The organism is Cellulosimicrobium sp. NPDC057862 (genome assembly GCF_042797035.1).
GTDB lineage: Bacteria > Actinomycetota > Actinomycetes > Actinomycetales > Cellulomonadaceae > Cellulosimicrobium.
Map to the genome: position 1 here is coordinate 172,855 of NZ_JBHVMH010000004.1, position 113,010 is coordinate 285,864.

104 protein-coding genes and 1 tRNA gene are annotated in these 113,010 nt (G+C 73.5%); 52 read left to right on the plus strand and 53 right to left on the minus strand.

Going from position 1 to position 113,010, the window contains the following annotated elements; translation table 11 throughout:
- Positions 1 to 47: 47 nt before the first annotated feature.
- Both ACFVN3_RS07890 and glgA read right to left on the minus strand, forming a co-directional pair.
- Positions 48 to 530 carry an SRPBCC domain-containing protein gene (locus ACFVN3_RS07890; RefSeq protein ID WP_378232217.1) on the minus strand — a complete coding sequence of 161 codons (483 nt, stop codon included), beginning with the start codon at positions 528 to 530 and terminating at the stop codon, positions 48 to 50.
- Positions 527 to 1,738 carry a glycogen synthase gene (glgA, locus tag ACFVN3_RS07895; protein ID WP_378232218.1) on the minus strand — a complete coding sequence of 404 codons (1,212 nt, stop codon included), beginning with the start codon at positions 1,736 to 1,738 and terminating at the stop codon, positions 527 to 529. The genes ACFVN3_RS07890 and glgA overlap by 4 nt, the downstream gene beginning before the upstream one ends.
- Before the next feature lie 129 nt (positions 1,739 to 1,867).
- Between glgA and glgC the strand changes: the two genes are divergently transcribed.
- Positions 1,868 to 3,109: a glucose-1-phosphate adenylyltransferase gene (glgC, locus tag ACFVN3_RS07900; RefSeq protein WP_047233139.1), complete on the plus strand. Its 1,242-nt coding sequence runs from the start codon at positions 1,868 to 1,870 to the stop codon at positions 3,107 to 3,109.
- A gap of 116 nt (positions 3,110 to 3,225) precedes the next feature.
- Positions 3,226 to 3,894, plus strand: a complete 669-nt coding sequence (gene serB, locus ACFVN3_RS07905) for a phosphoserine phosphatase SerB (protein WP_378232358.1) — start codon at positions 3,226 to 3,228, stop codon at positions 3,892 to 3,894.
- A 75-nt stretch (positions 3,895 to 3,969) separates the two neighbouring features.
- On the opposite strand, the gene ACFVN3_RS07910 is transcribed toward serB, so the two are convergent.
- The 3 genes from ACFVN3_RS07910 to fabG form a co-directional block, all read right to left on the minus strand.
- On the minus strand, positions 3,970 to 4,506 hold the full coding sequence (locus tag ACFVN3_RS07910) for a SixA phosphatase family protein (RefSeq protein ID WP_378232219.1): 537 nt from the start codon (positions 4,504 to 4,506) through the stop codon (positions 3,970 to 3,972).
- 14 nt (positions 4,507 to 4,520) lie between these two features.
- Positions 4,521 to 5,288, minus strand: a complete 768-nt coding sequence (gene fabI / locus ACFVN3_RS07915; RefSeq protein ID WP_378232220.1) for an enoyl-ACP reductase FabI — start codon at positions 5,286 to 5,288, stop codon at positions 4,521 to 4,523.
- A 129-nt stretch (positions 5,289 to 5,417) separates the two neighbouring features.
- Positions 5,418 to 6,143 (minus strand): 3-oxoacyl-ACP reductase FabG, encoded by a 726-nt coding sequence (gene fabG, locus ACFVN3_RS07920; RefSeq protein WP_378232221.1) that lies wholly within the window; start codon positions 6,141 to 6,143, stop codon positions 5,418 to 5,420.
- Between the two features lie 210 nt (positions 6,144 to 6,353).
- Here fabG and ACFVN3_RS07925 point away from each other — a divergent pair, with 210 nt between their 5' ends.
- The 7 genes from ACFVN3_RS07925 (at position 6,354) to ACFVN3_RS07955 (ending at position 11,831) form a co-directional block, all read left to right on the plus strand.
- Positions 6,354 to 6,722, plus strand: coding sequence for a DUF3099 domain-containing protein (locus ACFVN3_RS07925; protein WP_378232222.1), 369 nt, complete (start codon positions 6,354 to 6,356; stop codon positions 6,720 to 6,722).
- Positions 6,719 to 6,967, plus strand: coding sequence for a hypothetical protein (locus tag ACFVN3_RS07930; protein ID WP_378232223.1), 249 nt, complete (start codon positions 6,719 to 6,721; stop codon positions 6,965 to 6,967). The genes ACFVN3_RS07925 and ACFVN3_RS07930 overlap by 4 nt, the downstream gene beginning before the upstream one ends.
- The gene (locus tag ACFVN3_RS07935) at positions 6,964 to 8,022 is read left to right on the plus strand and encodes an SURF1 family protein (protein ID WP_378232224.1); all 1,059 of its coding nucleotides are present in this window, start codon (positions 6,964 to 6,966) and stop codon (positions 8,020 to 8,022) included. Before ACFVN3_RS07930 ends, ACFVN3_RS07935 begins: the two co-directional genes overlap by 4 nt.
- 116 nt (positions 8,023 to 8,138) lie before the next feature.
- Positions 8,139 to 9,074, plus strand: a complete 936-nt coding sequence (locus ACFVN3_RS07940) for an ABC transporter ATP-binding protein (protein ID WP_378232225.1) — start codon at positions 8,139 to 8,141, stop codon at positions 9,072 to 9,074.
- Positions 9,074 to 9,838, plus strand: a complete 765-nt coding sequence (locus ACFVN3_RS07945) for an ABC transporter permease (RefSeq protein WP_378232226.1) — start codon at positions 9,074 to 9,076, stop codon at positions 9,836 to 9,838. Before ACFVN3_RS07940 ends, ACFVN3_RS07945 begins: the two co-directional genes overlap by 1 nt.
- A 32-nt stretch (positions 9,839 to 9,870) precedes the next feature.
- Positions 9,871 to 11,202: a sensor histidine kinase gene (locus tag ACFVN3_RS07950; protein ID WP_378232227.1), complete on the plus strand. Its 1,332-nt coding sequence runs from the start codon at positions 9,871 to 9,873 to the stop codon at positions 11,200 to 11,202.
- An 8-nt stretch (positions 11,203 to 11,210) separates the two neighbouring features.
- Positions 11,211 to 11,831 (plus strand): response regulator, encoded by a 621-nt coding sequence (locus tag ACFVN3_RS07955; protein ID WP_378232228.1) that lies wholly within the window; start codon positions 11,211 to 11,213, stop codon positions 11,829 to 11,831.
- 51 nt (positions 11,832 to 11,882) lie between these two features.
- On the opposite strand, the gene ACFVN3_RS07960 is transcribed toward ACFVN3_RS07955, so the two are convergent.
- Positions 11,883 to 13,481, minus strand: a complete 1,599-nt coding sequence (locus ACFVN3_RS07960) for an ABC-F family ATP-binding cassette domain-containing protein (RefSeq protein ID WP_378232229.1) — start codon at positions 13,479 to 13,481, stop codon at positions 11,883 to 11,885.
- Positions 13,482 to 13,739: 258 nt separating this feature from the next.
- Between ACFVN3_RS07960 and ACFVN3_RS07965 the strand changes: the two genes are divergently transcribed.
- Positions 13,740 to 14,642 (plus strand): neutral zinc metallopeptidase, encoded by a 903-nt coding sequence (locus ACFVN3_RS07965; RefSeq protein ID WP_378232230.1) that lies wholly within the window; start codon positions 13,740 to 13,742, stop codon positions 14,640 to 14,642.
- Positions 14,643 to 14,729: 87 nt separating this feature from the next.
- Here the strand turns inward: ACFVN3_RS07965 and ACFVN3_RS07970 are convergent, their stop codons facing one another.
- A complete protein-coding gene (locus ACFVN3_RS07970; protein WP_378232231.1) occupies positions 14,730 to 15,863 on the minus strand; it encodes a GNAT family N-acetyltransferase in 1,134 nt (377 codons plus the stop codon).
- 127 nt (positions 15,864 to 15,990) lie between these two features.
- Here ACFVN3_RS07970 and metH point away from each other — a divergent pair, with 127 nt between their 5' ends.
- The gene (gene metH, locus ACFVN3_RS07975) at positions 15,991 to 19,584 is read left to right on the plus strand and encodes a methionine synthase (RefSeq protein WP_378232232.1); all 3,594 of its coding nucleotides are present in this window, start codon (positions 15,991 to 15,993) and stop codon (positions 19,582 to 19,584) included.
- A gap of 36 nt (positions 19,585 to 19,620) precedes the next feature.
- On the opposite strand, the gene ACFVN3_RS07980 is transcribed toward metH, so the two are convergent.
- From ACFVN3_RS07980 to ACFVN3_RS07995, 4 genes are all read right to left on the minus strand, one after another.
- Positions 19,621 to 20,178 carry a hypothetical protein gene (locus ACFVN3_RS07980; RefSeq protein WP_378232233.1) on the minus strand — a complete coding sequence of 186 codons (558 nt, stop codon included), beginning with the start codon at positions 20,176 to 20,178 and terminating at the stop codon, positions 19,621 to 19,623.
- Between the two features lie 607 nt (positions 20,179 to 20,785).
- The gene (locus ACFVN3_RS07985; protein WP_378232234.1) at positions 20,786 to 21,790 is read right to left on the minus strand and encodes an NAD-dependent epimerase/dehydratase family protein; all 1,005 of its coding nucleotides are present in this window, start codon (positions 21,788 to 21,790) and stop codon (positions 20,786 to 20,788) included.
- On the minus strand, positions 21,787 to 24,441 hold the full coding sequence (locus ACFVN3_RS07990; RefSeq protein ID WP_378232235.1) for an alpha/beta fold hydrolase: 2,655 nt from the start codon (positions 24,439 to 24,441) through the stop codon (positions 21,787 to 21,789). The genes ACFVN3_RS07985 and ACFVN3_RS07990 overlap by 4 nt, the downstream gene beginning before the upstream one ends.
- Complete coding sequence (locus tag ACFVN3_RS07995) at positions 24,438 to 25,460, minus strand: 3-oxoacyl-ACP synthase III (RefSeq protein ID WP_378232236.1); 1,023 nt, start codon at positions 25,458 to 25,460, stop codon at positions 24,438 to 24,440. Before ACFVN3_RS07995 ends, ACFVN3_RS07990 begins: the two co-directional genes overlap by 4 nt.
- A 353-nt stretch (positions 25,461 to 25,813) precedes the next feature.
- On the opposite strand from ACFVN3_RS07995, the gene ACFVN3_RS08000 reads away from it, so the two are divergent.
- Together ACFVN3_RS08000 and ACFVN3_RS08005 are read left to right on the plus strand one after the other, a co-directional pair.
- Positions 25,814 to 26,461 (plus strand): dihydrofolate reductase family protein, encoded by a 648-nt coding sequence (locus tag ACFVN3_RS08000; RefSeq protein WP_378232238.1) that lies wholly within the window; start codon positions 25,814 to 25,816, stop codon positions 26,459 to 26,461.
- A 46-nt stretch (positions 26,462 to 26,507) separates the two neighbouring features.
- Positions 26,508 to 26,948: a VOC family protein gene (locus ACFVN3_RS08005; RefSeq protein ID WP_378232239.1), complete on the plus strand. Its 441-nt coding sequence runs from the start codon at positions 26,508 to 26,510 to the stop codon at positions 26,946 to 26,948.
- A gap of 10 nt (positions 26,949 to 26,958) precedes the next feature.
- Here ACFVN3_RS08005 and ACFVN3_RS08010 read toward each other — a convergent pair whose 3' ends face one another.
- From ACFVN3_RS08010 to ACFVN3_RS08030, 5 genes are all read right to left on the minus strand, one after another.
- Positions 26,959 to 27,327 (minus strand): DUF2200 domain-containing protein, encoded by a 369-nt coding sequence (locus ACFVN3_RS08010; protein ID WP_378232240.1) that lies wholly within the window; start codon positions 27,325 to 27,327, stop codon positions 26,959 to 26,961.
- Positions 27,328 to 27,414: 87 nt separating this feature from the next.
- Positions 27,415 to 27,990 carry a DUF6580 family putative transport protein gene (locus ACFVN3_RS08015; protein WP_378232241.1) on the minus strand — a complete coding sequence of 192 codons (576 nt, stop codon included), beginning with the start codon at positions 27,988 to 27,990 and terminating at the stop codon, positions 27,415 to 27,417.
- Positions 27,987 to 28,463 carry a DUF4430 domain-containing protein gene (locus tag ACFVN3_RS08020; RefSeq protein ID WP_378232243.1) on the minus strand — a complete coding sequence of 159 codons (477 nt, stop codon included), beginning with the start codon at positions 28,461 to 28,463 and terminating at the stop codon, positions 27,987 to 27,989. The genes ACFVN3_RS08015 and ACFVN3_RS08020 overlap by 4 nt, the downstream gene beginning before the upstream one ends.
- Positions 28,464 to 28,527: 64 nt before the next feature.
- Positions 28,528 to 29,172 carry a cation transporter gene (locus ACFVN3_RS08025; protein WP_378232244.1) on the minus strand — a complete coding sequence of 215 codons (645 nt, stop codon included), beginning with the start codon at positions 29,170 to 29,172 and terminating at the stop codon, positions 28,528 to 28,530.
- A gap of 2 nt (positions 29,173 to 29,174) precedes the next feature.
- Positions 29,175 to 31,304, minus strand: a complete 2,130-nt coding sequence (locus tag ACFVN3_RS08030; RefSeq protein ID WP_378232245.1) for a type IIA DNA topoisomerase subunit B — start codon at positions 31,302 to 31,304, stop codon at positions 29,175 to 29,177.
- 175 nt (positions 31,305 to 31,479) lie between these two features.
- Here ACFVN3_RS08030 and ACFVN3_RS08035 point away from each other — a divergent pair, with 175 nt between their 5' ends.
- The gene (locus tag ACFVN3_RS08035; protein WP_378232246.1) at positions 31,480 to 31,692 is read left to right on the plus strand and encodes a hypothetical protein; all 213 of its coding nucleotides are present in this window, start codon (positions 31,480 to 31,482) and stop codon (positions 31,690 to 31,692) included.
- 210 nt (positions 31,693 to 31,902) lie between these two features.
- On the opposite strand, the gene ACFVN3_RS08040 is transcribed toward ACFVN3_RS08035, so the two are convergent.
- The 3 genes from ACFVN3_RS08040 to ACFVN3_RS08050 all read right to left on the minus strand — a co-directional run bounded on the left by ACFVN3_RS08040 (position 31,903) and on the right by ACFVN3_RS08050 (position 35,415).
- Complete coding sequence (locus tag ACFVN3_RS08040) at positions 31,903 to 33,471, minus strand: RNA polymerase sigma factor (protein ID WP_378232248.1); 1,569 nt, start codon at positions 33,469 to 33,471, stop codon at positions 31,903 to 31,905.
- 270 nt (positions 33,472 to 33,741) lie between these two features.
- Positions 33,742 to 34,143 carry a universal stress protein gene (locus ACFVN3_RS08045; protein WP_378232249.1) on the minus strand — a complete coding sequence of 134 codons (402 nt, stop codon included), beginning with the start codon at positions 34,141 to 34,143 and terminating at the stop codon, positions 33,742 to 33,744.
- 93 nt (positions 34,144 to 34,236) lie between these two features.
- Positions 34,237 to 35,415 carry a DUF4192 domain-containing protein gene (locus ACFVN3_RS08050; protein WP_378232250.1) on the minus strand — a complete coding sequence of 393 codons (1,179 nt, stop codon included), beginning with the start codon at positions 35,413 to 35,415 and terminating at the stop codon, positions 34,237 to 34,239.
- 151 nt (positions 35,416 to 35,566) lie between these two features.
- On the opposite strand from ACFVN3_RS08050, the gene ACFVN3_RS08055 reads away from it, so the two are divergent.
- Both ACFVN3_RS08055 and ACFVN3_RS08060 read left to right on the plus strand, forming a co-directional pair.
- The gene (locus tag ACFVN3_RS08055; RefSeq protein WP_378232251.1) at positions 35,567 to 36,139 is read left to right on the plus strand and encodes a hypothetical protein; all 573 of its coding nucleotides are present in this window, start codon (positions 35,567 to 35,569) and stop codon (positions 36,137 to 36,139) included.
- A 56-nt stretch (positions 36,140 to 36,195) separates the two neighbouring features.
- Entirely contained in the window at positions 36,196 to 37,368 is a 1,173-nt protein-coding gene (locus tag ACFVN3_RS08060) for a polyprenyl synthetase family protein (protein ID WP_378232252.1), read from the plus strand.
- A gap of 32 nt (positions 37,369 to 37,400) precedes the next feature.
- Here ACFVN3_RS08060 and ACFVN3_RS08065 read toward each other — a convergent pair whose 3' ends face one another.
- A complete protein-coding gene (locus ACFVN3_RS08065) occupies positions 37,401 to 37,826 on the minus strand; it encodes an Rv2175c family DNA-binding protein (RefSeq protein WP_378232253.1) in 426 nt (141 codons plus the stop codon).
- Between the two features lie 92 nt (positions 37,827 to 37,918).
- On the opposite strand from ACFVN3_RS08065, the gene pknB reads away from it, so the two are divergent.
- Positions 37,919 to 39,946 carry a Stk1 family PASTA domain-containing Ser/Thr kinase gene (gene pknB / locus ACFVN3_RS08070; protein ID WP_378232254.1) on the plus strand — a complete coding sequence of 676 codons (2,028 nt, stop codon included), beginning with the start codon at positions 37,919 to 37,921 and terminating at the stop codon, positions 39,944 to 39,946.
- A gap of 44 nt (positions 39,947 to 39,990) precedes the next feature.
- Here pknB and ACFVN3_RS08075 read toward each other — a convergent pair whose 3' ends face one another.
- From ACFVN3_RS08075 to ACFVN3_RS08085, 3 genes are all read right to left on the minus strand, one after another.
- Positions 39,991 to 41,340 (minus strand): class II 3-deoxy-7-phosphoheptulonate synthase, encoded by a 1,350-nt coding sequence (locus tag ACFVN3_RS08075; RefSeq protein ID WP_378232255.1) that lies wholly within the window; start codon positions 41,338 to 41,340, stop codon positions 39,991 to 39,993.
- A gap of 13 nt (positions 41,341 to 41,353) precedes the next feature.
- The gene (locus ACFVN3_RS08080; RefSeq protein ID WP_378216170.1) at positions 41,354 to 42,580 is read right to left on the minus strand and encodes a pyrophosphate--fructose-6-phosphate 1-phosphotransferase; all 1,227 of its coding nucleotides are present in this window, start codon (positions 42,578 to 42,580) and stop codon (positions 41,354 to 41,356) included.
- A gap of 126 nt (positions 42,581 to 42,706) precedes the next feature.
- Positions 42,707 to 43,492 (minus strand): lysophospholipid acyltransferase family protein, encoded by a 786-nt coding sequence (locus ACFVN3_RS08085; RefSeq protein ID WP_378232257.1) that lies wholly within the window; start codon positions 43,490 to 43,492, stop codon positions 42,707 to 42,709.
- Between the two features lie 57 nt (positions 43,493 to 43,549).
- Here ACFVN3_RS08085 and ACFVN3_RS08090 point away from each other — a divergent pair, with 57 nt between their 5' ends.
- Positions 43,550 to 44,173 carry a hypothetical protein gene (locus ACFVN3_RS08090; RefSeq protein WP_378232258.1) on the plus strand — a complete coding sequence of 208 codons (624 nt, stop codon included), beginning with the start codon at positions 43,550 to 43,552 and terminating at the stop codon, positions 44,171 to 44,173.
- Between the two features lie 55 nt (positions 44,174 to 44,228).
- On the opposite strand, the gene ACFVN3_RS08095 is transcribed toward ACFVN3_RS08090, so the two are convergent.
- Entirely contained in the window at positions 44,229 to 45,176 is a 948-nt protein-coding gene (locus ACFVN3_RS08095) for an ROK family glucokinase (protein WP_378232260.1), read from the minus strand.
- A 260-nt stretch (positions 45,177 to 45,436) separates the two neighbouring features.
- Here ACFVN3_RS08095 and ACFVN3_RS08100 point away from each other — a divergent pair, with 260 nt between their 5' ends.
- On the plus strand, positions 45,437 to 47,254 hold the full coding sequence (locus ACFVN3_RS08100; protein ID WP_378232261.1) for an AMP-dependent synthetase/ligase: 1,818 nt from the start codon (positions 45,437 to 45,439) through the stop codon (positions 47,252 to 47,254).
- A 67-nt stretch (positions 47,255 to 47,321) separates the two neighbouring features.
- Here ACFVN3_RS08100 and ACFVN3_RS08105 read toward each other — a convergent pair whose 3' ends face one another.
- A complete protein-coding gene (locus ACFVN3_RS08105; RefSeq protein ID WP_378232262.1) occupies positions 47,322 to 48,725 on the minus strand; it encodes an NYN domain-containing protein in 1,404 nt (467 codons plus the stop codon).
- A gap of 163 nt (positions 48,726 to 48,888) precedes the next feature.
- On the opposite strand from ACFVN3_RS08105, the gene ACFVN3_RS08110 reads away from it, so the two are divergent.
- Positions 48,889 to 50,736 (plus strand): DEDD exonuclease domain-containing protein, encoded by a 1,848-nt coding sequence (locus tag ACFVN3_RS08110; protein ID WP_378232263.1) that lies wholly within the window; start codon positions 48,889 to 48,891, stop codon positions 50,734 to 50,736.
- Complete coding sequence (locus ACFVN3_RS08115; protein ID WP_378232264.1) at positions 50,730 to 51,011, plus strand: Lrp/AsnC family transcriptional regulator; 282 nt, start codon at positions 50,730 to 50,732, stop codon at positions 51,009 to 51,011. Before ACFVN3_RS08110 ends, ACFVN3_RS08115 begins: the two co-directional genes overlap by 7 nt.
- Positions 51,012 to 51,050: 39 nt before the next feature.
- On the opposite strand, the gene trpD is transcribed toward ACFVN3_RS08115, so the two are convergent.
- Complete coding sequence (gene trpD, locus ACFVN3_RS08120; RefSeq protein ID WP_378232265.1) at positions 51,051 to 52,148, minus strand: anthranilate phosphoribosyltransferase; 1,098 nt, start codon at positions 52,146 to 52,148, stop codon at positions 51,051 to 51,053.
- A gap of 33 nt (positions 52,149 to 52,181) precedes the next feature.
- Positions 52,182 to 52,619 carry a hypothetical protein gene (locus tag ACFVN3_RS08125; protein WP_378232266.1) on the minus strand — a complete coding sequence of 146 codons (438 nt, stop codon included), beginning with the start codon at positions 52,617 to 52,619 and terminating at the stop codon, positions 52,182 to 52,184.
- 315 nt (positions 52,620 to 52,934) lie between these two features.
- Between ACFVN3_RS08125 and ACFVN3_RS08130 the strand changes: the two genes are divergently transcribed.
- The 5 genes from ACFVN3_RS08130 (at position 52,935) to ACFVN3_RS08150 (ending at position 58,072) form a co-directional block, all read left to right on the plus strand.
- On the plus strand, positions 52,935 to 53,585 hold the full coding sequence (locus ACFVN3_RS08130) for a heme-copper oxidase subunit III (RefSeq protein ID WP_082141561.1): 651 nt from the start codon (positions 52,935 to 52,937) through the stop codon (positions 53,583 to 53,585).
- A gap of 74 nt (positions 53,586 to 53,659) precedes the next feature.
- Positions 53,660 to 54,439 (plus strand): c-type cytochrome, encoded by a 780-nt coding sequence (locus ACFVN3_RS08135; RefSeq protein ID WP_378232267.1) that lies wholly within the window; start codon positions 53,660 to 53,662, stop codon positions 54,437 to 54,439.
- Entirely contained in the window at positions 54,436 to 55,497 is a 1,062-nt protein-coding gene (locus ACFVN3_RS08140) for a ubiquinol-cytochrome c reductase iron-sulfur subunit (RefSeq protein WP_053371264.1), read from the plus strand. The genes ACFVN3_RS08135 and ACFVN3_RS08140 overlap by 4 nt, the downstream gene beginning before the upstream one ends.
- Complete coding sequence (locus ACFVN3_RS08145; protein WP_378232268.1) at positions 55,494 to 57,257, plus strand: cytochrome bc complex cytochrome b subunit; 1,764 nt, start codon at positions 55,494 to 55,496, stop codon at positions 57,255 to 57,257. Before ACFVN3_RS08140 ends, ACFVN3_RS08145 begins: the two co-directional genes overlap by 4 nt.
- Positions 57,258 to 57,445: 188 nt before the next feature.
- The gene (locus ACFVN3_RS08150) at positions 57,446 to 58,072 is read left to right on the plus strand and encodes a superoxide dismutase (RefSeq protein ID WP_053369073.1); all 627 of its coding nucleotides are present in this window, start codon (positions 57,446 to 57,448) and stop codon (positions 58,070 to 58,072) included.
- Positions 58,073 to 58,311: 239 nt separating this feature from the next.
- On the opposite strand, the gene ACFVN3_RS08155 is transcribed toward ACFVN3_RS08150, so the two are convergent.
- From ACFVN3_RS08155 to coxB, 3 genes are read right to left on the minus strand one after another with little or no spacing between them, the layout of a single operon-like run.
- Positions 58,312 to 58,710 (minus strand): cytochrome c oxidase subunit 4, encoded by a 399-nt coding sequence (locus ACFVN3_RS08155; protein WP_047234280.1) that lies wholly within the window; start codon positions 58,708 to 58,710, stop codon positions 58,312 to 58,314.
- Positions 58,707 to 60,530 carry a cytochrome c oxidase subunit I gene (gene ctaD / locus ACFVN3_RS08160; RefSeq protein ID WP_237843011.1) on the minus strand — a complete coding sequence of 608 codons (1,824 nt, stop codon included), beginning with the start codon at positions 60,528 to 60,530 and terminating at the stop codon, positions 58,707 to 58,709. Before ctaD ends, ACFVN3_RS08155 begins: the two co-directional genes overlap by 4 nt.
- Positions 60,530 to 61,450, minus strand: coding sequence for a cytochrome c oxidase subunit II (coxB, locus tag ACFVN3_RS08165; protein ID WP_264032286.1), 921 nt, complete (start codon positions 61,448 to 61,450; stop codon positions 60,530 to 60,532). The genes ctaD and coxB overlap by 1 nt, the downstream gene beginning before the upstream one ends.
- 400 nt (positions 61,451 to 61,850) lie before the next feature.
- Between coxB and ACFVN3_RS08170 the strand changes: the two genes are divergently transcribed.
- Together ACFVN3_RS08170 and ACFVN3_RS08175 are read left to right on the plus strand one after the other, a co-directional pair.
- Entirely contained in the window at positions 61,851 to 62,996 is a 1,146-nt protein-coding gene (locus ACFVN3_RS08170; RefSeq protein WP_378232269.1) for a cysteine desulfurase family protein, read from the plus strand.
- Positions 62,993 to 63,253 (plus strand): sulfurtransferase TusA family protein, encoded by a 261-nt coding sequence (locus tag ACFVN3_RS08175; protein WP_378232270.1) that lies wholly within the window; start codon positions 62,993 to 62,995, stop codon positions 63,251 to 63,253. Before ACFVN3_RS08170 ends, ACFVN3_RS08175 begins: the two co-directional genes overlap by 4 nt.
- 99 nt (positions 63,254 to 63,352) lie before the next feature.
- Here the strand turns inward: ACFVN3_RS08175 and erpA are convergent, their stop codons facing one another.
- Positions 63,353 to 63,703 carry an iron-sulfur cluster insertion protein ErpA gene (erpA, locus tag ACFVN3_RS08180; protein WP_047234275.1) on the minus strand — a complete coding sequence of 117 codons (351 nt, stop codon included), beginning with the start codon at positions 63,701 to 63,703 and terminating at the stop codon, positions 63,353 to 63,355.
- 192 nt (positions 63,704 to 63,895) lie between these two features.
- On the opposite strand from erpA, the gene ACFVN3_RS08185 reads away from it, so the two are divergent.
- Entirely contained in the window at positions 63,896 to 64,324 is a 429-nt protein-coding gene (locus ACFVN3_RS08185) for a VOC family protein (protein ID WP_378232271.1), read from the plus strand.
- A 10-nt stretch (positions 64,325 to 64,334) separates the two neighbouring features.
- Here the strand turns inward: ACFVN3_RS08185 and ACFVN3_RS08190 are convergent, their stop codons facing one another.
- Positions 64,335 to 65,549, minus strand: coding sequence for a glycerate kinase (locus tag ACFVN3_RS08190; RefSeq protein ID WP_378232272.1), 1,215 nt, complete (start codon positions 65,547 to 65,549; stop codon positions 64,335 to 64,337).
- A 113-nt stretch (positions 65,550 to 65,662) separates the two neighbouring features.
- Here ACFVN3_RS08190 and nadA point away from each other — a divergent pair, with 113 nt between their 5' ends.
- Together nadA and ACFVN3_RS08200 are read left to right on the plus strand one after the other, a co-directional pair.
- Complete coding sequence (gene nadA, locus ACFVN3_RS08195; RefSeq protein ID WP_378232359.1) at positions 65,663 to 66,871, plus strand: quinolinate synthase NadA; 1,209 nt, start codon at positions 65,663 to 65,665, stop codon at positions 66,869 to 66,871.
- Positions 66,872 to 66,932: 61 nt separating this feature from the next.
- Entirely contained in the window at positions 66,933 to 67,532 is a 600-nt protein-coding gene (locus ACFVN3_RS08200; protein WP_378232273.1) for a DJ-1/PfpI family protein, read from the plus strand.
- Positions 67,533 to 67,561: 29 nt separating this feature from the next.
- On the opposite strand, the gene ACFVN3_RS08205 is transcribed toward ACFVN3_RS08200, so the two are convergent.
- Entirely contained in the window at positions 67,562 to 67,957 is a 396-nt protein-coding gene (locus ACFVN3_RS08205) for a DUF3817 domain-containing protein (RefSeq protein WP_378232274.1), read from the minus strand.
- A gap of 95 nt (positions 67,958 to 68,052) precedes the next feature.
- Between ACFVN3_RS08205 and ACFVN3_RS08210 the strand changes: the two genes are divergently transcribed.
- Entirely contained in the window at positions 68,053 to 68,583 is a 531-nt protein-coding gene (locus tag ACFVN3_RS08210) for an acyl-CoA thioesterase (RefSeq protein ID WP_378232275.1), read from the plus strand.
- 45 nt (positions 68,584 to 68,628) lie between these two features.
- Positions 68,629 to 69,453, plus strand: a complete 825-nt coding sequence (locus ACFVN3_RS08215; protein WP_378232276.1) for a hypothetical protein — start codon at positions 68,629 to 68,631, stop codon at positions 69,451 to 69,453.
- 34 nt (positions 69,454 to 69,487) lie between these two features.
- On the opposite strand, the gene ACFVN3_RS08220 is transcribed toward ACFVN3_RS08215, so the two are convergent.
- A complete protein-coding gene (locus ACFVN3_RS08220; protein WP_378232278.1) occupies positions 69,488 to 70,933 on the minus strand; it encodes a dipeptidase in 1,446 nt (481 codons plus the stop codon).
- 80 nt (positions 70,934 to 71,013) lie between these two features.
- Here ACFVN3_RS08220 and ACFVN3_RS08225 point away from each other — a divergent pair, with 80 nt between their 5' ends.
- From ACFVN3_RS08225 to ACFVN3_RS08235, 3 genes are all read left to right on the plus strand, one after another.
- Positions 71,014 to 71,607 (plus strand): DUF3043 domain-containing protein, encoded by a 594-nt coding sequence (locus ACFVN3_RS08225; RefSeq protein ID WP_378232279.1) that lies wholly within the window; start codon positions 71,014 to 71,016, stop codon positions 71,605 to 71,607.
- A gap of 43 nt (positions 71,608 to 71,650) precedes the next feature.
- Positions 71,651 to 72,823 carry an epoxide hydrolase family protein gene (locus ACFVN3_RS08230; RefSeq protein ID WP_378232280.1) on the plus strand — a complete coding sequence of 391 codons (1,173 nt, stop codon included), beginning with the start codon at positions 71,651 to 71,653 and terminating at the stop codon, positions 72,821 to 72,823.
- Positions 72,824 to 72,973: 150 nt separating this feature from the next.
- Positions 72,974 to 73,984, plus strand: a complete 1,011-nt coding sequence (locus ACFVN3_RS08235; RefSeq protein WP_378232281.1) for an aldo/keto reductase family protein — start codon at positions 72,974 to 72,976, stop codon at positions 73,982 to 73,984.
- Positions 73,985 to 74,046: 62 nt separating this feature from the next.
- Here ACFVN3_RS08235 and ACFVN3_RS08240 read toward each other — a convergent pair whose 3' ends face one another.
- Positions 74,047 to 74,766 (minus strand): YitT family protein, encoded by a 720-nt coding sequence (locus ACFVN3_RS08240; RefSeq protein ID WP_378232282.1) that lies wholly within the window; start codon positions 74,764 to 74,766, stop codon positions 74,047 to 74,049.
- A 62-nt stretch (positions 74,767 to 74,828) separates the two neighbouring features.
- Here ACFVN3_RS08240 and ACFVN3_RS08245 point away from each other — a divergent pair, with 62 nt between their 5' ends.
- Positions 74,829 to 76,340, plus strand: a complete 1,512-nt coding sequence (locus ACFVN3_RS08245) for a PLP-dependent aminotransferase family protein (RefSeq protein ID WP_378232283.1) — start codon at positions 74,829 to 74,831, stop codon at positions 76,338 to 76,340.
- 35 nt (positions 76,341 to 76,375) lie between these two features.
- Here the strand turns inward: ACFVN3_RS08245 and ACFVN3_RS08250 are convergent, their stop codons facing one another.
- Genes ACFVN3_RS08250 through ACFVN3_RS08265 form a run of 4 tightly spaced genes read right to left on the minus strand, consistent with a single transcriptional unit; the run spans position 76,376 to position 78,597 of the window.
- Complete coding sequence (locus ACFVN3_RS08250) at positions 76,376 to 76,585, minus strand: hypothetical protein (protein ID WP_205203202.1); 210 nt, start codon at positions 76,583 to 76,585, stop codon at positions 76,376 to 76,378.
- Positions 76,582 to 77,694, minus strand: coding sequence for a quinone-dependent dihydroorotate dehydrogenase (locus tag ACFVN3_RS08255; protein ID WP_378232285.1), 1,113 nt, complete (start codon positions 77,692 to 77,694; stop codon positions 76,582 to 76,584). Before ACFVN3_RS08255 ends, ACFVN3_RS08250 begins: the two co-directional genes overlap by 4 nt.
- The gene (locus tag ACFVN3_RS08260; protein ID WP_378232286.1) at positions 77,691 to 78,224 is read right to left on the minus strand and encodes a hypothetical protein; all 534 of its coding nucleotides are present in this window, start codon (positions 78,222 to 78,224) and stop codon (positions 77,691 to 77,693) included. The genes ACFVN3_RS08255 and ACFVN3_RS08260 overlap by 4 nt, the downstream gene beginning before the upstream one ends.
- 16 nt (positions 78,225 to 78,240) lie before the next feature.
- Positions 78,241 to 78,597, minus strand: a complete 357-nt coding sequence (locus ACFVN3_RS08265; protein WP_378232288.1) for a hypothetical protein — start codon at positions 78,595 to 78,597, stop codon at positions 78,241 to 78,243.
- Between the two features lie 102 nt (positions 78,598 to 78,699).
- Here ACFVN3_RS08265 and ACFVN3_RS08270 point away from each other — a divergent pair, with 102 nt between their 5' ends.
- Complete coding sequence (locus ACFVN3_RS08270; protein WP_378232289.1) at positions 78,700 to 80,205, plus strand: leucyl aminopeptidase; 1,506 nt, start codon at positions 78,700 to 78,702, stop codon at positions 80,203 to 80,205.
- A gap of 94 nt (positions 80,206 to 80,299) precedes the next feature.
- On the opposite strand, the gene ACFVN3_RS08275 is transcribed toward ACFVN3_RS08270, so the two are convergent.
- A complete protein-coding gene (locus ACFVN3_RS08275) occupies positions 80,300 to 80,647 on the minus strand; it encodes an oxidoreductase (protein WP_378232360.1) in 348 nt (115 codons plus the stop codon).
- 224 nt (positions 80,648 to 80,871) lie between these two features.
- On the opposite strand from ACFVN3_RS08275, the gene lpdA reads away from it, so the two are divergent.
- From lpdA to ACFVN3_RS08290, 3 genes are all read left to right on the plus strand, one after another.
- Positions 80,872 to 82,254, plus strand: a complete 1,383-nt coding sequence (gene lpdA, locus ACFVN3_RS08280; protein ID WP_378232290.1) for a dihydrolipoyl dehydrogenase — start codon at positions 80,872 to 80,874, stop codon at positions 82,252 to 82,254.
- Between the two features lie 30 nt (positions 82,255 to 82,284).
- Positions 82,285 to 84,099, plus strand: a complete 1,815-nt coding sequence (gene sucB, locus ACFVN3_RS08285) for a 2-oxoglutarate dehydrogenase, E2 component, dihydrolipoamide succinyltransferase (RefSeq protein WP_378232291.1) — start codon at positions 82,285 to 82,287, stop codon at positions 84,097 to 84,099.
- A 149-nt stretch (positions 84,100 to 84,248) separates the two neighbouring features.
- Entirely contained in the window at positions 84,249 to 85,142 is an 894-nt protein-coding gene (locus ACFVN3_RS08290) for a TIGR01777 family oxidoreductase (RefSeq protein WP_378232292.1), read from the plus strand.
- Positions 85,143 to 85,207: 65 nt separating this feature from the next.
- Here ACFVN3_RS08290 and ACFVN3_RS08295 read toward each other — a convergent pair whose 3' ends face one another.
- Both ACFVN3_RS08295 and ACFVN3_RS08300 read right to left on the minus strand, forming a co-directional pair.
- Complete coding sequence (locus ACFVN3_RS08295) at positions 85,208 to 86,599, minus strand: hypothetical protein (protein WP_378232293.1); 1,392 nt, start codon at positions 86,597 to 86,599, stop codon at positions 85,208 to 85,210.
- Positions 86,600 to 86,773: 174 nt separating this feature from the next.
- The gene (locus ACFVN3_RS08300; RefSeq protein WP_378232294.1) at positions 86,774 to 87,814 is read right to left on the minus strand and encodes a Gfo/Idh/MocA family protein; all 1,041 of its coding nucleotides are present in this window, start codon (positions 87,812 to 87,814) and stop codon (positions 86,774 to 86,776) included.
- A gap of 163 nt (positions 87,815 to 87,977) precedes the next feature.
- On the opposite strand from ACFVN3_RS08300, the gene ACFVN3_RS08305 reads away from it, so the two are divergent.
- Entirely contained in the window at positions 87,978 to 88,691 is a 714-nt protein-coding gene (locus ACFVN3_RS08305) for an HNH endonuclease family protein (protein WP_378232296.1), read from the plus strand.
- On the opposite strand, the gene ACFVN3_RS08310 is transcribed toward ACFVN3_RS08305, so the two are convergent.
- Complete coding sequence (locus ACFVN3_RS08310) at positions 88,604 to 90,964, minus strand: MMPL family transporter (RefSeq protein WP_378232298.1); 2,361 nt, start codon at positions 90,962 to 90,964, stop codon at positions 88,604 to 88,606. The genes ACFVN3_RS08305 and ACFVN3_RS08310 overlap by 88 nt on opposite strands.
- A 38-nt stretch (positions 90,965 to 91,002) precedes the next feature.
- Here ACFVN3_RS08310 and ACFVN3_RS08315 point away from each other — a divergent pair, with 38 nt between their 5' ends.
- The 5 genes from ACFVN3_RS08315 to ACFVN3_RS08335 all read left to right on the plus strand — a co-directional run bounded on the left by ACFVN3_RS08315 (position 91,003) and on the right by ACFVN3_RS08335 (position 95,517).
- On the plus strand, positions 91,003 to 91,506 hold the full coding sequence (locus ACFVN3_RS08315) for a MarR family winged helix-turn-helix transcriptional regulator (protein ID WP_378232299.1): 504 nt from the start codon (positions 91,003 to 91,005) through the stop codon (positions 91,504 to 91,506).
- Between the two features lie 9 nt (positions 91,507 to 91,515).
- Entirely contained in the window at positions 91,516 to 92,202 is a 687-nt protein-coding gene (lipB, locus tag ACFVN3_RS08320) for a lipoyl(octanoyl) transferase LipB (RefSeq protein ID WP_378232300.1), read from the plus strand.
- A gap of 83 nt (positions 92,203 to 92,285) precedes the next feature.
- Positions 92,286 to 93,644: an MFS transporter gene (locus ACFVN3_RS08325; protein ID WP_378232301.1), complete on the plus strand. Its 1,359-nt coding sequence runs from the start codon at positions 92,286 to 92,288 to the stop codon at positions 93,642 to 93,644.
- A 108-nt stretch (positions 93,645 to 93,752) separates the two neighbouring features.
- Complete coding sequence (lipA, locus tag ACFVN3_RS08330; RefSeq protein WP_378232302.1) at positions 93,753 to 94,763, plus strand: lipoyl synthase; 1,011 nt, start codon at positions 93,753 to 93,755, stop codon at positions 94,761 to 94,763.
- A gap of 10 nt (positions 94,764 to 94,773) precedes the next feature.
- A complete protein-coding gene (locus tag ACFVN3_RS08335; protein ID WP_047233940.1) occupies positions 94,774 to 95,517 on the plus strand; it encodes a DUF4191 domain-containing protein in 744 nt (247 codons plus the stop codon).
- A 119-nt stretch (positions 95,518 to 95,636) separates the two neighbouring features.
- On the opposite strand, the gene ACFVN3_RS08340 is transcribed toward ACFVN3_RS08335, so the two are convergent.
- Together ACFVN3_RS08340 and ACFVN3_RS08345 are read right to left on the minus strand one after the other, a co-directional pair.
- Entirely contained in the window at positions 95,637 to 96,254 is a 618-nt protein-coding gene (locus ACFVN3_RS08340; RefSeq protein WP_378232303.1) for a DUF4304 domain-containing protein, read from the minus strand.
- 50 nt (positions 96,255 to 96,304) lie between these two features.
- Positions 96,305 to 96,781, minus strand: coding sequence for an RDD family protein (locus ACFVN3_RS08345; protein WP_378232304.1), 477 nt, complete (start codon positions 96,779 to 96,781; stop codon positions 96,305 to 96,307).
- A gap of 261 nt (positions 96,782 to 97,042) precedes the next feature.
- Here ACFVN3_RS08345 and glnA (ACFVN3_RS08350) point away from each other — a divergent pair, with 261 nt between their 5' ends.
- The 3 genes from glnA (ACFVN3_RS08350) to ACFVN3_RS08360 all read left to right on the plus strand — a co-directional run bounded on the left by glnA (ACFVN3_RS08350) (position 97,043) and on the right by ACFVN3_RS08360 (position 100,979).
- Positions 97,043 to 98,467, plus strand: a complete 1,425-nt coding sequence (glnA, locus tag ACFVN3_RS08350) for a type I glutamate--ammonia ligase (protein ID WP_378232306.1) — start codon at positions 97,043 to 97,045, stop codon at positions 98,465 to 98,467.
- A 183-nt stretch (positions 98,468 to 98,650) separates the two neighbouring features.
- Positions 98,651 to 98,722, plus strand: a tRNA-Arg gene (locus ACFVN3_RS08355).
- A 25-nt stretch (positions 98,723 to 98,747) separates the two neighbouring features.
- Positions 98,748 to 100,979 carry a hypothetical protein gene (locus tag ACFVN3_RS08360; RefSeq protein WP_378232307.1) on the plus strand — a complete coding sequence of 744 codons (2,232 nt, stop codon included), beginning with the start codon at positions 98,748 to 98,750 and terminating at the stop codon, positions 100,977 to 100,979.
- A 56-nt stretch (positions 100,980 to 101,035) separates the two neighbouring features.
- Here ACFVN3_RS08360 and ACFVN3_RS08365 read toward each other — a convergent pair whose 3' ends face one another.
- From ACFVN3_RS08365 to ACFVN3_RS08375, 3 genes are read right to left on the minus strand one after another with little or no spacing between them, the layout of a single operon-like run.
- The gene (locus ACFVN3_RS08365) at positions 101,036 to 101,731 is read right to left on the minus strand and encodes a hypothetical protein (RefSeq protein WP_378232308.1); all 696 of its coding nucleotides are present in this window, start codon (positions 101,729 to 101,731) and stop codon (positions 101,036 to 101,038) included.
- Positions 101,728 to 102,225, minus strand: a complete 498-nt coding sequence (locus tag ACFVN3_RS08370) for a hypothetical protein (RefSeq protein WP_378232309.1) — start codon at positions 102,223 to 102,225, stop codon at positions 101,728 to 101,730. Before ACFVN3_RS08370 ends, ACFVN3_RS08365 begins: the two co-directional genes overlap by 4 nt.
- Complete coding sequence (locus tag ACFVN3_RS08375; protein ID WP_378232310.1) at positions 102,222 to 102,797, minus strand: hypothetical protein; 576 nt, start codon at positions 102,795 to 102,797, stop codon at positions 102,222 to 102,224. The genes ACFVN3_RS08370 and ACFVN3_RS08375 overlap by 4 nt, the downstream gene beginning before the upstream one ends.
- A 168-nt stretch (positions 102,798 to 102,965) precedes the next feature.
- Here ACFVN3_RS08375 and ACFVN3_RS08380 point away from each other — a divergent pair, with 168 nt between their 5' ends.
- Entirely contained in the window at positions 102,966 to 103,877 is a 912-nt protein-coding gene (locus ACFVN3_RS08380) for a glycoside hydrolase family 19 protein (RefSeq protein ID WP_378232311.1), read from the plus strand.
- 64 nt (positions 103,878 to 103,941) lie between these two features.
- On the opposite strand, the gene ACFVN3_RS08385 is transcribed toward ACFVN3_RS08380, so the two are convergent.
- Positions 103,942 to 105,651, minus strand: coding sequence for a flavin-containing monooxygenase (locus ACFVN3_RS08385; protein ID WP_378232312.1), 1,710 nt, complete (start codon positions 105,649 to 105,651; stop codon positions 103,942 to 103,944).
- A 122-nt stretch (positions 105,652 to 105,773) separates the two neighbouring features.
- Positions 105,774 to 107,369, minus strand: a complete 1,596-nt coding sequence (locus ACFVN3_RS08390; RefSeq protein ID WP_378232313.1) for an SLC13 family permease — start codon at positions 107,367 to 107,369, stop codon at positions 105,774 to 105,776.
- A 9-nt stretch (positions 107,370 to 107,378) separates the two neighbouring features.
- Here ACFVN3_RS08390 and ACFVN3_RS08395 point away from each other — a divergent pair, with 9 nt between their 5' ends.
- The gene (locus ACFVN3_RS08395; protein ID WP_378232361.1) at positions 107,379 to 108,101 is read left to right on the plus strand and encodes an NAD(P)-binding domain-containing protein; all 723 of its coding nucleotides are present in this window, start codon (positions 107,379 to 107,381) and stop codon (positions 108,099 to 108,101) included.
- Between the two features lie 21 nt (positions 108,102 to 108,122).
- Here the strand turns inward: ACFVN3_RS08395 and ACFVN3_RS08400 are convergent, their stop codons facing one another.
- From ACFVN3_RS08400 to glnA (ACFVN3_RS08410), 3 genes are all read right to left on the minus strand, one after another.
- Positions 108,123 to 108,425, minus strand: a complete 303-nt coding sequence (locus ACFVN3_RS08400) for a hypothetical protein (protein WP_378232314.1) — start codon at positions 108,423 to 108,425, stop codon at positions 108,123 to 108,125.
- 89 nt (positions 108,426 to 108,514) lie between these two features.
- Positions 108,515 to 111,667, minus strand: a complete 3,153-nt coding sequence (locus tag ACFVN3_RS08405) for a bifunctional [glutamine synthetase] adenylyltransferase/[glutamine synthetase]-adenylyl-L-tyrosine phosphorylase (RefSeq protein WP_378232315.1) — start codon at positions 111,665 to 111,667, stop codon at positions 108,515 to 108,517.
- Positions 111,664 to 113,001, minus strand: coding sequence for a type I glutamate--ammonia ligase (gene glnA, locus ACFVN3_RS08410; RefSeq protein WP_205207485.1), 1,338 nt, complete (start codon positions 112,999 to 113,001; stop codon positions 111,664 to 111,666). Before glnA (ACFVN3_RS08410) ends, ACFVN3_RS08405 begins: the two co-directional genes overlap by 4 nt.
- Positions 113,002 to 113,010 lie beyond the last annotated feature (9 nt).

Here is a 113,010-nt window from a genome sequence, read left to right on the forward strand (position 1 = left end):
CCGCACGACCCGATCTGTGGACAACCCGCCGGGTTCCCCGCGGCGGCTCAGGAGCGCGACGTCACGTACGCGTCGAGGTGCGCGAGCGACGACGCCATCCCCTCGGCGTGGTCCTCCGGCGAGATGCCCGACGGCACGCCCGAGGCGCGGACGGTGACGCGCGCACCGTCACCGGCGGGCTCGACGGTCCAGGTCATCGTCATGGTCCCGGCGAACGCCGGGTCGTCGGACGGGAAGTCGACCTGCTGCACGACGCTCCGGTCCGGGACGAGGTCGACGATCGCGACGTCGACGACGTCGGTGCCGTCGCCGGTCTTGCCGGGGTCGGCCTGCGGGTCGTCGTAGGCGAGGACCAAGCGGTAGCTGCCGCCGGGGCGCAGGTCGAAGCGCTCGAAGCGGCCGGTCATGCCGTCGGGCGGGAGCCACGCGACGAGCGCGTCCTGGTCGACGAGGGCCTGGTAGACGTCGCGGGGTGCGGCGGCGACGAGGCGCGTCGCCTCGTCGACCCGGTCGCTCCCCGCGGTGGTCACGACTGCCCCAGCACCGTCCGGTAGACCTCGAGCGTGCGCTCCCCGATCGCGTCCCACGCGAAGTGGTCCTCGACGCGCTGCCGTGCGGCGCGGCCCATCGCGGCGGCGCGCTCGGGGTCGCTCACGACCTGGGTCAGGGCGGCCGCGAGGTCCGCGACGAACCGGTCGGGGTCGAGCGGGGTGCCCGTGCCGTCGTCGGCCTGGTCGATCGGGACGAGGAGACCCGTGACGCCGTCGTCCACGACCTCGGGGATGCCGCCCGTCGCGGTCCCGACGACGGGCAGCCCGACGGCCATGGCCTCGAGGTTGACGATGCCGAGCGGCTCGTACACGGACGGGCACACGAACACGGTGGACGCGGCGAGCACGGCGACGAGCTCGGCGCGCGGGAGCATCTGCTCGATCCAGACGACGCCGCTGCGCTCCTTCTGGAGCTCGGCGACGGCGCCGCTCACCTCGGCGGCGATCTCCGGCGTGTCGGGGGCGCCGGCGCACAGCACGAGCTGGACGTCGTCGGGCAGAGAGCGCGCGGCGCGCAGCAGGTAGGGCAGACCCTTCTGGCGCGTGATCCGGCCGACGAACACCACGGCCGGGCGGTCGGGGTCGATGCCCAGACCACGGACCACCCCGTCGGCGCCACCGCGCTGCGTCTCCGACTCCGGACGCCGCCAGCCGTCGAGGTCGATGCCGTTGTGCACGACGTGCACCTTCGCGGGGTCGACCTGCGGGTAGACGCGCAGGATGTCGTCGCGCATCCCGCCGGACACGGCGATGATCCCCGCCGCTCCCTCGTACGCGGTGCGCTCGGCCCAGGACGAGAGGGCGTACCCGCCCCCGAGCTGCTCGGCCTTCCACGGGCGCAGCGGCTCGAGCGAGTGCGCGGAGAGCACGTGCGGCACGCCGTGCAGGAGGCCCGCCAGGTGGCCGCCGAGGTTGGCGTACCAGGTGTGGGAGTGCACGAGGTCGGCGCCCGCGACGTCGTCGGCCATCTGGAGGTCGACGCCGAACGTGCCGAGCGCGGCGTTCGCCCCCGAGAGGACGCCCGGGACCGAGTAGCCCGTCACGTCGTCCTCGCCGCGCGGGCCGTCGAAGCAGCGCACGCGCACGTCGACGTGGCGGCGCAGGACCGCGGACAGCTCGGCGACGTGCACGCCGGCACCGCCGTAGACGTGCGGCGGGTACTCACGGGTCAGCAGGTCCACTCTCACGCGCCACACCGTAGCCGAGTCCCCCGCCGCGGTCCCGCGATGACCGCCCGCGCGGTCCGTGCGGGCGCGCCGCGCCCAGGATGCGGGTCCCTGCTGCGGGGTGCCGCCCCGAGGGGCTACGGTCTGGGCATGGCCGCCGCACCACGAGTCCTCGCCATCGTCCTCGCCGGGGGCGAGGGCAAGCGCCTCATGCCGCTGACCGCCTCGCGGGCCAAGCCCGCGGTGCCGTTCGGGGGCATCTACCGACTGGTGGACTTCGCGCTGTCCAACCTCGTGAACTCGCACTACCTGCACATCATCGTGCTCACGCAGTACAAGTCCCACAGCCTCGACCGCCACATCACCAAGACGTGGCGCATGTCGTCGCTCCTGGGCAACTACGTGGCCCCGGTGCCCGCGCAGCAGCGCGTCGGCAAGCACTGGTACCTCGGCAGCGCCGACGCGATCTACCAGTGCCTCAACATCATCGACGACGAGCGGCCGGACATCGTCGTCGTGGTCGGTGCCGACCACGTGTACCGCATGGACTTCTCCCAGATGGTCGACGCGCACGTCGAGTCCGGCGCGCAGCTCACCGTCGCGGGCATCCGGCAGCCGATCTCCATGGCGGACCAGTTCGGCGTCATCGAGACGGACCCGAAGGACCCGACGAAGATCGCGGCGTTTCGCGAGAAGCCCAAGGACCCGGTCGGGCTCGCCGACTCGCCCGACGAGGTGCTCGCGTCGATGGGCAACTACGTCATCGACACGGACGCGCTCATCGACGCCGTGACGTCGGACGCCGCGAACGCGGACTCGCGCCACGACATGGGCGGCGACATCGTGCCCGCGTTCGTCGAGAAGGGCACGGCCGCGGTCTACGACTTCATCCGCAACGACGTCCCGGGCTCGACGGACCGCGACCGCGACTACTGGCGCGACGTGGGGACGATCGACTCGTACTACGACGCGAACAAGGACCTCATCGCGGTCACGCCGGTCTTCAACCTCTACAACGAGGAGTGGCCGCTGCACACGGGCTACACGGGCCTGCCGCCCGCGAAGTTCGTGCACGCGGGCCGCGGGCGCCTCGGGCACGCCGCGGACTCGATCGTCTCCCCCGGCGTGATCATCTCGGGCGCGACGGCGGTCGGCTCGGTCCTCTCGCCCGGCACCTACCTGCACTCGTGGTCGTCCGTGTCGGACTCCGTGCTCATGGACGGGGTGCAGGTGCACCGCCACGCGCAGGTCCACCGCGCGATCATCGACAAGAACGTCGTCGTGGGCGAGCAGGCGCGCATCGGGCTCGACCCCGAGCAGGACCGTGCCCGCGGGTTCACGGTCACCGAGTCCGGCATCACGGTCGTCCCCAAGGGGACGGTCGTCGAGTGACGCACTCCCCCGCCGGCGTCGTGCCCGACGCCGCCCGCGCCGCGCTGCCCGTCGACGCGCCTGGCGAGGTGCCCACCCCGAGCACCGACGAGACCGACACCGCGAGGAGCCCCCGCGTGACCCCCGACCCTACGAGCGGCCCCGTCCGGCTCCTCGTCATGGACGTGGACTCGACGCTCATCGAGCAGGAGGTCATCGAGCTCCTCGCCGACCATGCGGGCACGCGCGCGGAGGTCACCGAGGTGACCGAGCGCGCGATGCGCGGCGAGATCGACTTCGGCGCCTCGCTGCGCGAGCGCGTCGCGACCCTCGCCGGCGTTCCCGTCGAGGCGTTCGCCGACGTCCGGGCCCGCGCGACGTTCACGCCGGGCGTGCGCGAGCTCGTCGCCGAGGCGCACCGCCGCGGATGGGAGGTCGGTCTCGTCTCGGGCGGCTTCGAGGAGATCGTCGCCGACCTCGCGGCCGAGCTGGGGATCACCCGCTTCCGCGCGAACCGGCTCGAGGTCGCCGACGGCCGGCTGACCGGTCGCACGACCGGCCCGGTCGTGGACCGCGCCGCGAAGGAGGTCGCGCTGCGCGAGTTCGCGGCCGAGCTCGGCCTGCCGATGAGCGCGACGATCGCCGTGGGCGACGGCGCGAACGACCTCGACATGATCGGCGCCGCGGGCATCGGCGTCGCGTTCGCCGCGAAGCCGGTCGTGCGCGCGCAGGCGCCCTACGGCGTCGACGGCCCGCGCATCGACGCCGTGCTCGACGTCGTCGACCGGGTGGACGCCGCGCGCTGAGCCGCGCTCAGCACGCGGGAGAGCCCTGGTCCGCGCGGACCAGGGCTCTCCCGCGTCACGAGCGGGACGCGGACGTCAGGACGGGCGACCCACGTAGGTGAGGAGGGCGCCGCGGGGCACCCAGGCGTCCCAGGCCGTCGCGGACTCCAGGACGGAGTAGGTCGCGGTCGGCACGCCGACGCGCACCTGGGCGAGCGCCCCGCCGTCGGAGGCAGGGTCGGCCAGGTGCGAAGCCGTCGCCGCCATCGTGGGCTCGTGCCCCACGACGAGCAGCGTGCGCACGCGCGAGTCCGTCGACCGGACGAGGTCCAGCACGTCGGTCACGTCGGCGGCGTAGAGGTCGTCGCTCACGACGACGTCGGGGTCGACGTCGCCCAGGTGCGCGGACAGCAGCTCCCAGGTCTGCCGCGTGCGGAGCGCCGACGAGCACAGCACGCGCTCGGGGACGAGCCCGGTGTCGCGCAGCGCGCCGCCGACGCGGACCGCCTGCCGCCGCCCGTTCAGGGCGAGGGGGCGCAGCACGTCGTCGACGCTCCCGCCGCCCGGCTCCGCCTTCGCGTGGCGCAGGAGGACGAGACGGCGCACTCCGCCGTCGGTGGTCTCCGCGCCCATGCGCTCCTCCTGAGTCACTGCCCCATGGCGTGCACGCCGCCGTCGACGTGCACGATCTCACCGGTGGTCGCCGGGAACCAGTCGGAGAGGAGCGCGACGACCGCGCGCGCGGCGGGCTCCGCCGTCGTCTGGTCCCAGCCGAGAGGCGCCCGCCGGGGCCAGCCGTCCTCCATCTGCTCGAAGCCGGGGATGGACTTGGCGGCCGTCGTGCGGATCGGGCCCGCGGAGACGAGGTTGGCACGGATACCGTCCGGGCCGAGGTCACGCGCGAGGTAGCGGTTCGCGGACTCGAGGCCCGCCTTCGCGACGCCCATCCAGTCGTACACGGGCCAGGCGAACTGCGCGTCGAACGTGAGGCCCACCACGGCTCCGCCGTCGGTCATGAGCGGCTTCGCGGCGACCGCGAGCGACTTGTAGGAGAACGTCGAGACCTGGAGCGCCGTGGCCACGTCCTCCCAGGTGCCGGAGAGGAAGTTGCCGCCCATCACGCTCTGCGGGGCGAAGCCGATCGAGTGCACGACGCCGTCGAGGCGGTCGGTGTGCTCGCGCACCGCGTCGGCGAGGCCGTCCAGGTCCGCCTGGTCGGTGACGTCGAGCTGCACGACGGGCGCCTCGACGGGCAGGCGCTTGGCGAAGGCCTGCGTGAGCTTCATCTGGCGGCCGAACGAGGAGAGCACGACCTCGGCCCCCTCCTCCTGCGCGAGACGCGCCGCGTGGAACGCGATCGAGGAGTCGGTGAGCACTCCGGTTATCAGGAGCTTCTTGCCGTCGAGCAGACCCATCGGTTTCCTTCCGTCGTGCACCCGCCGTGCGGGCGCGCTGAGGCTGAGCGTACTGAAAGAGAGGGGGCGCGGGCGCGCCGGTGACCGCCGTCGTGACCGGTCCCACGGGTGGGGCCGGTCACGGTCGGGTCAGTGGCCCATGCCGAGGCCGCCGTCCACGGGGATGACGGCCCCGGAGACGTACGCGGCGTCGTCGGACGCGAGGAACTGCACGACCCCGGCGACCTCGTCGGCCTGGGCGAAGCGCCCCGCGGGGATCGCGGCCTTGTACGCGGACTGTCGCTCCTCGGGGAGCTCGGCGGTCATCGCGGTGTCGATGAACCCGGGCGCCACGACGTTCGCCGTGATGTTGCGCGACCCGAGCTCGCGCGTGATCGAGCGCGCCATGCCGACGAGCGCGGCCTTGGAGGACGCGTAGTTGACCTGCCCGGCGCCGCCGTAGAGGCCGATCACGGACGACACGAGCACGATGCGGCCACGGCGCAGGCGGATCATGCCCTTGCTCACACGACGCACGCAGCGGAACGTGCCGGTGAGGTTGACGTCGATCACGGACTCGAAGTCCTCGTCGGTCATGCGCAGCAGGAGCTGGTCGTGCGTGACGCCCGCGTTCGCGACGAGCACCTCGACCGGCCCGAGCTCGTTCTCGATCTCGGTGAACGCGGCGTCCACGGCCGCGGTGTCGGTGATGTCCGCCACGGCGCCGAAGACGCCCTCGGGCAGGTCGCCGCCACGGTAGACGGTCGCGACGCGGTCGCCGTTCGCCACGAACCGCTCGGCGATCGCGCGGCCGATCCCCCGGTTCGCGCCGGTGACGACGACGGTGCGCGGGGCGGGTGCGGTGGCTTCGGACACGGTGCGGCTCCTCGGGACGGTCGGGTGGGTCGGCGGCCGGGGACGGGTCCCGCACGGCCGGTACCGGGTGGGCCTGGCGCGGGCTCGTGACCGGCCCGCGCGAACGCGCCGCACCGACCGTACCGTGCGCCGAGGCCGTCGTGCGCGGTACGGCACGGTCACAGCGCTCCCCCACACTTTGTGGGGTCCCGACAAACGTAGACTGGCCGTGTGAGCACACGACGCACGGCCCGGAGGTCGGCCGAGGCGGTCCCGAGCATCACGTCCGCCCCGGAGCCGCTGGCCGCCGACCAGGCGCGGCGTGAGCGCAAGTACCTCATCCAGATGGGGATCCGCATCGCCTGCTTCGTGGCCGCGATCCTCGTCGCCCCGAGCTGGCTGACCTGGGTGTTCGCCGCCGCGGCGATCGTCCTGCCGTACAGCGCGGTGCTCATCGCCAACGCCGGGCGCGACCAGGCCCACTACGACACCTCGCCGATGGAGCACCGCGCGCTGCCCGCCGCCGGGGTGCCGGGATCCCACGGGATCGCCGGCGGAGAGTCGCCCGACCCGCAGGACCACGAGGAGGACAACCGGTGACCGACGTCCTGGGCCTCGCCGACCCCGTCGGCGAGGAGGATCTGGTGTGCAGCGCCAAGGGCTGCCGCGAGGAGGCCGTGTGGGGCCTGCTGTGGAACAACCCCAAGATCCACACGCCCGAGCGGCGCAAGGTCTGGCTCGCGTGCGACGCGCACCGCGAGCACCTGGAGACGTTCCTCGGCGCCCGCTCGTTCTGGCGCTCGACCGTGCCCGTCGACGAGCTCGAGCGCCGGGCGGCCCCGTGACGCAGTCCGTACCGTCGAGCCCGGCGCCGGGCGCCCCGGCAGGCCCGACGCCGGAGCGCGCCACCGCGGACGCCCACCAGCCGCGCACGGCGCGGCAGTGGGTCACCCTCGCGGTCGGGGTCCTCGTGCTCGTCGCGCTGTGCCTCGTGGCGGGACGCTGGCAGTGGAACCGGTACGTCGCGCGCGAGGCGGAGATCGAGCGCATCGAGACGAACTACGCGTCGGAGCCCGTCCCTGTCGACGCGGTCCTGGACGGTCCCGGTGCCACGCTGGACGAGGCGGACCTGTGGCGCCCCGTGACGCTCGACGGTCGCTACGAGACCGACGCGACCGTCCTCCTGCGCAACCGGCCGGTCGGCGGGAGTCCCGGCTTCCACGTGCTCGTCCCGTTCGTGACGAACCCCACGCCGTCCGCGCCCGACGGGCTCGTCGTGGTCGTCGACCGCGGGTTCGTCCCGCTCGGCACCGACGCCGTCACGCCGGGCGACGTGCCGGCGCCGCCGGAGGGCGAGGTCGAGGCGACCGTGACGCTGCGGGGCGACGAGCCGCCGTCGGGCCGGGATGCGCCCGACGGGCAGGTCCAGGCGATCTCCACCGACCAGGTGCTCGCCGCGGGCCCCGACGGCGCCGCGTGGGCCGAGGGCCGGACCGTCGGCGCGTACGGGCAGCTCCGCACGGAGGTTCCGCCGGCCGACGAGACGCTCGAGGCCCTGCCCAAGCCCGACACCGACCCCGGCTCGCACCTGTCGTACGCGTTCCAGTGGGCGGTGTTCGCGATCGGCGCGGTCGCCGGCTTCTGGCTCCTGGTCCGCCGCGACCGGCGCGACGCGCGCGGCGAGGAGACCACGCTCACGGCGGGTGACCTGCTCGCCGCCCAGGACCCGGATGCCGCCCGGGCGCGTCGCGAGCCGCGGTCCCGCCGCCCGAGCGCCGAGGACGAGGAGGACGCCCTCATCGACGCCCAGCTGGGCTCGCACCCCGGGCCGCCGACCGGTCGGGCCGACGAGACGAGCTCCGAGCGCGACCTGCAGCGCGAGCGCCCGCCACTGCGGTAGTCGTGCTCACGCGCCGCGAGGGCCGCGGGTCCACCGAACGGTGGAGGCGCGCGTCAACCCGGGTAGTGCCGCAACGGTCGATGTAGCCCGGTGCCCGGCGACCGTAGCGTCGCAGCATGACCGCTCTGGAAGTCCGCAACCTGCACAAACGCTACGGGCATCGCGTCGCCGTCGACGACGTGTCGCTGACCGTCGAGGACGGCGAGATCTTCGGCATCATCGGGCCGAACGGCGCCGGGAAGACGACGACCGTGGAGTGCGTCGCCGGCCTGCGCACGCCCGACTCCGGGTCCATCTCGGTGCTGGGTCTCGACCCGGCCACGGACCGCGCCGAGGTGCGGGAGCGGCTGGGCGTGCAGCTCCAGGAGAGCAGCTTCCCCGACGCGATCACGGTCGCCGAGGCGCTCGACCTCTACGGGTCCTTCTACCGGGACCCCGTCGACTGGCGCGAGCTCGTGGAGCTGCTCGACCTCACCGAGAAGCGCGACACCCGGTACAAGGCCCTCTCCGGCGGGCAGAAGCAGCGGTTGTCGATCGCGCTCGCGCTCGTCGGCGGGCCGAAGGTCGCGATCCTCGACGAGCTCACGACCGGGCTGGACCCGCAGGCGAGGCGCGACACCTGGAGCCTCGTCGAGCGCGTCCGGGACACGGGCGTCACGATCGTCCTCGTCACGCACTTCATGGACGAGGCCGAGCGCCTCAGCGACCGGATCGCCGTCGTGAGCGGCGGCCGGGTCGCGGCGGTGGACACGCCCGCGGGCCTCATCGCGCAGGCGAACGCGGCGCAGCAGGTCCGGTTCCGCGTGAGCCAGCCGCTGGACAGGAGCGTCCTGACCGGGCTTCCCGACGTGACTGACGTCGAGAACACCGCGGACCGCTGGCGGGTCACGGGCCGCGGGCAGCTCCTGAGCAGCGTCGCCGGGGCTCTCGCCCGGGCGCACGTCGTGGGGGAGGACCTGCGCGTCGACCAGCGCACTCTCGACGACGCGTTCGTCGCCCTGACGGGGCGACCCCCGGGGTCCGGGGACGCCTCCGCGCGGAGGGCCGGCTGATGCCCGCGCTCCGGAAGCTGGTCCGGGTCGAGACGAGGCTCTTCCTCCGGGATACCACGACCGTCGTCTTCGGCGTGCTGTTCCCGACAGCGCTCCTGCTCGGCCTCGGCACCATCCCGGCGCTCAGGGAACCGACGCCGGAGACCGGCGGCCTCCGGCCCATCGACGTCTGGGCGCCGACCGCGCTGGTGTTCGGGATGGTGATGATCGCGGTGCAGCACGTCCCGGCGGTCATCGCGACGTACCGGGAGCGCGGCATCCTGCGCCGGCTGTCGACCACCCCGGCGCACCCGCGGAGCGTCCTGCTCGCGCAGGTGATCGTCGCGTTCGCCTCCGTGGTGGCCTCCGCGGCGCTCCTGGTCCTCGCCGCGTGGGCGGTGCTGGGCATCGCGCCGCCGGAACGACCGCTGGAGTTCGTCGTCGCGTTCGTGGTCGGCTACGCGGCGCTGCTCGGGCTCGGGCTGGTCTCCGCCGCGGTGGTCCGCACGAGCAGCGCGGCGAACCAGGTCGGCACCCTCTTGTTCGTCGCGCTGATGTTCTTCGGCGGGGCGTTCCTGCCTCGCGTCCTCATGCCCGACCTGCTGCGCGCGGTCGGCGACGTGGTCCCACCGGGGCTGCAGGCCCTGACCACGGCGTGGTCCGCCGACGCGGGCGCGCTCACGGCCACTGCCGGTGGCCAGCCGTTCTGGCTGCAGATGGCCATAATGGCGGGCATCGCGCTGGTCGCGGGCGCGGTCGCCGCGAAGCTCTTCCGCTGGGAGTAAGTCCAGGAGCCGGACCGGAACAGGAGTCGACGATGCAGGACGCCAGGGCCGTCGAGCGCCCGACCTCCGGGGCGCGCGGACCCGCCGTCGCCGACGGTGCGCCGACGCCGGGCGCCACGACGCGGGCCTGGAAGGCGGACCAGCTCCGGGTCTGGGACCTCCTGCAGCTGTTCACCCCGTGGCTGCTCCTGACGGTCTCGACCGCGATCTACTTCGCGGGGGTGCTCCCGGCCTCCGGCGAACGCTTCTGGCCCGAGGGCGCCTCGGTCCTCGGGCTGGTCGCAGTGTCGGCGCTGTGGGTGCTGTGCGGGCACACGCTTCCCCTGCGGAGGGGGACGCTGCGGCCCGTCCCGGCGGGCATCTACTTCGTCGGTCTGCTGGCGCTGTGCGTCACCCTCATGACCTACTCCGAGATCTTCCTGGTCTTCACCGTCGCGGGCTTCTTCCACGCGTACCTGCTCACGCCCTGGCCGCTCGGCGTGCTCGGCGTCCTCGTCACCTCCGTGGCCCTCAACGGCTCGGCGATGAGCGTGTGGGCCGACCCGACACCGGAGCGGCTCGCCGAGCTCGTGCTCGTCGTCGTCGTGCAGACGGCGGCGATCGGTGCGGGCATCCTGCTGGCGGCGCGCAGCGAGTCGGCGGAACGCAAGCGCGAGGAGCTGGTCGAGCGGCTCGAGGCCGCGCTGCACGAGAACGCCGGGCTCCATGCCCAGCTCGTCGTCCAGGCCCGGGAGTCCGGCGCCCAGGACGAGCGACAGCGCCTGGCCCGCGAGATCCACGACACCCTGGCGCAAGGCCTGGCGGGCATCATCACGCAGCTCCAGGCGGCGGAACGCTCCGCGCACGCGCCGGGCGAGACCGACGCCCACGTCGCGCGGGCGCTCCGGCTCGCGCGCAGCAGCCTGGCGGAGGCCCGACGGTCCGTGCAGGCGCTCGGACCCCAGGAGCTCGGGCGCGCGCACCTTCCCGACGCGCTGCGCACCCTGACCGAGCGCTGGTCGCACGACCACGACGTCCGCGCTCACGTCGAGATCACCGGGGTCCGGGAACCGCTGAGCCCGGCGATCGAGGTCTCGCTCTTCCGGGTCGTGCAGGAGTCCCTGACCAACGTGGCGAAGCACGCGGAGGCCTCGCGCGTCGGGGTCACGCTGTCGTACGCAGGCGCCGAGGTGCTGCTGGACGTGCGGGATGATGGGCGCGGGTTCGCCGCAGGGGTCGGCACCGGCTTCGGCCTGACGAGCATGCGCCAGCGGATCAGAGGGGTCGGCGGTCACCTCGAGGTGCAGAGCGCGCCCGGCGAGGGAACCTCCGTGAGCGCTCGCGTCCCGGCGATCGCCCCCGGGGGAACGACGGAGAAGGAGTAGACCGGCCGATGCTTCGACTCGTGATCGTCGACGACCACCCGATCGTGCGGGGCGGCCTCCGCGACACCTTCGCGGACGTCGAGGACATCGTCGTCGTCGGCGAGGCCGGCGACGGCGCCGAGGGGGTCGACCGCGCGCGGTCGCTCGCGGCGGACGTCGTGCTCATGGACCTGCGCATGCCCGGGACGGACGGGGTCGCGGCGACCGCGGCCCTGCGCGAGCAGGTCCCGCAAGCCCGGGTGCTGGTCCTGACCACCTTCGACGGTGAGAGCGACGTCCTCCCGGCGATCGAGGCGGGCGCGATCGGCTACCTCCTGAAGGACGCGCTGCCCGACGACCTGATCCGGGCCGTCCGTGCTGCCGGGCGCGGGGAGTCGGTGCTCGCGCCGTCGGTGACCCAGCACCTGATGGGACAGGTGCGCAGGCCCGGCGCCGGCACGCTGACCGACCGGGAGAAGCAGGTGCTCCAGCTCGTGGCGAACGGCTGCTCGAACCGCGAGGCCGCCGCCGCGCTGTTCATCGGCGAGGCGAGCATCAAGACCCACCTGCAGCACGTCTACGACAAGCTCGGCGTCCGTGACCGCGCCTCGGCGGTGGCCGAGGGCTACCGGCGGCGCATCCTCACCTGACGCCGCCCGGCCCGTCGCGCGTGGGCACGGCGTTCTTCTCCGGCGGACGCCTCAGGCGAGCGAGACGAGCTCCGCGTAGTCGTCGCTCCACAGGTCCTCGTCGCCGTCCGGCAGGAGCAGGACACGCTCCGGCTCGAGCGCCTCGACCGCGCCGTCGTCGTGGGTGACCATGACGACCGCGCCCTCGTACGTCTTCAGCGCCCCGAGGATCTCGGCGCGCGACGCGGGGTCGAGGTTGTTCGTCGGCTCGTCGAGGAGCAGCACGTTCGCAGCCGACACGACGAGCGTCGCGAGCGCGAGGCGCGTCTTCTCCCCGCCGGACAGCACGTTCGTCGGCTTCTCCGCGTCGTCTCCCGAGAACAGGAACGACCCGAGCACGGAGCGCACCTGGGTGTCGGTCAGGTCGGGCGCGGCGTGGCGCAGGTTCTCGACGACCGTCGCGTCCATGTCGAGCGTGTCGTGCTCCTGGGCGTAGTAGCCGATCTTCAGGCCGTGCCCGGGGTGGACCTCGCCGGTGTCCGGCTCCTCGACGCCACCGAGGATGCGCAGGAGCGTCGTCTTGCCCGCGCCGTTGAGGCCGAGGACGACGACGCGGCTGCCGCGGTCGATCGCGAGGTCGACGCCCGCGAAGACCTCCTGCGACCCGTACGCCTTGGACAGCCCGCTCGCGGTGAGGGGCGTGCGCCCGCACGGCGCGGGCTTGGGGAACCGCAGCTTGGCGACCTTGTCGCTCTGGCGCTCGCCCTCCAGCCCTGCGAGCATCTTCTCGGCGCGGCGCATCATCTGCTGCGCGGCCACGGCCTTGGTGGCCTTGGCGCGCATCTTCTCGCCCTGGGCGAGCAGCGCCCCGGCCTTCTTCTCCGCGTTCTGCCGCTCGCGACGACGGCGGCGCTCGTCCGACTCGCGCTGCGCGAGGTACGCGTCCCAGCCGAGGTTGTACTGGTCGAGCTCGCCGCGGTTCGCGTCGAGGTGGAACACCTTGTTCACGGTCGCGCGCAGCAGCTCGACGTCGTGGGAGATCACGACGAACCCGCCGCTGTACGACTTGAGGTAGTCGCGCAGCCAGATGATCGAGTCCGCGTCGAGGTGGTTCGTCGGCTCGTCGAGGAGCAGCGTCTCGACCCCGGAGAACAGGATGCGCGCGAGCTCGATGCGCCGGCGCTGACCACCGGACAGCGTGCTCAGCGGCTGGCCCAGGACGCGGTCGTCGAGGCCGAGGTTGCTCGTGATGCGGTGCGCCTCGCTCTCGGCGGCGTACCCGCCGGCGGCGAGGAAGCGCGCCTCGAGCTTCGGGTACCGCTCCATGGCGGCCTCGTGCGTCTCGACGTCGGCGCTCGCCATCGCGCCCTCGGTCTCCCGCATCTGGCGCACGATCTTGTCGAGGCTGCGGGCCGAGAGCACCCGGTCCATCGCGATGACGTCGAGGTCGCCCGTGCGCGGGTCCTGCGGCAGGTAGCCGATGTCGTTGCCGCGCGTGATCTTCCCCGCCGTCGGCTGGGTCTCCCCCGCGAGCGTCTTGGTCAGGGTCGTCTTGCCGGCGCCGTTGCGCCCGACGAGACCGATCCGGTCGCCCGAGGCGATCTGGAAGGTCGCCTCGTGCAGCAGGACGCGGGCGCCGACGCGCAGCTCGACGCCGTGAGCGGTGATCACGGGAGGGTCCTCTCGGGTGGTGCGGGTGCCCGACGACGGCCCTCGCCCGGCCGGTCGGCCGGCGGCTCGTCGTGGGGCCGGGTGCGTGCGCCCCGGCATCCGGGCCTCGTCGATTCTACGGGGGCCCGGCGTCGCGTCCCACCCCATTCCGCCGGAGGCGCGTGCGAGGCGGCTGCTCGACACCGGGATCGCGCTCGCGCCGCCGTCGGGCACCCCCACCAGGACGCCTGGCGCGCGGCCCGGCGGTAGCGTTGACCTGTGACTTTCCAGGAGGGTGGCTCGTTCGAGGGCGGACGGGTCCGCAAGGGCGGCGGTCGGCGCGGCACGATGATCGCGGGCGGCGGGATCGGGGCCGTGCTCGTCGCGTTGCTCGTCGCGTTCCTCGGCAACCAGACCGGCGTCGACCTCAGCGCGCTCACGGGCGGCGACGCGTCCGACTCCGGCGCGTACGGCGAGGGGCAGCAGGAGTACATCGACACGTGCACGGCCGAGGAGGCGAACTCGACGCGCGAGTGCCGCCTCAACGGCACGGTGCAGTCGCTCGACGCCTACTGGGCCGAGGCCCTCCCGGAGCAGGCGGGCGTCCAGTACGCGCTCCCGGAGGTCGTGAGCTTCACCGGACAGGTCTCGACGGGCTGCGGCGCGGCGACCAGCGCCGTCGGACCGTTCTACTGCCCGCCCGACCAGACGGTCTACATCGACCTCGGCTTCTACGACGACCTCACGAGCCGGTTCGGCGCGAACGACGGCGGTCTCGCGGAGATGTACGTCGTGGCGCACGAGTTCGGGCACCACATCGAGCAGCTCGTCGGCGCGATGGACGCGGCGGACCGCCAGGGTACGGGCCCCGAGTCCGACTCCGTCCGCATCGAGCTCATGGCCGACTGCCTCGCGGGCATGTGGGCGGGCCACGCCGCGAGCACCGTCGACCCGGACACCGGCGTGACGTTCCTCGCGCCGATCACCGACCAGGAGCTGAACGACGCGCTGTCCGCCGCGTCCGCCGTCGGCGACGACCGCATCCAGGAGGCCGCCACCGGCCAGGTGAACCCCGAGGGCTGGACCCACGGCTCGAGCGAGCAGCGCCAGCGCTGGTTCACCATCGGCTACAACGGCGGCACCCTCCAGGACTGCAACGCGCTCTCCGCCGCGACGCTCTGACCGCTCCCGCCGAGATCGACCCGGCCGCCACGAGATCGGCCCTCCCGGGGTCGATCTCGGACGTGCAGGTCGATCTCGCGGCCGTCGTCACAGCTCGATCGAGTACATCCGCGAGCCGGTGACCTTCTCGTAGCCCAGGCTCGCGTACAGGCCATGAGCACCGGAGGGGTTCTCGGTGTCGACGTCGAGCGCGGCGTACTGCATGCCGTCCGCGGCGAAGGCGCGCATCCCGGCTGCGAGCGCCGCGACGGCGACGCGACGCCCCCGGTACGCGCTGCGCACGCCGAGGATCTCGGTGTAGCCGAACGTGTAGCCGCGCACGGGGAAGTCCTCGTCGTAGCGACCCGCCATCTCGTAGCCGACGACGAGCGGCTCGCCCGCGCGGAGCGCCGCCGCGGTCTCGGGGTCCGTCGTCGGGTCTGCGAGGAGCGCGTCGACGTCGGGCGCGTCGTCGACCACGAGGAAAGACCATTGCGGCGCGAACTCGCTGCGGCCGTGCGTCCACGCCTCGGAGGTGCGGGGCTCGCTCCCCCAGTGGTCGCGGAACGCGTCGTTGTGCGCGAGGCGGGTCGCCTCGTCGAGCTCCGTCGACCACGGGACGAGCCGCAGCGACCCGTCGAGCGGCACCTCGGGTATGGGCGTGGTGAGGTCGCGACGCAGGTCGGAGTAGAAGCGGCGGGTCTCGAGCCCGAAGCGCGCGTAGAGCCGCGCCTTCGCCGGCGGGTCGGTGTCCTCGCCGTAGGTGAGCAGGCGCGCGGGCAGCTCCTTGCCGCTCGCCGCGAGGAGCTGGCGTCCGCGCGCGATCTCCCACGCGAACAGCTCCCGCCCGACGCCGCGCCCTCGGTGGCTGGGGTGGACGCCGCCCCAGAGGAACGCGCGCACGGTGTTCGCGTCGCCCGGGTTGGTGTCGACCAGGGCGTACGCGCGCAGCGTCCCCTCGGTGTCGACGCCGACGAGCGAGTCGGCCGCGAGGTCGCGCCACGGCGCGGTGAACAGCTCCTCGATCTCGCCGATCGTCTCGCGGTACGGCTCCTGGTCCGCCTCGGCGATGCCGTTGCGCAGGGCCAGCAGCGCGGGCGCGTCGGCCGGCTCGGCGGCGCGCCACGTCAGGTCGCCCGCCGTCACGGCCAGCAGGGTTGACGGTGCGGCGGCGCGCTCGGCGATCGGGGCGAGCGTCGTCGTGGCCGGGTTCTCGACCTGGTCGGTCGCGGGAGAGGACATGCCGACCACGGTAGGTGCGCCCGCGCCGTCGGGCACGCGCTTTTCCCACCCGACCGGACGCCCGAGCGATGCAGGTCCCGCTGAGACGGCATCCCACGACCGGGCTCGCGCGATCTACGCTGCGATCATGCCGATCGTCGTACCCCAGGACCTCGCCGACGCCCGTTCCCTGGCCCTCGCCGACGCGCTGCGCACGCGCGTCGTCGTCGCCGACGGCGCGATGGGCACGATGATCCAGGAGCAGGACCCGACCCTGGACGACTACCAGGGGCTCGAGGGCTGCAACGAGATCCTCAACGTCTCGCGGCCCGACATCATCGCCGCGGTGCACGACGCCTACCTCGAGGTCGGGGTCGACGCGATCGAGACGAACACGTTCGGGGCCAACTGGTCCAACCTGTCGGACTACGACATCGACGACCGCATCCGCGAGCTCGCCGCGGCCGGGGCACGGATCGCGCGTGAGCGTGCGGACGCGTTCGCGACCGCCGACCACCCGCGCTGGGTGCTCGGCTCGATGGGGCCCGGGACCAAGCTGCCGAGCCTCGGGCACGCGACGTACGCGCACCTGCGCGACACGTTCGCCGAGCAGGCCGCGGGCCTGCTGGAGGGCGGGGTCGACGCGATCCTCGTCGAGACGAGCCAGGACCTGCTCCAGGCCAAGGCGGCGGTGACGGGGTCGCGGAACGCGATGCGCGACGTCGGGCGCGAGGTCCCCGTCATCGTCCAGGTGACGGTCGAGACCACGGGCACGATGCTCATGGGCTCCGAGATCGGGGCCGCGCTGACGACCCTCCAGGCGCTCGACGTCGACGCGATCGGTCTCAACTGCGCGACCGGCCCGGCCGAGATGAGCGAGCACCTGCGGCACCTGTCGCGGCACGCGGAGATCCCCGTGACGTGCATGCCCAACGCGGGGCTGCCCGTGCTCGGCGCGAACGGCGCGTCGTACCCCCTCACGCCCGACGAGCTCGCCGCCGCGCACACGCAGTTCGTCACCGAGTTCGGGCTGGGGCTCGTCGGGGGGTGCTGCGGCACCACGCCCGAGCACCTGCGCCGCGTCGTCGAGGCGGTGCGCGCGCGGCCGGTCGTCGAGCGGCGCCCGGAGCGGGAGAACGGCGTCGCGAGCCTGTACTCGCACACGGACCTGCACCAGGACGCGTCGTTCCTCGCGATCGGCGAGCGCACGAACGCCAACGGCTCCAAGGCGTTCCGCGAGGCGATGCTCGCGGAGAACTGGGACGAGTGCGTCGAGATCGCGCGCGCCCAGACGCGCGACGGCGCGCACCTGCTCGACGTGTGCATCGACTACGTGGGGCGCGACGGCGTCGCGGACGTGAAGCAGGTCGTCTCGCGTCTCGCGAGCGCGTCGACGCTCCCGCTCGTCATCGACTCGACCGAGCCCGAGGTCATCGCGGCGGGCCTCGAGCTCGTCGGCGGGCGCGCCGTCGTGAACTCGGTGAACTTCGAGGACGGCGACGGGCCGACGTCGCGGTTCGCGCGGATCATGCCGCACGTCGTGGAGCACGGCGCGGCCGTCGTCGCGCTGACGATCGACGAGGAGGGCCAGGCGCGCACGGCGTCGGGCAAGGTGGAGATCGCGACCCGGCTCGTCGAGACGCTGACGCGCGACTGGGGCATGCGCGTGGACGACATCATCGTCGATGCCCTGACCTTCCCCATCGCCACCGGCCAGGAGGAGACGCGGCGCGACGCGATCGAGACGATCGAGGCGATCCGCGAGATCACGCGCCGCTACCCCGGCATCCACACGACGCTCGGGGTCTCGAACGTGTCGTTCGGGCTCAACCCCGCCGCGCGCACCGTGCTCAACTCCGTCTTCCTCCACGAGGCGGTCGAGGCCGGGCTGGACTCCGCGATCGTGCACGCCGCGAAGATCCTCCCCCTCGCCCAGATCCCCGACGAGCAGCGCGAGGCCGCGCTCGACCTCGTGTGGGACCGGCGGCGGTACGACGACGAGGGGAACCTCGTGCACGACCCCCTCGCCCGCCTGCTCGACCTGTTCGAGGGCGTGGACTCGGCGGCGCTCAAGGACCAGCGCGCGGCAGAGCTCGCCGCGCTGCCCGTGGGCGAGCGGCTCGAGCGGCGGATCGTGGACGGCGCGCGCAAGGGTCTCGAAGAGGACCTCGACGCCGCGATGGCGTCCGGCATCGCGGCCCTCGACATCGTCAACCAGCACCTGCTCGAGGGCATGAAGGTCGTGGGCGACCTGTTCGGGCGCGGCGAGATGCAGCTCCCCTTCGTGCTCCAGTCCGCCGAGGTCATGAAGACGGCGGTCGCGTACCTCGAGCCGCACATGGAGAAGATCGAGGGCTCGACCGGGTCCAAGGGCACGATCGTGCTCGCGACCGTGCGCGGCGACGTGCACGACATCGGCAAGAACCTCGTCGACATCATCCTCACCAACAACGGCTACACGGTCGTCAACATCGGCATCAAGCAGCCGATCTCCGCGATGATCGAGGCCGCCGAGGAGCACGACGCCGACGTCATCGGCATGTCCGGGCTGCTCGTGAAGTCGACGGTCGTGATGAAGGAGAACCTCGCGGAGCTCGCGTCGCGCGGGCTCGCCGGGCGCTGGCCCGTGCTGCTCGGCGGTGCGGCGCTCACGCGCACCTACGTCGAGGACGACCTCGCGGGCCAGTTCCCGGGCGTCGTCCGGTACGCGCGCGACGCGTTCGAGGGCCTGCGCCTCATGGAGCCGCTCGTGCGCGTGGCGCGCGGCGAGTCGCCCGACGCCGTCGGGCTGCCCGCGCTGAAGAAGCGCCGGCACGCGGTGGTCACCGTGACCGAGACGCCCGTCGAGGACCTGCCCGCGCGGTCCGACGTCGCAGCGGACAACCCGGTGCCCACTCCACCGTTCTGGGGCACGCGCCTCGTCAAGGGCGTCCAGCTCGCGGAGTACGCGGCGTTCCTCGACGAGCGTGCGACGTTCATGGGTCAGTGGGGGCTCAAGCCGGGGCGTGGCGACGACGGCGCGTCGTACGAGGAACTCGTCGAGACCGAGGGCCGGCCGCGACTCAACGCCTGGTACGAGCGGATCCGCACCGAGGGCGTCGTCGACCCGTCGGTGGTGTACGGGTACTTCCCGGTGTGGTCGGAGGGCGACGACGTCGTCGTCGCGCACCACGGCGCCGGGCTCGCGGGGATCGGTGCGCCCGACGGCGGGTCGGGCGGCGAGCCCGGGACCGAGCGGCTGCGCTTCACCTTCCCGCGCCAGCGACGCGACCGGCATCTGTGCCTCGCCGACTTCGTCAAGCCGCGGTCGTGGGTCGAGGAGACAGGCCGCTACGACGTGCTGCCCGTTCAGCTCGTCACCATGGGCGCTTCGGTCGATACGCACACGGCCAAGCTCTTCGCGGGGAACCACTACCGCGAGTACATGGAGCTCCACGGACTGTCGGTGCAGCTCACCGAGGCGCTCGCCGAGATGTGGCACTCGCGCGTGCGCGCCGAGCTCGGCTTCGCCGACGAGGACCCGACCGAGGTCGAGGGCATGTTCAAGCTCGAGTACCGCGGCGCCCGCTTCTCGCTCGGGTACCCCGCCTGCCCGGACATGGAGGACCGGACGAAGGTCGTCGAGCTCCTGCGCCCCGAGCGCGTGGGGATCGAGCTCTCCGCGGAGCTCCAGCTCCACCCTGAGCAGTCGACCGACGCGTTCGTCTTCCACCACCCCGAGGCCAAGTACTTCAGCGTCTGACGTTCTCCAGCAGCTCCAGAGCTCACGGCAGGAGCGTCAGGCCCACTTCCAGGTACTGACGACCTGCTCGATGAGCTCCTCGCCGTTGTCGTAGGGGGTGACGATCCCGATCACGAAGAACTGGACCGTATCTTCGCCCGGCGTGAACGGCTCTGGTGCGAAGGCCGTGATGAAGGCCTTCGTCCGCGTCTCCTCGAAGCCCCCTTCGACCCGGGTGATGTTCGCCGGGACACCGTCGAGGTCGATCGGCTCGTGGAGACTGATGATCGTGCCGTTCTCCGCGAAGTACGAGTCCGCGAGGGCGTCGACGGCGCCGTCGAGGTCGCTCCCGACCCCCCAGGCGTCGGACGTCGAGACGCGCACTGGTTCGACCTTCACCCGGCCGTAGACCGCTCCGACTCCCGTCGGCACGACCGCGCCGTCGATGACCTCGCCCCAGAGCTCGAGAGCGCCCAGGCACAGCTCCTCGTCGTCGGACGAGATGTTGTTCACGAAGTTCTGCGGACCCTCGTAGGACCAGCACGGCGTCTCGATCGGCTGGCCGGAGACGATCGAGTAGTCCTCCTGCGAGGGCGCTGCGAGGGTTGCTGGCACGCGCTCGCTCTGTGACGTGGCCGCAGCTCTCGATTCGTCATCCGACGCGATGTCGCGAGGCGACGCGCAGCCGCTCAGCGCGGCAAGGATGCCGACGACGACGAGGCCCATGAGCCCGCGCCTGGTGAAGGTCCGGCGACGGGACGCCTCACGCCGGCAAGGGCCGCCCTGCGTCACGCGCGACATGGTCGGGGGCTCGTACGAGTCGAGCACGATGATCCTCCTGGCCGTGGGTGTCTGGCTCCGAACGCTAGACGACCCGACGCCTGCGGCTATGAGTTATCCACAGGCTCCGACCTGCACGGCCCTGGCCCAGCACACTGTGTCCGACCGATCGACCGTTTCGAGAAGGACCAGTGGGAGAAGTGCTTCAGCGAGCGACACCCGACGAAGCGCGAGACGGAGCGCTCAGGTGGGAGCTCGACCATGAAGGGCACCAGACGAGATCCACCCGGAGCCGCTGGCCTCGCTCACCCTGCGCGTGACCCGCGAGGAAGCGGCCACGGGATGGCTCCGACTCTGGTGGGACTGGGGCCTTTCTCCTCAGTGCGTGACCGAGCCAGACAGTCGCCCAGTGCCCAGGCGCGGACGGTGAAGCGCACCGGCATCAAGCGGCCGTGCCGCCATAGTGCGCGGCCAGACGCCGCAGCCCTTCGTCGACGCTCACGGCGGGACGCCAGCGCAGGTCGCGGCGCGTTGCCCGCTGGTCGAACCAGTGCGCGGTCGACAGCTGCTCGGCGAGGAAACGCGTCATCGGCGGCTCGTCGGCGCCCGGCCGCACCCGCCAGACGGCCTCGACCAGGCTGCCCGCGGCTCGCGCGACCCCGGCCGGGACGCGCCACCGTGGTGGCTCGACGCCGCCCGCACGGCAGATGCCCGTGAGCAGGTCGGCGACGGTGCGCGGCTCGCCGTTGGTCAGCACGTACGCGCGGCCGTGCACGTCGTGGGCGCGGTCGAGCGCGGCGAGGATGCCGTCAGCGGCGTTGTCCACGTAGAGCGTGTCGATGAGCGCCGAGCCGTGCCCCAGCAGCGGCAGGCGCCCGCCCGCCGCCCGCTCGAGCACGCGCTCGACGAGCTGGGTGTCGCCCGGCCCCCACACGAGGTGCGGGCGCACGGCGACGACGCTCGGCCCGGTCTCGCCCGACCCGTCCGGTCGACGACGGCGGTCGCGGCCCAGGGCGAGCAGCTCACCCGCGGCCTTGGTGCGTGCGTAGTCGCCGCGCGCGTGCCGGGGGTCGGCCGGCGTCGTGCCCGCCCCGACCAGGGACGAGCCCAGGTGGGCCACGGACGGCGAGGACACCTGCACGAACCGCTCGACCCCGGCGCGCTCGGCCGCGTCGAGGAGCGCGCGGGTGCCTTCGACGTTCACGGCGTGGAAGTCCGCGGGGTCGCCCGCGAGCGACACCTTGGCCGCGAGGTGCACGACCGCGTAGACGCCCTCGACGGCGCGCGCGACGGCCGCCGGATCGGTCACGGACCCCTGGACGTCCTCGGCGCCCGGCACGCCGGAGGTGCGGCGCTGGAGCGTGCGGACCTCGTCGCCGCGCGCCACGAGCGCACGGGCGACGGCGCCTCCGAGCAGCCCCGACGCCCCGGTCACGAGCACGGTCACGGTTGCCCCACCCGCCCGCCGGCGAGGACGCCGTCCGCCCAGGCGGCGAGGCGCGCCCGGTCGATCTTGGAGTTGTGTCGCACGTCGGTGGGCATGCGCGGCACCACGAGCACGGCCGCGAGCGCCACGGGCGACGCGGCGCGCACGGCGGCGGTCAGCGCCTCGGGCGCAAGCCCGGGGCGCCGGACGCCCGGCTCGGTCTCGACCACCGCGACCGCCTGCTGCAGGCCCGCGGGCCCGACGCCGACGACGGCGGCCCGCCGCACCTGCGCCACCCGCTCCACGTGCTGCTCCGGCCCCACGGGTGCCAGCGGGCCGTCGGCGGTGCGGAGCACGTGCCCGAGCCGCCCCTCGATCCATAGTCGGCCCTGCGCGTCGAGGTGCCCGACGTCGCCGGTGCGGTGCCAGCGTCCGGGCGGGGTGCCGCGCTCGGCGGCCAGGTCGGTGAGCCACAGCCGGTCGTAGCGCTCCTTGAGGTGCCCGGCCCGCACGACGACCTCGCCGAGCACGCCGGGCGCGGCCGACGGCGTGCCGGTCGCGGCGCCGTCGTCGTCGAGCGCGCTGACGAGCACCTCCGCCCCGGGCACGGGGCGGCCCACGCACACGCCCGCGTCGGGGGCCGCGGCGGCGTCGCGGATGCCGCCGAGCGTGACGTCCGTGACCAGGAGGCACTCCGTCATTCCGTACGGGGTGTGTGCGGTGGCCGCGGGCATGAGCTCGGCGGCCGAGCCGAGCAGCTCGGCCGAGATCGGCGCACCCGTGGAGAGGAACGTGCGCACGCGCGCGAGGGCGGTGCGGTCGGCGGCGTCGAGCGCGTCGGCGGTCGCGACCACGTTGAGGATCGCGGCGGGCGAGAGGAACACGATGCGCGCGTCCGACGCGCGCACGGCGTCGGCGACCGCCTGGGCCGTGAGGGTGCGCGGCGAGGAGACGTCCATGCGCGGCGTCACGGACCGGGTGCCGAGCGCAGGCCCGAGCAGCGCGAACGGGGCGAAGCCCGTGACGAGCCCGGTGTCGGGACCGACGTCGAAGTGCTCGGCGAGCGTGTCGCGCAACGCGGAGAGGCGGGCGTGCGAGTACACGACGCCCTTGGCCGGGCCCGTGGACCCGGACGTGAACAGCACGGCGGCCTCGTCGTCGGGTCCGGGCTCGGGCGGCAGCGTCGCGCCCTCACCGGTGCGCGCGACGTCGACGAGCTCGTGCGTCACGCCGAGCGCACGACGGACGGCGGGCGCGAGCGGGTCGGCCGAGATCCGCACGCCGGGCCAGCCGAGCGCGCGTGCCGCGGCCAGTCCCTTAGTCTGCGCGACGACGAACCGCGGCCAGGCCCCTCGCTGGGCGCGGGTGAGCCCGCGGACCCCCAGCCCGGCGTCGGCGACCACCACGACAGCCCCGATCCGCAGGCACGCGTAGACGAGCGCGGTCAGCGTAGGCCCCGGTTCCACCAGCAGCGACACCCGGTCGCCCCGACGCACCCCGATCGCGTGCAGCCCCGCGGCCAGCCGCCGCACCTGCCGGTGCAGCGCCTGCCAGCTCACGGCTCGGGCAGAGCCGTCGGCACCGGTCGCCGCCATGTCGAGCACCGCGGGCTCGTCGTCCCCCGCCCGCGCGTCCAGCCCCGCCCACAGCGGCACGAACGGCGAGCGGGCACTCCCCTCAGCACCGGTGGCACCGACACCGGACAGCGCGTCGTCCCTGAGCCACCCGAGAACGGCGGGCGTCCAGTCGGCATCCTCGGCGACGAGATGGCCGGCGTCCGCGAACCGGTGCACGTGCGCGTGCGGCAGCCGGCGGACGAGGTCGTCGAGGTAGCGGTCGGAGAACACCGGGTCGTGCGGTCCCCACAGCAGCACGGCGGGCACGCGGAGCCGCGTCACGCCGGCGGCGATGCGGTCGAGCTCGGGCGCGCTGGGGTGCGCGGCGTCGACGGGGATGTCGGCGACGAAGCCCTCGATCCCCCGGCGATCGTGCGCGGTGCGGTAGGGCAGCCGGTAGGCGCCCGCGACGTCGCGAGGCAGGCTTGGGCGCGCCAGGGCGAGCGTCGTGTCGAGGAAGGCGGGCGTCGTGCGGGTGCCGAGCCGGTGCACGGGTCCGGCGAGCGCGAGCCGCAGCGGCGCGGGCACCGGGGCGCCGTCGGGCTGGTGCACGGCCGTGTTGAGCAGCGCGACGCCCGCGAGGAGGTCGGGGTGGTCGACGGCCCAGCCGAGGGAGACGACGCCGCCCCAGTCGTGACCGAGGGTGACGACAGGCCCGGCGAGGCCGAGGGCGTCGGTGAAGGCGCCCAGGTCGGCGACGCGGCGGGCGAGCGGGCGGTGCTCTCCCGTGCGGGCCGAGAACCCCATCTCGAGCTGGTCGACGGCGACGACGCGCCACGCCGCACCGCCGCCCCGAGCCGCGGCGACGGAGTCGGCCACGAGCCCCCGCCACAGGTAGGACCACGTGGGGTTGCCGTGCACGGCGAGCACGGTGCCGACGGGCGCGACACCGTGCCGCTCGAGCTCGGGGCCCGTGTCGAGGTAGTGCCAGGTCGCGCCCCGGGCGTCGCGCAGCACGTGGCTGTACCGCGGGTCCAGGCCCGGCAGCCCGTGCGGGACGGTGCCGGCGGGGCGCAGGAGGGAATCGGTCGCGGGCGTGAGGGCGGGCCCGGTCACCAGGCCAGCTCCAGCATCGCCGTGTTGATGCCCGAGCCCACGCCCATGAGCAGCACGCGGTCGCCCACGCCCAGCGTGTCCTGCTCCTCGACGAGCGTGATCGGCACGGACGCCGGCCCCACGTTGCCGAGCCGGTCGTAGGTGACGGGCACGCGGGAGGGGTTCAGGCCCACCGCCTCGACGATCGCGTCGGTGTGCACGCGCGAGACCTGGTGCGTGACGTACCGGTCCATGGACGACCAGTCCCAGTCGGCGACGGCGTCCTTCCAGGCGTCTACGACGAGCTCGAGGCCGCCCTCGAGCAGCGCCTTCGCGTCGGTGAACATGCCCTCCGTGCTGCCCACGCACAGGTCGTGGAACCGGGTGGCGGCGCGGGTGACGCCGCCGAGCACGCGGTGGGCGCGCGGGTGCTCGTCCGCGCGGCCCAGCACGGCGGCCGCCGAGCCGGACCCGAGCGTGAGCGAGGCGAACTCCTGCATGAAGTCGTCGCGGTCCCGGTCCTCGCGCAGCAGCCGCTCGATCGTGCGGTCGTGGATGATGTCGGCGTCCTCCCCGTCGACGACGACCGCGTAGCGGATCTGGCCGGACTCGATCATGCCCGCGGCGAGGCTCATGCCGTTGATGAAGCCGAGGCACGCGTTGGCGACGTCGAAGTTGGTGGCCGACGACGGCAGGTCGAGCCCGTGGTGCAGCCGCACCGCGACCGACGGCTCGAGGTGCTTGCGCGTGACCGACGTGTTGATCAGGAGCCCGACGTCGCTCGGGTCCACCCCGGCGGCGTGCAGCGCCTCCTGCCCCGCGGCGACCGTGGCGGCGTCGACGTCCTCCTGGGCGGTCCAGGCGCGCCGCTCGTGCACGCCCGCCACGCGTTGCAGCAGCGTGGACGGCAGGCCCAGCCGTCGCAGCGCGGGAGCAAGACGCTCCTGCACCTCGGCAGACGTCCGCACGCCGGTGGGGAGCCGACTGGTGACGGACAGCAAGGCGACGTTGGTGAACCTGGTGGTGGCGTTTCCTGACACACGAGCTCCAGACGGCCGGGCGCACCAGCGCCCGACTCAGCGACGAGACGACCGGGGGCGCGTGACCGCCGGCGCGGCCGCGCGACCGCGCCGGGCGGGGGCAGCGGCTGGTGCCGCCCACTCCCGCGTCCTTGAGCGTAGGACGCTCGGCGGGTGCCCGCCGTTCCAACCGTGCGCTGTGGGGTGCGCCACGTCGACACGGTCGGGCCGCGCGCGGCGGCACGTCGGGTCGTCGAGCGCACCTCGTTCGTCGTCGTGGCCGAGGTGGTCGGTTCCCTCCCGTTGCTCGATGAGTTCCCCGGAACCCCGCGGTCTACCCCTGGACCGAGACGGCGAGCGACCTGGAGACGACCATGGGATCCATCGAGATCGAGCTGTTCACGACCCTCGACCTCGTCGGGCAGGCGCCCGGCGGGCCGGAGGAGGACCCGGAGGGCGGGTTCGCGTTCGGCGGCTGGCAGGCGCCGTTGCTCGACGACGTCGCGGGGGCGCAGATCGCCGCGGCGTACGAGGGCACGGACGCGCTGCTGCTCGGGCGGCGCACGTACGACATCTTCGCGTCGTACTGGCCGTTCCAGGAGGGCGGGCAGGACGACGACTTCGCCGCCCTGTTCAACCGCATCCCCAAGTACGTCGCGTCGCGCGGCACGCCCGACCTGCCGTGGGCCGGGTCGACGCTGCTCGGCCCGGACCTGCCCGCGGCGGTACGCGAGGTGCGCGACCGGCACGAGCACGTCAAGGTCGTCGGCAGCCTCGACCTGGTGCAGACGCTGCTGCACGAGAAGCTGTTCGACCGTCTCGACCTGTGGGTGCACCCCATCGTGCTCGGCACCGGCAAGACCCTGTTCGACGGCGGCGCCGTCCCCACCAACCTCACCCTCCTCGAGCCGCCCGCGCCCAGCCCGACGGGCACCGTCCTGCTGCGCTACGGCCTCGCCGACGGCACGCCTGGGACGGGCGACATGAGCGAGCCGGGGCGCGGCGTCGAGCACGACGCGTGATCCTGGGACCGGACATCACCGTCCCCACGGACCGAGGAGGCACCCCATGGCGCTCCAGCGCCTCGACAACGTCGCCGTCGTCGTCGACGACCTCGACGCGGCCATCGCGTTCTTCGCCGAGCTCGGGATGGAGCTCGAGGACCGGATGACGATCGAGGGGAGGTGGGCCGAGCGCGTCGTGGGGCTCGACGGCCTGCGGTCGGAGATCGCGATGATGCGCGTCCCCGACGGCCCAGGGCGCCTCGAACTGACGCGGTACCACGCGCCCGCACCGCTCGACCTCGGCCTGGGCACGGCACCGCCCAACGTGCTGGGCCTGCACCGGGTGATGTTCGCCGTCGACGACATCGACGACACGGTGCGGCGCCTCGGGCCGCACGGCGGGGAGGTGATGGGAGAGATCGTCCAGTACGAGGACGTCTACCGGCTCTGCTACCTGCGCGGGCCGGGCGGGATCATCGTCGGGATCGCCGAGCAGCTCGGATGAGCGCGGCTGCCTAGGAGGCGGCCGCCGTCTCGCCGCGCAGGATCGACGTCATCTTCTTGCCGCGCGCTACCTCGTCGACGAGCTTGTCGAGGTAGCGGATCTTCTGCATGAGCGGGTCCTCGATGTCCTCCACGCGGACGCCGCAGATCACCCCGGTGATGAGCGCGGCGTTCGGGTTCCACGCGGGCGCCCGGTCGAAGAACTCCTCGAGCGTGACCTCGTCCGCGATCACCTGCGCCAGGCCGGCGTCGTCGTAGCCGGTGAGCCAGCCGATGACCTGGTCGAGCTCGCCCGTCGAGTGCCCCTTGCGCTCCACCTTGGTCACGTAGAGCGGGTAGATGCTCGCGAAGCTCATCCCGAAGATCCGGTGTCCCGCCATGGGTGTCCTCCTCCTGCGCGGCCGAGCCCGTCGCCGCGCCGGCTCAGCGCGAGCGGCCGTCCGGCACGGACCACGCTACCGCGCGGGTCAGGCGGGTCGGGCCGCGACCATCCCGTGCGACGCCTCGAGCCGGTCCACGAGCAGCGTGCCCGCCGCGACCAGCGGCACGAGCACGAGGTTGCCCAGCAGCATGGTGCGCAGGAACGGCAGGCCCGCGACGTAGCTCGCGACGAGCCCGTCGACACCCGCCGGGTACCAGACGCCGCGGCCCTGGAGCCAGACGCCGAAGTTGGTCCACGCGAAGAACCAGAGCGAGCCCGCGACGCCGAACGCCGCGCCCGCGCCCACGCGCCGCCAGCCGGTCGTGTTCCGCGCGAGCAGCGAGCCCAGCCCGACGACGAGCCAGGCGCTCCACGTGAACAGCGCAATCGCGGTGTTGCCGAGCACGACGTCCGACACGACCGTCACTGCCAGCGGCACGACGAACGCCCAGCGCGAGCGCAGCAGGAGCGTCGCGGCGAACGTGGCGGCGGTGACGAGCTCGAGGTTCGGCGGCGCGCCGAGGTCGGCGCGCACGAGCCGCCACACGACAGCAAGTGCCGCCAGCGCCACGACCAGCGCCGGGCGCCACCAGCGCAGCGCCACGCTCGACGAGCGCGTCACGAGGTGAACGTCTCGAGCTTCCACGTGATCTCGTCCCCGTCCGTCGTCTCGAGGGATCCTGCTCCCACGGTAGCCATCTCGCCGTTGACGTACAGCGCCCAGAACTCGCTGTCCGGGTCCGCCGCGACGCCGTCGATCGCCGTGACGAACGCGTTCTCGCCCTCGCCGGTCACCTGGGCGGACGGGTCGGCCTCGAGCAGCAGGTCGAGCGCGGTCGTGCCGGCGCGGCCCTCGTAGGAGAACTCCGGGGCGTCGTCGGTGTCGCCGGACTCGTCGTCGGACGCCTCGTCCGTCGCGTCGTCGGCGGGCGCGCTCGTCTCCTCGCTCGCGGTCGACGTGGAGGTCGACGACGTGGCGTCGGCGCCGGGCTCGTCGGTGGACGAGCACCCGGCCAGCAGGCCCGCGGTGAGCAGGACGGCGGTCAGGGCGGTGAGCGAGCGCGCGGGGGTGTCGCGGAATGTTCGGAGAGTCACGACGCCAGCGTACGGAGCGCCCGCCATCGCGCGCCCGGGCGACCGCCTGTCGGACGACGCTCCGTCACCCGATCTCCTCTCCCGCGAGGGCCTTGGCGGCGAGCCGCTCCTCCTCGCTGACGTCCCAGACCTCGTAGGCGGAGTGGAACGCGAGGAGGATGATCCCGCACCCGAGCACGAGGTCCGGCCAGCCGGACCCGGTCCACGCTGTCACGAGGCCCATCGCGATGACGGCGACGTTCACCAGGACGTCGTTGCGCGCCGAGAGGAACGCGGCCCGGCTGAGCGAGCCGCCGTGGTGCCGCACGCGCACCAGGAGCCACGCGCACACGCCGTTGACGACGATCGCCCCGAGCGAGGCGAGGACGAGCGGCACGACCTGGGGCGCCGTCGGGTCGCCGAAGCGCTGCACGGCCTCCCAGGCCGCGAAGAGGGCGGGGCCGAGGATGAGCAGCGCCATGACCTTGCCCAGCACGGCGCGCCGCGCGAGGGGGAAGCCCAGCGCGACGGCGATGAGCAGGTTGATCGCCGTGTCCTCGAGGAAGTCCACGCTGTCGGCGAGCAGCGACACCGACCCCGCTGCGAGCGCGACGGACAGCTCGACGACGAAGTACGCCAGGTTGAGCGCAGCGACGACCAGGACGACGCGCCGCAGCCGGCGCGCGACGTCAGCCTCGTCGGGCCGGCGCGCGTCCTGGCCGGTGGTCACCGTCAGACGTCGATGCGGGCGTGGTCCAGCTCGGCCGCCCCCGCGACGATGAACTCCTTGCGCGGCGCGACGTCGCTGCCCATGAGCAGCTCGAACACGCGCTCCGCCGCCTCGGCGTGCTCGGCCGTGACGCGGCGCAGCGTGCGGTGGCGCGGGTCCATCGTCGTCTCGGCGAGCTGGTCGGCGTCCATCTCCCCCAGGCCCTTGTACCGCTGGATGTCGTCCTTGTAGCGGCGCCCGGCCCGGTCCAGCTTCTTGAGGGTCGCGGCGAGCTCGGCCTCGGAGTACGTGTAGATGTACTCGTTCTTGCGGCGGCCGGCGCCGATGACCTCGATGCGGTGCAGCGGCGGCACGGCCGCGAACACGCGGCCGGCCTCCACGAGCGGCTTCATGTACCGGTAGAAGAGCGTGAGCAGCAGCGTGCGGATGTGGGCGCCGTCGACGTCGGCGTCCGTCATGAGCACGATCTTGCCGTAGCGCGCGGCCTCCAGGTCGAACGAGCGCCCGGACCCGGCGCCGAGCACCTGGATGATCGCGGTGCACTCGGCGTTGCGGAGCATGTCGCTCACGGACGCCTTCTGCACGTTGAGGATCTTGCCGCGGATGGGCAGGAGCGCCTGGAAGTCGGAGCTGCGCGCGAGGCGCGCGGTGCCGAGCGCGCTGTCGCCCTCGACGATGAACAGCTCGCTGCGCTCGACGTCGTCGCTGCGGCAGTCGACGAGCTTGGCCGGCAGGGAGGACGTCTCGAGCGCGTTCTTGCGGCGCGAGATCTCCTTCTGCTTGCGCGCGGTGATGCGCGCGCGCATCTCCGCCACGACCTTGTCGAGCAGCAGCGCGGCCTGCGTCTTCTCGTCGCGCTTGGTCGACGTGAGGAGCGCGTTGAGCTCCTTCTCCACCACGCGCGACACGATGCCGCGCACGGGCGCGGTGCCGAGGACCTCCTTGGTCTGGCCCTCGAACTGCGGCTCCGCGAGGCGGACGGTCACGACGGCGGTCAGGCCCGCGAGGACGTCGTCCTTCTCGATGCGCTCGGAGGCGTCCTTGGTCGAGACCTTGAGGCGGCGCGCGTTCGTCTCGACGGACTTGCGCAGCACCTTGAGCAGGCCCTGCTCGAACCCGCCGAGGTGGGAGCCGCCCTTGGGCGTGGCGATGATGTTGACGAAGCTGCGGACCTCGGTCTCGTACCCCGTGCCCCAGCGCAGCGCGACGTCGACCTCGCAGTCGCGCTCCACGGCCTGCGGCGTCATGTGGCCGCGGTCGTCGAGCACCGGGACGGTCTCCGTGAACGACCCCGAGCCCGTGAGGTGCCACGTCGCGGTGACGGGGGTGTCCGGCGCGAGGAAGTCGACGAAGTCGACCGACCCGCCCGTGTGGACGAACGTCTCCTCGTGCGGCCCCGACTCCCCCGGCGTGCCGGGTACGCCGCGCTCGTCGCGCACGGTGATCTTGAGGCCGGGGACGAGGAACGTCGTCTGGCGCACGCGCGTGACGAGCTCGTCGTAGGAGAAGACGGCGGTCTTGAGGAAGATCTGGCGGTCCGCCCAGTAGCGCACGCGCGTGCCGGTGACACCGCGCTTCGTCTTCCCGACGACCGCGAGCTCGGAACCCGACACGAACGGCTCGAACGGGGCGTCCGGCGTCGGGCCCGCCTTCGGGTCCGTGAAGATTCCGGGCTCGCCGCGGTGGAACGTCATGCGGTGCGTCTTGCCACCGCGGTCGACCTCGACGTCCAGGCGCGAGGACAGAGCGTTCACGACGGAGGCCCCGACGCCGTGGAGGCCGCCCGACGCGGTGTACGAGCCGCCGCCGAACTTGCCGCCCGCGTGCAGCTTGGTGAAGACGACCTCGACGCCGGACAGGCCGGTCTTGGGCTCGATGTCCACGGGGATGCCGCGACCGTCGTCCTCGACCGTCACGGACGAGTCGGCGTGCAGCACGACGAGGATCTTGGAGCAGTTCCCGGCGAGCGCCTCGTCGACGGAGTTGTCGATGATCTCCCACAGGCAGTGCATGAGGCCGCGCGAGTCGGTGGTCCCGATGTACATGCCGGGGCGCTTGCGCACGGCCTCGAGACCCTCGAGCACGGACAGGTGCCGAGCGGTGTAGCTGGACTCAGCGGAGGTGGTCGTCACGGCCGCAAGCCTAGACGAGCGCGCCCACACGGTTGCGCTCCCCCGCCGCGGGCCCCGGCTCCTGCCCCCGGCACGGACGCGACGCTGACCCAGCACAGGCCCCCGGCGCTTCGCGGGTAGCGAACCGGGGGCCCGCGGGGGACGAATCCTCAGGAGCGGATGGTTTGATATTCATGTGACTGCTACGACGACCACCACCGAACCGCTGACCGCGGCCGACCGCTGCGACCGCTGCGGGGCCCAGGCGTACGTCCGCGTGGTCCTGCCGAGCGGTGAGCTGCTGTTCTGCGGCCACCACGCGCGGGCGCACGCCGACGCCTACACCGACCTCGCGACGTCCATCCAGGACGAGACCGACAAGCTGCACGCGGAGCACGGCGCGCGCTGACGCGCCGCTCGCACCGCCTGGCTCACCCACCTCGCCGCGAGCGGGAGCATTCGGGGGGCCACGAGGACCGGTTCCACCGCCCGGTCCGGCGGCCGACAGACGACACGACGAAGGCCCCGAGGAGATCTCCTCGGGGCCTTCGTGCGTCTCGACGCTTCTCGCCGTGGGGCGGCCGGGCCGTAGCGGGCCGGGCCGCCCGAGGGCGGGACGTCAGTCGAGGTAGTCGCGCAGGACCTGCGAGCGGCTCGGGTGCCGCAGCTTCGACATGGTCTTCGACTCGATCTGCCGGATGCGCTCGCGCGTCACGCCGTAGACCTTGCCGATCTCGTCGAGCGTCTTGGGCTGCCCGTCGGACAGGCCGAACCGCATCGAGACGACGCCCGCCTCGCGCTCGCTCAGGGTGTCGAGCACCTGGTGGAGCTGCTCCTGGAGGAGCGTGAAGCTCACCGCGTCGGCGGGGACGATCGCCTCGGAGTCCTCGATGAGGTCGCCGAACTCGCTGTCGCCGTCCTCGCCCAGGGGCGTATGCAGCGAGATGGGCTCGCGGCCGTACTTCTGGACCTCGACGACCTTCTCCGGGGTCATGTCGAGCTCCTTGGCGAGCTCCTCGGGCGTGGGCTCCCGACCCAGGTCCTGGAGCATCTGGCGCTGCACGCGCGCGAGCTTGTTGATGACCTCGACCATGTGCACCGGGATACGGATGGTGCGCGCCTGGTCCGCCATCGCGCGCGTGATCGCCTGGCGGATCCACCACGTCGCGTACGTCGAGAACTTGTAGCCCTTGGTGTAGTCGAACTTCTCGACCGCACGGATCAGACCGAGGTTGCCCTCCTGGATCAGGTCCAGGAACAGCATGCCGCGACCCGTGTACCGCTTGGCCAGGGACACCACCAGACGCAGGTTCGCCTCGAGCAGGTGGTTCTTCGCCCGCTTGCCGTCGTGCGCGATCCACTGGAGCTCACGCTTGAGCTTGCGGTCCAGGTCGTCGCCCTCGGCCGCGAGCTTCTCCTCCGCGAACAGGCCGGCCTCGATGCGCTTCGCGAGCTCGACCTCCTGCTCCGCGTTCAGGAGCGCGACCTTGCCGATCTGCTTGAGGTAGTCCTTGACCGGGTCGGCCGTCGCACCGGCGGTCACGACCTGCTGGACCGGCGCGTCGTCCTCGTCGGCGTCCGACACGACGAAGCCCGTCTCCTCGGGCTCCTCGGCCGCGGCACCGGCGGCGGGCTTCTTCGCGCCCGAGTCCGCGGCCGCGTCCTCCTCGTCCTCGGTCACGTCGATCTCGAGGTCCTCGACCTCGACCTCGGCGTCGTCCTCGTCGTCGTCCTTCTTCTTGGCGCGCGCGGGCGTCGCCTTCCCCTTGGCCGGGGCCTTCGTCGCGGTCTTGCGCGCGGCGGGCTTCGCGGGTCCGGTGGACGGCGCGGCCTCGGCGGCGTCGCCCTCGGCCGCCGGGGCGGCCTTGGTGGTGGTCGTCGCGCGACGCGTCGTCGACGACGTCGACTTCGCCGCGGCGGGCTTGGTGCGCGCCGTCGTCGTGCTGCGCGGCGACGCCGCCGCGGCGACCTTCGTCGTGGTCGGGATGTCGACCTCGACGCCGGCGCCTGCGAGCGCACGGAAGACCGCCTTCAGCCGCTTGGCGTCGTTGACGGCGGCCTGCTCGCACGCGGTGCGGAAGCTCTCGGCGTCGACGCGACCGTTCGCGCTGCCGCGCCGCAGGAGCTCCTGCAGGGCGGGGTGCTCGAACTCTCGCGGGAGTGCGGAAATCGGGGTTGAGGGCGCCACAAACCGACCTTTCGGCAATCATGGGGGGCGGTAGGGCCGCCGGAGCGGGGACGGGAACCGTGAAGTGCGGGCTTCTCGTGGACTCTCACGGTGAGTCGTCGGGCTCTAGCGGATACCTATATTGTACCGGCGATCCGTGCACCGGACGCCGCGACACGGGGTGAGGTCGGACCTGACCGCCGCTCGGCGGTCCCGCACACCACGTCTCGGCGACGTTCGACACCGGGTCCTGGCCTGTACAACGGCCCGGCACCCGCGAAGATTCCCTGCTCAGGCCCCCGCGGGGCGCTCGGGCTTGACGGCCAGCACCGGGCAGGGCGCGTCGAGCAGGATGCGCTGCGCGTTCGACCCGAGGATGAGCTTGCCGACCGGGCTGCGGCGGCGCAGGCCGATGACGATGAGGTCCGCCGAGGCGCGCTCGGCCGCGCTCACGAGGTCGTCGGCGAGGTCGGACGTCCCCTGCTCGCGCCGCAGCGTCGTCCCGGTCCCCTCGAGCCGCTCCTCGACCCGGCGCAGGTCGTCCTCGTGCGCGGCGGCGAGCTCGGGCGTCGACGTCGAGCCCTCCGTGACCACGACCACGAGCTCGGTGCCGCGCCGGACCGCCTCGGTGGCCGCGCTGTCGAGAGCCTCGCGACCCTCAGGCGTGCTCAGGTGCGCGACGACGACGCTCATGTGTCCTCCGGAACGGCTCGTGGGCGCGGCCGGCCGCGGGCGGCGACCGCAGGTCGTGTGCGGTCGAACCTACCCGAACCCGCGCGCCGCGGCTCACACGTCGGCGCGGATCCACCCCGGCGGCACACCGGCGTCGAGCGCGCTCGACAGCAGGAGGGCGAGCCGGTACGTCGGGTCCTCCGCGAGCGCCTCGTCGAGCCGACGTCCCGCCCGGCCGCCGTCGCCGTGCCACCAGGCGACGAGCGCGAGGAGGGTGAGCGCCGGCGCGGTGCTCCCGCGCGGGGCGTGGGCCACGACCGCCTCGAGCACGGTACGCGCCGGTCCCGTGACGGCCGGGTCGGGCGCCAGCCCCGCTGCCGGGTCGACGATCGACGCGATCGCGCGTGCCGTCCCGGCGTCGACGTCGCCGCCGCGCACCGTGCGGTCCGCGAGGTCGCCCGTCCCGGGCACGAGCGAGACGAGCACGGCGTCGCGCACCGGGACCGCCTCGAGCCCGGCCGCGAGCCGGCCCAGGACCGTGGCCGGAGGCAGTCCCGCCGCGGTCCGCGCGTCGGGTGCCCGGCCCCCCGCGCGGTCCCGCTCGTGCTGGGACACGCGGGCGACCACGGCGCGCCACTCGGCCAGGTTCGTGACACGGCGGGCGACGGCGGCGTCGGGGTCGGTCCAGGCGTCGGTCGGGCCGCCTCCGCGGGCGCGGTCCCGTACCCGCCGCGCGGCACGCGCCGCACGCCGCCGCTCGTCGGCGCCCGCGCGCGGGATCCGCAGCGCCTCCTCCCGCGAGTCCGCGAGCGCCGCCCCGGCGAGGACCATGTGCGCGCCCACCTCGCTCGACTCGAGCTCGCGCAACGGGCGCCCGCCCGGTGGGCAGCACTCGTCCTCGGTGCAGTCGAGCGCGTACCAGCCGCTCGGCGCCACGACCCAGACGTCCACCGGGCCGTGGTGCGGCTCGACGGCCTCGCGGCAGTGCTCGACGGCGGCCCTCGCGACGGCGGTCTCGACGCCGCCCGACCGCAGCGGGGCATCCGTGTAGACGACGAGGACGACGCGTTCCGCGCCGTCCGCGGCGAGGTGCCCGACGACGGACCGCGCGAGCTGTGGGCCGTGCTCGAGGTCGGCGACGTCTGCCGTGTCGACCCGGACGACGAGGCCGATCCGACCGCGCGGCGGGCGCAGCCCGACGAGGACGACGCTGTCCTGCGGCCGGTAGCCGAGCCGGTAGGGGACGTAGGCGAGGAGCTCGCGCGGGCCCTGGGCCCGGATCAGGGTGGTCATGGGCCCATCCCAGCCCGTCCGGGGGCCGCGCGGGGAGATCGGGCGGACGCCTGTGGACTCCCCGCGTCCGGCGCCGCCCCGGGACGCGCCCTGTGGTCCACCCCCGGGACCGGTGGTGGCTCGCGGACGCCCGGGTGACTACGGTGTGCGCGTGCCACCACGAACCCGATCCCGCGCGCGGCGAGCGGACCGGTCCGCCCGGCCTGCCGCCGTCGTCCTCGTCGTGGCGCTGCTCGGCACGACGCTCTCGGGCTGCCGGGCCGACCCGGACGACGTCCAGGGGGCTGCCGGGCCCCGCGGCACGCAGGAGTCCCCCGCGGCGGAGGCGGCCGGAGTCCCGGGCACGCCGCTGCCCGACTACGACGCCGCGTCGGCGGTCGGCGACCTCGTGGAGGGCTTCCCGGCGGAGCTCGTCACGGTCCCCCCGGGCGCCCAGGTGCTCGCGAGCTCGGCCCGGCCGACCGAGGACGGCACGCTCGTCGACGTCACCCTCAACCTGCGCTCGGACGAGCCCGTCGACGCCCTCACCGCCTACTACACCGACGCGCTCGGCGCCGCCGGGTTCGAGGTGTCGCCCTCGAGCGTCCCGAGCGCGCTCACCTCCCTCACGACGTTCGTCCGGACACCGGCCGCCGACTCCCCCACCGAGTCGCTGGCCGTCGGCGTGTTCGACGACGAGACCGAGCGCCTGGTGACGATCAGCGGGCAGGTCGCGGCCGGTTGACGGGGTCCGACCGTGGTACGACGCCTTCGACGCGCCGCACCGCATAGGCTTCCACCGTGCCGAACCCGTCGCTGCCGACCACGCCCCCGCCTCCCGGCCCGGCGACGCCCCCAGGCGTCACCGACCCGAGCCCGAGCGCGCTCGTCGACCGGGAGGGCGTGCGCGCCGGGGTCGACGAGGCCCTGCACGTCTCGACCGCCGCGCTGCGCGACGAGCTCTCCTCCACGCACCCTGACGCGGACCCGCTCGCCGACGCGACGGACGAGCTGCTCGCCGGGGGCAAGCGCCTGCGCGCCGCCTTCTGCTACTGGTCCTGGCGTGCGCACGGCGGCGACCCGGACGGCCCGCACCGCGCGGTCGTGCTCCGCGCGGGTGCGGCGCTCGAGCTGTTCCAGGCCGCAGCGCTCTTCCACGACGACGTCATGGACGCCTCCGACACGCGGCGCGGGCACCCGACCGCGCACCGCGCCTTCGGGGCGCGGCACCGCGCGCTCGGCTGGTCGGGCGACGCCGACAGGTACGGCGAGAACACGGCGATCCTGCTCGGCGACCTCGCGCTCATCGCGAGCCACCGCGAGCTCGGCGACGCGCTCGACGCCCTCCCCGCCGACGTCGCGACCCGGTCGCGCGTCGTGTTCGGGCGCATGCAGACCGAGGTGATCGTCGGGCAGTACCTCGACGTGCAGGCGCAGGTGCTGCCCTGGGGCGAGGACCCCGCGGCCGACGAGGAGCGAGCGCGGGCCGTGATCCGGTCGAAGTCGGCGCGCTACAGCGTCGAGCACCCCATCGCGCTGGGCGCGGCGCTCGCCGGGGCGGACGAGGCCGCGGTCGCCGCGACGAGCGCGTTCGGGCTCCCCGTGGGCGAGGCGTTCCAGCTCCGCGACGACGTGCTCGGCGTGTTCGGGGACGCGCGTGTCACCGGCAAGCCCGCGGGCGACGACCTGCGCGAGGGCAAGCGCACGGTGCTCGTCGTGCGCGCGCTCGCTGCGGCGACGCCCGCGCAGCGCGACCTCCTGCTCACGCACCTGGGCGATCCCGACCTCGACGCGCGCACGGTCGAGGACCTGCGCGCCGTGCTCGTGGAGACCGGCGCGCGCGACGCCGTCGAGTCGCTCATCGCCGAGCTCACCGACCGCGCGTCGGCGGCCCTCGCCGGTGCCGGGCTCGCCGAGCCCGGGGCCGCGATGCTCGGGCTGCTCGCGCGGGCCGCTGTCGAGCGCACCGCCTGACGCGGGTCGTCCGAGCAGGTCGGTCGAGCGCGTCAGAGCTCGGACTGCGCAGCGCGGCGCACGCGCGCCTTGTGGCCGCTCACGAGCGTGTCGAACGGGGGCTCGCCCAGCTCGTCGTTCGGGCTGAACAGCCACTCGAGGATCTCGGCGTCGTCGAAGCCGGCGTCGGTGAGCACGACGATCGTGCCCTGGAGGCTCGACAGGACGCCCACGCGGCCGCTCCCGTCCGGGCGACCGGCGTTCGCCGGATCGACCAGGTGCAGCGGCACGAGGAACCGGGCCGGGATCTGGAACGTCGTCCGCTCGCCCCGCTTGACGCCGACGACGCGGCGCTCCTGGACGATCCGGCGCACCTTGCCGACGTCGGTGCCGAGCGCCTCGGCGACGTCGGGGAGGGTCAGCCACTCGCCGACCAGGTCGTCGAGGGTCGGGCGGGGGCTGGGGTCACGGTCGGTCACCGGGCAAGCCTACGGCGTGCCTCCACACGACACCCACGCCGTGCGCGCCCGTGCTCACCGGATCGCGACGCCCGGCCACCTAGACTCTCCCCGTGGCCACCGTGACGACCGATCCCCTCGTCGGCCGCCTGGTCGACGGGCGGTACGAGGTCGTCTCGCGCATCGCGCGAGGCGGCATGGCGACGGTCTACCTGGCCGTCGACCGGCGGCTCGAGCGCGAGGTCGCGCTCAAGGTCATGCACGCCCACCTCGCCGAGGGCGCGTCGGGCGCCGACTTCGTCTCGCGCTTCCGTCGTGAGGCGCGCGCGGCGGCCCGCCTCACGCACCCCGGTCTCGTCGCCGTGTACGACCAGGGGCTCGACGGCGACACGAGCTACCTCACGATGGAGTACGTGGCGGGCTCGAACCTGCGCCGCGCGATGCTCACCGAGCGCACGCTGCCGCTCGGTCGCACGCTCGACGTGCTCGAGGACGTCCTCGACGCGCTCGCCGCGGCGCACCGCGCCGGGCTCGTGCACCGCGACATCAAGCCGGAGAACGTGCTCCTCGACACGGAGGGCCGGCTCAAGGTCACCGACTTCGGGCTCGCGCGCGCGGTCAACGAGGTCACGGCGACGACGACCGGCACCATCCTCGGGACCGTCGCCTACCTCTCCCCCGAGCTCATCGCGACGGGCGCGTGCGACGCGCGGACCGACGTCTACGCCGTGGGGATCCTCGCCTACGAGATGCTGCTGGGCACGGTCCCGCACACCGGCACGACGCCCATCCAGGTCGCGTTCCAGCACGTCAACAACGACGTGCCGCCGCCCTCGGACGTCGCCCCGTGGATCCCCCCGGAGGTCGACGACCTGCTGTGCGCGCTCGCCGCGCGCGACCCCGCCGACCGCCCGGCCGACGCCGGCGCCGCCCTCGCGCTCGTCCGCTCGGTCCGCGCGGAGCTCGACCCGGCCGACCTCGAGCGGCGCGTCGACCCGCCCGCGGCTGCGGGCGTCGTCGACCCCGCCCAGGGCACGGAGCCCGGCTCGACGGCGGAGCACCGTCCGGCGGCGACCGCGCCCCTCGCCGCGCTCAGCCTCCAGGACCGTGAGGCCGCCGGTCTCACGGAGCCGCTCGCCGTGGGGCACGTCGTCGCCCCGACGACGCGACCGGGCCCGCCGCCGCCTCCGGCTCCCCCGGCCACGGCCCGACGCCGCGGTCGGGGGCGTGCCCTCGTGTGGTCGCTGGTCGTCCTGCTCGTCCTGGCGGGCGTCGGTGGCGGCGCGGCCTGGTGGTTCTCGTCCGGGCCGGGCGCGTACACGCAGGTCCCCGACGGCCTCGTCGAGGTGTCCCGGACCGAGGCCACAGCGATCCTCGACGGCGCGAACCTCGACCACACGGTCGAGGAGCGCTACGACGACACCGTGCCCGAGGGCGCCGTCGTCGAGACCGACCCCCCGTCCGGCGAGCCGGTGCGCAAGGACGGGAGCGTCCAGCTCGTCGTCTCGAAGGGCGTGCGGATGCTCACGGTGCCGACCGGCCTCGTGGGCGCCACGCAGGCGGACGCCACCTCGGCGCTCGAGGGCGCGGACCTGACGGTCGGTGATCCCGTCGCGAAGGCGCACGACGAGGTCCCGGCAGGCCAGGTCATGGCCGTCACGGACGGCGACGGCAAGCCGATCGAGGAGGGCGCCACGGTCCGGCACGACGTCCCCGTCGTGCTCACGGTCTCGTCCGGCCCGGCGCCCGTCGTCGTCCCGCAGGTGACGGGCTCCCAGAAGGACGCCGCGGTCACGGCCCTGGAGGACCAGGGCCTCGTGCCCGCGGTGACCGAGGAGTACTCCGAGACCGTCGCCGCGGGTCTCGTGATCCGCCAGGACCCCGAGCAGGGCAGCGACGCGCACCGGACGGACACGGTGAACGTCGTCGTGTCGCTCGGCCCGCCGCTCGTCGAGGTGCCCGACACCTACGGCACCAACGTCAAGGCCGCCGAGAAGGCCCTGCGCGACGCGGGCTTCGAGGTCGAGGTCCGCCACCCGCAGGGCATCAGCCCGCTCAACATCGTCTACGCCCAGGACCCGCCGGGCGGCGACGGCCGCACCGCGCCCAAGGGCTCGACGATCGTCATCAACGTCTTCTGACGCCTCAGCGGCCGTCAGCGGCCGTCAGCGGCCGTCAGCGGCCGTCAGCGACGCAGCATCTCCGCGACCTGGAACGCCATCTCCAGCGACTGCTGGTGGTTGAGGCGCGGGTCGACCAGGGTCTCGTAGCGCAGGGCCAGGCCCGCGTCGTCGATCTCCTCGCTGCCGCCCAGCACCTCGGTGACGTCGTCGCCCGTGAGCTCGACGTGCAGCCCGCCCGGGACGGTGCCCGCGGCACGGTGCACCTCGAAGAACCCGCGGACCTCGTCGAGCACGTCGTCGAAGCGGCGCGTCTTGTAGCCGCTCGCGGACGTGATGGTGTTGCCGTGCATCGGGTCGGTGACCCACGTGACGGGCACGCCGGCCCGGGACACGGCCTCGACGAGCGGCGGCAGCGCGTCGCGGACGTTCCCCGCGCCCATGCGCGTGACGAACGTGAGGCGACCCTCGACGTCGTCGGGGTTGAGCCGGCGCGCGAGCTCGAGCGCGACCTCGGGCGTCGTGGTCGGCCCGAGCTTGACGCCGATGGGGTTGGCGACGCGCGACAGGAAGTCGACGTGCGCGCCGTCGAGCTGACGCGTGCGCTCGCCGATCCACAGGAAGTGCGCCGACGTGTCGTAGGCGTCGCCCGTGCGTGTGTCGCGGCGCGTGAGCGCGCGCTCGTAGTCCAGGACGAGGGCCTCGTGGCTGACGAAGAACTCGACGGTGCGCAGGGCGTCGAAGTCGGCGCCGCACGCGTCCATGAACCGGATCGCGCGGTCGATCTCGGACGCCGTCTGCTCGTAGCGCGCGTAGGCGGGGTTGCGCATGAAGCCGCGGTTCCACTCGTGGACCTGGCGCAGGTCGGCGAACCCGCCGGTCGTGAAGGCACGCACGACGTTCCACGTGGCCGACGAGATCTGGTACGCCTGGACGAGGCGCTCCGGGTCGGGCACGCGCGCCTCGGGCGTGAACGCGTGACCGTTGATCATGTCGCCGCGGTACGCGGGCAGCGTCACGCCGTCACGCGTTTCCGAGTCGGAGCTGCGCGGCTTGGCGTACTGCCCGGCCATCCGGCCCATCTTCACGACCGGCATGCTCGCGCCGTGCGTGAGGATGACCGCCATCTGGAGGATGGTGCGGATCTTGTTGCGGATGCGGTCGGCGTTCGCCTCGGCGAACGTCTCGGCGCAGTCGCCCCCCTGGAGGAGGAACGCCTCGCCCCGCCCGGCCGCGGCCAGGCGGGAGCGCAGCGTGTCGGCCGCGGCGGGCACCACGAGCGGCGCGGAGGCCGCGAGCCGGTCCCGGACGGCGTCGAGCGCCGCCTCGTCCGGCCACGTCGGCTGCTGGAGCGCGACGAGCGTGCGGAAGTGGTCGAGCCCGGCGTCGGTCCCCGGCTCGCTCGTGGTGGTCATCCCGTTGCCCGGATCAGTGCGCGGCGGGTGCCGCGGCGACGAGCGGCTGGCCGATGCCCTCGAGGAGCTCGCCGAACCACTGCTGCGTGACGTCGAACGCCTTGCCGCCGGCGATGCGCGGGAACTCGATCGCGCGCAGGCGGTCGCCGTTCTCCTCGTCGTGCCCGATGACGCCGGACTCGCCGCGCAGCGCGCACTCGACCGCGAGGTCGGTCATCGACTTGATGAGGCGCAGGTCCTCGGCGTTCGCGGCCGCGGCGCGCGAGAAGTAGCCGGACTTCTGGACCATGACCTTCTCGGCGCCCAGCTTGTCGGCGAACTGCTTGGCGAACCACTGGCCGGGGTTGACGGTGTCGAGCTTCACGTGGCCGAACGGGTCGCGCTGGACCTCCTCGCCGGCCGCCTCGAGCTGGGCGACGATCTCGTGCATGCCGGCGCCCTCGGACAGGAAGATGTTGACGTTCCCCTGCTCGTCCATGATCGCCTTGAGACGCTCGGCCTCGGCGTCGATGTCGAGCGCGAGCTCCGGCAGGAAGACGGCGTGCACGTCCCAGCGCTCGCGCGACAGGCCGAGGGCCGGGGCCCACTCCTGCGCGTCGAGCCACTTGCGGTACTCGGCCGCCGACGCGGCGGTGAGCCACCCGCAGTGGCGGCCCATGACCTCGTGCACGATGAGCATGCGCGGGCCCGAGCGGTGCTCGCCGATGACGTTCGCCGCGAAGCCCGCGGCCTCCTCGGCCGCGGTCCACGCGCCGAGCGACTGACGGATCGGGATCACGTCGTTGTCGATCGTCTTCGGCAGGCCCACGACGGTGAGCTCGTAGCCGTTGTCGTGCAGGTAGGCGGCGAGGTCGGCCGCGGTGGTGTTGGTGTCGTCGCCACCGATGGTGTGCAGGACGTCGACGCCGTCGGCCTTGAGCTGCTCGGCCGCGACCTGGAGCGGGTCCTGGCCCTCCTCGACGAGGCCGCGCTTGACGCAGTCGGCCGCGTTCGTCAGCTTGACGCGCGAGTTGCCGATCGGCGACCCGCCGAAGCGGTGCAGGATGCCGGCCTGCTTGCGACCCTCCTCGTCCACCACGATCTTCGTGCCGGTCAGCAGGCCGTGGTAGCCGTACTGGTAGGCGATGATCTCGATCTCCGGGTCGAGCTCCGTGTACCGCTCGATGAGACCCCCGACGGCGGAGGACAGGCACGGGGCGAAACCGCCCGCGGTGAGGAGGGCGACGCGACGAACCGACATGTGAACTCAGAACCTCTCGTAGGACGGATCCTGGCCGGACGGACGCGGTCCGGCGGGGGTGGCGGCGACGGCGGCGGGCACGTGCCCCGCGAGGGGCACCACGAGCACTGCGCGACCGGCCGTCGCTCAGTCTACTGACGTCGTGCCGGGCTCCGGCGGCGGTTCCGGGACCTGGACGTCGGGGGCCGGGCGGCCGCCGGGCGCCCCGCCCGCCTCCTCGGACTCGGTGTGACCCGCGGCGAGCCGCGCCTTGGCCGTCGCGGCGTAGATGTCGACGTACTCCTGGCCGGACAGCCGCATGATCGCGTACTGGATCTCGTCCGCGACGGCGCGCAGGATGAAGCGGTCGTTCTCCATGCCGCGGTACCGCGAGAAGTCGAGCGGCTCGCCGACGACGACCCCGATGCGCATGGGCTTGGGGATGACCTTGCCGATCGGCTGGGCGATGTTCGTGCCCACCATCGCGACCGGCACCACGGGCGCGCCCGACTCGAGCGCGAGGCGCGCGACGCCCGTCTTGCCGCGGTACAGCCGCCCGTCCGGGCTGCGCGTGCCCTCGGGGTAGATGCCGAACAGGTCGCCCTCGCGCAGGACGCGCAGCCCGGTCTCGAGCGCGGCCTCGCTCGCCTTGCCTCCGGCCCGGTCGACGGGGATCGTGCCGACGCCGCGCATGAACCCGGCCGTCAGGCGCCCCTTGACCCCCGTGCCCGTGAAGTAGTCGGACTTGCCGAGGAACTGGACCTTGCGGTCGAGGACGAGCGGAAGGATGAAGGAGTCGATGACCGCGAGGTGGTTGCTCGCGAGGATCGCGCCCCCCTCGTCCGGCACGTGCTCGACGCCCCGCGTCCAGGGACGGTACAGGACCCGCAGGATCGGGCCGACCATCACCTGCTTCATGAACCAGTAGAACAACGTTCCTCCTCGCGGGGTCCCGGCGCGGGACGTGCATCCGACTCTAGAGTGATTCCTATGGCCGCACCGAACGCCCAGCCGGACTCCCCGCAGCCCGACGACGCACCCGACCCCACGCCCGACGACGCGTCGCGGGGCCCCGAGCATCCCGGTCCCGACGACGAGGGTGCCCGGCAGGACGACGCGCCGCGCGAGCCGGCGCTCGACGTCGACGCGCAGTGGGCCGGCATCGTGGCCGAGCTCGCCGACCTGTCCGACCTCGACCGAGACGCCGCGCGCGACCCCGAGGCCGCTCCGGGCGGCACCGAGGGCCCCTCCCCCGCGCCGCGCGACGGCCGCGACGTGCTCGGGTCCGTGCCGGTCGCGCCGTGGGTCCGCACCAGCGGTCCCCGCGACTGGCCGACGACGCCGGAGGTCGAGGACCTCGAGGAGGCGGAGAGCCACTTCGTGCCCCCGGACCCGCCGCTCGTGCTCGGCCGCGACCCGCTCCTCACCATGGCGTGGGCCCTGGTCGTCGGCGTGCCGATCCTGCTGCTGGTCGTGCTCGTCGTGGTGCGCCCGTACCCGGTGATCGTCGCGCAGGTGGGCGGCGGGGCGTTCCTCGCCGGGCTAGCGATCCTGCTGTGGCGCATGCCCCACCGCCGCGACGACGACGACGGGGGCCCGGGCGCCGTCGTCTGACGCCCGGGCCTCGCCCGCACCCGGTCGCGCCGCCCCGTCGGCCGGTCGTCGGCGGTCAGCGGCGCGCGAGGTCCGCCGCGCCGACGATCCCGGCCTCGTTGCCGTGCTCGGCGAGCTCGATCCGCGCCTCGGGACGGTGCCCGCGCGCGGAGAGCTGGTCCGCGAACGCGCGGCGCACCGGCTGGAGCAGCAGGTCGCCGGCCGCGCCGACGCCGCCACCGATGACGATGAGCTCCGGGTCGAGCAGCGCGGTGACCGAGGCCGCGCCCTCGCCGATCCAGCGGCCGAGGGTCGCGAGCAGCTCGACCGCGAGGTCGTCGCCCTCCTGGGCGGCCTGCGTGATCTGGGGGCCGTTGAGCTTGTCCGGGTCACCGCCGCAGATCTCCAGGAGGCGCGTCGCGCGGTCCGGCTGGGCGATGAGCGCGTTCTGCCCGTCGCGCACCAGGGCGCGCCCGGACGCATACTGCTCCCAGCAGCCCTCGTGGCCGCAGCCGCAGTAGTGCCCGCCCGGGACGACGCGCACGTGCCCCACCTCGGCCGCGACGCCCCACTTGCCGCGCACGAGCTCGCGGTCGACGACGATCGCGCCGCCCAGGCCCGTCCCGACCGTCAGCATGAGCATGTCGGTCACGTCGCGGCCGACACCGAACTGGAACTCCGCCCAGCCCGCCGCGTTCGCGTCGTTCTCGACGACGATCGACACGTCGGTGTCCCCGATGAGCTCGCGCACGTTCCTCGCGAGGGGGTACTCGCGCCACGCGATGTTCGGGGCGAAGAGCACCGACGTGCGGTCGGGGCTGACGAAGCCGGCCGCGGCCAGACCCATCGCGCCCACCTCGTGCTCGGCGGTCAGCTCGGCATACACGTCGGCGATGGCACGGTCGATGCTCGCGACGTCGTCGGGCTCGGTGTCGCGGCGCGTCTGGACGAGGATCTCGCCCTTCTCGTCGACGACCCCGGCCGCGATCTTCGTCCCGCCGATGTCCACACCGATGGCGTGCATGTCCCGTCCTCACTCGCTCGGTAACCGCTGACTAACCGCTGGCTGGAAGCCTCACGCTGCGGGTGCTGCCCGCGCACGGGCGACGCACGACGACGGCTCGCGACCCCGCGCCCGGGTCGTCCTGCCGGAACTCCGCGCCCGCGCGAAACGTTGCGCAAGCAGCGCACAGCACCTGAAGCCTACCGACATCGACAGGTCCCGGGCACACACCGCCACTGGGTAGGGTTCTCCCACCGTCGACTACTGCCACTGGAGCCAGAATGGACGAGATCAGCGCCCCACGGATCGTCGAAGTCGATCCCTCGAAGAACCTCAACGACCTGCTCGCGAGCCGCGTCGCGGCCGACCCGGCCGCGCCGATGGTCGAGCGCCGCGCCGGCAACGACGGCGCGTGGCAGCCGCTCAGCGCCCGCGAGTTCGACGCCGACGTCGTCGCCGTGGCGAAGGGCCTCGTGGCGCGCGGCATCCAGCCGGGCGACCACGTGGGCATCATGTCGCGCACGCGCTACGAGTGGACGCTCATGGACTGGGCCACGTGGGCGGCCGGTGCCGTGCCCGTGCCGCTCTACGAGACCTCCAGCGCCGAGCAGGTGCAGTGGATCCTCTCGGACGCCGACGTCCGGCTCCTCGTCGTCGAGACCGAGGCGCACGCGGCGACCGTCGGCGAGGTGCGCGACCAGGTCCCTGCGCTGGCCGACGTCCTCGCGATCGACTCGGGCGCGATCGCGACCCTGACGGCCGACGGCGCCGACGTGGAGGACGCCGAGATCGCGCGCCGGCGCGGCCTCGCGAACCTCGCCGACGTGGCGACGATCATCTACACGTCCGGCACGACGGGGCGTCCCAAGGGCGCGGAGCTCACGCACGAGAACTTCTACTCGCTCACGGTCAACGCGGTCGCCGCGGTGCCGGAGGTGTTCGGCGAGCCGGGCGGCCGCACGCTGCTCTTCATGCCGCTCGCGCACGTGTTCGCGCGCTTCATCGGCGTGCTCGTCGTCGCCGGCGGGACGGTGCTGGGCCACACGCCCGACACGAAGACCCTGCTCGACGACCTCGGCACCTTCAAGCCGACGTACATCCTCTCGGTGCCGCGCGTGTTCGAGAAGGTCTACAACTCGTCCGAGCAGAAGGCCGCGGCGGGCGGCAAGCTGAAGATCTTCCACTGGGCCGCGGCCACGGCGATCGCGTACTCGCGCGCGCTGGACGAGCCGTCCGGCCCCGGCGTCGGGCTGCGCCTGCAGCACAAGGTCGCCGACGCGCTCGTGTTCAAGAAGCTCCGCCACGCGCTCGGCGGTCGCGCCAAGTACGCGGTCTCCGGCGGCGCGCCGCTCGGCGAGCGTCTGGGGCACTTCTACCGGGGTATCGGCGTGCGCATCCTCGAGGGCTACGGGCTCACCGAGTCCACGGCACCGACGAGCGTCAACCGGCCCGCGACCACGAAGATCGGGACCGTCGGCGAGCAGCTCCCGGGCTGCGGGGCGCGCATCGCCGAGGACGGCGAGATCCTGCTCAAGGGCGACCACATCTTCCGCGGCTACCACAACAACGAGCAGGCCACGGCCGACGCGTTCGTCGACGGCTGGTTCCGCACGGGCGACCTCGGCTCGCTCGACGACGACGGGTTCCTGCGCATCACCGGGCGCAAGAAGGAGATCATCGTGACCGCGGGCGGCAAGAACGTCGCACCCGCTGTCCTCGAGGACCGCATCCGCGCCCACGCGCTGGTCTCCCAGTGCGTCGTCGTCGGCGACCAGAAGCCGTTCATCGGGGCGCTCGTCACGCTCGACCCCGAGGGGCTGCCGGGCTGGGCGAGCATGCACGGCAAGGAGCCGATGTCGATCGAGGAGGCGGCCAAGGACCCCGACGTCCTCGCGGCTCTCGACGCGGCCGTGACGCGCGCCAACCAGGCCGTGTCGCGCGCCGAGTCGATCCGCAAGTTCACCGTGCTCACCACCGACTTCACGGTCGAGAACGGCTACCTCACGCCGTCGCTCAAGGTGAAGCGCGGCGAGGTGCTCAAGGACTTCGCGGCCGACGTCGAGGCGATCTACGTGGACGGTCCCGCCCCGGTCGACTGACGCCCGACGGTCGTCGACGGCACCCGTACGGCCCTCCCCGGCACCCGCCGGGGAGGGCCGTCGGCGTTCAGCGGCGCGCGAGCCGCGCGAGGAGCGCCTGCGCCGGGACGCACACCGCGCCCATCGCCTGCACGTCGTCCGACACCGCGCGGTCGCTCGTCACCACGACGACCGGTCGGCCAGCGGGCTCGGCGGCGACCAGTCGGCGGATGAGGTCGTCGGCGATCTCCCCCGACGAGAAGAGCACGCGCACGCCGCGCGGGGCGTGCACCGGCCGGGCAGCGACGTCGGCGCCGTCGAAGCACACCGTGACCTCGGTGCCCCCCGCCGCGACGCGCAGGAGTCCGTTGAGGAGCCGGTCGCGCTGCTCGGCGAGAGTGAGCTCGCCGAAGCCGGTCTTGGTCACGTTGTAGCCGTCGACGACGAGGTGGGTGCGCGGGACGGAGAGGAGGTCGCCGAGCAGCGCGGGGTCGTCCGCCGCGCGCCCGCGCGACCCGGGCCGCGGTCGCGCGGCGGCGCCCGGCAGGGCCGCGGCGACGTCGTCGGCCGGCGTCGTCGTGGCGGGCCCCAGCGCGAGCTCGCGCCGCAGCCCGGCGGCCGCGTCGACCACCGTGTCGAGCAGGAGCCGCGCGCGTGCGGTCGCGACGTCGGCCGCCGACGTCCGCGCGCGCCGCGCCTCGTCCCGCTCCGCGCGCGCCCGGGCGAGCTCGACGCCCGCGGCACGGCGCTCCTCGCGCGCGTCGCGCAGCGCCCCGTCCGCCTCGGCCCGCTCGGCCGCCGCCGCATCGAGGGCCGCCCGGGCCTCGGCCCGCGCCCGGTCGGCGTCCGCCCGCAGCCGCCGCTCGGCGCGGCGTGCGCCGGCGAGCTCCGCCGTCGCGGCGTCCGCTCGCGCGGCGGCGTCCAGCGCCTGCGCCCTCAGCTGCTCGACCTGCGCGGCCAGCCGGTCGCGGTCCCGACGCAAGCGGGCGACCTCGCTGCGCTCCGAGCGTTCGGTGCGCAGCGTCGTGTCGAGCGCGCGGGCGCGCTCCACGGCCGCCTCCCAGCCGTCCGGGCGCAGCAGGAAGGCACCGGCGGCGCGCTCGCGGACGAGGGCGGGCGTGAAGGGGTCCTCGTCACCCCGTCCCGCCACGGCCTCGTCCTGCGGTGCCGCCGTGAGGTCGTCGGGCAGTCCCTTGTCGTCCGGGACCGGGGGATCTCGTGGCGCACCCGTCGCGGTCCCGTGCTCGCGCGACCAGGCGGCGGCGACGGCGTGGCGGAACCCGGCGTCGTCGACCAGGGCCCGCCACAACGGTGCCGCACCGGCCGACGCGCGCCGGCGCGGCGCGAAGGCCTTGACCCGTTGCAGGCCGACCGGGACGAGGACCGGGTCGAGCGTGCCGAGCACGTCCGCCGCCGCCTCGACGAGCAGCGCGCGCACCGCGGGCGGGACGCCGCCCGCGGGTCCCTCCTCGTCCGACCTCTCGGCCACCATCCGCCGCGCCTCCTGCGTGTCTGCCGTCGGGAGTGCCACCGGACATTTCGTCCCTGATCGTCCCGATTCCCCGGGCACCACCCTATGACGTGCCCGTGCTGGACCGCGGACCCCGCCGCGCCCCGCCCCCGCCGTGTCGGTGGCCGTCGCTACCCTCGCCGCCATGCCGTCCGGACCACCACTCCTCGCCTCCTCGCGCGAGGGGTCCGCGCCTCGGGGCGTGCCCGTCCAGGCCACGCTCGACGACCTCGGGACGCCGCTGCGGGACGTGACGTTCGTCGTCGTCGACCTGGAGACCACGGGCGGCTCGCCCGCGGGCGCCGGGATCACGGAGATCGGCGCCGTGAAGGTGCGCGGCGGCGAGGTGCTCGGGGAGTTCCAGACGCTCGTCGACCCCGGTGTCCCGGTCCCGGCCTTCGTGGCCCGCCTGACGGGGATCACCTCGTCCATGGTCGCGACCGCCCCGCGCATCGAGGCCGTGCTGCCGAGCTTCCTGGAGTTCGCGCGCGGCGCCGTGCTCGTCGCGCACAACGCGCCGTTCGACATCTCGTTCCTCAAGGCCGCGTGCCGGGCCGCGGACTACGACTGGCCCGGGAACCAGGTGCTCGACACCGTCCCGCTCGCGCGCCGCGTCGTCACCCGTGACGAGGCGCCCAACCACAAGCTCGCGACCCTCGCCGCGCTGTTCCGGGCCACGGTGACGCCGGATCACCGCGCGCTCGCCGACGCGCGCGCCACGGTGGACGTGCTGCACGCGCTCCTGGCGCGGCTCGGGCCGCTGGGCGTCACCCACCTCGAGGACCTCGCCGGTGCGACGGACCCTGTCCCGCAGGACGTGCGGCGCAAGCGGCACCTCGCCGACGACCTCCCGGACGCACCAGGCGTCTACCTCTTCCGCGGGCCCGGCGACGAGGTCCTCTACGTCGGCACGTCGACGTCCATCCGGCGCCGCGTCCGGTCCTACTTCACCCGCTCCGAGAAGCGCAGCCGGATCACCGAGATGGTGCGCATCGCGCACGCCGTCACCCCGGTCGTGTGCGCGACGCCGCTCGAGGCGCAGGTGCGCGAGCTGCGACTCATCGCGGAGCACGCGCCGCGCTACAACCGGCGGTCGCGCCACCCCGAGCGCATGACCTGGGTCCGGCTCACGGACGAGGCCTACCCCCGCCTGTCCGTCGTGCGGGACGTCCGCGCCCCGGCGGCGCACATCGGACCGTTCGCGTCCAAGCACCAGGCGCAGGCCGCCGTCGACGCCCTCCACGACGCGTTCCCGCTGCGCCAGTGCACGCGCCGCCTCCCGGTCGTCGCCTCGCCCGGGGCGACGGCGTGCGTCCTCGCCCAGATGGGACGGTGCTCGGCGCCGTGCACGACCGTCGCGCGCGACACCGGGTACGGGGCCGTCGCCACCGGCGTGCGGGAGGCGTTCGAGGGCGACCCGTCGCGCGTCGTCGCGGAGCTCGGACGCCGGATCGTCGCGCTCTCGCGCGACGAGCGGTTCGAGCAGGCGGGCGAGCTCACGCACCGCCTGAGGGCGTTCCTCACGGGGGCGGCGCGCGCCCAGCGGCTCGCCCCGCTCGCCGCGTGCGCCGAGCTCGTCGCCGCCCGCCCGACGGACGGCGGCGGGTGGGAGATCGTCGTGGTGCGCCACGCGCGCCTGGCCGCGACCGGGGTGAGCGACCCCGGCGCGGACCCGTGGCCGCTCGTCGACGCGCTCGTCGCGACGGCGGAGACCGTCGCCCCGCCCGTGCCGCCCGCCCCGGCGAGCCACCCCCACGAGGCCGAGATCCTGCTGTCCTGGCTCCAGGAGCCGGGCGTGCGGATCGTCGACGTCACCGGCCCGTGGGCGTGCCCGGTCCGGTCCGCGGGGTCGCACGTGGACCTCGCCGCCACGGCCCGGGACGTCGCGCGCCACACCGGCCCGGGCGACCGCCCCGACCTGACGCACGCGGCACCCGGCGTGACCGTAGAGTGGTCGCCAGTCGACGACCCGACCCCGGAGGAACCATGCTGACCGCCATCGTCCTGATCGACACCGACCCCGCGCGCATCCCCGAGGTCGCGTCCGAGGTCGCGGACCTCAAGGGCGTCAGCGAGGTCTACTCGGTCACGGGCAAGGCGGACCTGGTCGCGATGGTCCGCGTCCAGGAGCACGACCAGCTCGCCGACGTCATCGCGGACCGCATCAGCAAGGTCCAGGGAGTCGTGCGCACCGAGACGTTCATCGCGTTCCGCGCCTACTCGAACGTCGACCTCGAGCAGGCGTTCGCGCTCGGCCTCGACGACTGACGAGACGGCCGGCGACCGCCGACCGCCTCGTATGCAGGGTCAGTCCCGCGCCGCGGCCTCGGCCCAGCGCGCGAGGACGTCGCGGGCCGCACCCGTGTCCACGCTGCGCGCCGCGATCTCGTAGGCGGCGCGGAGGCGCGCGGCGAGCGTGCCCTCCGAGGTCCCGGGCAGCGTGCCGTCCGCGACGAGCCCGGCGGCCGCGTTGAGCAGCACCGTCTCCCGCACGGGGCCCGCCTCGCCTGCCAGGAAGCGTCGCGCCACGTCGGCGTTGTGCGCCGCCTCGCCGCCCCGCAGGTCGGCGACCGTCACCGGCGCGAGGCCCAGGTCCGCGACCGGGTCGAGGCGGTGCTCCGTCACGACGCCCTCGCGCACCTCCCACACCGTCGCCCCGCCCGTCGCCGCGAGCTCGTCGAGCCCGTCGTCGCCGCGGAACACGAGCGCCGAGGTCCCGCGCCCCGCGAGGACCCCGGCGATGAGCGGCGCCATGCGCGCGTCCGCGACGCCGATGGCGGCCGCACGCGGCTGCGCGGGGTTCGTCAACGGGCCGAGGACGTTGAACGCCGTCGGGATGCCGAGCTCCTTGCGCGCGACGCCCGCGTGGCGCATGGACGGGTGGAAGACCATGGCGAAGCAGAAGGTGATCCCCGCCTCCTGCACGATGCGCGCCACCCGCTCGGGGCCGTGGTCGAGCCGGATGCCCAGCTCCTCGAGCACGTCCGCCGCGCCCGACGACGAGGTCGCGGCCCGGTTGCCGTGCTTGACGACCCGCACGCCCGCGCCCGCGATGACGAGCGAGGCCATCGTCGAGATGTTGACCGTGTGCGCGCGGTCCCCGCCCGTGCCGACGATGTCGACCGCCGGACCGTCCACGGTGAACCGGCTCGCGTGGGCCAGCATCGCGTCCGCGAGGCCCGTCAGCTCGGCGACGGTCTCGCCCTTCGCGCGCAGCGCCACGAGGAAGCTCGCGAGCCGCACGGGCGACACCTCACCCGACATCACCTGGTCCATCGCCCATGCGGTGGAGTCGGCGTCGAGGTCGTGCCCCGCGACGAGCTCGGTCAGCAGGCCGGGCCACGTGAGCCCCGTGCCCGTCGAGTCGCTCGTGGTCGAGGCGGCGGGGTGCGGGGTGGCGGTCACGGGTGGCCCTTCGGCTGGTCGGTCTCCTGTCGGCTACCGCGTGCCAGCGGCACGCAGCAGGTCGGCGACGGCGCGCTGGAGGGCGACCGCGTCGAACGGCCGGGGCACCGCGTCGTCGGCGAGCGACCACGATGCTAGCCAACCGTCCTGCGGCCTGCCGGTGAGGACCAGGACGGGCGGGCAGCGGTAGACCTCGTTCTTGAGCTGGCGGCACAGACCCATGCCGCCGGCCTTGTCGGCCTCGCCGTCGAGGACGAGCAGGTCCCAGCCGCCAGCGTCCGCGGAGCTCACGACGGCCGTCGGCGTCGCGACCTCGAGCCACTCGATGTCCGGCTGACCAGCACCCAGCCGCCGCCCGACGGCGAGGCGCACCTGCTCGCGCACCGTCACGTCGTCGCTGTAGAGGAGGATGCGCGGCGCGCGCGGGGTCACGGTCGTGTCCCCGTGCGTCGTCGTCACGGTCGTCGTCATCGTCGTCACCGTCGCCTTCGTGGTTCTCTCGGGTGGTCCGGGGGCGCGCCCCAGTACGTGCGGCACGCGCGTCCCGACTCGCATCTTGGCACGTCGGAGCCGATCGCAGCACCCCCTCGCGCGGCGCCCGCGCCGACCGGCGCGGGACCCGGGACCAAGGGCCCTGGCCGGCCCCGTGAGCCTGCCGGTTTCATGGCACTCAGCAGCGATCCGTCACCAAGTGCAGGTCTCCGTGGGAAGATCTGGAGACATTGTGAGATTCACCGCCTCCGGGCGGCAGTCTGCGTGCCGCGAAGGGGCCGTTCGTCGGCCATAATGGCTTCTGTGTCGACCGCAACGGCTGCCCCCCACGCCCATCAGCACGTGAGCGTCAACCGACCGAACCCCGTCTCGGTCGGGACGATCGTGTGGCTGGCCAGCGAGCTCATGTTCTTCGCCGGCCTCTTCGCTATGTACTTCACGGTCCGCGCCGTGATGCCCGCCGACGAGTGGGCCCTGCAGGCGGACAAGCTCAACCTGACCTTCGCGGCGATCAACACGACCGTCCTGGTGCTGTCGTCGGTGACGTGCCAGATGGGCGTGTGGGCCGCCGAGCGCTTCCAGCCCGTGCGCACCGGCTCGATCTTCCAGGTGAACCGCTGGGGGATGAACGAGTGGATGACGCTCACGTTCCTCATGGGCGCGTTCTTCATCGGTGGTCAGATCTTCGAGTACGCCGAGCTCGTGGAGCACGGCGTCTCGATCTCCTCGACGCCCTACGGCTCCGTCTTCTACATCACGACCGGCTTCCACGGACTCCACGTCGTCGGCGGCCTGATCGCGTTCCTGTTCCTTCTCGGCCGCTCGTTCTCGGCCAAGAACTTCGGGCACCACGAGGCCACGACGGCCATCGTGACGTCCTACTACTGGCACTTCGTCGACGTCGTGTGGATCGCGCTGTTCTTCGTGATCTACATCTTGCGCTGACGACACGCCCGGGGTCCGCCCCGGCCCGCCCATCCGCCCCCCTGCTCCCCCACCTGCGAGACGAGGATCATTTCGTGAAGGCACTCGCCGCCCGCAGACACCACCGCTTCGCGCCGGTCGTGCTGCTGCTGCTGGCGCTGCTGGTCACCGGTGGCGTCTACGCCGCCTTTGCACCGACTCCGGCCAACGCCGAGACCGCCAGCACCGAGGACATCGAGACCGGCCAGAAGCTGTTCCAGGCCAACTGCGCCACGTGCCACGGGCCGAACGCCGAGGGCTCGGACACGGCGCCGTCGCTCGTCGGTGTCGGTGCCGCGTCGGTCGACTTCCAGGTATCCACCGGCCGCATGCCCATGCAGATGGACGGTCCGCAGGCCATCCAGAAGCCCCGCCAGTTCGACGAGGAGCAGACGGCCCAGCTCGCCGCCTACGTCGCCTCGCTCGGTGCCGGCCCGGCGATCCCGACCGACGAGCAGGTCGACGCCTCGCTCGGCGACGTCGCGAACGGCGCCGCGATCTTCCGCACCAACTGCGCGATGTGCCACAACGCCGTCGGCGCCGGCGGCGCGCTCTCCGAGGGCAAGTTCGCGCCTCCGCTGTGGGAGACGTCGGAGCGCAACCTCTACCAGGCGATGCTCACCGGCCCGCAGTCGATGCCGGTCTTCAACGACGCGACCATCACGCCGGAGGAGAAGCGGGACGTCATCGCGTTCCTCGTCGACCAGCGTGAGGGCTCGGCGGGCGGCCTCTCGCTCGGCTCGCTCGGCCCCGTCAGCGAGGGCCTGTGGGCCTGGATCGTCGGAATGGGCCTCCTCATCGGGGCCGCAGTGTGGATCGGAGCGAAGTCCTCGTGAGCGACTACCAGAACCCCCGGTCGCCCGAGTCCTCGCACCGCGAGGTCGGGCACCGCGAGGAGCACGGCACCCTCGAGACGTTCCCGGACCCCGGTCTGCCGGAGCACAAGAGCCGCATGGCCGACCGCGACCCGAAGGCGTCGAAGCGCGCCGAGCGCCAGGTCGCGACCCTCTTCGGCATCTCGGTGATCGGTACGATCGCCGCGCTCGTCGTCTACTTCGTCATCCCGCCGGACGGCACCACGGCGGGCGTGCGCCTGTCGACGCTCTCGCTCGGTGTGGCCATCGCCTTCGCGCTGCTCGGCATCGGCCTCGGCGCCGTGCACTGGGCGAAGGTCCTCATGTCCGACCACGAGAAGGTCGACGAGCGCCACCCGATCGCGAGCGACGCCGAGACGCGCGTCGGCGCGATCGCCGAGCTCGAGGCCGGCGCCAAGGACTCGGGCATCGCCCGCCGCGGCGTCCTCAAGGGCGCGGTGATCTCCGCGCTCGCCCTGTTCCCGCTCACCATCGCGGTCCCGCTCGTCGGGAGCGTCGGCGGCGACTGGAACGTCTCGAAGTTCAAGCACACGCTCTGGAAGCCCGGGACACGCCTCGCGATCGACCCCTCCGGCCGACCCATCAAGGCGGCGGACGTGACGATCGGCTCGGTCGTGCACATCATCCCGGAGGCCTCCCAGGAGGAGATGCAGTCCCACGAGTGGATCACGGAGAAGGCCAAGGCCGTCGTCCTGCTGGTCCGTCTCGACCCGCGCGACATCGTGTCCGACCAGTCCCCCGAGGGCGAGACCTGGTCGTACGACGGCATCGTCGCGTTCTCCAAGATCTGCACGCACGTCGGCTGCCCCGTGGCGCTCTACGAGCAGCAGACGCACCACCTGCTGTGCCCGTGCCACCAGTCGACGTTCGACGTGGCCGACAGCGCCAAGGTGGTCTTCGGGCCCGCGAAGCGGCCCCTGCCGCAGCTGCCGATCACCGTTGATGACGAGGGCTACCTGGTCGCCCAGAGCGACTTCCACGAGCCCATCGGCCCGAGCTTCTGGGAGCGTCTGAAGTGACCACCAGCACCGGAACCGCCTCACCCCAGGCGGCCGCACCGAAGTCAGCCGCGCCGACGACCCCCGCCGGCAAGGCCGCCGACTACCTGGACCAGCGCACCGGCATCGGCGTCGCCGTCAAGGAGTTCGCCCGCAAGGTCTTCCCTGACCACTGGTCGTTCCTCCTGGGCGAGATCGCGCTGTACTCGTTCGTCGTCCTGATCCTCACGGGCATCTTCCTGACGATGTTCTTCGTGCCGAGCATGTCGCTCGTCACCTACCACGGCGAGCCCGCGTCGATGAACGGCGTGCTCATGTCCGACGCGTTCGCGTCGACGCTGCACATGTCGTTCGAGGTGCGCGGTGGCCTGCTCATGCGGCAGATCCACCACTGGGCCGCGCTGATCTTCATGGCGGCGATCGTCACGCACATGATGCGCGTGTTCTTCACCGGCGCCTTCCGCAAGCCGCGCGAGATCAACTGGCTCGTGGGCATGCTGCTCATGATCATGGGCCTCGCCGCCGGCTTCTCGGGCTACTCCCTGCCGGACGACGTCCTGTCCGGCAACGGCCTGCGCATCACCGACGGCGTCGTGAAGTCGATCCCGCTCATCGGGTCGTACCTCTCGTACTTCATCTTCGGCGGCGAGTTCCCGGGCGAGCACATCATCCCGAGGCTCTTCACGGTGCACATCCTGCTCGTGCCCGGCCTGATCCTCGCGCTCGTCGCGCTCCACCTGTTCTTCGTCGTGCTGCACAAGCACACGCAGTACCCCGGTGGCGGCCGTACGGACAAGAACGTGGTCGGCTACCCGCTGTTCCCGGTGTACGTGGCCAAGGCCGGCGGCTTCTTCTTCGTCGTGTTCGGCATCCTCGCCCTCATGGGCGGCACGATGGCGATCAACAACGTGTGGAACTACGGCCCGTTCGACCCGTCACCGGTGTCCGCGGGAGCCCAGCCCGACTGGTACATGCTGTTCCTCGAAGGCTCGCTACGACTGATGCCAGGGCAGGCGGAGTTCGTGACGTGGGGCGACTACACCGTGCCCCTCAACGTCCTGATCCCGGCCGTGGTCGTCCCGGGCCTGCTGTTCACCTTCCTGTTCGTCTACCCGTTCCTCGAGGCCGCGGTGACGAAGGACAAGCGTGAGCACCACGTGCTCGACCGCCCGCGCAACGTCCCGGTCCGCACCGGTCTGGGCGTCGCCTTCCTCACGGCGTTCATCATCCTGGCGCTCGCCGGGTCGAACGACCTCATCGCGACGCACTTCCACATGTCGATCAACACGATCACGTGGGCGTTCCGGGTCCTGTTCTTCGTCGGTCCGTGGTTCGCGTTCTGGATCACCAAGCGCATCTGCCTCGGCCTGCAGCGCAAGGACCGCGAGCTCGTGCTCCACGGCCACGAGACGGGCCGGATCGTGCGGTTCGCGCACGGCGAGTACATCGAGGTCCACCGCCCGCTCGACGAGCAGGAGCGCTGGCTCCGGGTGAACTACCAGGCCCACGAGCCGCTCGCGATCGAGCCGGCGACGGACTCCCGCGGCGTGCGCCGCAAGGGCTACAAGAAGGACAAGCGTCTCCAGCGCCTGTCGCGGTTCTTCTACGAGGACCGGATCGAGCCCGTGACGCCCGTCGAGCTCGCGGCCGCGCACTCGCACGGCGAGCACGACACGCTCGAGGGCGAGAGCCACGAGCAGATCGAGGCCGGTGCCGCCACCGTCGGTGGTGGGCGCGACCTCGTCGAGCCGGAGAAGGGCGCCGACGAGCGTCGACCCTGAGGTTCCTGCACAGTAGGACGATGACCCGCGACCAGTCCCCTCATCGAGGCGGACAGGTCGCGGGTCATCGTCGTCTCGGCACCCGGGCGCGGGCGGCCGCGCCTGCCTGAGGGGCCTGAGACACCGTCAGTTCACCGCACAGCGGCCGCAGGACGCTCTCCCGCGGTCCGTACCAGGAGGTACTCCGGATGCCCGTCTACACCCTGCCCGAGCTGTCCTACGACTACGGTGCGCTCGAGCCGCACATCTCCGGGCGGATCATGGAGCTGCACCACTCCAAGCACCACCAGGCCTACGTCACCGGCGCGAACACCGCCCTGGAGAAGCTCGCCGAGGCCCGCGAGACCGGCGACTTCGCCGCGATCAACCTGCACGAGAAGAACCTCGCGTTCAACCTCGGCGGCCACGTCAACCACTCCGCCTTCTGGACCAACCTCTCCCCCGAGGGCGGCGGCGAGCCCACCGGCGAGATCGGCGCCGCGATCGACGAGCACTTCGGCTCCTTCGACGCCTTCAAGAAGCAGTTCGCCGCCGTCGCCGCCGGCGTCCAGGGCTCCGGCTGGGCGATCCTCGCCTGGGACTCCATCGGCTCCAAGCTCGTCACCGTCCAGCTCTACGACCAGCAGGGCAACCTCACCCTCGGCCTGACCCCGATCGTCCTGCTCGACGTCTGGGAGCACGCCTACTACCTCGACTACCAGAACGTGCGCGCCGACTATGTCACCGCCTGGTGGAACCTCGTCAACTGGTCCGACGCCGAGGCCCGCCTCCAGCGCGCCAAGACCCAGACCGCCGGGCTCATCGTCCCCGCCTGACGGCCACCCGCTCCACCCACCCGGCGAGCACGACACCGCCCGCCGGCGAACACGACATGAGGGTCGTTATCCGATGGATAGCGACCCTCATGTCGTGCTCGACGCCTTGCCCCGACCCGCCGGGACGCAGATCAGTCCGCGGTCACGAACCAGGTGGCGCGTGGCGTCGTCGGGCAGGTCCAGGAACGACGAACGGCCCGGTCCCGCGAGGGGGCCGGGCCGTTCGGGCGTCGGGTCAGTCAGTGCGCGTGCTGGCCACGAGAGAACTCGAAGACCCAGCCGACGAGGGCGACCGCGGCGAGCGCGATCCCCACGTAGACGAGCCACCAGCCGACGGCGAGGCCGAGGAACACGATCGCGGCCGAGCCGGCGATGGCCAGCGGCCACCAGCTCCACGGGGCGTAGACGCCCTGGTCGCCGGCGCCCTGCTCGATGAGACCCTCGGGGTCGTCCTCGGGCCGGGCGTCGATGCGCTTCGCCGTGAGCATGAGGTAGGCACCGATCATCGCGACCAGCGCACCGGTCAGGAGGATGGCGACCGACCCGACGGGCTCCCAGTGGCTCCAGAAGCCGTAGACGAGCCCTGCGGCGATGAAGAACGGCGTCCCGTAGAGGAACAGCTTGTACTCGACCTTCACTTCCCGGCCTCCTCGTCCGTCGTGCCCGTGCGGGGTTCGTCGACGATCGTGGTCGTCGTCGAGTCGCTCGCGCTCTCCGCGCCGCTCAGGCGGTCGAGCGCGACGCTCTTCTCGCCCCGACGGTCAGCCTCGCCGTAGACCTTCTCGAGGACGTTCGGGTTCGGCTCGGCGTGGTCCATCGCCGCGACCTCGGGGTGGTGCAGGTCGAACGCGGGCGACTCGGAGCGGATGCGCGGCAGCGACGTGAAGTTGTGCCGCGGCGGCGGGCTGGACGTCGCCCACTCAAGCGAGCGGCCGTAGCCCCACGGGTCGTCGACCTCGACCTTGGGCGCGTTGCGCCAGGTCGTGTAGACATTCCAGAGGAAGGGCAGGGTCGACGCGGCGAGGATGAACGCCCCGACCGTCGAGACCTGGTTCTCCCACGTGAAGCCGTCCGACGGCGCGTAGTCCGCGTAGCGACGCGGCATGCCCTCGACACCCAGCCAGTGCTGGATGAGGAACGTCGTGTGGAAGCCGATGAACAGCAGCCAGAAGTGCAGCTTGCCGAGGCGCTCGTTGAGCATCCGGCCGGTGAACTTGGGCCACCAGAAGTAGAAGCCCGCGAACATCGCGAACACCACGGTGCCGAACACGACGTAGTGGAAGTGCGCCACCACGAAGTAGGAGTCGGACAGGTGGAAGTCCAGCGCCGGGCTCGACAGGATGACGCCCGTCAGACCACCGAAGAGGAAGGTCACGAGGAAGCCGATCGACCACAGCATCGGCGTCTCGAACGTGAGCTTGCCTCGCCAGAGCGTGCCGATCCAGTTGAAGAACTTCACACCGGTCGGGACCGCGATGAGCATTGTCATGAACGCGAAGAACGGCAGCAGGACTGCCCCGGTCACGTACATGTGGTGCGCCCACACCGTGACGGAGAGCGCCGCGATGGCGATCGTCGCGTAGACGAGGCCCTTGTAGCCGAAGATCGGCTTGCGGGCGAAGACCGGGAAGATCTCGGACACGATGCCGAAGAACGGCAGCGCGATGATGTAGACCTCAGGGTGCCCGAAGAACCAGAACAGGTGCTGCCAGAGGATCGCTCCCCCGTTCTCGGGGTTGAAGATCTGGGCACCGAAGCGCCGGTCGGCGCCGAGCGCGAAGAGCGCGGCGGCCAGCGGCGGGAACGCCATGAGCACGAGGAGGCTCGTGATGAGCGTGTTCCACGTGAAGATCGGCATGCGGAACATCGTCATGCCGGGTGCGCGCATGGTGATGATCGTCGTGATGAAGTTGACGGCACCGAGGATCGTGCCGAATCCGGCAAGTGCGAGGCCGAACACCCACAGGTCTCCCCCGAGACCCGGACTGAACGTCGTGTTCGACAAGGGCGCGTACGCGAACCATCCGAACGAGGCCGCGCCCTGCGGCGTGAAGAACCCCGCCGAGGCGATGAGCCCGCCGAAGAGGTACAGCCAGTACGCGAACATGTTGAGTCGCGGGAACGCGACGTCCGGCGCACCGATCTGCAGCGGCATGATGACGTTGGCGAACCCGGCGAACAGCGGGGTCGCGAACAGCAGCAGCATGATCGTGCCGTGCATCGTGAAGAGCTGGTTGTACTGCTCCTTGCTCTGCACGAGCTGGATCCCGGGCTCGAAGAGCTCCGCCCGGATCACGAGGGCCATGAGGCCGCCGATGCAGAAGAAGATGAACGACGTGATCAGGTACATGTACCCGATCGTCTTGTGGTCGGTGGACGTGACCCACTTGATCACGGTCCGACCGAGGGTCTGACGCCGAGGGGCGAGACCGGGGATGACTTCGGCCTGCGCGACCATCAGTGCTCACCCTCCGTGCTAGCGGGGACGGGGTTCGGGTCCTGGAGGCGGCTGAATCCCTCCACCGGGATCTGGCCCTCCTGCCCCTTCTCGCGGAGCGCCTCCATCTGCGCGTCGAACTCGGCGCGGTCCACGATCTCCACATTGAAGAGCATCCCGGAGTGGTGCTCGCCGCAGAGCTCGGCGCACTTGCCGGCGTAGACGCCCTCGCGCTGCGGCGTGACCACGAACTCGTTGGTGCGGTGCGGGATCATGTCGAGCTTGTAGAGGAACGCGGGGATCCAGAACGAGTGGATGACGTCGCGCGAGTCCAGGACGAAGCGGATGCTCTCGCCCGCGGGCAGGTACAGCGTCGGCAGAGCCTCCGAGGTACCGGGGGCACCGTCGATCTCCGCGTCCTCCGTCATCGTGCCGCCGACGTCGGCGAGGTGCTGGCCGCTCTCGTAGACGTCCTCGTCCACGTAGTTGAAGTCCCAGCTCCACTGCTTGCCGATGACCTGGACGGTCATGTCGGACTCCACGTCCTTGTCCACGATCGCGCTCATGTCGCGGTCCGTGTAGAAGAACAGGACGAGGACCATGATGATCGGCACGGCCGTGTACATGATCTCGAGCGGCAGGTGGTACCGCGTCTGGATCGGGAGCCGGTGGTCGTCCTTGCGCTTGCGGTAGGCCGCGACGCACCACAGCATGAGGCCCCACGTGATGACGCCGACGATGAGGGCGGCGATCCACGAGCCGGTCCACAGCGACGTGATCCGGGCGGTCTGGTTGGTCACCTCCCCGTCCTCGTAACCGGGCAGGAACCCGCGCTGGACCGTGTCGCTGGCGCAGCCGGACGCCACCGCAGCGACGGCGACGGCGAGGGCCGTCGCCCGCAGGATGGTGCGCCGTGTGCGGCTAGGGGGTTGCGAGTGCAAGGGGGGCCTTTCACGTCACGTCCTGCCCGAGCCCGCCTTTACGAGCCCAGCACAGGACCTTCGTCCTCGACACACGAAGCCTAGCGCGGGATTCCGCCCTTCGTGGCCCGGAACGCGCTGCGGGCGGGCGAGATGCGGCACACGTCGTGGCCGGTCAGGACGGGTTCACCACACCCGCGCCACGTCTGTCAGATCCTTGCCACACCAACACGTCGGGTGGCGGAGCGGTACCGTGCCGGTGGAGCGTACGGGCCCGCCCCGACGCTCCGTCGTGGTCCGCGCGAGCGCAACGATCCGATGCCCCGCGGGGGCCACGGCGCGCCCGTCCGGGCGCGGTCGACCGGCTCCCCCGGCCCGCGCCGCGGCCTTGCGGCGCGACCGCCAGCGCCCTGGAGACCATGTGACACACACCACCCCCGATCGCCGGGCCCGCCTCGACAACGGCGGGCGGGCGCCCTGGCACCCGCTCGCCCGCGAGGCCTTCGACCGTGCGCTCGACGACGGCTGGGCGGACCCCCGCCGCCTGCACGCGGAGGGCCGCCGTGCCGCCGCGCTGCTCGACGGCGCGCGCGAGGCCGTCGCCGCCGCGCTCGGCGCGCGGACGGAGGAGGTCCACCTCACGCCCACCCACACGGCGTCGCTGCACACCGCCGTCGCGGCGCTCGCCGGGGGACGCGCGCGCGTCGGCCGGCGGGTCGTCGTCGGGGCGGTCGAGCGTGCCGCGGTCCTGCACGCTGCCGAGCACGGCGGGCTCGAGCGGGAGGTCGTCGGCGTGGACCGCGCCGGCCGGGTCGACGCCGTGGCGATGTCCGACGCCGTCGCACGACCGGGCGTCGCGCTCGCCGCGCTCCAGCTCGCCAACGGCGAGGTGGGCACGCGCCAGCCCGTCGCGGCGGTGCACGAGGCCGCGCGCGCCGTCGGCGTCCCCCTCCTCGTCGACGCGGGGGCGAGCGTCGGCCACGACGCGGTCCCGACGACGTGGGACGCGCTGGCCGCCGACCCTGCCGACTGGGGCGGAGGTCCCGGCGTCGGGGTCCTGGCGGTCCGGTCCCGCGTACGACGGCGCAGCCCGTTCCCGGAAGACCCCGACCCCTGGGCCCCCGGCGGCGTGTCCGTGCCGGCGGCGTTCGCGGCCGCGGTCGCGCTCCAGGCGGTGCTGGCGGACCGCGAGGCCGAGGACGCACGGCGGCGGGCGCTCGTCGAGCGGGTCCGCGCGCGCGTCGCCGAGATCCCCGACGTCGAGGTGGTGGGCGACCCGGTCGACCGCCTGCCGCACGTCGTGACCTTCTCGTTCCTCTACGTGGACGGAGAGGCGCTGCTCACGGACCTCGACCGCGAGGGGATCGCCGTCGGCTCGGGGTCCGCGTGCACGTCGAGCACGCTCGAGCCGTCGCACGTCCTGGCCGCGATGGGCGTCCTCACGCACGGCAACGTGCGCGTCGCGCTCGACCGGTCCACGAGCGAGGCGGACGTCGACCGCCTGCTCGACGCGCTGCCGGGGGCGGTCGCGCGCGTGCGCGCCACGCTGGGGGTGCAGGGTCTGTGACGGACGAGACCCCCGAGGTGGTCGACGCGCGCGGGCTGCGCTGCCCGCTCCCGGTGATCCGGCTCGCCGCCGCCGCGCGCGACCGCGACGCGGGCACGCACCTCACGGTGTGGTCGACGGACCCGGCCGCGCGGCTCGACGTCCCGGCCTGGGCACGGATGCGCGGTCACACGGTCGTCGGGGAGGAGCCGCTCCCCCGTGCGCACGACGACCACGGCGAGGACGCCTGGGCGATCACGGTCGAGCTCGGCACCTGACGGCGTTCGCGCGCCGGACGACGCGAGCCCGGCCACCCGCGGGGCGGGTGACCGGGCTCGTGCGGTCGTGATCGGCGTGCGCGCGGCGCGCCGGGCGGGTCAGCTGAAAGAGCCGCCGCAGGCGCAGGCGCTGCCCGCGTTGGGGTTGTCGATCGTGAAGCCCTGCTTCTCGATCGTGTCCGCGAAGTCGATCGTCGCGCCCTCGAGGTAGGGGACGCTCATCTTGTCGACCACGACCTCGACGCCGTCGTAGTCGCGCAGCGCGTCGCCGTCGAGCACACGCTCGTCGAAGTAGAGCTGGTAGATCAGGCCGGAGCAGCCGCCGGGCTGCACCGCGACGCGCAGGCGCAGGTCGTCGCGACCCTCCTGCTCGAGGAGGGTGCGGACCTTGTCCGCGGCCCCGTCGGTCAGGTTGACGCCGTGCGTGGCAATGTCGGTGGTCTCGCTCATCTCGTCTCCGCGCTGTCGGGGGCAGTGCTGCCCCGGTGGTGGCCGGCTTCTACGGACCTCTCGAGAGAGATCCCGTCAGGTCCTCAACACCACTCGTGCCGGTCGTGTTCCCGAGTCTACGACCACCCGGCGGCGTACGGTCGAACGGAGCCCGTGCCGCACCGGTGGCGCGGCCCGCCCGACGGGAGACGCATGGACCAGTCGCTGCACTTCGTCACGGTCGCGACCCGCGACCTCGACGCCGCGCGGAGCTTCTACGGGGCGCTCGGCTGGACCGCGCAGCTCGACGTACCCGGCGAGATCGTCTTCTACCGCTCCGCGGCGGGCCAGCTCCTCGGATTCTTCGAGGAGTCGGCCTTCGCGCGCGACGCCGGCACCCCGGACGCGACGCCCGCCACGACGGGTCTCACGCTGTCGCACAACGTGGCGGACCGGGCCGCGGTGGTCGAGCTCGTGCAGGCGATGGTCGCCGCGGGCGGGACCGTCCGCAAGGAGCCGCAGGAGGGCGAGTTCGGCGGCGTCTTCCACGCCCACGTCGCCGACCCCAACGGCCTGGTGTGGGAGGTCGCGCACAACCCCGCGTGGTCGATCCGCGCGGACGGGACCGTCGACCTGGGCTGACGGCCCGGCCTCAGCCGCGCGACCACGTCCGCGCGACGCGCTCCACGAGGGCGCGCGGGTCGCCGTCGCCCCACGCGTACGCGCCGCTGAGCCCCGCGGCGGCCTGCTCTCGGCGCCCGGCGACGACCGCGCGCGCCACCACGACGACGGGGAGCGCGTGCTGGGCGGCGCGGGAGGCGACCTCGTGGACCGTCCCGTCCCCCAGCTCGTGCGCCCCGAGCTCGTCGGCGAGCACCACGACGACGTCCGCGCCCGCGAGGAGCGCGTCGAGCCCCAGGTCGTCGGCCACGACGCGCAGCGCGGGCACGAGCCGGCCGCCCAGCGCAACGACGGTGTGGGCGAGGCCGCCCCCGCTCCCGGCCCCCGGCAGGCCCGCCAGGCGACGGCCGGCCGTCGACGCGGCGAGGAGGTCCCGCCCGGCGAGCGCGCCGCCGCGGTCCGTGTCGTCCGCCGCCACACGGTCGACGGCGGACGCCACGGCGTGCGCGACCGCGCCCAGCGTGCGCTCGAGGTGCTGGGCCACCGCCGGGTCCACGCCCCGGGCGTCGAGCGTCGCGCTCGCCCCGTGCAGCCCGAGCAGCGGGACGTCGGCCGCGACGGCCGCCACGAGGTCGGTGCCGCCCAGAGCGGCCCGTGCGGCGCGCACGACGTCCGCCGGGAGGGCGGTCGGGGGTCCTCCGTCGCGCTCCGGCGCCCCCGCGAGCGCCAGGAGGGCACCGAGCCCGGCGTCGTGGCTCGTGCTCCCGCCCGTCGCGAGGACGACGCGGCCGGGCGCTCCGCCTGGACCGCGCGCGGCGTCGGCCGCGAGCGCCAGGAGGTGCCCGACGGCGGTCGAGGACCGCGCGGGCACGGCCACCGGCCGCGCGTCGACCTCGAGCACCTCGCCCGCGCCGGTCGCGGGCACCTGGGACGCGTCCGCGTAGACGGTCCGTCGCCCGACCGTGGCGTCGTCGCCCGGCGTCCGGCGGTGCACCGCGACGGGGACGTCGCCCCCGTCCGGCCCCGGGACCACCCCGGCGAGGACCTCCGGCGCGACGGGGGCGACCGCCTCGAGGAACGCGGGCCCGGACGCCGCGAGCGCCACGGTCTCGACCTCGGCGTGCGGCGACCACCAGCCCGCGACGTCGTCGAGCGTCGGCCCGGCGGGCGGCGACGAGGTCTTCCCGGCCGGCCACGCGCCGTCGGGCACGGGCGGGACGGCGGAGCCGGTGAGCAGCACGCGCATGCCCGGATTGTGCCAGGGCCAGGGCCGTCCGATCCCCGCGGGACGCCCGCTCGACCGTGGCGGCGCTGTGCGACGATGGTCCCGTGAGCACTGGTAGCACCTTGCTGTCGTCCGTGAGCGGGCCGAACACCTCGCGCCAGGGCGGGTTCGCCGAGCCCAGTCCTTCCGCCCTGCTCCTGCTGGGACAGGGCCGTGACCTCGCGTCCGAACGCGGGGTCGAGTGCGTGGGCGAGCTGCCCGCGCCGAGCGACCCGGACCTCGTGGAGCGCGCCCGGGTGGCGCGCGCCGCCCTGGGCGAGCGCGCGTTCGTGCTCGGTCACCACTACCAGCGCGACGAGGTCATCGACTTCGCCGACGTGACGGGCGACTCGTTCAAGCTCGCGCGCGAGGCCGCGGCGCGGCCCGAGGCGGAGTTCATCCTGTTCTGCGGCGTGCACTTCATGGCCGAGAGCGCGGACATCCTCACGTCGGACACGCAGCAGGTCGTGCTGCCGGACCTCGCGGCCGGCTGCTCGATGGCGGACATGGCGGCGATCGACCAGGTCGAGGACGCGTGGGACGTGCTCGAGGAGGTCGGCATCGCCGACTCGACGATCCCCGTGACGTACATGAACTCCTCGGCCGCGATCAAGGCGTTCACGGGTCGCCACGGCGGCACGGTGTGCACCTCGTCGAACGCGGAGGTCGCGCTGCGCTGGGCGTTCGACCAGGTCGGTGGTGTGGACGGCACGGGCAAGGTGCTGTTCCTGCCGGACCAGCACCTCGGCCGCAACACCGCGGTCCTCAAGCTCGCGATGTCGCTCGACGACTGCGTCGTGTTCGACCCCCGCAAGCCGAACGGCGGCCTCACCGACGCCGAGCTGCGCGACGCGCGCATGATCCTGTGGCGCGGGCACTGCTCGGTGCACGGGCGGTTCTCCGCGAAGAACGTCAGCGACATGCGCGCCGCGGTGCCGGACGTCAACGTGCTCGTGCACCCGGAGTGCAAGAACGAGGTCGTCACGGCCGCGGACTTCGTCGGGTCGACGGAGTACATCATCAAGATGCTCGACGCCGCAGAGCCCGGCTCGTCGTGGGCGATCGGGACCGAGCTCAACCTGGTGCGCCGCGTCGCGCGCGCCCACCCGGACAAGCAGGTGCACTACCTCGACTCGACGGTGTGCTTCTGCTCGACGATGAACCGGATCGACCTGCCGCACCTCGTGTGGGCGATGGAGTCGCTCGTCGCGGGCCGCGTGGTGAACCGGATCGTCGTGGACGCCGACGACGCGCACTGGGCGCGCGTCGCGCTCGACCAGATGCTCGCCCTGCCGGGCATCTAGGCAGTACCCGCCGGGCTCCCACCGCGCCCGGCGGCGACGTCCGGGGCACGCGGAGGTGGCCATGAGCACCGGGAACGGGATGAACGTCGGCATCTTCGTCTTCGACGAGGCGGAGGAGCTGGACGTCGCCGGGCCGTTCGAGGTGCTGTCCGCCTGGGCCGAGCACTCCGCCCTCAAGCCGCACGTGTCCACGTTCTCGTGGGACGGCGGTGGCGTGCGCCTCGCCAAGGGGCTGCGCCTGCTCCCGGACCGGTCCGCGGACGACGTCGGCCCCCTGCACCTGCTCGTCTATCCCGGCGGGTGGGGCACCCGCTCCCTGCTCGCGGACCGCGTGCACCTCGAGTGGCTGCGCGCGATGCGCGCCCAGACCCCCGTCATCGCGAGCGTGTGCACGGGCTCGCTCGTGCTCGCCGCCGCGGGCCTGCTCGCGGGGCGGCCCGCGACGACGCACTGGGAGCACTACGACGAGCTCGCGGAGATCGACCCGAGCATCGTGGTCGACACCGAGGCGCGGTTCGTCGACGACGGCGACGTCGTCACGTCCGCGGGCGTGTCCGCGGGGATCGACATGGCGCTGCACCTCGTCGCCCGGCTGGAGAGCGACGAGGTCGCGCGCGCGGTGCGGCGAGCGATCCAGTACGACCCCGACCCGCCCGTCTGAGACGGGACGACCGGCGCAGCGCGCGAGGGTCAGACGCCGGCGGCGACCGCCGCCCGGCGTGCCGTGGCGGCGTAGCGGCCGGTGCGGTGCGCCCAGACGTCGAAGAGGACGGTGCAGAAGGGCGGGACCGTCGCGGCGAGCGCGAGGAAGGTCGTCCAGAGCGACCAGCGGACGCGCACGGCGACGAGCAACGCGAGCGCCACGTAGACGAGCACGAGCCCGCCGTGGACCGGTCCGAAGATCTCCACGCCGCGCTCGGTCGTGCCGGCGACCCACTTGAGGTACATGCCGACGAGCAGCCCGGCCCAGGAGAACGCCTCGGCGATCGCGACCGCCCGGAAGGCGCGGACCTGCCACGGGTGCGCCGGGGTGGACCCGGCGTCGGGGGTGGCGGTGGGGCGAGGGGCGGGGCTCGTCGTCGTCACGGCGCGCATCCTCGCACACGGAGATGACAGGCGTTCCCAGGCGTCGGCGGCCACAAGTACCCGATACCGCTGGTGCGAGGTAGTAGCCTGCCCGGGTGACCCGCCAGATCCAGCTCCTCGTCGCCAGCACGATGCCGCGCAAGGCCGTGCCGGGCCGCGGCGTCCTCGAGCCGTCCGTCACCCGGATGCGCGTGCACCCGGGCGACCTCGACTTCTACCTGCACGTCAACAACGGCGTGTACCTGCAGATGATGGACGTCGCACGCAGCAACTTCATCGCCGACCTCGGCGGGTTCCCCCTGCTCAAGGACAAGGGCTGGTACCCCGTCGTCGCGGCGTCGACCATGAAGTACCGCCGCTCCCTGCAGCTCTGGGACCGCTTCGAGATCGCGACGCGCGTCCTCGGGTGGGACGAGCGCGTCGTCTACCTCGAGCAGGTGTTCTCGCGCGGCGGCGACCTGTGCGCACGCGGCCTCGTCGCGGGCCGGTTCCTGGCGCGCGGGTCCGGCGACCGGATCGCCGCGCCCGCCGTCGTCGGGCTCCTCGGCGGTGACGTCGCCTCGCCCGAGCTCCCGGACGACGTCGCCCGGTGGTCCCGGGCGGTGGACGTCGCGCACCGCGGCTGACGACGGACCCTGGCCCCGCAGGGAGCCGGGTGCTTCGATGGTGCGGTGACCGCCGACCGAGCACCTGACCCCGATCCGTCCCCGGACCAGCCCGCCACCGACCCGTTCGACGCGACCATGGTCCCGGCCCTCCCGTGCCGCGACATCGACGAGCTGCGCGACTTCTGGACCGCGCTCGGCTTCGACGTGACCTACCGCCAGCTCCGACCCAACCCGTACCTCGCGGTCCGCCGCGGCGGCGTGGACATCCACTACTTCGGGCTCGACGGGCTCGAGCCGCAGGACAGCTACAGCACCTGCATCGTCGTCGTGGAGGACACGGCGCCGGTCTTCGAGGCGTTCGCCGCGGGGCTGCGCGCCCGCTACGGACGGCTCCCCCTCACGGGCTTTCCCCGGATCACCCGACCCCGACGGCGCGCGAACGCGGGCGGCACGACGGGTTTCAGCCTCGTGGACCCCGCCGGCAACTGGGTCCGCGTGATGCGCCGCTCCCCCGCAGCGGCGGCGCCGGCCACGGACGCGGCCGGGGCGTCCGCCGTCGACGCGTACGCCGCCCGCCCCGAGGGGCGGCTCGCCCGGGCGCTGGACGACGCCGTCGTGCAGGCCGACTCGCACGGCGACCCCGTCCAGGCGCGCAAGATCCTCGCGGGCGCGCTCCGGCGCGCCGGGGACGACGCCGACGCGGCCGACCGCGTGCGCGCCCTCGCCTACCTCGCCGAGCTCGCTGTCCGCGTGGGCGAACCCGACGCGGCACGCACGCATCTCGCGGACCTCGACGCGCTGGCGGGCGCCCTCGGCCCGGACGTGCGCGACGCCGTCGGGCCGACGCTCGCCGAGGCGGCCGACCTGCGGGCGGCGCTCCCCGGCTGACCGGTCGAGCGCCGCCCGGGCCGGGCAGCCGGGGTCAGGCGACCGCGCCGCCGAGCCGGGCGAGCAGGAGCGCCTCGGCGAGCACGACCTTCTCGAGCTCGCCGAGGTGCACCGACTCGTTCGCGCCGTGGGCGCGGGAGTCCGGGTCCTCGACGCCCGTCACGAGGATCGCCGCGTCGGGGAACACCTCGAGCAGGTCGGCGATGAACGGGATCGACCCGCCCACGCCGATGTCGACGGGGTCGGTGCCCCACGACGTCGCGAAGGCCCACCGCGCGGCCCGCATCGCCTCGGAGTCACCTGGGGCGAGGAACGGCTTGCCCTGCTCGCCGTCGCGCACCGTGACGCGCGCGCCGAGGGGCGCGTTCTCCTCGAGGTGCGTGCGCAGGGCCGCCATCGCGGCGGCCGGGTCCTGCCCGGGCGCGAGCCGCACCGAGAGCTTGGCGGTGGCGCGCGGGGTGAGCGTGTTGGACGCGTGCGCGACGCTCGGCGCGTCGAGCCCGATGACGGCGATCGCGGGCTTGGTCCACAGCCGCCCGGCGATGCTGTCCTCCCCGGCGAGCACCGTGCCGTCGAGGAGCGAGGAGTCCGCCCGGAAGTCCGCCTCGGCGTAGTCGACCGTCGGCTCGGCCGCCGTGACCAGCCCGGGCACGGCGACGTTGCCCGCGTCGTCGTGCAGGGTCGTGATCAGGCGCGCGAGCAGCGTCACCGCGTCGAGCACGGGTCCGCCGAACATGCCCGAGTGCACCGCGTGGTCGAGCACCGCCACCTCGACCTCGCAGTCCACGAGGCCGCGCAGCGACGTCGTGAGCGCGGGGACGCCGATCTTCCAGTTCGACGAGTCCGCGACGACGATGACGTCCGCCGCGAGCAGGTCGCGGTACTGCGTGAGGAACGGCAGGAACGTCGGCGAGCCGATCTCCTCCTCGCCCTCGACGAACACCGTCACCCCGACCGGGAGCTCACCCAGCCGGGTGAGGGCACGCAGCGCGCCCAGGTGCGCCACGACGCCCGCCTTGTCGTCGGCCGCGCCGCGGCCGTACAGGCGCCCGTCGCGCTCGGTCGGCTCGAACGGGTCGGTCTCCCAGGTGGCGGCGTCGCCCGGGGGCTGCACGTCGTGGTGCGCGTACAGGAGGACGGTCGGCGCGCCGTCGGGCGCAGGACGGCGCGCCACGACGGCGGGCGCGCCCTCCGTGCCGTCGGCGGTCCGGGCGCGCAGCACCTGCACCTCGGGCAGGCCGGCGTCGCGCAGGAGCGCGGCCACGGCGTCGGCGCTCGCCGCGACGTGCGCCGGGTCGAAGGCGGCGTTCGAGACGCTCGGCACGCGCACGAGCGACTCGAGGTCGGCGCGCAGCGCGGGGAACAGGCGGGCGACGGTCTCGCGGAGCGTGGTCGCGAGCTCTGGGCCGGTCGCGGTGCCGGGCGCGGCGTCGGGCGCGGCGTCGGGCGCAGGGATGGTGGGGTCGGGTGAGTTCGTCACGACGAGCACCGTACGACACCATGAGCCGCCGGTCCTGGGACCGGCGTCCGGCACTGCCCCGGCTCGACTACCCTGGAGGGGTGTTCTCCCGCAACAAGCCCGCCGCGACGTCCGCCGCCCCCGACCCCGTCGAGCAGGCGGCCGAGATCGAGCAGGCCGGCAAGGGCCGCCCGACGCCCAAGCGCAAGGTCTCCGAGGCCGCGAACAAGCGACCCCTCGTGCCGAACGACCGTCGTGCCGCCGCGAAGTCCGCGCGGGAGAAGCAGCGCGAGATGCGCGACCGCCAGTACCAGGCGATGCAGACGGGCGACGAGCGCTACCTGCCGCCCCGCGACAAGGGCCCGGTCAAGCGGTACGTGCGCGAGTACGTCGACGCGCGCTGGAACCTCGGCGAGTTCTTCCTGCCCGTCGCGCTGGTGTTCATCGTCTTCTCGTTCCTCACCGCGCAGAACCAGGACCTCGCGTTCCTCACGGTGATGACGCTCTACGTCATCGTGCTGCTGACCGTCGTGGACGGCTTCATCATGTGGCGCCGGCTGCGCAAGCGCCTGCTCGCGAAGTTCGGCGAGATCCCCAAGGGCACCGTCATGTACGCCGTCATGCGCGCCTTCCAGCTCCGCCGCGCGCGTCTGCCCAAGCCGACGCACAAGAAGCACGGCGTCTTCCCGGAGTAGCGGTCCGCTCTCCCGGCCTCCCGGTCCCGATAGCCTCGACGTCATGGTGCACCGCGTGACCGACCTCGAGAGCTTCACGCCGCAGATCTCCGAGGCGGTGGTCGCGGACCTCCGGTCCCGCCTCCGCGCGACCCGGTGGGTCGACGCCCCGGACGGGCTCGGGTGGGACGCCGGCACGGACGTCGCGTACCTGCGCGACCTGGTCGCGTACTGGGCCGACGGCTTCGACTTCGCCGCGCACCAGGCACAGCTCTCCGCGCTCCCGAGCCGTCGCGCGACGATCGACGGGACCCGCGTCCACCTCCTCCACGCGCTCGCGACCCGGCGTCCCGGTGACGCGCCCCCGCTCCCGCTCCTGCTCGCGCACGGCTGGCCCGACTCCGCGTGGCGATACCGCAAGGTCGTACCGCTCCTGACCGACCCGGGCCACCCCACGGCCCCGGGCGGTGCGGGGCGACGCACCTTCGACCTCGTCGTCCCCGACATGCCGGGCTTCGGCTTCTCCGACGTCCCCTCCGGCCCGACCCCGGACAACCGCGCGGTCGCCGCCCTGTGGGCCGAGCTCATGACCGCGCTCGGCTACGACCGGTTCCTCGTCGCGGGCGGGGACATGGGCAGCCACGTCGCCCGGTTCCTCGCCCTCGACTTCCCCGACCGGGTCATCGCCGTGCACCGCACCGACGCCGGGCTGCCCCTGTTCACGGGTGACCCCGCGTCCCTCACGCCCCAGGAGCGCGACTGGCTCGACGAGAGCGCACGGTGGCGCACGACCGAGGGCGGCTACGCCGCCGTGCAGGCCACGAAGCCGCAGTCGCTGGCGGTCGGCCTCACCGACTCCCCCGCCGGTCTCGCGGCCTGGGTCGTCGAGAAGCTGCGGTCGTGGAGCGACTGCGGCGGCGACCTCGAGTCCGTCTACACGCGTGACGAGGTCCTCGCCCTCCTCACCGAGCACTGGGCAGCCGGCAACGTCGGGGCCGGCGTCCGCGCCTACCGGGCCAACGCCGCGATCCCGCGCGAACAGCTCTCCCGCCGCGTCGAGGTGCCGTCCGGCTTCTCGGTGTTCGCCGGTGACGTCGTGCGGCCCCCACGGGCCTGGCTCGACCGCGTCGCGAACACCGTCTACGCCACCGAACCGCCCCGCGGCGGCCACTTCGCCCCGTTCGAGCAGCCCGAGAGCTACGCCCACGAGCTGCGGTCGTTCGTCGGGCTGCTGTAGCCGACCGACCACGGACGAGGTGCGCGGGTCGGCCTCGCACGGCGCAGCGAACGTCAGGACCCATCTCGCCACGTCGGGGGCGCGGGCTCTCCCGCGTCGGGTCCCGTCGGCGAGACGGCGCGCGGTCGCACGCGCCGTAGGCTCGACACCATGCGCTACCGATACCTCGGCAACTCCGGCCTCAAGATCTCCGAGATCACCTACGGCAACTGGCTCACCCACGGCTCCCAGGTCGAGAACGACGTCGCGACGGCGTGCGTCCATGCGGCCCTCGACGCCGGCATCTCGACGTTCGACACCGCGGACGTCTACGCGAACACGAAGGCAGAGCAGGTCCTCGGCGACGCCCTGAAGGGCCAGCGACGCGAGTCGCTCGAGATCTTCACCAAGGTCTACTGGCCCACCGGGCCCGGCGGCCCCAACGACACCGGGCTGTCGCGCAAGCACGTCATGGAGTCGATCAACGGGTCGCTGCAGCGCCTCGGCACCGACTACGTCGACCTCTACCAGGCGCACCGGTACGACACGGAGACGCCGCTCGAGGAGACGATGCAGGCGTTCGCCGACATCGTCCGGCAGGGCAAGGCCCTGTACATCGGTGTCTCCGAGTGGACCGCCGACCAGATCCGCGCCGGCGCCGCGCTCGCGAAGGAGCTGGGCTTCCAGCTCATCTCCTCCCAGCCGCAGTACTCGATGCTGTGGCGCGTCATCGAGGACGAGGTCGTGCCGACCTCGCGCGAGCTGGGCCTGTCCCAGATCGTCTGGTCCCCGATGGCCCAGGGCGTGCTGTCCGGCAAGTACCTGCCCGGCCAGGCGGCACCCGCCGGGTCGCGCGCGGCCGACGAGAAGGCGGGCCGCGGCGGGATCTCGCAGTTCATGACCGACGACGTCCTCACGCGCGTGCAGAACCTCAAGCCCGTCGCGGAGGAGCTGGGGCTCACCATGCCGCAGCTCGCGGTCGCGTGGGTCCTGCAGAACGACAACGTCGCGGCGGCGCTCGTGGGCGCCTCCCGACCCGAGCAGGTCGCCGAGAACGTCAAGGCGTCGGGCGTGACGATCCCGGCCGAGCTCCTGGCGCGCATCGACGACGTCCTCGGGGACGCCGTCGAGCGCGACCCGGGCAAGACCGCCGAGAACGCGCCGCAGACACGCGTCGTCTGACTCCGGCGCACCGCGCGCGACGACGGCCCCGGCGGCGGTCCGCCGGGGCCGTCGTCGTCTCCTCACCGGCCGGGCTCGGGCATGCCTCCCTCGTCCGGCCGGGGGCCTGTGGTCGCGGCGACCGGCTCCCGCGGCTCCGTCCCGACGTGCGCCCGTCGGCGTGCCCGGGCGCGGGCAGGGCGCGGGCCCGCGAGCCCTCGCGGGGCGAACCAGCGCGCGGTGAGCTGGACGATCGGCCCGACGCCCAGCGCGTAGGCGATCGTCGCCCAGCCCAGCGTGCCGCCGAGCACCCAGCCCAGCGACACGACGACGACCTCGATGAGCGTGCGCACGAGGCGCACCGACCACCCGGTGCGCGCGACCAGACCGGTCATGAGCCCGTCGCGCGGGCCGGGCCCGAGGCGCACCCCGAGGTACGCCGAGGTCGCGAGCCCGTTGAGCACGATCCCGCCGACGGCGAGCGCGACGCTCGCGGCGACGCCGGGGTCGGGCACGAGGCGCGTCACGAGCGCGATCGCCGGGTCGATGGTCAGGGTGATGACGACGACGTTCGCGATCGTCCCGATCCCGGGGCGCTGACGCAGCGGGATCCACGCGAGCAGCGCGAGCACGCTGAGCGACCCGACGACGACGCCGAACGGCAGCCCGGTACGGAGCACGACGCCCTGGTGCAGGACGTCCCACGGCATCCCGCCCTGCCCGGCGTGGAGCAGCATCACCATGGAGAGCGCGTAGGCGAGGAGGCCGAGGAGGAGCTGGACGGCACGACGGGTGGGGCTCATGCGAGCCATCCTGACGACCAAGTGGCATCGACATCCATAGCCAATCGCGAGAGAGTGGCCCCATGAGCCTCGCCCCGCTCGGGTCCGTCGACGTCCACCGCCACCTCTCCCCCGCTGCCGCGGCGCGGCTGCTGGGACGCTGGCACGCGGGCGGCCCCGCGTACACCGCCCTGGCCGACGCGCTGCGCGCCGCCGTCCTCGCCGGCACGCTCGCCCCGCACACGCGGCTCCCGTCCGAGCGCGACCTCGCCGTCGCGCTCGGCGTCTCCCGCACCACCACGGCGGCCGCGTACGGGCGGCTGCGCGAGCTGGGGTTCGCTCGCTCGCGCACGGGGTCGGGGACCGTCGTCGTGCTCCCTCGTGCGACGCGGCCCCGGGCCGCGCCCCGCGCCCGCGGGGGCGACGCCCCGCCCACGCCCGCGCCCCACGTCGCGCCGATCGACCTCGCCGACCTCTCCCAGGCGACGTCCGCCGCCCCGAGCGGGCTGCACGGCGCCTATTCGCGCGCGCTCGAACGCCTCCCCGAGCACCTGTCCGGGGGCGGGTACGAGCCGTACGGCGTCGTCGCCCTGCGCGAGGCGATCGCCGACCACCACACCCGGCGCGGCACGCCGACGACGCCCGACGAGGTCCTCGTCACGACCGGCGCCCAGCACGCGATCACGACCCTCGCCGGCACGCTCCTCGGCACCGGGGACCGCGCCGTCGTGCAGTCGCCGACGTACTACCACGCGATGGAGGCGCTCCGGCGCGCGGGAGCACGGCTCGTCCCCGTCCCCGTGGGGCGCGGTGACCGGGAGGCGCACCCCGGCCGCGAGCGGGACGCGCCCGGGTTCGACGTCGACCTCTTCGGCTCGACGCTGCGCCAGGTCTCGCCGCGGCTGGTGTACCTCGTGCCGGACTTCCACAACCCGACCGCCTACACGCTCACGGCCGAGGAACGGGCCGGGGTGCGCGACGCCGCGGCGCGGCACCGCGTGACCGTCGTCGGGGACGAGACCCTCACGGACCTCGACCTCGACGGCGACCCCGACGCCGTCGGCCCCGTCGTCGAGCCGCTCGCCGGCGACGGGACGTCGCCGTACGTCGTCACCGTGGGGTCGGCGTCCAAGTCGTTCTGGGGCGGGCTGCGCGTCGGGTGGGTCCGCGCGCACCCCGACCTCGTCGCGCGTCTCGCACGCACACGACAGTCCGCCGACATCGCGACCGCGGTGCTCGAGCAGCTCGCCGTGGTCGAGCTGCTCGACGACGCGGGCAGCGTGCTCGCCGAGCGCCGCCGGATGCTGCGCGCACAGCGCGACCTGCTGTGCGGGCTCCTGGGCGCGGCCCTCCCCGACTGGCGCGTGCACGTCCCGGAGGGCGGGTTGTCCCTGTGGGTCGACGTGGGCGCGCCCGTCGCCCAGGCGCTCGCGGCCGCGGCCGCCGCGGAGGGCGTCCTGGTCAACGCCGGCCCGACGTTCACCCCCGACGGCAGCGCCGCGGACCGGCTGCGCCTCACGTTCTCGCGGCCGCCCGAGGAGCTGGAGCGGGCGGTGCCCCGGCTCGCCGCCGCATGGTCACGCGTGGCGGGCTGACGCCGCCCCGGGCCGTCGGTGGGCGACGACCGCGGTCAGCGGGACCGGAGCTCGACGGGCGCGGTCGCCTGCGCGCCGTCGTGCAGGAGCCGCGCGACGGCGGCGCCCTCGGCGGCCAAGGTCCGCCACGTCTCGCCGAGCCACTGCTCGGCGTCGTACTGCGTCGTGAAGACGGGGCTCACGGGGGCGGCGAGGACACGGCCCTCGGCGTCGTCGAGCTCCCAGACCCACTGCGGCCGGATCATCGTGCCTCCCTCGCCTCGGCGCCGCGCACGTGCTCGCCCGGCTCCGGGTGGCGCGCGAGCGACCGGTTGATGCGCGCCGCCCAGAGCGGGCCCTGGTAGAGGAACCCGGTGTACCCCTGGACGAGGTCGGCGCCCGCGTGCAGGTAGTCACGAGCGTCGTGCGCGGTCGTGATGCCCCCGACGCCGATGATCGCGCGCCGCGCACCGAGGCGCTCGCGCAGGCGCGCGACCACGGCGAGGCCCCGGGCGCGGACGGGCGGGCCGGACAGCCCACCGGGCCCGCGGTCGTGCCCGATCGTCGTGTTCACCGCGACGACGCCGTCGAGGTCGAGCTCGTCGACGAGGTCGGCGACCGCGTCCACGTCCTCGTCCGCGAGGTCGGGCGCGATCTTGACGAGCAGCGGCACGCGGGCGACGCCGGCGTCCGCGGTCGACGTGTCGGCGGCCTCCCGCACCGCCACGAGGATCGGCCGCAGCGACTCGACCTCCTGGAGGTCGCGCAGGCCCGGGGTGTTGGGCGAGGAGACGTTGACGACGAGGTAGTCGGCGTAGGGCGCGAGCAGGCCCGCGCTCGTCGCGTAGTCCGCGGCGGCCTCGGCCGCGGGCGTGACCTTCGTCTTGCCGATGTTGGCGCCCACGAGCACGGCGCGCCCCGACCTCGTCGAGCGCAGCGCCTCGAGCCGACGAGCGGCCGCCGCGGCGCCCTCGTTGTTGAAGCCCATGCGGTTGCGCACGCCCATCACGTCGAGCTCGCGCCACAGCCGCGGCTTCTCGTTGCCCGGCTGCGCGTGCGCCGTGACCGTGCCGATCTCGACGAACGCGAAGCCGAGCATCGTCAGCCCGCGCACGGCGCGCGCGTCCTTGTCGAACCCGCCCGCGAGGCCGAAGGGCGCGGGGAAGACCTTGCCCAGGACCTCGACGCTGCCCCGGCCCCCGGCCGCGCGACCCAGGTACGGCGCGAGCGCCCCCTGCACGACGTCGCGCAGCACCGGCACGCGGCCGACGGCCCCGATGAGGTCGAACGCGACGTGGTGGGCGCGCTCGGGGTCCATGCGGCGGAAGACGGTGTCGAAGAGCAGTCCGTAGAGGAGCGGTCGGCGGCGGGTCATGCGGCGTCCTCCGGGGCGTCGGTGGCGGTGCGGGTGCTGGTGGCGCTCGGGGCGGTGGCCTGCGAGAGGGCTCCCGGACGGGTGTGCCAGAGCCACCACAGCCCCACGAAGGGCAGGACGAGCGGCACGTAGCCGTAGCCCTGGCCGAAGCCGGACCAGACGGTGGCACGGGGGAAGGCCTCGGGGTCGGCGAGCGAGAAGGCGCCGACGGCGAGCACGCCGACGAGCTCGACGCCCACCGCGACCCACGCGACGCGGCGCGCGACGGCACCGCCGCGCGCGAGCGCGACCGTGGCGACGACGTACACGGCCGCCGCGAGCGCCGACAGGGCGTAGGCGACGGGTGCCTCGTGCCAGTCGCGCAGGAGCTGGACAGCGGCCCGGGCCGTGGCCGCGAGGGCGAAGATGCCGTACACGGCGACGAGCACCCGCCCGAAGCCGGTGTTCGTGCGTCGCGGTCGGGGCGTCGTACCGTGCGCCGTCGGCGTCGCCGAGGAGTCCGTCCCGTCCGGGGCGGAGGGTGCGCTCATGGCGTGGACCTCCAGGTCAGGCGTTCCAGATCTGCCACAGCCGCCACTCGAGGAACGCGACCGTGAGCGCGGCGACCGCGAGCACGACGGAGCTCCAGCGCGAGCGCTCGGCGAACGCCCACAGCGCGGCGACGGGCAGGATGAAGAGGGTGGTCACGAGGTATCCCCACAGCAGCACGGGGTCGCTCGGCGCGGTCCCGGTGGCGCCGAGCACGCCCACCACCACCGCCTGCACGAGGATCAGACCCTCGACCACCGCCGCCCCCCAGAGCTGGCGCAGGATGACCGCGCGGTCGCGCGCGACGAACACGAGCGCCCACGCGGCGAGCGCGACGCACGCCGCGACCACGAGCAGCAGGAGGGGAAGGACCACGCGGCCGAGCGTACCGGGGGCGACCCGCGGCCACGGAATCCGTCCACGGTCCCGCCGGCCTCGCGGGGGCACCGGCGGCGTCCCCGGGGATAGCATCGCGGGGTGGCTGAACTGACCGTCTCCAGCAAGAATCCCGCCGGTGCCAAGGTCGACGCACTCGTCGTCGGCACCCACACGACGTCCGACGGCGTCGCGATCGTCGGGGGCGACCTGCCCCGCCCGGTGGTCGCCGCCCTCGAGCACCTCGCGCCCGCGCTCGGCATCACGGGCGCGGCCGACGAGGTCCGCAAGGTCCCCGCCGGGCCCGAGCTCAAGGCCGACGTGCTCGTCCTCGTGGGCCTGGGCTCGCGGCGCGCCGACGGCACCTTCAGCACCGAGGCGCTGCGCCGCGCCGCCGGTGCCGCGCTGCGCGCGCTCGCCGGCACGGCGTCGGTCGCCGTCGCGCTGCCCGTCGAGGACGAGGCCGAGCTCGGCGCCGTCGCCGAGGGCGCGCTGCTCGGCGCCTACGGGTTCGCGCGCTACCGCACGGGCGAGGCGGCGGCCTCGGCCGCGAGCCGCCCGCCCGCCACCGTCGAGGTCCTCGCCGCGAGCGCACGCAGCTCCGCGGCCAAGGCCGCCGTCGAGCGGGCCAAGGTCGTCGCGGCCGCGGTCAACGCGACGCGCGACCTCGTCAACGCGGCGCCCAACGACCTCTTCCCGGCCGCGTTCGCCGACGTCGCGAAGCAGGCCGTCAAGGATTCCGGTGCCAAGGGCCTCAAGGTCACGGTGCTCGACGACAAGGCGCTCGCCGCGGGCGGCTACGGCGGCCTGGTCGGCGTGGGCCAGGGCTCGGCGCGCGGTCCGCGCCTCGTCAAGGTCGCCTACGCGCCGTCGCGCCCCGCCGCGAAGGTGGCGCTCGTCGGCAAGGGCATCACGTTCGACTCGGGCGGCATCTCGATCAAGCCCGCCAAGGGCATGGAGGCCATGAAGTCCGACATGGCCGGCGCCGCCGCCGTGCTCCAGACGGTCGTCGCCGCCGCGCGCCTCGGGCTGCCCGTGGCCGTGACGGGCTGGCTGTGCCTCGCGGAGAACATGCCGTCGGGCACCGCGCAGCGCCCGTCGGACGTCATCACGATCCGCGGCGGCAAGACCGTCGAGGTGCTCAACACCGACGCCGAGGGCCGCCTCGTCATGGCCGACGGCCTCGTCGCCGCGGTCGAGGAGAAGCCGGACGTCGTGCTCGACGTCGCGACGCTCACCGGCGCGCAGATGGTCGCGCTCGGCAACCGCGTCTCCGCCGTCATGGGCGCCGACGACGTGCGCGCCGAGGTCGTCACGGCGGCGGACGCGGCGGGCGAGCAGTTCTGGCCCATGCCGCTGCCCGAGGAGCTCGGCGCCTCGCTGAAGTCGAAGGTCGCGGACCTCGCGAACATCGGCGACCGGTTCGGCGGCATGCTCGTCGCGGGCCTCTTCCTCCAGGAGTTCGTCGGCGAGACGCCGTGGGCCCATCTCGACATCGCCGGCCCGGCGTTCAACGAGGGCTCCGCGCACGGGTACACCCCGGTCGGCGGCACGGGCGTCGCCGTCCGTACCCTGCTCGGCCTGGTCGAGGGCCGCGCGCGCCGCTGACCCGGCTCCGCCGAGCAGGTGGTCCTGGTCCGTCCGATCGCCCGGACGAACCAGGACCACCTGATCGACCCGGGCAGATCGCCTGGTCAGGCGGTCAGGAGCTCCGGCGCTGGCGCGAGTTCCAGTCCCGCATGCGCTGCGGGTAGCCGGTGAAGCGGACGTTGTAGACCGGCACGCCCAGCGAGCCGGCGACGTCGAACGCCGTCTTCTCGTCGGGCACGCGGCGGCGCGTCCACTCCCCCGTCGTCGCGATGAGCAGGAGCGTCGCGCCCGTGTCCTGCGTGGGCGGCTCGACGTACGCCTCGACCCCGACGCGCGTGCGCACGAAGTCCTGGAGGTGGGCAAGCGTCGCGCGGCGGGCGTCCGACGGCGCGGCGGAGCCGCCGGTCGCGGACGGGGTCGTCGCGGGGCGGCGGGAGAACAGGCTGGACAGCTTGGGCAGCCGAGGCACAGCGGCAGGGTACAGCGTGACCCTGGTCATACGGTGGGCGCGCTGTCTGCAGCGTCACAGCCGCGAGGCCCTGGTTTCGATTGGGGAGCCCGTGCCCGAGGTGCCAAGATGGCACCCGGAGAACGTTCACGCACCGTGGGCCAGCGGTTCCCGTCCGGCCCGTCGACGTGCCGTGGACGTCCGCCCTCGCTCTCCCCTCGCTGAAGGAGTCGCACGTGGCCGAACCCGGCACACCATTCGACGTCGTCGTCCTGGGCGGAGGCAGCGCCGGCTACGCCACCGCGCTGCGCGCCGCCCAGCTCGGCCTCTCCGTCGCGCTCGTCGAGTCGGGCAAGCTCGGTGGTACCTGCCTGCACAACGGGTGCATCCCCACCAAGGCCCTGCTCCACGCGGCCGAGCTCGCCGACGGCGCCCGCGAGGGCGTGAAGTTCGGCGTCCGCAGCACGTTCGACGGCATCGACATGGCGGGCGTCAACAGCTACAAGGACGGCGTCGTCGCCGGTCTCTACAAGGGACTGCAGGGCCTCGTGTCCTCGCGCGGCATCACGTTCGTCCAGGGCCACGGCCGGCTCGTGTCGCAGGACACCGTCGAGGTCGACGGCACCCGGTACACCGGCCGCCACGTCGTCCTCGCGACGGGCTCGTACTCGCGCTCGCTGCCGGGCCTCGAGATCGCCGGGCGGGTCATCACGTCCGACCAGGCTCTCGGGCTCGACCGGGTCCCGAGGTCCGTCGTCGTCCTCGGCGGCGGCGTGATCGGCGTCGAGTTCGCGAGCGTGTGGAAGTCGTTCGGCGCCGACGTGCAGATCGTCGAGGCGCTGCCCCACCTCGTGCCCAACGAGGACGAGGCGCTCTCCAAGTCGCTCGAGCGGGCGTTCCGCAAGCGCGGCATCACGTTCTCGCTCGGCGACCGGTTCGCGGGCGTCAAGGAGACCGACTCGGGGGTCACCGTCACGCTCGAGTCCGGCAAGACCTTCGAGGCCGAGCTGCTGCTGGTCGCCGTGGGTCGCGGACCGCGCACCGCGGACCTCGGCTTCGAGGCGCAGGGCATCACGCTCGACCGCGGGTTCGTGATCGTCGACGAGCGCCTGCACACGGGCGTCGGGAACATCTGGGCCGCGGGCGACATCGTGCCCGGCCTCCAGCTCGCGCACCGCGGGTTCGCGCAGGGCATCTTCCTCGCGGAGCAGATCGCCGGGCTCGACCCGACGCCGATCGTCGAGTCGTCGATCCCGCGCGTCACGTACTGCGAGCCCGAGATCGCGTCCGTCGGCGTCACGGAGGCCGCGGCGATCGAGACGTGGGGCGCCGACCAGGTCGAGTCCCTCGAGTACAACCTCGCCGGCAACGGCAAGAGCAAGATCCTCGCGACCAGCGGCTTCGTCAAGCTCGTGCGCCGCAAGGACGGGCCCGTCGTCGGCGTGCACATGATCGGCGCGCGCGTCGGCGAGCTCGTCGGCGAGGGCCAGCTCATCGTGGGCTGGGAGGCGTACCCGGAGGACGTCGCCGCCCTGGTCCACGCCCACCCCACCCAGAACGAGGCACTCGGAGAGGCGCACCTGGCACTCGCCGGCAAGCCTCTGCACGCCCACAACTGACCCCAACGATCGAAGGAGACCAGGCAGGTCATGTCTGAGAACGTGCAGATGCCGGCCCTCGGCGAGTCCGTCACCGAAGGCACCGTCACCCGTTGGCTCAAGTCGGTCGGCGACACCGTCGCCGTCGACGAGCCGCTGCTCGAGGTCTCGACCGACAAGGTCGACACCGAGATCCCGTCGCCCGTCGCGGGCGTGCTCGAGCAGATCCTCGTCCAGGAGGACGAGACCGTGGAGGTCGGTACCGACCTCGCCGTGATCGGCGACGGTTCCGGCGGCGGCGACGCCGCGCCCGCCCCCGCGGCGGCCGAGGAGCCCGCGCCCCAGGCCGCGCCGGAGCCCGAGCCGGCGCAGCCCGCCGCGCAGGAGGCCCCCGCCGAGCCCGCCCCCGCCGAGCAGGCCGCTCCCGCGCCGCAGTCCTCCGGGGACGGCGAGGAGATCAAGCTCCCCGCGCTCGGCGAGTCCGTCACCGAGGGCACCGTGACCCGGTGGCTCAAGTCGGTCGGTGAGACCGTCGAGGTCGACGAGCCGCTGCTCGAGGTCTCGACCGACAAGGTCGACACCGAGGTCCCCTCACCCGTGGCGGGCACCGTCCAGCAGATCCTCGTCCAGGAGGACGAGACGGTCGAGGTCGGCACCGTGCTCGCGATCGTCGGTTCGGGCGCCGCCTCGGCCGCGGCCCCCGCGGCCCCGGCCGAGCAGCCCGCGCAGGAGGCCCCGAAGCAGGAGTCCGCTCCCGCCGAGGCGCCCACCGAGGCACGGACGCCCGCGAGCGAGGCGGACGTCCCCGCGCAGGCCGCGCAGGAGGCGACGCCCGCCCCGACGACGAGCGCCCCCGCTCCGGCCGCCGAGAAGCCGGCCGCGGCGTCGGCCCCGGGTGCTACCCCGGCCCCGGCCGCCAAGGCCGGTGGCACCTACCTCACGCCGCTCGTGCGCAAGCTCGCCGCGGACAAGGGCGTCGACCTCTCGACCCTCTCGGGTACGGGCGTCGGCGGCCGCATCCGCAAGGAGGACGTGCTCGAGGCCGCCCGCAAGGCCGAGGAGGCCAAGGCCGCCCCGGCCGCCGCCGCTCCCGCGGCTCCCGCAGCCGGTGGTGCCCCGAAGAAGGCCTCCGTCCCGGCGGTCTCGCCGCTGCGCGGCACGACCGAGAAGACGAGCCGCCTGCGCAAGCTCGTCGCGAGCCGCATGGTCGAGGCGCTGACCACCCAGGCCCAGCTCACGACGGCCGTCGAGGTCGACGTGACGCGCGTCGCCGCGCTGCGCAACCGCGCGAAGGCCGACTTCAAGGCGCGCGAGGGTGCCAACCTCACGTTCCTGCCGTTCTTCACGCTCGCCGCGGTCGAGGCGCTCAAGGCCTACCCGAAGATCAACGCGACCTTCGCCGAGGACGAGATCACCTACCACGGCCAGGAGAACGTCGGCATCGCGGTCGACACCGAGCGCGGCCTCGTCGTCCCGGTGATCAAGGACGCGGGCGACCTCAACCTCGCCGGCATCGCGCGCAAGATCTCCGACCTCGGCTCGCGCACGCGCGCCAACAAGGTCGGGCCGGACGAGCTCGCGGGCGGGACGTTCACGATCACCAACACCGGCTCGGGCGGCGCCGTCTTCGACACGCCGATCGTCCCGGTCGGCCAGGTGGCGATCCTCGGCACGGGGACCATCACCAAGCGCGCGGTCGTCGTCACGGACGCGGACGGGAACGACACGATCGGCATCCGCTCGACGTGCTTCATCTTCCTGTCCTACGACCACCGCCTGGTCGACGGTGCGGACGCCGCGCGCTTCCTCACCACGATCAAGAACCGCATCGAGGAGGGCGCGTTCGAGGCCGAGGTCGGCCTCTGACACGCTGCTTCCCCTGAGGCACCGCCGAGAGGCCTCGACCGTCATGGTCGGGGCCTTTCGGCGTTCTCGTGGCCGGACCCGGCGTCGGGCCGCAGAGAAGATCTCCACCACGGGTGCGCGGGGCCGTCGCCGCCCCGTAGCGTGTCCCCATGGACATCGTCGTGGCGGGCTCGCACGGATTCATCGGTGCGGAGCTGCTCGAGCGGCTGCGCGAGGACGGCCACCACGTGCGCCGACTCGTGCGGCGTGCCCCGCAGACGTCCGACGAGCACGAGTGGGACCCCGACGCCGGCGTCCTGGACCCCGGCGTGCTCGAGGGCTCGGACGCCGTCGTGAACCTCGCGGGCGCGGGGATCGGCGACCACCGCTGGACGACGGAGTACAAGCGCACCCTGGTCACGTCCCGGACCCGGACCACCGGTCTCCTGGCCCGGACCATGGCCGCTCTCGACGCGCCGCCGCCCGTCTGGGTCCAGGGCTCCGCCATCGGCTACTACGGCGACCGGGGCGCGCAGGTGCTCACCGAGACGTCGGCGTCGGGCGACGGCTTCCTCGCCCGCCTCGTCCGAGAGTGGGAGGCTGCGACGGCGCCGGCCGAGCAGGCGGGCGTCCGCGTGGTGCACGCTCGGACGGGCATCGTGCTCTCGTCCGAGGGTGGCGCCCTCGGCAGGCTCCTGCCGCTGCTGCGCCTCGGCGTGGGCGGTCGGCTCGGCCCCGGCACGCAGTACTGGAGCTGGATCACGCTGCGCGACGAGGTCGACGCGCTGCGCCACCTGCTCACCGCCCCCGTGCACGGGCCGGTCAACCTGTGCTCGCCCCACCCGGCCACCAACGCGGAGATCACCCGCGCGCTCGCGCGCGAGCTCCACCGCCCGGCCGTGCTGGCGGTCCCGTCCGTCGCGCTGCGCGTCGTGCTGGGCGAGCTGGCGTCGGACATCCTCGGCTCGCAGCGTGCCCTCCCGAGCGTGCTCGAGGCGAGCGGGTTCAGCTTCTCCGACCCCCTCCTCGCCGACGCCGCGCGGCGGGTCGCGGAGCGCCGCTGACCCCCTGCCCCGACGGCCGTCCCGAGCCGTTCCGAGCCGCCGAGCCGAGCCCGCGACGGGACGCGTCACCGCACCTCGGCGACGCGCCACCCGTCGTCGGTCCAGCGGAGCACCAGCACGACGCTGGTCCGCGGGGTCGCGGGCACGTGCAGCTCGCCGTCGTCCGCGCGCTGTCGGTGCGCGCTGACGGCGTAGTCGACCTCGACGACCGCGTCAGTCGGCACCGCGCCCGCCGGCGCGGGTGACCAGTCCTCGCCGAGCCGGGCGTCGAAGACCTCCGCCCGTGCGTCGAGCACGTCCACGCCGTCGAGCGCCTCGAGCACCGCGGCGTCGCGCGCCTCCGCCGACGAGCCCTCCACCACCACCGACGACAGGTCTCCCGCACCCTCGGTCAGCAGCGCGAGCCTCCGCGCGGTGAGCGCGCGCGCAGCCCCGCTCGGGTCGTCCCGGTCGAGCACCGCCCTCGTGCCCGCGTCCGGCTCGGTCGTGGCCGTGCTCGGCGACGGCTCGCCGCCGTCGGGCGCAGCCGTCCGCGACGGCCCCAGGGCGACCAGCAGCACCACGAGCGCCGCACAGCCGACGAGGATCGCCAGGCTCGTGCCGACCGTGCGGGCGGCCCGCCGCCGTCGGGCCCGGGCACCCCGACCGCCGGTCCTCGTCCCGCCACGCACGGTGCCCCTGCTGGCCGTCGGCACCCCGGCGCCGGGTCGCACGGTCCGCCGACCGCCGAACGCTCCCGCGACGAGACGCGCGGCGTCGGGCATCACGACCGGACGCGGCTCCACGGCGTCGTAGCAGCGCGCGGCGAACGTCCCCGCGGCAGGGCGCGCGGAGGGTTCGTCGCGCAGCGCGATCGCGAGCTCGGCGTGCAGCGCCGCGAGATCACGTGCTTCCTCCGGGTCGGCGGTCACCGGGGAGGACGGGTGGCTCGACGCCGGAGGCGGCACGAGGTCGAGCACGAGCCGAGCGAGGTCACGCACGTCGTCCGCGGCCGTCCGGTGCGCGGGCGCCAGGGCGGGGCGCAGGACCGCCCTCCCGCTCGGCGTGACGACCACCGCCGACGCGTCGAGGCTCCCGTGCGCACGCCCGTCCTGATGGAGCCGCGCCAGCCCCTGCGCGACCGGGACCAGCACCGTGACCGCTTCGGCGGCCCGGAACGGTTCCCGGGCCGCGGCGAGCTCGTCGAGGCGCAGCCCGTCGACGTGGTCGGTGAGGACCACGAGCGACGACTCCCCCGCCTCGACGACACCACGCACCGCCACGAGGTGCTCGTGGTCCTCGGAGAGGGCGTGCAGGTGCTCGACCAGCGCGGCACGAAGCGCCGGTCCCTCCGGAACCTCCAACCGCGCGACCTCGCACACGGCCCCGGCGTCGTCGTATGCCACCACGCCACCGTCCGCGCCGGGCTCCCGCCGGACCGACCACCCCGCCGCGCCGAGCACCGGCGCCAGGTCCACGACGGTCTCCACGGGCGGTCGCGCACGACGCGACGTCGACAACGGCATGACTCATCTCACCGCACGGAGGACCCCGAGGTGCCGTTGTCCACAGGCCGATCGTGATGCGCCCCGTCGAGCGTGCCCGTTCCAGACCCGGGCGCGGGCGCCTGCCGGGTCACGCCCTGGGGGCGGTCAGACGTCGAGGAGCCGACCCTCGCGGGCGCTGCGGCGGGCGGCGTCGAGGACCTCGGCGATGCGGACGGCGTCGTGCGGGTCGACGGGGGCGGGGCCCCCGTCGAGGATCCAGTCCGCGACGGCTCGGTAGAAGTCGGCGTGACCGCCCGGGGCCTGCGCGACGGGCTCGCGCTCGCGCCCACGCGTGACCCATCCGAGGGTGCCCTCGGGCGCGGCGTCGTCGAACACCTCGAAGGGCGACGCGTCGTTCTCGAAGGTCGTCACGACGTACGCACCGCCTGTCCCGAGCACGCGCGTGCGCGGCCCCGGGGCGCCGACGACGGAGCCTGCCCAGAGGCGGCTGACCACCGCGTTCCCGTCGGCGTCGGGCTCGTGGTGGAGCACGAGGAACACGTCGTCCTCGGTCGGGGTGGTGTGCGAGCGCAGCTCGGCCCACACGCCGGCGACGCGCCCGAAGAGCTGGGTCGCGGAGTCGACGAGGTGCGGTCCGAGGTCGAGGAGCAGGCCGCCTCCGACGAGGTCGTTCTCCTTCCAGCGCTGCTGCGGCACGGGGCGCCACCGCTCCCACCGGCGCTCGAAGGTGTGCACGCGGCCGAGGTCCCCACGGTCGAGGACGACGCGCAGCGTGAGCTGCTCGGGGTCCCAGCGGCGGTTCTGGAAGACGGTGAGGGGCGTGCCCGCTGCCTCGGCCGCCTCCACGACGGCGCGGGACGCCGCGGCGCCGAGCGCGAGCGGCTTGTCGACGACGACCGGCACGCCGGCCCGGGCGAGCGCGGTGGCGTGGTCGGCGTGCAGGGCCGACGGGCTCGCGACCACGACGACGTCGTAGGCGGCGCGGTCCGCGAGGAGAGCGTCGAGGTCGTCGTGCAGGTGCACGCCGGGCCAGTCCTCGACCGCGGCGGTGCGGCGCTCGGGCGACCGGACGACGACCGCCGTGACGACGTGCCCGGCCTCGCGGACGAGCCGCGCGTGGATGCCGCGACCCGCTCCCCCGTACCCGACGATCCCGACCCTGAGCGTGCGCGCGGCGGTGTCCATGCCGCCCAATCTAGCCGTGCCGCCGATCGGTACCGGAGCGGTCCTGCGGAGTGGTCCGAGCACCGTCGCGGACCTGGCAGAATATGCGCGTTGGTCCGGTATGGAGCGCTGCGTACCGTCTCGCGCGGGTCGGGCCGAGAATCGGTTTCGGGAAGGTCGTCCCTTGAGCACCACGAGCCGCCGCGTCCCTCGTCGGAGCGTCCTGCGCTACGTCCTGATCGCCCTGGCGGTCGCCATCGTGGTCGCGAACGTCATCAACCAGCAGTCGGTCGCCGCCGACGACGAGCCGGAGCCCGCACCGGGCAGCGCGCTCGAGGCGCTGGCGCGGCTCGAGGTCAAGGGACCCGGTCCGGACACGGGCTACGAGCGGGAGCTCTTCGGTCCCGCGTGGGCGGACGTCGACGGCAACGGGTGCGACACCCGCAACGACATCCTCGCCCGCGACCTCACCGAGCTCACCTTCTCGACGCGGGGCGAGGTCTGCGAGGTGCGGACGGGCACGTTTCAGGACCCCTACACGGGCGAGACCATCGACTTCCGCCGCGGCAACGCGACCAGCATGGCCGTCCAGATCGACCACGTGGTCCCGCTGATGGACGCGTGGCGCAAGGGCGCGCGCGCCTGGGACGACGAGACGCGCCGGCAGTTCGCCAACGACCCGCTCAACCTGCTCGCGTCCGACGGCCCCGCGAACCAGTCCAAGGGCGCGCGCGACGCGTCGGCGTGGCTGCCCCCGAACCACGCGTTCCGCTGCCCGTACGTGGCGCGGCAGATCGCGGTGAAGGCCGCCTACGAGCTCGCGGTCACGCCGTCGGAGTCCGAGGCGATGGCACGCGTGCTCGAGGACTGCCCGGCCGAGCCCGTCCCCGCGGGCTGACCCGGCCCCCGGTCGGCGCGCCCGAGGGCGCTCGGCCACCAGGCCCGACGACCGACGTCGTGCACGAGCGCGGGCACCAGCAGCGACCGCACGACGAGCGTGTCGACGAGGACGCCGAACGCGACGATGAACGCGAGCTGGGCGAGGAACAGCAGCGGGATGATGCCGAGCGCGGCGAACGTCGTCGCGAGCACGACGCCCGCGGACGTGATGACCGACCCGGTGACCGCGAGACCCCGCAGCACGCCTCGCCGCGTCCCGACCCGCAGGCTCTCCTCCCGCACACGCGTCATGAGGAAGATCGAGTAGTCGACCCCGAGCGCGACGAGGAAGCAGAACGCGTAGAGCGGGACGGCCGGGTCGGCGCCCGGGAAGTCGAGCACGTGGTTGAAGACGATCGCGGCGACGCCGAGCGCGGCGCCGAACGACAGCACGTTGGCGAGCATGAGCAGGACCGGCGCGACGATCGACCGCAGCAGCAGGACGAGGATGAGCAGGATCACGGCGAGGACGACCGGCACGATGATCCGCAGGTCGCGCTGGCCCGCGAGCTGGGTGTCGAGGCGCTCGGCCGCCGCGCCACCGACGACGGCCTCGGGCGAGACGTCGTGCACGGCGTCGCGGAGCGCCGAGACCGTCTCGACGGCCTCCTGGCTGTCGGACGGCGCGTCCGTGGTGACGTCGACGCGCACCTGCCCGTCGACGACCACCGGGTCGCCCTGCGCGGGTGCACCGGGAGCGACGGCGGGCTGGTCCGTGACGGGGGTCGCCGCGGCGACGCCCTCGGTGCCCTCGGCCGCCGCGACGACGGCGTCGAGGTCCGCCTCCGGGGCGACGACGATCGCAGGCTGCGCGGAGACGCCCTCGAAGTGCTCGGTGAGCGCCTCCTCGCCGGCGACGGAGTCGACGTCCGCGAGGAACACCTCCGAGTCGCCGGTGCCCTCGGCGTCGAGCGTCGGGACGAACGCCGCGCACGCGGCGAGCACGAGCGCCGTGACGACCCACACGCGCCGGTCGTGCCGCCCGACGAAGCTCGCGACGCGCGACCACACGCCGTGCCCCTCGACGCTCACCGCGTCGTCGCTCTCGACGGTCGCGGGCTGCGTCTCCGCCGCACCGGCGTCGTGCGCGGCGTGCGCGCCCTCGTACCGGGGCATGCGCGGCCAGAACAGCCCGCGCGAGCGCTGCCCGGCGACGAGCAGGAGGGCGGGCAGGAGCGTGAGGGCGGCGACGAACGCCGCGGCGATGCCGATCGCGGCGACGGGACCGAGGCTGCGGTTCGACGCGAGGTCGGACAGCAGGAGGCACAGGAGGCCCGCGATGACGGTGCCGGCGCTCGCCGCGATGGGCTCGACCGAGGCGCGCACGGCGCGGCGCAGCGCGGTCGTCGTCGAGCGGACGAGGCGCAGCTCCTCCCGGTACCGCGCGACGACGAGCAACGAGTAGTCGACGGCGGCGCCGACGACGAGGATCGAGAGGATGCCCTGCGACTGCCCGTTGAGCGTGAGGACGTCCGCCGCGGCGAGGTGGTAGACGACCAGGCCCGCCAGCGTCAGGGCGAGCACGGCCGTGAGGATGACGAGGAACGGGAGGATCGGCGACCGGTAGACGATCGCGAGGATGACGAGCACGGCGCCGAGCGCGACGAGCAGGAGGACGGTGTCGATCCCGCCGAACGCGGTGACGAGGTCGGCGACGAACCCGGCCGGGCCGGTGACCCACACGTCGAGCGAGGTGCCGGCGAGCCCGCCCTCGGACGCGTCCGCGGCAGCGAGGTCGCGCAGGGCGCCGACCGCGAGCTCGCTCACGCTGTCCTCGTCGGCGCCGATCCGGTCGGACGCCACGGAGGCGTCGAGCGAGACCACGACGAGCGCCGCCTCGCCGTCCTCGGACGGCACGACGACGGGGTCGGCGACGGAGACGTCGCCCACGGTCGCGGGCTCGTCGCCCGACGTGCCCTCGAGCGGTGCACCTGGCACGGCCTGCGCGTAGGCGTCGAGCGCGGCGAGGTCGTCGGGCGTCAGGGCGCTGCCGTCGCCCGTGGTCGCGACGACGAGCGCGGGGAGCGTCTCGGAGTCCGTGAACTCCTGCGCGACCTCGGCGGCGCGCGTCGACTCCGCGCTCGCGGGCAGGAACGCCGCGGCGTCGTTGGTCTGCACGCTGCTCAGCTGACCTTGCGCCTGGCCGCCCAGTGCGCCGATCGCCATCCACAGACCGATGACTGCGACAATGATCAGTCCGCGGAGGAACCCGCCCGTCCGATTGCTCAGCATGCTGAGGAATGGTGCCATGGTGGAGGGAGGAATGCACGTTGGAGCAGTCACCGAGGGACCGCACCGGGCCGTACGCCGACCCGGACGTCGGCGACCCCACCCCGACAGACCCCCAGGAGTGGGCCACCGGCCGCCTCCTGTTCGCCGTCGCGCGCCGGATCGAGAGGGAGTGGAACGCCCACCTCGGGAAGTGGGACCTCAACCACGCGGGCTTCCCGGTGCTCATGCACCTGCTCGCCGGCCCCCGCTCGCAGCGGGTGCTCGCCGAGGAGTCGGGTGTGACCGAGCAGACGATGAGCCGGGTCGTGGCGAGGCTCGAGCGCTCCGGCTACGTGACGCGCACGGACGACCCCGTCGACCGGCGCCGCCGCGCCGTCGCGATCACCGCGGCCGGGCGCGACGCCGGGCTCGCGGCGGCGCGCCGCCGGCCCGCCGAGGACCTCGCGACACGCGGGCTCGACGACGGCCAGGTCGTCGCGCTGCGCGAGGCCCTGCTCGCGCTCCTCAAGACGCTCCCCCGCTCGCCCCTGGACGAGGGTTAGCCTGGGCCGATGGACCTGCTCGCGCTGCCCGGGATCACGGAGTACCACGAGGCCTGGGACCTCCAGCGCGCGGTGCACGACGACGTCGTCGCGACCACCCGGCCGGACACCCTGATCCTCGTCGAGCACCCCTCCGTCTACACCGCCGGCCGCCGCACGCGCCGTGACGAGCGGCCCGACGACGGCACGCCCGTCGTGGACGTCGACCGCGGCGGGAAGATCACGTGGCACGGCCCGGGCCAGCAGGTCGCCTACCCGATCGTGCGGCTCGCCGAGCCGGTCGACGTCGTCGCGTACGTGCGCGCGCTCGAGGAGGCCGTCATGGGCGTGTGCGCTCGGCTCGGCCTCGTGACGATGCGCGTCGAGGGGCGCAGCGGGGTCTGGGTCGCGGCGGACGAGACCCGCCGCGAGCGCAAGGTCTGCGCCGTCGGCGTGCGCGTCGCCAAGGGCGTGACGATGCACGGCCTCGCCCTCAACTGCGTCCCCGATCTCTCCCGCTTCGACCGGATCGTCCCCTGCGGGATCGAGGACGCCGACGTGACGTCGCTCACCGCCGAGCTCGGGCGCGAGGTCACGCTCGCCGAGGTCGCGCCCCTGCTCGTGGCTGCGCTGGAGGACGCGCTCGCCCCGCTGCTCGCCGCGGCCACGACCGACGGCGCGCACCTCGCCACCCCGCAGGACGCGCTCGCGGGCTAGGCTGGGTAGTCCAGGGAATCCTCGCGCGCCGGAGTACGGGTGGGTCGGCGCGCGGTAGGACGTACCCCGAGGACCTGGACCGCATGACCACCACCCCCGCGCGCCCGACGTCGCGTGCCCGCACCACCTCACCCCTCCCCGCGCCGCCCCGCCCCGACGCGCCGGCTCGCAGCGGCTACGCCCGCCTGCCCCAGCTCGCGGGCCGCGCGTTCCTCCCCGTGGCGTTCCTCGCCCGGCTCCCCTTCTCGATGCTCACCATCGGGACCCTGCTCCTCGTGTCGTCGACGACGGGGTCCGTCGCGCTCGGCGGGCTCGCCTCGGCGTCGACCGCGCTGGGCACTGCGCTCGGTGGCCCGACCCAGGGCGCGCTCGCCGACCGCGTCGGTCAGCGCGGGGTCCTGCTCGTCGCCGTCCCCGTCGCGACGCTCGCCGTGCTCGGCCTCGTGCTCGCCGCCTCCGCGCCCGGCGCGACGGCGGCGGTCCTGGCCGCCGCAGCGGTGACGGGCGCCAGCGCACCCCAGGTCGGCCCGCTCGCGCGCGTGCGCTGGCTCCGGCTCGCCGCCGACGAGCCGCGCACCGTGGAGGCCGCGATGAGCTACGAGAGCACCGCCGACGAGGTGAGCTTCGTGCTCGGCCCCGCGCTCGTCGGCATCCTCGCGTCGGCCGGCTCTCCGCAGGTCGCGGTCCTCGTCGCCGCGGGCGGCATCGCCGTCTTCGGCACCGCGTTCGCCCTCCACCCGACGGCGCGCGCGACGGGTGTCCGCCTCCCCGCCACGACCTCACCCGACACCGGTGCGGGCGCGGGCACGACGAGCGCTCCCACGGGTGCCGTCGGGACGCTCGCGCTCGTACGGCGCGAGGCCGTCGTGCTCGTCGGGATGCTCGCGATGGGCCTGCTGTTCGGCGGGACCCAGGCCGCGCTCACCGCGCTGACCCGCGACGCGGGCGTGCCCGGGAGCGCCGGTCTCGTCTACGCCGTGATGGGGGTGGGCTCCGCCGTCACCGCGCTGTCGGTCGTCGCGCTCCCCCGCCGCTGGGGCGCGCGCAGCCGGTGGATCACGTTCGCCGCCGGGCTCGTGGCGGGCACGCTCTCCCTCGTCCTCGCGGCCGCGAGCGGCTCGCTGACGGCCGTCGTCGTCGCGGTCGCGGCGACCGGCCTGTTCGTCGGGCCGGTGATGGTCACGGTGTTCACCGTCGCCGGCGAGCGCGCGCCCGCCGGGCGGACGGCGTCGGCCATGACGCTCGTGGCGAGCGCCAACGTCGTGGGCGTCGCGATCGGTGCGTCCGGGGGTGGCGCGCTCGCCGACGGGATCTCGACCACGGCCGCGTTCGTCCTGCCCGTGGTCGCCGCGGTCCTGCTCGTCGCGACCGGGGTGTCGCTGACGTCACGTCCACAGGGTGAGCGACGCGCGGGAGACGACGAGCGCGAGCGCGTAGTCTGACCGGAGTCCGGCGTCGTACCAGGGCACGCGCACCCGAACGGTGCGCCGCCCACCTGCCTGCTCGGCGCGACGTCGGCGCTCACTCGCCACGACGACCGGGAGACACCCGTGACGATCGCACCTGAAGGACGGCGCATGCTGCGGGTCGAGGCCCGCAACGCCGCGACGCCGATCGAGAAGAAGCCCGAGTGGATCAAGACCCGCGCGACCATGGGCCCGGAGTACTCCGAGCTCAAGGGGCTCGTGAAGCGCGAGGGCCTGCACACGGTCTGCGAGGAGGCGGGCTGTCCCAACATCTTCGAGTGCTGGGAGGACCGCGAGGCGACGTTCCTCATCGGCGGCGACCAGTGCACGCGGCGCTGCGACTTCTGCCAGATCGACACGGGCAAGCCGGCCGACTTCGACGCCGACGAGCCGCGCCGCGTCGCGGAGTCCGTCCAGGCGATGGGCCTGCGCTACTCGACCATCACGGGCGTCGCGCGCGACGACCTGCCCGACGGCGGCGCCTGGCTCTACGCCGAGACCGTCCGCCAGATCCACCAGCTCAACCCGGGCACCGGCGTCGAGCTGCTCATCCCCGACTTCAACGCGATCCCCGAGCTGCTCGACGAGGTGAACGCGTCGCGTCCCGAGGTGCTCGCGCACAACCTCGAGACCGTGCCGCGCATCTTCAAGCAGATCCGTCCCGGTTTCCGGTACGAGCGCTCGCTGTCGGTGCTCACGCGGGCGCGCGAGGCGGGCCTGGTGACCAAGTCGAACATCATCCTCGGCATGGGCGAGACGATCGACGAGGCCAAGGACGCGCTCCAGGACCTGCACGACGCCGGCTGCGACCTCGTGACGATCACCCAGTACCTGCGCCCCTCGCTGCGCCACCACCCGGTGGACCGGTGGGTCAAGCCCGAGGAGTTCGTCGAGCTCTCCGACGCCGCGGAGGAGATCGGATTCCTCGGCGTCATGTCGGGCCCGCTCGTGCGGTCGTCGTACCGCGCCGGTCGCCTGTGGGGCCAGGCCATGACGCGCCGCGGCATGGAGATCCCCACGGCGCTCGCGCACCTCGCCGAGCCGACGACGTCCCGCCAGGAGGCCGCGAGCCTGCTGGCCCGTTCGCCCCACTAGACTGACCCGCATGGCCCGCAAGAACTCGGACAGCACCGGCGCGCCCGCCGCCGGCGAGCAGGTCGCGAAGCAGAAGAAGCCCAAGAAGCAGCGCTGGTACCACCAGGTGTGGGCCGCGTATCAGATGACGCGCAAGCAGGACCCCGCGGTCACGTGGGTCATGCTCGGCGTGTTCGTCGGCATCCTCGCCGTCGCGCTCGGCATCGGCCTGTGGTGGGGCCAGTGGGTCTACACGCTCATCGTCGGCATCCCGTTCGCGGCGCTGGGCGCGATGTTCGTCCTCACGCGCCGCGCCGAGCGTGCCGCGTACCAGCAGATCGAGGGCCAGCCCGGCGCGGCGCGCGCCGCGCTCGGGACGATCCGTCGTGGCTGGACGTTCGACGAGGAGCCCGTCGCGATCGATCCGCGCACGCAGGACCTGGTGTTCCGCGGCGTCGGCCGGGCCGGCGTCGTCCTCGTGAGCGAGGGCCCGGCGCACCGCGCGAAGCGTCAGCTCGACGCCGAGCGCAAGCGCGTCGCCCGCGTGCTGCCGAACGTGCCGATCACCACGATCCAGGTCGGCGACGAGGAGGGGCAGGTCGCGCTCCCCAAGCTCCCGCGCGCGGTCCAGAAGCTCAAGCCGTCGCTCACCAAGCCGGAGACGGCCGAGGTGTCCAAGCGACTGCGCGCCCTCGGGGTGTCGCGCCTGCCGATCCCCAAGGGCATCGACCCCACGCGCGCCCGCCCCGACCGCAAGGGTCTCAAGGGTCGCTGACCCAGCTTCTGCTGCTGCACGACGACGCCCGGCCGGGCGAGGATCGCTCCTCACGGCCGGGCGTCGTCGTCCCTGGGAGGCCCGCCGCCGCGATGCCCGTGTCGCGCGGCGTTGCCCTGTCAGGTCCAGGACCGCCAGTCGGCGCCGCCACCGACCCGGTCCACGACCGCGTCGAGGCGCCGGGCGAAGATCTCCCAGCGCCGCTCGTCGCCGAAGCGCTCGTGCAGGCCGGTGACGAAGACGCGAGCGTCGTCCGTCCGGTCGTGGCTCAGGTACCAGCCGGCGACCCGCTCGTACTGCGCCAGCGCGTGGCCGGCGAGCTCGTCCACGACCGCGTCGGCGGTGGCGCGCCGGTCGAGCGCGTCGAGGAGCCGGACGAGGTCGCGCGCCGCGACCGCACCGACGGTGTCGACGTCGGCGTCCGCCGCGACGTCGTAGTGCTCCGGGGAGTCGGGCAGCACGTCGTGCGGGCGCCACCTCAGGTGGCAGGACGGCTCGTCGGGCTCCGTGAGGACCGGAGCGTCGAGGAGCTCGTCGAGCGCCGGGACGTAGACGGAGCCGTTGAGGGAGAACCGCGCGAGCGCCGGCCCGTTGCGCGTGCTGCGCTGCACCTGGACGACCTGCACCGTCTCCCCGGCGGGCCTGCGGAACGTCGAGCCGGCTCGGCGGAAGCCCCGACCGGTGAGGACGGGGACGAGGTGCTCGCGCACGAGGCGCGTGACGGCGGCGGCAGGCATGGCCCGAGGCTAGGGCGACGCACCCACACGCTCGTCGTGGGGATCGAACGTCAGGTGCGGACGAGGACCGTGCCCGCGGCGCGGTCGTGGAGCCCGCGCCCGTCCGCGTCCCACACGACCGCGGGGACGACGAGGCACAGCAGCACGGTGCGCAGAGCACCGCGGCCGATGCCGACCATGCGTGCGGGCTCGGCCAGACGACGGACCCGCATGCCCATGACGCGGTGCCCGACCGTGAAGCCCAGCGTGCTCACCAGCAGGACGTTCTCGATCGCGAAGACCAGCGGCTGCGACCAGACCGGCAACGCGGAGATGCCCTCGAAGAAGCCCGGCGCGGCGGGCCGGAAGAAGAGGAACGCGACGAGCGTCGCGAGCACCCAGTCGATGACGAGCGCGACGACGCGCCGCCCCAGGGTCGCGAGCGAGCCCGGTCCGTCCGGCGGGAGCCCGAGCCGCGCGCCGCGACCGTCGTGCTGACCGCCCGGGGTGCCCTCGAGCCACGAACCCATGTCCTCGCGTGAAACCACGGGACCAGGGTACGTGCCGGTCGGTGGACGGCCTCGACGTCTGGGGCGCGCACGGCGGTATCGTGCCGAACGGCACACCGCCCGCCGGCGGCTGCCGCGTGCCCTCGTGTAGCACGAACGTCACACGGGGACGCGGGACGTAACACGACCGAAACAATGGGTACACGGCGGGGAAACCGCCTCGGCCTAGGTTCGTGGGCGCCACGTCAGCGGCAGGTTCGCCGCGCAGCCCGACGGCACCACCCGATCAAGGAGCAACGGATGTTCAACAACGCGGAGGAGGCAATCGCCTTCACGCGGAACGAGGGCGTCGAGTTCGTCGACGTCCGGTTCTGCGACCTGCCCGGCATCATGCAGCACTTCAACATCCCCGTCTCGCAGTTCGACGAGAAGGCGTTCGAGGACGGCCTGATGTTCGACGGGTCGTCGATCCGCGGCTTCCAGGCGATCCACGAGTCGGACATGAAGCTCGTGCCGGACGTCAAGACCGCGTTCGTGGACCCGTTCCGCAAGCGCAAGACGCTGGTCGTGAACTTCTCGATCGTCGACCCGTTCACGGGTGAGCCGTACTCGCGCGACCCCCGCAACATCGCGGCCAAGGCCGAGGCGTACCTGCGCTCCACCGGCATCGCCGACACCGCGTTCTTCGCGCCCGAGGCCGAGTTCTACGTCTTCGACGAGGCGCGCTTCGCGACGAACCAGCACTCGAGCTTCTACTACCTCGACTCGATCGAGGCCGCGTGGAACACGGGCCGCGAGGAGGAGGGTGGCAACCTCGCGTACAAGACGCGCTACAAGGGTGGCTACTTCCCCGTCTCCCCGTCCGACCGCTTCGCGGACCTGCGCGACGACATGTGCGCGACGCTGGAGCAGGTCGGCCTCGAGGTCGAGCGCGCGCACCACGAGGTGGGCACCGCCGGCCAGCAGGAGATCAACTACCGCTTCAACACGCTGCTGCACGCGGCCGACGACCTGATGAAGTTCAAGTACGTCATCCGCAACGAGGCGTTCGAGGCCGGCAAGTCCGTCACCTTCATGCCGAAGCCGATCTTCGGCGACAACGGCTCGGGCATGCACTCGCACCAGTCCCTCTGGAAGGACGGCAAGCCGCTGTTCTTCGACGAGAAGGGCTACGGCGGTCTCTCCGACCTCGCGCGCTGGTACATCGGCGGCCTGCTCAAGCACGCCCCGTCGCTGCTCGCGTTCACCAATCCGTCGGTGAACTCCTACCACCGCCTGGTCCCCGGCTACGAGGCCCCGGTCAACCTGGTCTACTCGGCCCGTAACCGCTCCGCGTGCATCCGCATCCCGGTGACCGGCTCGTCCGCCGCCGCGAAGCGCGTCGAGTTCCGCGTGCCGGACCCGTCGGCCAACCCGTACCTCGCGTTCGCCGCGCAGCTCCTCGCCGGCATCGACGGCATCAAGAACCGCATCGAGCCGCCGGAGCCGATCGACAAGGACCTCTACGAGCTGCCGCCCGAGGAGCACGCGCAGATCCAGCAGGTCCCCGGCTCGCTCGCCGAGGCGCTGGACAACCTCGAGGCCGACCACGAGTTCCTCACGCAGGGCGACGTGTTCACGCCGGACCTGATCCAGACGTGGATCGACTACAAGCGCACCAACGAGATCGACCCGATCCGCCTGCGCCCGCACCCCCACGAGTTCGAGCTCTACTACGACATCTGATGCCATGGCCCGATCGGGCCTGGTGACGGTCGCGAGACGGCGGTCGACCCTGCGCGTCCGTCGCAAGACGGAGCGCGGGGTCGGTCGCCGTCTGGCGTTCTCGCGTCGGGTCTTCCTCATCGGTCCTTAAGCGATGAATCTCGCTCGAACGGTGAGGCTTGACCCACTACATTGAGCCCGACACGGCGTGTAGCTCAGCAGTAGAGCGCCCGGCTTCGGTCCGGGAGGGCGCAGGGGCAGAACCTGCCACGCCGGCCGAAGGCGGCACGGGGAGACGACGATGGTGAACGGCTATGCACTCGGTCAGCTGAGCCGTGCGTTCCTCACGGCCGTAACGCACGAGGACGCCGAGGTGCGTGCTCGCGCCGACCGACGCGCGCAGCGTTGGGTGCAAGTCATCGAGTCGATGGCGAGCGGCAGGGTCGAGATCGGTTCTCGGACGCCGGTTCGAGGCTTCCCCGCCTGGGTCACGCTCGAAGTGGTCCACGGTGGATTCGCGACGGGCCGGGCGATCGCCGAGTCACCGATCGAGGCCGACGAGATCGCGGTCGCGCGGCGCGTGGGAGTCGAGCCAGTCCGGAGCCTGATCTTCGGCTACTACTTGACGGCCGACGGGATGGCCGAGCTGCACGAGCTGCTCGACACCGGGATGTTCCGGGTAGACATCCCCGAGGACGCCGCCCTCTTGACCGTCGCGTGGCTGCTGCGGGAAGGTGACCGCGACTCGGCGTTGAAGCTTCTCGATCAGATCGCTCCCTTCGCCACTCGTCTTCGGTTCACGCCTCGCGTGTCACCGACTCCGACGACCCCGTTGGATCATGTCTTTCGCGCGAGCGCCGCAGAGGCAAGACGCGCTCTCCTCGATCGCAGACCACAGGAGCAGGTCGAGATTCAGCGCGAGGTCCTAGCGGTGTGGAACCCGTTCTCCGACCGCCTCCTCACATTGTGGCTCGAGCTCTTCACGGCGGGCCGCAGGACGGTCTCGCCCACCGAGGACTGGCTGGCGAGGGCGCGCGCGGTACTCGAGGAGTACGACGTGCTCTCCCTCGCGCACACGCGCGCGACGAGGCACAAGCGCGCAAAGGGGAACGTCGGCATCCAGATCGCCTCCCTTCGCGTGCTGACGGACGGCGGCGAGCTCGACGACAGACGGGAGGGTCTGCTGCGCGCGTCGGTCGTCGCGTCCGTTGCCAAGCGTGGCGCCCCGGGATCGACGGAACACACCGCGCTCCGGGAGGCACAACGGGAGGATGCCGAGACGCCGGGACACTGGCGGCTCTCCGCGGTGGCCGCCGAGAGGCTGGCCACCGTCGATCCGTACGGCGGGCTTCCCGACCCGTCACTCTTTGCCGGGCCGGTCACGACGGCGGAGGCGCCCCTGGCCGGTGCACCTGCAGGTTCGGTCATGCCACCTTCCGTCGGGCGGGCGCTGGCGCGGGCCCATGCAGCACCCGTGGGCCAGCTCGTCGATGAAGGCGTGATCCCGTCGGCAGAGGTGCTCGCCGAGCTCATACCGCAGATCACCGCGACCACGACGGCGACCGGGTATCCCGCACCCGCCCTCGCGCGATTGATGGCGGCCAACTATCGCGCCTTCCGCCGTCGGCGTTCGCTCCTCCTCGTCGATCTGAAGAAACAGGTCCAGGTCGAGGAGCTCCCCTGGGTGCGCGCCGCGAGCGGGCATCATGTCGCCCGGACCGACGCGGCCCTCGACGTCGCACGCCGGGTGGGCGCACTCGCGCTGGACACGTTTCCCGGCACCATCGTCCCGAACCCTCTGGTCCAGGAGCTCAACCACCTGCTGGTGGCCGGCGGCATGGACGTGCCCCTGGTCGAGGAGCTCGCAGCCGACATCTTCATGGGGCGCTTCTCCGACAAGTACCGGCGCGCAGCGCAGATCGCCGCTCGCGTCGTCGGCGGAACGCTGTACGAGTGCTACTACGGGATCGACTACGCACGGATCGCGGCCCTGGACCAGGTCCGGTCCCCCGTCCGCCGGGTCTTGCAGCGCACGCGGAAGGACGCTGCCGGACCCAGCCTTGGCGACGTCTGCTGGGAGCGCTCGGGCAGGCGCGACAGAGACCGGTACTCCGTGTCGACGAACGGCGCTGTCATCGAGCAGGCACAGATCCTGACGACCCACAACCTGGCCGCTCTCGTCGAGGCCGGGGTCGAACCATGCCGCTCCTGGACGGAGCTCGCCGACGGAGCGCTCTCGGTCGTCACATCGCGCCTCAACGTGGCGAGCCACCAGGAACGTCCGTTCGGGGCAGTCAAGGACGCGGCCTACGCCTGGCGACAGATGGTGTTCTTCCTGAGCCTCGCACCGGCATCAGAGCTGGACCCGTTCATCAGGAATGCTGAGGTACGACACAGACATGCACGCGGGCTCTCCGTCCTGCTGCCCGGGCTCCGGGACGCCGCCGAAGGGTCACAGCCGACGCACCCGTTCCTCGGGTGGGCAGCGGGCAGTGGCCGGCTCCTCGGCCAGGGTCTTGATCTCGAGGACTGAGCAGGAACAGTCCGACGGCGTCCGCCCAGCGCGACGACTCAACGCATCGACGCCGCTCACAGCCCCTCCGGACGAGGTGACAGCCACGCACGATACGTCGCGCGCAATGCGTCTCGCGCCTTGGCCGTCGGTGCGATGACGTCCGCTCCGCCGTCGTACGGCGCGTACACCCAGTCGACTGTGTCGCCGGTGATCACGAACACGTCGGCGTCGTCTGCCGCTCGCCGAAACCACGGGTCGAGCGCCGCCCGCGTGGCCGGAAGACGGCCCACGAAGGCGGACGCCGTGATCGCTGCGTCCTCGCCGTCGGCCGTCGTCTCGTCGACGAACGTCCGCCAGAAGGGCCAGGCTCTCGCGATCCTGCGAAACTCGCGCGACGCATGAAACCTCCCCTGCCCGTCCCACCTCAGCAGGACGACGACGACCTCGTCGCTCGACCCGCGGAGCGCCGCGTGCACGTGGTGGTGACGATCGAGCAGCATCCTCTCCTCCTCCTCGGTGTCGGCATCCCGCTTCGAGTCGGGAAGGCTGTGGAACCGCACCCAGCGCTCGGCGAGGTGCTCCCGGAGGGACCACGACGCGGGGATCACTCTCCCGGCGCGGAGCTCCCAGGCGTTTCCGAGCTCTACCCAGGACGGATCCGGTTCGGGCATCCGGAACCCGAGTACTCCGGCGACGACTTCCTCACCCCTCCCCAGGAGGAAGCGAACCGTGCCGAGCAGGTGCTCGACCCGGGCGATGGTGTGCCTCACTCCCCCGCCCTCCGGCGACCCGCGCGACGCTCCCTCGCCGCGTGCCGGACCTTTCGCGACGTCCCGTGCTCGGCGAGGTCGTCGAGGACGACGTCCGCCGGGACGCGGTCGACCAGCTGTCGCTGGCACCACAGGGTGAGGTCGGGCAGGTCGTCGACGATCGGCCGGGGTCGGGCGACGAGATCACGGATCAGCGCCCACTCCCGGAGCCGCCGTTCTGCGAAGGCTCTCCCGGGCGATGTTCCGAGACCGTCGACCCAAGACTGGCCTTCGGTGACGTCGACGTGCTGGAGAACGTCGACGACGACGACCCTTGCCATCTCGTCGCCCTCAACGACAGCTTCCTTGAGGAGCGGACGGAGGTCCGCAAGCGGGACCGCGCTCGCGTAGACCTCCCACCGACTGTGCTCGTCGTCGAGGTCGATGGCATTCGTGCCGACCCCCTCGGCAAGCAGGTGGATAAGGTCTCGACCACGCGGAGTCAGCGGAGTCACGCCTGGTGCTCCCGTCGCCCGAGGAGCTTCTCGACGCCGTCGTTGCTGCGCAACACCCGACGCGTCCCCTCGCGCACGGCTGCCTCCAGACGGGCACGACTTCCTGCGGTCCTCCCGGAGTCGGAGTACTCGGGGAAGTCGGCGAGACTGTCGAGCTCGAGATAGTGCGACTCGAAGCCGACGAACGTACGAAGGTCCGGGAACCGACCGTCACCCGGCATGGGCCCGTCCACGGAGTCCGCCCAGACCGACAGCGCCCGCTCTGACATCTGGCCGGCCAGCACAGCCCGGCACCGCCGCACGAGCTCGAGCCGGACGGCCCTCGACACGCTCGGGCGGGGGAGGTCGAGCTCACGCGCCGTGGCCAGGACGAGCGCGTCGACCGTGCTCCACTCCTCGTCCCCGTAGAGGCCCGCGAGCTCGCGCAGGGCCGGGCTGTCGTGGCCCGCGACCAGCGCCGCGACGGCGGCGTCGACGAGCCGTCGCCGGTCCCGGTCGAACGCGTCCAGCCAGAATCCGGCTACGACGAGGAGGTCATCGGCGGCGGCGCGGCGCGCGAGGTCGTCTGACACGGGGTCGAACCTAGGCCGACACCCCGCACCCTGCCGAGGTCATTTGCCCTTTGACGCAGACCATCACCGTGCCTCGTGAGTTCGCACGGACATGCTTGTCCGAGATGGACGACTCGCGCTAGGTTTGTGAGCGGCGGTAACGATGCCGTCACGAGAGCAGGGGGATTCATGAGCACACGCTTCCGGCGCGCCCTCACGGCCGTCGCGTCCGCGCTGGTGTCGACCGTCGTGGCGGCGTCGCTCGCCACTCCGGCGAGTGCGACCGTGACCACCGCGAGCGCCGACCCAGCCGCGAGCGCCGCCGCGTGCGCCGCAACGTGGTCGCCGACGACGGCGTACTCGGGCGGCCAGACGGCGTCGCACCACGGCCGGAACTGGACGGCCCGCTGGTGGACGCAGCGCGAGACCCCGGGGTCGACGAGCGTCTGGGTGGACGCAGGCCGGTGCGTCGGGGGCGGCGACGACTTCGTCGTGAGCCGCGAGGAGTTCGACGCGATCTTCCCGAAGCGGCACCCGTTCTACACGTACGACGGGTTCGTCGACGCACTGGGTGCCTACCCGGCCTTCGCGAGCACGGGCACGCCCGAGACGCGGACGCGCGAGGTCGCCGCGTTCCTCACCCACGCGGACTTCGAGTCGGTCGGGCTGCGGTACGTGAAGGAGATCAACGAGGCCAACTACTGGATCAAGTGCGACCAGTCCCAGCCGTTCGGCTGCCCCGCCGGCCAGACGGCGTACTACGGTCGCGGGCCGATCATGTTCAGCTGGAACTTCAACTACAAGGCCGCGGGCGACGCGCTCGGGATCGACCTGCTGAACGACCCGTGGCTCGTCGAGGAGGACCCGTCCGTCGCCTGGCAGACGGCGCTCTGGTACTGGAACACCCAGAACGGCCCGGGCGTCATGACGTCCCACGAGGCGATGGTGAGCGGCTCAGGGTTCGGCCAGACGATCAACTCGCTCAACGGTGCGCTCGAGTGCGAGGGCGGGAACCCCGCGTCCGTGCAGTCCCGGGTGGACCGGTACGTGCGCATCACCGAGGTCCTGGGCGTGGCCCCGGGCTCGGGCCTGTACTGCTGACCGGGCTGTCCCGCGTGCAGCGAGGCGGGTGCGGTGCGCGCAGGGGGCGCACCGCACCCGCCTGTCAGCCTGCGGCGGGGGCTGCGGCGGTCTCCGCGGCGGTCGTGGGGGCGTGGGCCGTCGGCAGCCCGGAGCCCGGGCGGAACCCGGCGTACTGCTCGGCCGCCGCTCGCGCGCACTCGTCCTGGTAGACGGGTCCTCCCCCGAGGTACACCGCCATCTCCGCGCGCTTGCCGGGGACGTTGCCGCCGACGAACCAGGCGCCGGCCTTCTTGCCCTCCTCGTACATGACCGTGGCCCGCCCCGCGCGCTCGGTCTCCTCGTACCACCACTCCTCGGCCTCGCGCGTCGCCTCGAGCTGCGCGACGCCGTTCTCCCGCGCGTACGTGAGCGCGCGCTGGAGCCACTGCGCGCCGCGCTGGACCGGCACGGTGAGGTTGGACAGCGGCGTCTGCGGCCCGAGGGACAGGAAGAAGTTGGGGAACCCGTGCACGGAGATCCCCAGGTAGGTCCGCAGGCCGTCCCGCTCCCACCGCTCGCGCAGCGTGATGCCCTCGCGACCGACGACGTCGAACGCGGTGAGCGCCCCGGTCATGGCGTCGAACCCGGTCGCGAGCACGAGCACGTCGAGCTCGTGCTCGACCTCCTCTGCCCCGTCCGCAGAGCGGCCCACGACGACGCCGCGGGGCGTCACCCGCGTGATCGGGGTCGCGAGGACGTCGACGAGCTCGACGTTCTCCCGGTTGTACGCGGCGTAGTAACCGTGGCCGGTGGGCGGGCGCTTGCCCATGAACGTGTAGGCGGACGGGCAGAGCGCCTCGGCCGTCCGGGGGTCGGTGACGATCTCCCGGATCTTGCCGCGGAGGAACTCGGACGCGAGCGCGCTCGCCTCGGGGCTCGAGACGAGGTCGGTGAAGCACTCGTTGGCGAACCGGAAGCCCCCTGCCTCCCAGCGCGACTCGAACACCCGGCGGCGCTCGTCGTCGTCCACCTCGAGCGCGGACCGCGTCGGGATCTCCATCGGCACGCCGAACGGATGCTGGGCGGCGCGCTCGAAGACGGCGTCGTAGTCCGCGCGCAGCGCGGCGAGCTCGTCAGCGGTCACGGCGGGGCTCGTCGTCTCCAGGACGTAGTTCGGGGTGCGCTGGAAGACCGTGACGTGGGCAGCCTGGGCGGCGAGCTCGGGCAGCAGCTGGATCCCTGACGCCCCGACGCCGATCAGCCCGACGCGCTTGCCGGACAGGTCCACCCCCTCGTGCGGCCACCTCGCCGAGTGGTACGCGGGCCCGGCGAAGGTGTCCAGGCCGGGGATGTCCGGGTAGAGAGGACGCGAGAGCAGGCCCGTGGCCGACACGAGGTAGGTGGCGCGCAGCGTCGACCCGTCGGCGAGGGTGAGGGTCCACCGGTTCGTGGCGTCCGAGTGCTCGGCCCGCTCGACGGTCGTGCTCAACCGGATGTCGCGCCGCAGGTCGAGCCGGTCGGCGACGAACTCCAGGTAGGCGCGGATCTCCTCGCCGCGCGGGTAGCGCTCGCTCCAGTCCCACTCGTCCCGCACCTCGCGGGAGAACGAGAACGCGTACGCGAGGTACTCCGAGTCGGTGCGCACGCCCGGGTACCGGTTGGCCCACCACGTCCCGCCGACTCCCCCGGCGCCGTCGACCACGAGGACCGACAGCCCGACCTCGCGGAGATGGTGGAGCATCGCCAGCCCCGAGAAACCCGCCCCGATCACGACCGCGTCGTAGGTCCCGTCGCCGCTCGCCACGTCGTCCATGCACCGCTCCCCTGTCTCTGGTCCGTCCGGGCGCCGCAGGGGCGGACGGCCCCGCGCGACGCGGTATACCGTCCCATGTGCGGCGGCTTCCTGCCACGGCGAGCCGCGCCGCGGGGAACGGGTCAGAACGGCCAGACGAGCGGCACGTAGAGGACAGCGGCGGTGAGGAACACCAGCGCCAGCGGCAGGCCCAGGCGCCAGTAGTCGCCGAACCGGTAGCCGCCCGGCTGCAGGACCATGAGGTTCACCGGCGTCGCGATCGGCGTGAGGAAGGCCGCCGCACCGGCGACGGTGAGCGCCATCATGAACGGCTGCACGCTGACGCCCAGGGTCTGCGCGAACGACACCGCGACCGGGGCCATCACGAGGACCGTCGCGACGTTCGAGATGAACTGGCCGAGCACGAGCGTGAGCACGCACACGACGAGGAGCGCGAGGTGCGGCGACCCGCCGCCGGTGACCCGGAGCACGACGTCAGCGATCGCGTCGGCGGCGCCCGAGGAGACGAACGCCGCGGACAGCGGGATGAGGGCCGCGATGAGCACGACGGTGTCCCACGAGATCGCGCGGAACGACTGCGGGACGGTGACGACTCGCAGGAGCACGAGAGCGCCCGCCGCGAGCAGACCTGCGATGACCGGCGGCACGACACCGGTCGCGAGCAGCACGATCGTCGCGACCAGCACCCCGAGGCAGCGCCGCCAGCCGCGCCCGAGCGGGACCCCGCGCTGGAGGCTCTTCGAGGAGTCGACGGCGATGACGTCGGGCGACTGCGTGTACCGGTGGAGCGCGTCCCAGGGTCCGCGCACGAGCACGGCGTCGCCGGGCTGGAGGGTCATCGGGCCGGCCGGAGCCTCGGTGTCCGGCCCGGTCGAGCTGCCGTCGCCGCGGCGGATGGCGAGCACGACGAGGCCTTCGTCCCGCGTCGTCATACCGGGGCTCACCCGGCGCCCCACGAGCGACGAGCGAGGAGCGATGAGCACCTCGACGACCCCCGTGCCGCCCGTGAACAGGCGACCCGTGTCCAGCTCGGCGGGGTAGCTCTCGCGCCACGAGCGGACGCGCTCGCGCGGGTCGGTGGCCGTGTCGGCGAGGTGCTCGGGGACGCGCTCCGGGAGCAGCCGGTCGCCGAGCGTCACGACGAGCACGGCCGTGGCGAGGACGAGCGGGATCCCCACCAGCGCGAACTCGAAGTAGCCGAACTCCTGACCGCCCGCCTCGGCCGCCGCCTCGGACACGATGATGTTCACGGGCGTCCCGGTGAGCGTGAGGAGCGAGCCGGCGCCCGCGGCGAACGCGAGCGGAATGAGCATGCGCGAGGGCACGATCCCGGCCCGCGCGGCCGCCACGACGGCGACCGGGAGGAGCGCCGCGACGGCACCGTTGATGCTGATGACGGCCGCGAGCAGGGCGGCGACCCCGACCATCAGCGCGAGCAGCCCCGAACGGCCGAGCGACGCGCGCCGCTCGAGCCACTGCCCGATCCACGCGGTGATGCCCGTGGAGTCCAGCGCGTCGCTGAGCACGAACAGGGTCGCGATGAACAGCACGATCGGATCGCTGAACCCGCCCAGCGCCTCGTCGAGGGAGAGCACCCCGGTCGCCCACAGGGCGACGGGCACGAAGAGCGCGACGACCACGAGCGGCAGCCGGTTGGTCATGAAGCCCACGACCGCCAGCGCCAGGATGACGAAGGTCGCGACCAGCGGATCGATCATGGGCACCCCCTGGGACGTCAGGATGCCACACGTCGCCTCGTCCGGGAGGGTCACCGGAATAGCGGGCGCGCCGGTGCGTTGTCGATGACCATGACGACTCTCGGCATCATCGGCGCAGGCAACATCGGCTCTCAGGTCGCGCGGGCGGCGATCGCCCACAGCTACGACGTGGTCATCGCGAACTCGCGGGGCCCCCGGACGCTGGACACCCTCGTCGCGGAGCTCGGTCCGCGGGCGCGAGCGGCGACGGCGGAGGACGCGGCGCGCGCGGCGGACGTCGCCGTCGTGGCGGTGCCCTTCGGGGCGTACGGCAAGGTCCCCGTCGAGCCGCTCGACGGCAAGATCGTGCTCGACGCGAACAACTATTACTGGGAGCGCGACGGGCACGTCGAGGCGCTCGACCGGGGCGAGGCCACGTCGTCGGGCCTGCTCCAGGAGCACCTGGCCGGGTCGAAGGTGGCCAAGGCGTTCAACCACATCCGGTCGACGGAGATCACGACCGACGGGACCCCCGCGGGCACCCCGGGACGCCGCGCGCTCGCGACCGCGAGCGACTTCCCCGAGGCCGCCGCCTGGGTCGTGCGGTTCTACGACGAGCTCGGTTTCGACGCCGTCGACACGAGCCCCCTCGCGGAGTCGTGGCGCGTCGAGCGCGACCGCCCGGCGTACGTCGCGCGCCAGGACGCCGACGAGCTGCGCGCGAACCTCGCCCGCGCGCCCCGGACGATCTGACCCGGTCCCGGGGCGGGCGCGTCAGGCGTGCTCGCCCCGGGCGACGAGGCCTGCGCCCACGATCAGCAGCACGAGGAGGGCGACCACGAGACCGAGGAGCGCGAGCGCGCGGGCCGGTCCGAGAGGACCTTCCACGAGGCGCGCGGACCGTCGGCAGCCGAGGCCGGCCAGGCCCCACAGAACCGCGGCGCCGAGGGGCTCGGGGCGCTGCCACACGACGGTCAGCACGACCGCGAACGCCGCGAGCGCCCAGGCGATCCACCCCGCCCAGCGCAGGCGCGCGCCGTAGAACGACCCCGCAGGGCGGCCACCGCGCTCCGGCATGGCGCGGCGATCGCCCGCACCGCCGAGCGCGCGGGGCTCACGTCGGTCGAGCAGGCCCGGGACGGGCGGCTCGTCGCGCCGGGCCAGCGTCAGTCCTCGCCGTAGAAGACGCGCTCCATGACGGTCCGGGCACGCCGTGCGGTGCGCAGGAAGTGCTCCTCGAGCTCGGCGCCGGTGTCGACGTCCGGGAGGTCGAGCACGCGCGCGAGGCCGTTGAGCGCGAACCGGTCGTGCGGGAGCACGTCGACGGTGGTCCCGGTCGTCCGTCCGGACCACAGCACGAGCGCGCTGCGCAGGCGCGAGGCGAGGTGCCAGGCCTCGCCGAGCACCGCGGCGTCCTCGGCGTCGACGAGGTCCGCGGCCACGGCGGCCTCGAGCGCGTCCACGGTCGAGGTCGTCCGCAGCCTGGGCACGTCGTGGGCGTGCTGGAGCTGGAGGAGCTGGACGGTCCACTCGACGTCGGACACTCCCCCGCGGCCGAGCTTGAGGTGGCGCGTCGCCTCGACCCCGCGCGGGAGCCGCTCGGACTCGACGCGCGCCTTGATGCGGCGCACCTCGCGGACCTCCGCGAGGTCGAGCCCACCCTGCGGGTAGCGGCGACCGTCGACGACCCGCGTGAACGCCTCGCCGAGCCCGTCGAGGTCGCCCGCGACCGGGCGCGCGCGCAGGAGCGCCTGCGCCTCCCACACGCTCGACCACCGCTCGTAGTACTCGGCGTACGACGCGAGCGAGCGCACGAGCGGGCCGTTGCGCCCCTCGGGCCGCAGGTCGGCGTCGACCGGGAGCGCGGGCTCCGGGCCGACGGCGGACAGGAGCTGGCGCAGCCGCGTCGCCACCGCGAGCGCGTACGCCTGGGCGTCGGCGCCCTCGGCGCCGGGCACCGGGTCGTGCACGAACATCACGTCGGCGTCCGAGCCGTAGCCCATCTCGCGACCGCCGAGGCGGCCCATCGCGACGACGAGCACGCGCGCCGGCGCGGAGCCGGGGTCCTGGGCGTCGTACCCGAGGTCGCCACGCGCGACGAACTCCGCGATGCGGAGCGCGCCCGCGAGCACGACGTCCGCGGCGTCGGAGATGCTCCGGGCGGCATCGACCGCGTCGACGACGCCCAGCAGCTCGGCGGCACCGGTGCGAGCGAGCTCGCGGCGGCGCACCGCGCGCAGGCTCACCGTCGCGGGCTCGACCTCGTCGGCGCGCGTGAGGATGGCGTCGGTCTCGCTCGTGAGCCGCTCGATGCCGCGGGGAGTGAGGTCGGCGTCCGCCGCGAGCCACCGGACCGACTCGGGCGACCGGGCGAGCGCGTCCGCCAGGTAGCGGGAGTTCGCCAGCAGGTGTGCGAGCCGCTGCGCCGCGGAGCCCGAGTCGCGCAGCAGCTTGAGGTACCAGTGCGTCGCGCCGAGCGTCTCGGACAGCGTGCGGAAGGCGAGCAGACCCGCGTCGGGGTCCGCGCCCTCGGCGAACCAGCCGAGCATGACGGGCAGGAGCTGGCGCTGGATCGCCGCGCGTCGGCTCACGCCCTCGGTGAGCGCGGTGACGTGACGCATCGCGCCCGCGGGGTCGCGGTAGCCGATCGCCGCGAAGCGCGCCTTCGCCGCCTCCGGGGCGAGGCTCACCTCGTCCGGGGAGAGCTGCGCGACGGCGGGCAGGAGCGGGCGGTAGAAGATCTCCTCGTGCAGGCCGCGCACCTCGCGGCGCGTCGCGCGCCAGCGCTCGGTGAGCCCCTCGGCGCCGTCGGTGCGCATCCCGAGCGACCGCGCGAGACGGCGCAGCTCGTCCTCGGAGGTCGGGACGAGGTGCGTGCGCCGGAGCCGGAAGAGCTGGATACGGTGCTCGAGCGAGCGCAGGAACCGGTAGCAGACCCCGAGCCGGGCCGCGTGCTCGCGACCCACGTACCCGGCCGCGGCGAGCTCGGCGAGGGCCGTGAGCGTCCCGCGGCTGCGGATCGACTCGTCCGACCGCCCGTGCACGAGCTGCAGGAGCTGGACCGTGAACTCGACGTCGCGCAGGCCGCCCTTGCCGAGCTTGAGCTGGCGGTCGGCCTCCGCCGCGGGCACGTGGTCCTCGACGCGCCGGCGCATCGCCTGCGAGTCCTCGACGAAGTTCTCGCGGCCCGCCGCGGACCACACGAACGGGGCGATCGCCTCCTCGTACTCGCGGCCCAGGTCCCGGTCCCCCGCGACGGTGCGCGCCTTGAGCAGCGCCTGGAACTCCCAGGTCTTGGCCCAGCGCTCGTAGTACGCGACGTGGCTCGCGAGCGTGCGCACGAGCGGGCCCTGCTTGCCCTCGGGGCGCAGCGCGGCGTCGACCTGCCACAGGGCGGGCTCCCCGGACGTGCCCCAGCACACGCGCGCCAGCCCGGTCGCGAGCCGCGCGCCCACGCTGGTCGCGTACGCCTCGTCGTACCCCTCGGTGGGCTCGACCACGTAGATCACGTCGACGTCGGAGATGTAGTTGAGCTCGCGCGCCCCGCACTTGCCCATGCCGATGACGGCGAGCCGCACGCCCTCGCCCCGGTCGTCGAGCTCCGCGCGGGCGATCGCGAGCGCTCCTTCGAGCGCGGCGGCGGCGAGGTCCGCGAGCGCCGCCCCGACCGCGGGCATGCGGGTCAGCGGGTCGGTCACCGTGAGGTCGGTCGCGGCGATGCGCAGGATCCGCTCGCGGTAGGCGCGACGCAGGGCGTCCACGCGCTCGGGTCCGGCCTGGTCGGCGACGGGCACCGCGGCGGCCGGGTCCGCGCCGACGGCGCGCAGCAGCTCGGCCCGGACGTCGCGCACGTCGACTCCGGTCCCCGGGGTCGGGTCGGCGACCACCTCGAGGAGCCGGGGGCGGCGCACGACGTCGTCGCCGAGCGCGACCGAGGCGCCGAGCACCGCCAGCAGGCGGTCGCGCGCCTCACCGGGCCGCAGCGTGCGCCGGGCGACGTCCGCGAGCGGGCCGCGCGCCTCGACGTCGGGACGCAGCGCGCCCGCGAGCCGCACGACCTGGAGCAGCGCGAGGTCGGGGTCGGCCGCCGCCCCGAACGCGGCGAGGAGCTCGTCGTCGACGACGGACGCCGGGTCCACGCCGTCCGGGGCGTCCGCGCCCGGGGCGCGCCCGCCGTCGAGCAGGAGCGCGAGGTCCGGGTCCGCGAGCAGGCTCGCCGAGCGCGAGATGTCGGCGAAGCCGACGCGCGCGAGCCGACCGGTGAGCGTCGGCCGGCGGGAACCGCCGGACCGACCGGACGTCGTCGTGGGCCCGCTCACAGGACCTGGAGGAACCGCTTCAGCTCGAACGGCGTGACCTGCGCGCGGTAGCCGTCCCACTCCTGGCGCTTGTTGCGCAGCACGAAGTCGAAGACGTGCTCGCCGAGCGTCTCCGCCACGAGCTCCGACTTCTCCATGACCGCGATCGCCTCGTCGAGCGACTGCGGGAGCGGCTTGATGCCCAGGGCACGACGCTCGGCGTCGGTGAGCTCCCAGACGTCGTCCTCGGTGGCCTCGGGGAGCTCGTAGCCCTCCTCGATGCCCTTGAGGCCCGCGGCGAGCATGACGGCGAACGCGAGGTACGGGTTCGTGGCCGAGTCGAGCGCGCGGTACTCGACGCGGCTCGAGTTGCCCTTGCCCGGCTTGTACATCGGCACGCGCACGAGCGCGGAGCGGTTGTTGTGGCCCCAGCACACGTAGCTCGGCGCCTCGGCGCCGCCCCACAGGCGCTTGTACGAGTTCACGTACTGGTTGGTGATCGCCGTGATCTCCGCCGCGTGGACGAGCAGTCCCGCGATGAACTGGCGCGCCGTCTTGGACAGCTCGAACTGGGCGCCGGGCTCGTGGAACGCGTTGCGGTCGCCCTCGAAGAGCGACAGGTGCGTGTGCATGCCGGAGCCGGGGTGCTCTGCCATCGGCTTGGGCATGAACGAGGCGAACACGCCCTGCTCGAGCGCGACCTCCTTGACGACCGTGCGGAACGTCATGAGGTTGTCGGCCGTGGTCAGCGCGTCGGCGTAGCGCAGGTCGATCTCGTTCTGGCCCGGTCCCGCCTCGTGGTGGGAGAACTCGACCGAGATACCCATGGACTCGAGCATCGTGATCGCCGCGCGGCGGAAGTCGTGCGTCGATCCCCGCGCGAGGTGGTCGAAGTACCCGCCCTGGTCGACGGGCACGAGGCCGTGCTCGGCGTCGGCGGGCTGGTTGAACAGGTAGAACTCGACCTCGGGGTGCGTGTAGAACGTGAACCCCTTGTCGCTCGCCTTGGCGAGCGCGCGCTTGAGCACGTTGCGGCTGTCCGCGAGGGACGGCTCGCCGTCGGGCGTGAGGATGTCGCAGAACATGCGCGCGGTGCCGTGCCGCTCGCCGCGCCACGGGAGCACCTGGAACGTCGTCGGGTCCGGCTTGGCGATCATGTCGGCCTCGTACACGCGCGTGAGGCCCTCGATCGAGCTGCCGTCGAACCCGATGCCCTCGGCGAACGCCGACTCGAGCTCCGCCGGCGCGATCGCCACCGACTTGAGCATGCCGAGCACGTCGGTGAACCAGAGCCGGATGAAGCGGATGTCGCGCTCCTCGACCGTGCGGAGCACGAACTCCTGCTGCCTGTCCATGCGGTACAT

What these genes read in the sequence shown, in the direction of transcription:
- glgC (WP_047233139.1), top strand. Translation starts at nt 1,868, where the DNA reads ATGGCCGCCGCACCACGAGTCCTCGCCATCGTCCTCGCCGGGGGCGAG.
- ACFVN3_RS07910 (WP_378232219.1), bottom strand. Translation starts at nt 4,506, where the DNA reads ATGGGCGCGGAGACCACCGACGGCGGAGTGCGCCGTCTCGTCCTCCTG.
- fabI (WP_378232220.1), bottom strand. Translation starts at nt 5,288, where the DNA reads ATGGGTCTGCTCGACGGCAAGAAGCTCCTGATAACCGGAGTGCTCACC.
- ACFVN3_RS07940 (WP_378232225.1), top strand. Translation starts at nt 8,139, where the DNA reads ATGACCGCTCTGGAAGTCCGCAACCTGCACAAACGCTACGGGCATCGC.
- ACFVN3_RS07945 (WP_378232226.1), top strand. Translation starts at nt 9,074, where the DNA reads ATGCCCGCGCTCCGGAAGCTGGTCCGGGTCGAGACGAGGCTCTTCCTC.
- ACFVN3_RS07950 (WP_378232227.1), top strand. Translation starts at nt 9,871, where the DNA reads ATGCAGGACGCCAGGGCCGTCGAGCGCCCGACCTCCGGGGCGCGCGGA.
- ACFVN3_RS07955 (WP_378232228.1), top strand. Translation starts at nt 11,211, where the DNA reads ATGCTTCGACTCGTGATCGTCGACGACCACCCGATCGTGCGGGGCGGC.
- ACFVN3_RS07970 (WP_378232231.1), bottom strand. Translation starts at nt 15,863, where the DNA reads ATGTCCTCTCCCGCGACCGACCAGGTCGAGAACCCGGCCACGACGACG.
- metH (WP_378232232.1), top strand. Translation starts at nt 15,991, where the DNA reads ATGCCGATCGTCGTACCCCAGGACCTCGCCGACGCCCGTTCCCTGGCC.
- ACFVN3_RS08000 (WP_378232238.1), top strand. Translation starts at nt 25,814, where the DNA reads ATGGGATCCATCGAGATCGAGCTGTTCACGACCCTCGACCTCGTCGGG.
- ACFVN3_RS08005 (WP_378232239.1), top strand. Translation starts at nt 26,508, where the DNA reads ATGGCGCTCCAGCGCCTCGACAACGTCGCCGTCGTCGTCGACGACCTC.
- ACFVN3_RS08010 (WP_378232240.1), bottom strand. Translation starts at nt 27,327, where the DNA reads ATGGCGGGACACCGGATCTTCGGGATGAGCTTCGCGAGCATCTACCCG.
- ACFVN3_RS08045 (WP_378232249.1), bottom strand. Translation starts at nt 34,143, where the DNA reads ATGAGCGTCGTCGTCGCGCACCTGAGCACGCCTGAGGGTCGCGAGGCT.
- ACFVN3_RS08050 (WP_378232250.1), bottom strand. Translation starts at nt 35,415, where the DNA reads ATGACCACCCTGATCCGGGCCCAGGGCCCGCGCGAGCTCCTCGCCTAC.
- ACFVN3_RS08075 (WP_378232255.1), bottom strand. Translation starts at nt 41,340, where the DNA reads ATGACCACCACGAGCGAGCCGGGGACCGACGCCGGGCTCGACCACTTC.
- ACFVN3_RS08080 (WP_378216170.1), bottom strand. Translation starts at nt 42,580, where the DNA reads ATGTCGGTTCGTCGCGTCGCCCTCCTCACCGCGGGCGGTTTCGCCCCG.
- ACFVN3_RS08090 (WP_378232258.1), top strand. Translation starts at nt 43,550, where the DNA reads ATGGCCGCACCGAACGCCCAGCCGGACTCCCCGCAGCCCGACGACGCA.
- ACFVN3_RS08095 (WP_378232260.1), bottom strand. Translation starts at nt 45,176, where the DNA reads ATGCACGCCATCGGTGTGGACATCGGCGGGACGAAGATCGCGGCCGGG.
- ACFVN3_RS08100 (WP_378232261.1), top strand. Translation starts at nt 45,437, where the DNA reads ATGGACGAGATCAGCGCCCCACGGATCGTCGAAGTCGATCCCTCGAAG.
- ACFVN3_RS08105 (WP_378232262.1), bottom strand. Translation starts at nt 48,725, where the DNA reads ATGGTGGCCGAGAGGTCGGACGAGGAGGGACCCGCGGGCGGCGTCCCG.
- ACFVN3_RS08110 (WP_378232263.1), top strand. Translation starts at nt 48,889, where the DNA reads ATGCCGTCCGGACCACCACTCCTCGCCTCCTCGCGCGAGGGGTCCGCG.
- ACFVN3_RS08115 (WP_378232264.1), top strand. Translation starts at nt 50,730, where the DNA reads ATGCTGACCGCCATCGTCCTGATCGACACCGACCCCGCGCGCATCCCC.
- ACFVN3_RS08125 (WP_378232266.1), bottom strand. Translation starts at nt 52,619, where the DNA reads ATGACGACGACCGTGACGACGACGCACGGGGACACGACCGTGACCCCG.
- ACFVN3_RS08130 (WP_082141561.1), top strand. Translation starts at nt 52,935, where the DNA reads ATGGCTTCTGTGTCGACCGCAACGGCTGCCCCCCACGCCCATCAGCAC.
- ACFVN3_RS08150 (WP_053369073.1), top strand. Translation starts at nt 57,446, where the DNA reads ATGCCCGTCTACACCCTGCCCGAGCTGTCCTACGACTACGGTGCGCTC.
- ctaD (WP_237843011.1), bottom strand. Translation starts at nt 60,530, where the DNA reads ATGGTCGCGCAGGCCGAAGTCATCCCCGGTCTCGCCCCTCGGCGTCAG.
- erpA (WP_047234275.1), bottom strand. Translation starts at nt 63,703, where the DNA reads ATGAGCGAGACCACCGACATTGCCACGCACGGCGTCAACCTGACCGAC.
- ACFVN3_RS08185 (WP_378232271.1), top strand. Translation starts at nt 63,896, where the DNA reads ATGGACCAGTCGCTGCACTTCGTCACGGTCGCGACCCGCGACCTCGAC.
- ACFVN3_RS08190 (WP_378232272.1), bottom strand. Translation starts at nt 65,549, where the DNA reads ATGCGCGTGCTGCTCACCGGCTCCGCCGTCCCGCCCGTGCCCGACGGC.
- ACFVN3_RS08200 (WP_378232273.1), top strand. Translation starts at nt 66,933, where the DNA reads ATGAGCACCGGGAACGGGATGAACGTCGGCATCTTCGTCTTCGACGAG.
- ACFVN3_RS08230 (WP_378232280.1), top strand. Translation starts at nt 71,651, where the DNA reads ATGGTGCACCGCGTGACCGACCTCGAGAGCTTCACGCCGCAGATCTCC.
- ACFVN3_RS08235 (WP_378232281.1), top strand. Translation starts at nt 72,974, where the DNA reads ATGCGCTACCGATACCTCGGCAACTCCGGCCTCAAGATCTCCGAGATC.
- ACFVN3_RS08240 (WP_378232282.1), bottom strand. Translation starts at nt 74,766, where the DNA reads ATGAGCCCCACCCGTCGTGCCGTCCAGCTCCTCCTCGGCCTCCTCGCC.
- ACFVN3_RS08245 (WP_378232283.1), top strand. Translation starts at nt 74,829, where the DNA reads ATGAGCCTCGCCCCGCTCGGGTCCGTCGACGTCCACCGCCACCTCTCC.
- ACFVN3_RS08250 (WP_205203202.1), bottom strand. Translation starts at nt 76,585, where the DNA reads ATGATCCGGCCGCAGTGGGTCTGGGAGCTCGACGACGCCGAGGGCCGT.
- ACFVN3_RS08255 (WP_378232285.1), bottom strand. Translation starts at nt 77,694, where the DNA reads ATGACCCGCCGCCGACCGCTCCTCTACGGACTGCTCTTCGACACCGTC.
- ACFVN3_RS08260 (WP_378232286.1), bottom strand. Translation starts at nt 78,224, where the DNA reads ATGAGCGCACCCTCCGCCCCGGACGGGACGGACTCCTCGGCGACGCCG.
- sucB (WP_378232291.1), top strand. Translation starts at nt 82,285, where the DNA reads ATGTCTGAGAACGTGCAGATGCCGGCCCTCGGCGAGTCCGTCACCGAA.
- ACFVN3_RS08290 (WP_378232292.1), top strand. Translation starts at nt 84,249, where the DNA reads ATGGACATCGTCGTGGCGGGCTCGCACGGATTCATCGGTGCGGAGCTG.
- ACFVN3_RS08300 (WP_378232294.1), bottom strand. Translation starts at nt 87,814, where the DNA reads ATGGACACCGCCGCGCGCACGCTCAGGGTCGGGATCGTCGGGTACGGG.
- ACFVN3_RS08310 (WP_378232298.1), bottom strand. Translation starts at nt 90,964, where the DNA reads ATGCTGAGCAATCGGACGGGCGGGTTCCTCCGCGGACTGATCATTGTC.
- lipB (WP_378232300.1), top strand. Translation starts at nt 91,516, where the DNA reads ATGGACCTGCTCGCGCTGCCCGGGATCACGGAGTACCACGAGGCCTGG.
- ACFVN3_RS08325 (WP_378232301.1), top strand. Translation starts at nt 92,286, where the DNA reads ATGACCACCACCCCCGCGCGCCCGACGTCGCGTGCCCGCACCACCTCA.
- ACFVN3_RS08335 (WP_047233940.1), top strand. Translation starts at nt 94,774, where the DNA reads ATGGCCCGCAAGAACTCGGACAGCACCGGCGCGCCCGCCGCCGGCGAG.
- ACFVN3_RS08340 (WP_378232303.1), bottom strand. Translation starts at nt 96,254, where the DNA reads ATGCCTGCCGCCGCCGTCACGCGCCTCGTGCGCGAGCACCTCGTCCCC.
- glnA (WP_378232306.1), top strand. Translation starts at nt 97,043, where the DNA reads ATGTTCAACAACGCGGAGGAGGCAATCGCCTTCACGCGGAACGAGGGC.
- ACFVN3_RS08360 (WP_378232307.1), top strand. Translation starts at nt 98,748, where the DNA reads ATGGTGAACGGCTATGCACTCGGTCAGCTGAGCCGTGCGTTCCTCACG.
- ACFVN3_RS08380 (WP_378232311.1), top strand. Translation starts at nt 102,966, where the DNA reads ATGAGCACACGCTTCCGGCGCGCCCTCACGGCCGTCGCGTCCGCGCTG.
- ACFVN3_RS08385 (WP_378232312.1), bottom strand. Translation starts at nt 105,651, where the DNA reads ATGGACGACGTGGCGAGCGGCGACGGGACCTACGACGCGGTCGTGATC.
- ACFVN3_RS08390 (WP_378232313.1), bottom strand. Translation starts at nt 107,369, where the DNA reads ATGATCGATCCGCTGGTCGCGACCTTCGTCATCCTGGCGCTGGCGGTC.
- ACFVN3_RS08400 (WP_378232314.1), bottom strand. Translation starts at nt 108,425, where the DNA reads ATGCCGGAGCGCGGTGGCCGCCCTGCGGGGTCGTTCTACGGCGCGCGC.
- glnA (WP_205207485.1), bottom strand. Translation starts at nt 113,001, where the DNA reads ATGGACAGGCAGCAGGAGTTCGTGCTCCGCACGGTCGAGGAGCGCGAC.